The sequence below is a fragment of the Bacillus sp. FDAARGOS_1420 genome, assembly GCF_019344915.1.
In the GTDB taxonomy this organism is placed as follows: Bacteria; Bacillota; Bacilli; order Bacillales; family Bacillaceae_G; genus Bacillus_A; species Bacillus_A mycoides.
Map to the genome: position 1 here is coordinate 230,686 of NZ_JAHWJB010000005.1, position 115,343 is coordinate 346,028.

Below are 115,343 nucleotides of genomic sequence, written 5' to 3' on the forward strand. Positions count from 1 at the left end.
GGCGCATTTCCTGCTGGATATGTTTATCAATTAGCTACTCTTGCGGATACTACAGTTGTAGGGGGTGCGGATATACCATTTAGCAACAGTGGGCCGCTGAATGGTATATCTCATACAGCAGGCACAACTACAGTTATTGTTCCTGCCACGGGTGTTTACGAAATTGAGTTTATTGTCAATATTACAGCTGGGATAGAAAGCCAAATTGGAATTGCTGTAAATGGCACCGTAGATGCTTCTACAGTCTATCCAGCATTAGTGGCTACGGGAGGAATCAGTGGTCAAGCACAATTGTCGTTGAGTGCTGGAGACGTTCTTACCCTGAGAAATAATAGCATAGTACCTTTTACTATGAGTCTCGCTCCTACAATTGGAGCTTCTATGATTGTAAATCAAGTAGTTTGATGTGATGTATAAATATCTTTAATTGATTATATTGTATATGTGGAGTGGGCCAGGGGAAAAACCAAAGAAGAAGAACATTCCTAGTTGATGGAAGGAACGTTCTTCTTTTGACAAAGTGACATTGATAATTTTTTATACAAATTAAATATATACAGGTTACCGCTTGAATATGCAGAAAAAAGAAACATATACAAAAAGCGTTCCTGGTTGAGGAGGATCGCTCTTTTTGACATTAAGTAGTATCGGTACTGTTATATAAACCAAGTTTGATGTCGTAAAAATCTTTAAAATTGTCGATACTGCTACCCTACGAATAGGTAAAGGAGCGGATAGACAATGGCAAAGTTACGTGTGACTACGAAATACGGCATTACTGTTCATGATTTATTACAAGAAGAACGTAAAGCGAAAAATTCATTTTTTAAACAACGTCTTATGTCCATACGCCTGGTCACTCTGCTACATCTGCAGCCCGAATTATAGGTATTTGTCGTCAGTCTGTTTCTACTTACATACAAATGTTCAATTCCAATGGAATTGAGAACCTATTAGAACGTCGTTATCCACCCGGACGCACTCCTTATTTATCATCCTATGAAATATGCAAGATCTTAAACGTTCATTTTAATCGCCATCCACTCTATATGTAATAAAAAGAAGGTGATAGAAATCGATTGATTCCATTGTAACTGTTTCTAAAAGCCAATTAGCCTCCATTTCCGAAAAATTATCATCATCTTCTTGATACATTTGATGAAGTAAGATTAGATGTTAGCATTCCCTTTTGAAATGAATGGACAAACGAAATGTTGAAGGAGTGATAGTGTTGAATAAAGAACAAGCTTATACATTTCTAAACCAAGTGTATCAAGATGTTATCTTAGATTTGAAGTTAGATAAAAGATCAGATTATTTTAGTGACCAATATATGCAAGTTACGGATGGTACAGAGGTGAATATACAAGGGTTTAATAATCAATGATTTTTTATTTGATGAAGAGAAGCAGACAGCATCCTTAAAGTATGAAATTCATGTAAAGAAGAAAAATGAAATAGTGGTGTCATAGAAATTATAGCTATTTTTGAATTAAAAGATCGAAAAATTATACGTTGTAATGAGCTAACCCGTTCCTTACAACATGATTATGAATTTAATACTATCGGAAAAATTAATACGAACACTGGCATGAATCTCAATAAACACTGTCAGATTAGCAAAGATACCGCATACTAACATTGGAACCGTATTCTCACATAATTGAATTGATCCCATTTACAATTTTCGATGCAATGTTGATAGAGCCGAATAGATATTCACATCCACGGCAATGCTGTTCTTGTATATTTATAATTTGAATTCTCATTTCTTTTGCATTCATCTTCCATTCTCCCCTATTTTTCTTTTTCCTTATGGTAACAAAAGAAACATTATTTGTTTATGAAATTTATTTCGGCATTAAAAATAGCTTGTTTTACAATTTTTGATATAAATAACACATAGGGCATCTTATTTTTTTGAATCATGAAAGGACAAGGCTTACAATTAAAAACTGTAAAAACATATAAAGCTACTACAAATTCCAAACATTCTTATCCAATACAGGACAATATGTTAAATCGTCAATCCAAGGTAGAAAAGCCAAATCAAGTTTGGGTAGCCGATATTACCTATGTATCGACGAAAGAAGGATGGTTGTATGTAGCAAGTCTGATGGACTTGTATTCTAGAAAAATTGTGGGCTGGCATACTGAACATACAATGACAAAAGAATTAGTATTAAAGGCTTTACAACAAGATTATTTCCGTCAAAAACCGGAAGGTTCAGTCTTGCATCATTCTGATCGAGGAAGTAGATATGCTTCCCATGATTATCAAAAACAATTACAACAGTATGGAATGCAATGTAGTATGAGTAGAAAAGGGAACTGTTATGATAATGCTTGTATCGAATCATTCCATGGTATCTTGAAAAAAGAACTTATTTATCAGCAACAATACACACCACGTGCGCAAGCACAGCAAGATATTTGGGAATACATTGAAATTTTCTATAATCATAAAAGAATTCATTCAGCGAATGGCTATTTATCTCCGACAGGAAAAGAACATATGTACGAATTGGAGACTGCATAATTAAATTTATCTGTGTCTACTTTATTGACTTAATATCTTAATTGTTACGGTTATGTCATCAGTGCTGTTAATACCTCGATATACTTTAATTGGAGCTGCGTTAGTTGTATGTATTTGAACCTTAAATACTCTTAATAAAATTGTCAGTAAAAAAATAAAAAAGGTATCGAAGGATGCGTTGGAAGGTTTTTTTTGGTTATTCACAAGAAGCTTTATAAAAGTATTAAATGTACTAAATACAACTAGATGGATAATTATAGGGATTAAATTAGGTAAAGATTCAACTATACAGGTGGGTACGAAAATTGAAAATCCTAAACAAATAATAATAGGTGATAACTGCTTAATTGCAAGTGGTACTGTAACCGATAGTGAAAAAAATGACGGAAAGTAAATTTTGAAAAATAATGTTCAGATTAACAAGGGATTGAGATTAGATCACACTGGAAATCTCGTAATATATGATAACATTCTAGTCTCAGAGTATTCAACTGTATACACTCATAGTCACGGACACAACCCTCGATTTAATCCAGTTCCTCAAAATCTAAATATTAGAGAAAGAACTTGGATTGGCTCACATTCTATTATCCTATCAAGAATTAATGAGATAGGAAATAACTCTATAGTAGCCTCAGGATCGATAAAGACAGTCTTTGATATTTTAAGTGTGGCATATATGAGTATACCACTGCTACTCATCAGGTAGCATAGTAAAAAAATTGAAGCCCGTCAAAGTTTATTTGATATACCAACCTTTATAAAACCCATAAAAGATAATAAAAAACTATATGGAAATAACGCATTTTGTATAAAAATATACCCTAAGTTGATGGATGAGGGGTAGAATCACATGTAGATTACTCGACTTAGATTAACAATTATACGCGAAGAACTGCCAATTCTATCGCTCCAAACAATAAGCTTACTCTCTATACAGTTACGTTAAGTTCCTGTGGGGCGGGATCCCTATAAGCTTAATCGGTATGAAGCGATACCCATATAAAAAGAAACCGGAGTCTTGGCTTAGACTTCGATTTTTTAACGTACAACTATTACTAGTGGTTACATAAATATTTATTCATATATTCTTACTTATGGTTATCTATTGAGAAACTTTGCAACAATCCCCTTTGTTTCTATTTATTAATGCTACTTGAGATTAATTTACAGGTGATTTTTTATATACTCTTTAAAAAACTTTCTACTTGTTATTTCCATAATTAATGGGTTTGGAAGCCGATAGTCATCTGAAATTGAATCATTTATTTGCTGAATGATCTGAGGATCAACCATAATTTCTGAATTTTTCATTTGTAACCAGAATAAGGAATTATAATTATCAGCTTTCATAGGCTCCATGATTTTCATGTTGATTAGATTTGGTACCTTATAGTCTTTTGGTAAGTTTTCTTTAAGCATTTCCCAGATTTTATGATCTACAAATACATGAGGAGATTCTATCTTTCTAGAAAACAACAAATTATACCGTTCACTTTTCATAGGTGTAAACATCATTTCTGTCAAGGAGTTTGGAAGTAAATAATTTTTAGGAACAGAATTTTTAATAGGTTCCCAAATTACAGAGTCTACATATAGTTTAGGTGATTTCTTACACTTGAGAAAAATGGATAAGTAATGGTCATCTTCCATTATTTCAAAAGTGTTCTCCAAAGAAGGATTTGGCAGTATATAGTCTTTGGGAATTGTATCGCTAACCGATTCCCAAATTTGTGGATCTACAAAAGTGTTCGGAGTTGATACCATTCTGTGAAAAAAAGAGTTAAAATGGTCTCCTCTCATGGTATCAAAAGCTTGAAATGATTCGGGATTTGGTAAAATAAATTGGTGAGGAACCGAATTCCTTATTATTTCCCATTCCGTGCCGGAAACAAAAACATCCTGAGAAGAACGAGAATTAGCAAACAAAGAATTATACTCATCCGAATTAATTAAGAAAACATTAAAAGATTGATCAGGAAGATTAGTGAATATCTCTGTTTTTGAAGTTCTTGACCAAACTATCAAGAGCCTTGACCAAATTTTTTTCATCCAAACTTTACAATGAGCGAACAAAACGAGTATATATCGTTTAATTATTATTAGAAAGAACATTACCCTCGACCTTCCCATGTTTGGAAATAGCGCTATGATAAACGTTTATTAATTTTTTTACATTATCATCAATAGACCAATAAGTCATACCCCATTTTTTAGCATTGCCTCCCAACTTTTGTCGGTATATCCCATCTTTTAGTAATAAATTTAATTTTTTGCAAAGGGCTTTACTATCTCCTGTAGGAATAATCAACCCTGTTACACCATCCTCAACCATTTCAGGTAATCCCCCAGCATCAGTAACAATAATGGCTTTACCCAAAATTTGTGCTTCAATCACAGAAAGAGACTGATTTTCTAAAAGACTAGGAAGGACAAAAATATCCGAATTTGCTAGCAGATATGGAATATCATCCCTTTTTCCAAAAAATAAAATATCCTTATCCAAACCGTTAACTTTACTTTGTGTTTTTAATTCTGCTTGATGATCCCCATTTCCAACTATCCAGCATACCCAATCTCCACGAATTTTTTTTAGTTCACCTAAAGCCGATATTAAGTGCTGTACGCCTTTTAATTCTACCAATCTTCCAGAATAAATAATCACCTTTTTATCCTTCGGGCGTACAATAGCTGAATTTATCTTAGATTGTTTAATAAAATCCTCTGAATCAAATCCATAATGTAGGACTTGAATTTTTTCATTTGGAACCTGAAATTCATTCATTAAGATTTCTCTAAGCCATTTATTTGCGACAATTGTTACGTCTGCAGATGTAGCCCCAAGCCTCTCCAACTCATCAAAATAAACTCTTGCCATAAAGGAAGTGTTCGATTTATGAGTAGTGGTTAATTGATGTCTCACCTCTTGCGCAACAGAGCCATGAAGAGAAGCAACTAATGGGATATTTTTCGGTTTGACCCTATTAATGGATGTTGTAGAGATAACATCTTGGGTATGGATGACGTCATATTTATCCAAGCCTAAATATGCAGCGCTTAGTTCGTAAACGTAACGTTGAAATTCGGTAAATTTCACCAATTCATTGGCATGAAGGGCAGGGTAAGTTTGCGCGTCCAGTTTAGCATTTAATAATGGAAGAAGCTTATCACTGTCAATTTTACGATTTTCATTTAAAATGTAAACAGATTTATTTTCCTCATCATAACCAAGAATATCAACCTCATGGCCCAGTGCTTCAAGCCTTTTCCTTAATTGAACTATATAATTCCATACCCCACCAACATGTGGTATAGCCCAATAGGTTGCAAGCAAAATTTTCATCAATCTCTCCCCTTTATTAATTGGTATATCCATAACAATATGGGAAGATAACTAATATGGTATAGGCATTTATTAGTTTTTTATTAATTATTTTATTTTTAATGATAATAGTAACTTAAAAGTAAGCCACTATTATCATTAAAAAACCAGCTAATTTATAATAAACGGTTCTGTTGCAAAGTTTTTTAAGAGATAACCATAATTCTGCGTCTAGATCAAAAATAAAAGAAATGCATAATAATGTATAAAAGAAATTTATTTTTCCTTGGATAAAGTGATATTGTGATTGATAAACACATATTAAAAGCTCTATTGCAACTTATATAGTATGTAGGGGGGATTATGAAAATCATGACCATTTTAGGAACAGGTTTGGAAATTATATACTTCGGTCTCATCATAAAAAAAGGTTATATATTGAAAAGCATATTTTAGTACACACAGATCAAAATTATACATCTGCATTAAGTCTGGTGTTCTTTCAACAATTAGGGATTAGTATATTTTGTCCGAAGAACAGAGGTTACTTGGGCAGCAACTAGCAACCATGTATAAAAATCTAGAAATTATTTTCCTAAAAGAGAGGCTATAATAAAATATTATTGTTAGATGTTACAAACAGTGGGATAAACACTATCTTGGCTGAAAGGATGGGAACCTCTGTTTTTATATGGAAGTCTGGAGGTACCGAAAGAAAAAACGTCGTATCATAGAAGTTTCTGCAAAATAAAATATTCAAATGAAGGTTATAGGGATTTGACCAGACGAAAAAATCTATGAACAGCTATTTTCAGAGTATGAAAGAAAAACCACGTTCAATTTATAAAGTAGAGTATCCTAGCCATATTGAGGGGCTAAAAGGGCCTTCTGCCGGCTATAAACCTGGAAATTTAGAGAATTTTGAACTACTCACCACTTAACGTCCTTACGGACTTTTTGAAGTGGGAGATTCCTGCTAAGATAACCGATGTATCCACCGGTTATCTTAGCAGGCTCTATCCGTAGTCCCTACGGTGAGAACATAAGTATCTTGTACGTTGACGCACCACACTCCCTACTTTAGCTTGGTTTTCGCAACTTCGGCAAGCATGGGGCGATAGAACGTTGAAAATTTTACGGTTGCAACGTTTTTCTGCAACCAACCTCATATCTTCAGTTTTCGAAGAGCAATCTGTACAAGTAAATGATAGCAAACATGTTGGCTTATGCCAACCGACATTCATCTCCCACCTAAAATTGGTGTTTCACACCTTCACATTTTTGAGGAAAGAATCTTCTGTCGGAAAACGATAAATCTGGCATAACATTATTAAAAAAAAAATGAAATCACAGAACTATTAGTGAAGGGAGAGGCTATTTAAATGAAGATACTAATCCTTGGTGGACAAGGGATGGCAGGACATATGCTGACCGGGTATTTTTTGAATAAAAAGCAATATGAGGTACACTATACTACAAGAGATCCGCATGACAGTAAAAGTATTTATTTGGATGTTATTGATTGTCAAAAACTCGAAAAAATTATTGAAAAGTTAAGACCTAATATTGTCATTAACTGTGTTGAAATTTTAAATGAATATGCCGAAAATAACACTCTATTAGCTTTACAAGTAAATAGCTTGCTTCCACATCAATTAGTAAAATTAATTGAACGCCACCATGGAAAATTAATTCAAATTAGCACGGACTGTGTGTTCTCAGGGAAAAAAGGAGGCTATATAGAGACTGATATCCCAGATGGAACTTTAGTTTATTCTAAATCTAAACAACTAGGTGAGATTATCAATGATAAACACCTGACAATTCGTACTTCAATAATTGGACCAGAGTTGAAAGAGGATGGAACTGGATTGTTTTTGTGGTTTATGAAACAAATTGGAAAAGTTAAAGGTTATAAAAACGTTTTGTGGAATGGAGTAACAACTCTTGAACTGGCTAGGGCAATAGAAGAAATGATTAAGCAGCAAATTACAGGTTTATATCATTTGGGCTCAAAACAAAAGATTTCAAATTATTCATTACTTAGATTGGTTCAAGAAGTGTTTGACAAAAATGATGTTGAAATTATCTGTGATCCTGCAATTACGCTTGATCGTACCATTAGAAGCACTCGAGCCGATTTTCAATACGATATTCCAGATTATAAACAGATGTTAATCACATTAAAAAAATGGATAGAAAACCAAAATAAATGATTTACGTCAACAATAAAAAAGTTTAGCACAGAACCACCCGAACGATTAGGAATTTTTTTTATAAACAGTAAAGACATTAAAAAATAATTTGAAAGAAGGAAAAATAATGAAGGTAATAGTGACTGGAGGTTCTGGTTTTATTGGTTCGAATTTGGTGGATAGGTTAATCGAAGAAAGTTTTGACACCTCTGTTATTGATAATTTATCGACTGGAAAGCGACAGTTTCTTAATCCAAAAGCTAGGTTTTACGAAGCCGATATTTTAGATATACAGAAAATGAAATTAATTTTTGAAGAAGTGAAACCAGAAGCTGTGTTTCATCTTGCAGCTCAAATAGACGTTCAAACATCTATAAAAAACCCCATTATTGATGCACAAATCAACATTTTGGGGACTATTAACATAATTGAATTATGCAAAATTTATAATAGTAAACTTATTTATTCATCTTCGGCAGCTGTTTATGGTCCACCATTATATTTGCCGGTTAGTGAACTCCATCCAATTAATCCAATATCTAATTACGGAATATCCAAGTACACTCCCGAACTTTTTATTCGAAGTTATGCACAACTTTATGATGTAAAATCTACGATTTTAAGGTATTCAAATGTGTATGGACCTCGTCAAATGCCAAAGGGCGAAGGTGGTGTAATTTCCATTTTTATTAGTAAAATGTTGAATAATGAAATCCCTACTATTTATGGTGATGGCAAACAGACTAGAGATTTTATCTATGTAGAGGATGTTGTTTCAGCCAATCTTTTTGCACTAAAAGTAGGGAAAAATGGAACTTATAACATTAGTACAAACAAACGTCTTTCCATCAATGAAGTACATGAATTAATTAACGGTATTTTAAATAAAAATATTCCCCCTGAATATAAACCAGTACGAATAGGAGATATCACTCACAGCTGTCTTGATAATCAGCAGGCTAAAATCAATCTGAACTGGGAGCCAAGATATTCAATTACCGAAGGATTAACAAAAACATGCCAATGTGAACTACCCGCTACTTAACCTCCTTTCGGACTGTTTGAAGTGGGGGCTTCTTGGGAAGTAGATACTTTTTATCATTTTAGCCAAGAAGACTCCTTCCTCAAGGAACGCTAAGTGAGTAGGTGGGAGGTGAATTGGCTTCGGACAAGGGATGGCAGGGAGCCATCTTAATTGTTCGACATACATAAATTGTTACTTCACTACCTATCGAATGTACGTCCATTATACAATAGATACATATCGAAATGGAGGTGAAATGAATGATGATCAATAAAGCATATAAATTTCGTATCTATCCAAATAAAGCACAAGCGACTCTAATCAATAAAACGATTGGCTGTTCTCGTTTTGTATTCAATCATTTCCTATCTCTATGGAATAATGCATACAAAGAAACAGGAAAAGGTTTGACATATGGTACATGCTCTGCCAAACTTCCTGCCATGAAGAAAGAGCTTGTTTGGCTTAAAGAGGTGGATAGTATTGCGATCCAATCGTCTGTTCGCAACCTTGCGGATGCGTATACACGCTTTTTTAAGAAACAAAACAGTGCCCCACGTTTCAAATTTAAAAAGAATCCTGTGCAATCTTACACCACAAAACAAACGAATGAAAACATTGCTGTTGTAGGAAACAAAATAAAATTGCCAAAACTAGGTCTTGTTCGATTTGCCAAAAGTCGTGAAGTAAAGGGACGTATTTTAAATGCTACGGTTAGATGGAACCCTTCTGGTAGATACTTTGTTTCCTTGTTAGTTGAAACAGAAGTCCAAGAACTTCCGAAAACAAATTCTTACATTGGAATAGATGTAGGACTAAAAGATTTCGCCATTTTGTCAGATGGAACAACCTATAAAAATCCGAAGTTTTTTCGATTGTTAGAAGAGAAGTTAGTAAAAGCACAGCGTGTTCTTTCTAGAAGAATGAAAGGATCTTCTCGCTGGAATAAGCAACGAATAAAGGTAGCTAGAATTCATGAATACATGGCAAATGCTAGAAAAGATTACTTGGACAAAATCTCAACTGAAATCATCAAAAACCACGATGTTATCGGTATAGAAGATTTGCAAGTATCTAATATGTTAAAGAATCATAAGTTAGCAAAAGCGATTAGTGAGGTATCATGGTCACAGTTTCGAACTATGTTGGAATATAAGGCAAAATGGTACGGTAAACAAGTCATTGTCGTATCGAAAACATTTGCTTCAAGCCAATTATGTTCTTGTTGTGGATATCAAAACAAAGACGTTAAAAATCTGAACCTACGTAAATGGGATTGCCCTTCTTGCCATACACACCATGATAGGGATATTAACGCAAGTATCAATCTAAAGAACGAAGCTATAAGGCTTCTAACCGCAAGGACTGCGGGGTTAGCCTAATAAATGAGGTGGTACAGTAAAACTGGAACACAGTATAGAGATAAATTATTCTATATAAGAGGTGTTTCAGATGAAAAAACAGTATGATGAAACGTTTAAAAAACAATGTGTTGAATTGGTAATCAAAAAAGGGCGTACAATCTCCAGTATTCAAAGAGAATTTGATCTAGGACATGGGACTCTTAATTCATGGATAAAAAAATATTCTTCTCCACTTTTAGATAGTAAGGGAACTGATATGGCAGAACTACGTTCTTTACGAAGAGAAATCCAGGCGTTAAAAAAGGAAAATGAATTTTTAAAAAAGGCGGCAACCTTCTTTGCCAAAAACCAAAACTAACACGTTTTCAGTTTATCAAACAATGTCACCACATATTTGGAGTGCGCTGGCTTTGCTATCGATTACAAGTATCTGTGAGTGGTTTTTACGACTACTTTCATCGTAAAGCCACTGAAGGTCAGAAAAAACGTAAAACGACAGCAGCGTATATTGTCATGCAATTTAAACGTTTAAAAGCTAGAATGGGATATCGAAAACTATACCGTTATCTGCTCAATAGAGATGTTATGGTGAGCTTATCTCAAGTAAGACAAGCTTTATGTCGAGCTGGATTAAAGTCAAAAGTTGTTACGTATTATAAAAAAAGAAAGCAAAACCATTATACATTCCCAAATGTACTAGAGCGCTCCTTTCAACCTGGTAAGAAAGACGTTCCAACAGTTGTATGTGCTATTACAGAATTTCGTTTAGTAAATGGATTGAAAGTGTATTTTTGTGCGGCATTAGACATTAGCACCCGGCGGGTGCTTGGTTACTCTTTGGATACTCACCAAGATGCGCAATTAGTAAAGGATACAATTCAGCAAGTTAAAAACGTGTATGGCAATCATAAAAAAATTTTATTTCATAGTGATCAAGGATCCCTGTTTACCAGTTATACAGTTACTGATTTTTGTAAGCAACAAAAGATTCAATAAAGTATGTCCCGCAAGGGGAACTGTTGGGATAACGCTGTGATCGAATCATTTTTTAGCATCTTTAAACGTGAATGTTTACATGGAGAAAAACGGATTTCTCTCGCTCAAGTAACACAGTTAGTAGCGGAATTTATTTATATGTATTATCATTCCATTCGTCCGCACTCATCATTAAATGGAATGACTCCGTATCAGTATTCAAAATCAATTGCATAATCTATTTCATGTTCCAGTTTTTCTTGACCAGATCATTCAGGAGATACAGTGGTTATAGAAAGTATTTCTCGTTTAGGAAGAAAGACCTTAGATATTTTAACCATTATTCAACAACTGGAAGAAAAAGATATCCAGTTTGTATCATTGAAGGAACAAATGAATACAAGCACTTCTACTGGTAAAGTGATGTTTCAGATGATGTGTGTCATTGCTGAGTTAGAACGGAATCTAATTGCAGAACGCGTAAAAGAAGGATTAGAAGCAAGTAAAAAACGAGGACAAAAATTGACAGAGATAAAATATCGTTAGCCCTTCTTATGTATGATAGTAACAAATTATAGAGGGAACTGGTATTTCACAGGGTTCTTTATATCGAGCTATTCAAAAACGAACTTTAGAAAAAACATAGGAGCATATGATGTTCGTCTAGTCTCCTATAATAATTCTTTAAGATTTTGCTACTTTGCGGTCTACAACAAAAAACCTGTGATTAAGCCTTTTAGAAACTGAAATTTAGTTTTATACTGTGCAGGAGAATATATGATACGATTTGATTCTAACGGCAAGCATCTTGTTGTATACAAACCGAACACACCCGAAAGTTTTTGCGAAAAACATTCGCTGTTCTTTCATTGAATAAATACGATATTTGTATGTTTTCAACATTTCATACACCTCACTTTTCTTGATTTTCAATATATTTCTTTACTACGTCTATTGTTGCCCCACCTGTAGCAAGCAAACAAAAACTTCTTGTCCAAAACATTTCGTTCAAAAGTTTCTTTTTCACTTGTGGAAATTATTTCTTTATTAATCGAGAAATTGTACTTTTATAAGCATTAATAAACTTTATTATTTCTGCATTCAGATGTACCTTGAACAAGATATGTACGTGGTCAACATCATGTTTCCACTCGACTAACGTTATATTGTAATTCTCAGAAGGTCTTGCAAACATGTCTCTTGCATAGTCAGACATATCATCATCGAATACATTTCTCCTTTATTTCACAACTAATACAAGATAGTAATACAATAAAAATACTAAATGATTATTACTATCTAATTTCACCGTTATACCAACCTCTATGCTTTATAAGACTGATTAAATCAGATATGAAAGGATCAGCAAAGTCAAATGCTTTTTGGCTAAGATAAACTGAAATTAATCTCCCATCTACCGTTGAATTATTACCCTGCACACGCTTGAGGAAGATTAATTCGTTAAATTATAATATTGCATTACGCTTCTGTCTTTCTTTGAACATCTTTCCTGTTTTCTAAAATTAGGAATAGTATATTTATCAAAAGATTAAACGGAACTTATAAAAAAGTTGTTAGGAATCTATTATTCTTTTTCATTTATTGTTTTTTTGCAGTAGAACTCAAAAAGCTTTAGAAATTACTGATACATTTTAGTAAAAAGTACATTTTCTTGAATATAGATTATCGCCCTTTCATTTATTTTATTTTTACATTTAATAATGTAAGGGGATGGAAATGATTCCTTTTTATAAAGGGCCTTAAATTTATAAAAGGAGATGATTATATTTAATGAGATTAGAAGATATAAAAGGAAATTATGATGCTATATATAGTTTGGGAGATTTATGTCTCACAGCTCTTCAACTAAGAAAAAACAAATTAAGACCCACGGCAGGACCCTTGGACTGGATGTCTTCTCCTTCGTTATCCAATGTAAGCCGACTATTGAAAAATCGATTTATGGGTTATATGGAATTGCAAAATTTAGTACCTTCTGGCTATTCAACTGGAGTAGACAGCAAAGAACCGCATCTTTGTGTAACGGATATTGCCTATCAAATTATATCAAGTCATGATTTTAAGGCAGACAAAAATTCATTTACAAATTTGGCCACTTATTCTGAAGTGAAAGCTAAATTTGATAGAAGAGTCCAAAGATTTCTGGATATGATTTCTAACGGGAAGCGTATTATGTTTATCAGAACAGAAGGAGAATTTGAAGAAGTCCTTGAGCTTGATTCCGTATTAACACAATTAGTAATAAATGATTTTACACTTCTTCTTGTAAACCATACTAATACGCCTGATCTGGTTGAGAATGATTGGCCATTAGAGAAAGTGTGTGCAATTGAACTTCCTAATGTGGAAAAATGGAACGGAAATAATGATTATTGGTCGACTATTTTTAAGGGTATTAAAATTAATGAAAAAGAATAGGGGGATGAAAAGATGTTTAAAGATTCAGTTGTTTTGATAACAGGCGGGACAGGTTCATGGGGGAAAGAACTTATTCTTCAATTATTAACCCATGATCCAAAGAAAATAATCATTTTTTCCCGTAATGAAGATAGGCAAGTTCAGATGCGGAGAGAAATTGAAAACCGATGTTTAAGCTTTCGAATAGGAGATATACGGGACAGGGAAGCTTTATTTCAGGCTTTAAATGGTGTTGACTATGTTTTCCACCTTGCTGCTTTAAAACATGTGCCAGTGTGTGAAGAACATCCTATAGAAGCAATAAAAACAAACATTACCGGTACTAAAAACGTGATTGATGCAGCAATATTCAATAGGGTTAAAAAAATTATTAATGTTTCGACAGATAAAGCGGCAGATCCCGCAAACTTCTATGGATTTACAAAAGCTATTGGAGAAAAATTAATTATACATGCAAACCAATTCAACATAAACACAAAGTTTGTTTGTGTAAGAGGTGGAAATGTTCTCGGAACAAACGGAAGCGTTCTCGATTTATTTATTGATCAAATAAATAATAAAAAAGAAGTTACAATTACAGATAAACGAATGACGCGATTTTTTTTAAACATGGAAGAAGCAATAAAACTTCTGTTAAAGGCTGCTACTGATGGCGTGGGCGGGGAAATTTTTGTCATAAATATGCCTGCATGCAGAATAGTTGATCTAGCTGAAGTTTTAATAAAGCATTTAAAAAAAGAAGTTATTATTACTGAATCTGGTGCAAGACCAGGTGAGAAATTGCATGAGGTTCTTTTATCAGATAATGAAATAGAGAATACTGTTGTGTATAATCAGGATTATTTTGTGGTCCTTCCTGAGATAAAAAATGAGGGGTTAAAAGAATTATACTCGGGTTGTAAAGCAATAAGAAGATTTTCTTACAGTTCACGTGATGACTTAATGAGCCACGAGGAAATCAAAAACTTGTTAGTTAGGTCGAAGCTTATCCAGTAAGTATTAATTGGGATTTTTAGTGAAAATAAAAATTAATTTATTAATAGTTAATGATTATTATTTGGGGGGTAAAATGATGAATCAGCGGTCAAAGTTGCTAATTACTGGCGCCAGTGGTTTCACCGGGGAACATGCATGTAAACATTTTTCAGAAGGTGGATATTCCGTTATTGCTGTAACAAGAAATCGTTCATTAATTAGATGCAAAGATGTGCAAACATATTATTGTGAATTAACAAATAAAAATGAAGTTAATCAATTAATAGAAAAGGTTAAGCCTGATTTCTTTTTACATTTGGCAGGAGTTAATCATGTAGGTGATTCCTGGAAAGATCCAATTACAACTTTAGAAGCTAATGTATTGTCAACAATTTATTTAATTGACGCTACACGACAACTAAATCCGGCCTGCAGAATTGTAATTGTAGGTTCTTCTCTCCAAACTGACTTCAGCGATATATCCAATCTTTCTCATCCGTATAGTCTTAGTAAAACACTTCAATTATTAGTTTCACAAGCATGGGTAAAATTGTATAATATGAACATTGTCATTGTAAACCCATCAAATATAATTGGACCTGGTTGTTCTAATGGTATAAATTCTATACTTGCAAGTAAAATTTCTCAAATGGAAAAGAATACAAAAGAGCATATTATGGTTGTAAATAACTTAAATTCTACTCTTGATTTTATAGATGTCAGAGATGTTGTTAGTGGGTACGAGGTCCTCCTGAAAAAAGGAGTAGCAGGGAAAGTCTATGGAATTTCTTCAGGAAAAAGTCATTCTCTTAGGGAATTGATTCAAATTTATAAATCATTAACTACAATAGACTTTAAGGTTGAGTCCCTATCCGATGAAGCTGTTGATCAAGTAATTGTCGAAAAACCTTTAAATATACTTAAGTTAGGATGGCGTCCAACATTTTCAATTCAACTATCCTTAATGGATACACTTAATTATTTTCGAAACAAAAAGTAAGAACGCAAGGAAAAAATTTTAATAAAAGAAATCCTAGGAAATCCATTAGCATCACCCTATAAGTTGCAATAATCAGCAATCGAAATTAAGAAAAAGAACACTGTACTACAAATTGTCCTCTTTTTGAAAATTGAGAAAAAACTACGACACACTCGCATGCTTTAATTGGTATATCAATTACTTTGATTCTTCACGGAATATCCATTGGTATCCTCACCCCCCTATTCACTACCATGACTGCAAATGAATTTGAACATAATAGAGAAAACGCAATGGGAATGTTTAAATTTATTAGGTACATGGGGATGGCTGTGGGACCAATTGTTTCTGGGTTATTATTAACATATTTCCAACCTACAGTTGTATTTGGTATATTACTCCTCCTTAATTTTGGCATGCTCCTTCAACTTAAGAAGGAGCATATTAAAATTGTGTAAAAGAGGAAACTTTAAAATAACAGATATATTCAATGGTCCTGACACATAGATTTAATAAATCGGTAAAAAAAGTATATCATTCTCAAAAAATAGCGCACAAGATATTTTTTAAGAAATCGCTAGTTAATGTAAAAAGAATAAAACAAATAGTTTACTATAAATAAATTTATGTTGTCGGTTAGAAGTTAACACAGGAATTTCTATGAGGCCAGAAGGACTCATTAAGCACTTTGATAAAAAAGCTATTGAATTTTCCAAAAATTTTTTTCTGCATTATGGAAAAGTTCGATTTTCGAAAAATTCGCCATTTCATGTGAAGCGCTTACTCACTTTCAACGTATTCGTATTTTAAATGCAACGATTTTTCAAATACCAAAGCACTTAGCAAGTACCTATCCTGGATCAGGTGGCTGCGCACAAACAGCGGGTATAAAAATCCAATTAGAATATGACTTACATAGCGGTCAGTTTTTAAATTTTCAAGTAGGACCCGAAAAAATAATGATAAAACATTTGGAACAGAATGTTTAGCTACCTTACGACCAGGTGATTTATGTATTCGAGAAGTAGGAGTATGAAATGTACCAAAGGTACTAGATTTTATAGCCATAATTGCTGAAGAGATATGTAAAAAATAATAGAGCGCCTGTGCCAGGACGCTCTATTACCAAGACTTATAACAAACAAGATGACTACAATAATATATGTATGTTTTTAGTGTATGTGCAAATGTAAAACAAACTTTTTATTTGATTATTAATTTTATAAATAAATAGAGCACATTCATGGATGTGCTCTAAGTAAACGCCTTACGAAGGAAATCTTAAGAAATTCCAATTGTTATTATACCAGATGCTTGCATTTAAAAAGGGTACTGAAATAAAAATTCATTTTATAAAAAGAAAGGAAATAAGAAATGACGTAAATACAAACATTTTCACATAACATGCTCGATAATTTAGAGATTTTAATTTCGAATGGAAAAGAATATTTTCCATCGGCAGATGTTGCGAAATTACAAAGATATATGAATCCACACAAAGCCTTTAAAGATCATTGTAAACAGGAAGGCGGGAACGAAACTTTAGTCCCTACTAATAGCGGCAAACAAAAAATCATCAATGAACCAAATATTTACCGTCTCACTATGAAATGCAAACTTCCTCAAGCAAAACAATTTGAAAACATGGCACCGTACACGATTACCGTCTTACTACAAGCCCCAACCCTACTCATTGGTCTTGCATCCCAACTCAAACACGAACAACAAGCGAGATAAGCGGCCGAACAAAAGAAGCTCATGTTAACATAACAAGTCGCAGAGCATGCATCCAAGGTTACATACCTCGATCAAATTCTTCAATCAAAAGATACCGTACAAAATAAATCTATAAAGATTAACATACAATTTATACAATATATTCACCCCGTATAAGCATCAACTAGAACTGTACATTATATTATTATCAAACGATCAGAACAAAAATTGTATTATGCAAAAGGCAAGCTGTTGTATATAAAGAAGAGAATCGTCTTTTTTACAAAGAGACTATTGCAGGAGGAGCACCTAACAACCAACTAGGAGCAAGGGGGTTGGAGTTAAACATATATGAAGTAGAAGGCAAAACGTATGGGATACATGGAACAAATCCAGTCAATGGAAAATAATATCTAAGCCTATAGCTAAACAAACGACAAATTCGATTACACAATATATTAATAGTGATACATCCAACATTATAAAGAGGGAGGGAAGATGTTGTGGATATCCGCATCCGCGGTATGGTGTATACATCCATTAATATACGGCCAACAGTGCATAAAATGTTAAAAGAAGAGGAAATCGATGAGAAAGGAGAAGCGACGATGATTGCAGTTGTGTTTATTATAATCTGTGTGTTTACTCCCTTAGGACCTGTGCTCCTGGCGTTCAGAGTTATAAAGTTATGTAGTAAGTGGGTAGTCTCAGCTTCACCGATGTATGTGGCATTAACGAGGAACAAGTACTGTGAAAAACATCAAGGCAAGGGACAGGATTGCGCCAGACACTATGACAAATACATATGAAACAAACACACTCACTTCATTCTATAACTCCAAACGATGGAGAGTTATGCCTGAGTTTAGAGTAGAAATCACGGGCTATGTGTTCAATGCATAGGCAAGGACATCATTAAAACAGGTGATGTAGTGGAGATTATATCATTCCGATTCGTGTGGATTGGTCGAAACGATTAGAACTGACTAATGTACAAACACTTTATCATAATTGCCACAATACGAAAACAAAAGAAGGTAAAAAGAAAAACAGAAAATAATGAGACAGAGAAGGACATAACAGTATAGATGTAATGTAGGAAATATACAAATACATTTGCCTCGCTAAATGAGACTAATCCCCGGTGTAAGACCAGGGATTAGGGGAAACGATACAGCTTTTGAAGAAACAAGTAGGGACTTTCAAGGAATACTATAACATGGAATACCCATAAAAATATAAATGAATTTGTCTTGAGAATGGACAAGAAATATACCACCACCTAGCTTTCTAGTTTAGGGCTGGTATTTAAGGAAGGTCCATTTACATGCGGAATTAATAATATAGAATTTAGTTTTAATTTGGCTCGGATTACACCTTACAGCTGGATTAAGTAAGGTGAAAGCATCAATTCTAATTATTGTTCTGTTCATTATAAATAGATTTAGTAAAAAATTTGCGACATTAATAACCGGTTCCTTAACATACAAGGTACCGATTATTTTGCATCTAAAATGTGTCTACACGTACATTTTTCATTTTGATATGATAACCCCTTGCCCATCAACTTAAAAATTTACACTACCCCTAAGTACAAACAATCGTTATTCTTCCATATAATACAAATGAGAAAGGAGGCTTTTTTATGAACCTCTCGATTCAAAAGGAGCTACAACCATTTGCAGAAGAATTAAAGCGTTATATCACACCTGAGTTTTTGGGAGAACTGGCAAAAGAGATGAAATTTATAAAGTGAAATCGCAAGTTTTCAGGATTAGATTTAGCTACTATTTGTATTTGGATGAGTCAAAGAGCGACCAGTGATCCTTGATGCATATATTTCTCCCTATGAAGTATTCCAGTTTTTCTTGACCAAATCGCTAAAGCTAAAAAAGGTCTATCCTCAAGGGGAAATTCTCTACAGGAATAGTGCCAATCAATGCATTTCGCGCCATTAAAAACATTTAAATTTGTAGTCACATCAGGATTGCAAATATAAATCAAATTATTGGTCTCATCAATTGTAATTGAATCGGGGGTAGTTCAAGCTTTTTGTATAAAGTTTGAACGAAAATAAACAGGTTTATAAAGTGATAAATATTCCAATGACTTTTCACTTGTATATTAAAATTTATTATGAATCCCGCGATGTTCCGTTTCCGTACGAAAATGTATATATTATTATAGAGAGGATGTGAGCAAGATGCATATTTTACAAAAATTGAAGTTTGAGGATTGTATTTACAAATTAAAAATTAAAACTGAATCATTTAATCGCTACAATTTATTTTTTTTAGAATTAAATGAAAAAGAGAAAATCGCTACATTTCTTGACGATAATCATTTTCTTTTCATTAATATTAATGAAATAGAAGAATTAACATTCCTCCCTAAAGAGGAACAGTGACTAATGTTAAGAGTTTTTAAGGAAGACCGCTAAGTAATCTGCATATTGCGCAATCAAAGATTATCTGTTCTCCTCATAACAAAAAGCTTTCTATGGAGACTAGAAATCATCTGAGGAACTATATTTCAAACCCAAAATCACATTACTTATAAAGAGAACTACTTGTCACTCTGATGTAGCAGCTAACAACTACCAGAGTGATACCTGGTATCAAAAGTAATAAGAACAAGCATCATTTACACAACAACCTATTCTCCTCCCACACCTGGCAGTAGTATGATTTGCAAAATAAAGTATATCATAAATTGTCCGTTTATCATAGGCAGCATCTTGAACTACCCCCACTCTCACTTGGTTTAGCAGTGGGGGATTCCTAAGTAAAGAGTTCTATCGAACTCTAATTTATTAGGCTATCTCCGCAGTCCCTGCGGTTAGAAGCCTTATCGCTTCATTTTTCAAATTGAGACTTGCGTTACTATCCCTATCATGATGCGTACCACAAGAAGGGCACTCCCATTTACGTAAGTTTAGATTTTTAACGTCTTTATTTTGATAGCCGCAACAAGAACATAATTGGCTGGAAGCAAATGTTTTTGATACAACAATAACTTGTTTGCCGTACCATTTTGCTTTATATTCCAACATTGTTCGAAACTGAGACCATGATACATCACTAATCGCCTTTGCTAGCTTATGATTCTGTAGCATATTCGATACTTGTAAATCCTCTATACCAATCACATCGTGGTTTTTGATGATTTCAGTTGAGATTTTGTCTAAGTAATCTTTTCTAGCATTAGTGATGTATTCATGAATTCTAGCTACCTTAATTCGTTGTTTATTCCAGCGAGAAGATCCTTTCGTTCTTCTAGAAAGAACTCGCTGCGCCTTTGCTAACTTCTCTTCTAATGATCGGAAAAACTTAGGATTTTTATAGGATGTTCCATCTGACAAAATGGCGAAATCTTTTAGTCCTACATCAACTCCGATGGAAGAATGTATTTTCGGAAGTTTTTGCACTTCTGTTTCAACTAACAATGAGACAAAGTATCTGCCAGAAGGATTCCGTCTGACCGTAGCATGTATAATACGTCCATTCACTTCACGACTTTTGGCAAATCGAACAAGACCTAGTTTTGGCAATTTCATTTTGTTTCCTACAACAGCAATGTTTTCATTCGTTTGTTTTGTGGTGTAAGATTGCACAGGATTCTTTTTAAATTTGAAACGTGGGGCACTGTTTTGTTTCTTGAAAAAGCGTGTATACGCATCCGCAAGGTTGCGAACAGACGATTGGATCGCAATACTATCCACTTCTTTGAGCCAAACAAACTCTTTCTTCATGGCAGGAAGTTTGGCAGAGCATGTACCATATGTCAAACCTTTTCCTGTTTCTTTGTATGTATTATCCCATAGGGATAGGAAATGATTGAATACAAAACGAGAACAACCAATGGTTTTATTGATTAAAATTGCTTGTGCTGTATTTGGATAGATACGAAATTTATATGCTCGATTGATCATCATTTCTTTCACCCCCATTTCGATATATCTCCATTATACAACAAACGTACATTCGGTATGTAGTGAAATGATGATGACAAATTATTCAATAATAAGATATATATGTCGAACAATTGAGCTCCCACCTACTCACTGGGCCGTGGCCCTTCATGTTCCTTGAGGAAGGAGTCTTCTTGGCTAAAAATGATAAATATAAAATATAGTGTTTTTATTTTATATATTTTTTTAACATTATAGTTGTAGTCAATTGATATTGTATTTTAACTCTAAGAAAAGGCTAAACATTTTTTGTATTGTGAATCACTTAATTGATGAATACATTTTGTTGACACTTCACAAGAAGGGAATCTGGTAAGAATGCTGAATGATTATTAATATATGATTTCGTAGATAGTTTAACTTTTATTTTAAAAGATTGACTATATTTTAAAATGAAAGTTAAACTATCTACGTGTTTATTGTTTGAAAGTTATCTTTGGCATAATTGAGGATTATAATTTTTGAGGGAGGTGTGATTAAATATACAATCTATAAAAAATGAATATTTGAAAGTCTATCTAAAAAAGAAGTTATCTAGATGTATAAAAGTCCCCTTCAGAAATACAATTCAAGCTAAATACATTTTTGCGAAGGAAGTTATTCAATTACAATACTATTTATTAAAAGAAGGGATATATATGAAACAACAGAAAAAGACAAGAATAGGTCAATGGTTAGCCTATAAGGGCATTAATCAAACTGCTTTACAAAAGGCATCTGGAATAAGTCGCACTACATGTTATCGCTTGTGTAATGATCCAGAACATACTCCATCATTACCTGTTATTCGAGCGGTAATAAAAGCTATACAAACTGTAGATCCCAAGGTTAAAAGCTCTGATTTTTTTGGAATATAACACTGGAATTTATAACCTATTCTATGTAAATTAGAATTAGACTGAAAATCAACTTATTTAATAGATGTAATTCTATTAAATTATAAATCTTTAATATATAAAAACAAATGACTGATTTGTCTGGATATTGGACAAATCAGTCATTTGTTTTTATATTCTAACACTATAAATCAATAATTTTTTTGACTATATATACTACAATATATTTGGTGTATATCTTGATAGACAAATGATAATACATTTTATATCTGTAGAAGTACAAGTTACCGACCGATTCAAAGAGATTTTTCAATAGGTAATATGCTAAAAAATAGAAAGTGAGTGTTTTAGTTACAGAAATAGAGAATTTAGGTTTGTTGATAAGTTAATCGATTGTTAAGTTAGGAGAGACAAGTAGATACCTAAACTTTGAAATAGACTTAATTTAAGTTTTAAAGAAACTTCGCACGAAAACGGTATTTCGTGCGGATTTATTTTTTGTTTGTTTTCCTTCTTTCAAATTTTCAGGGCACTATATATACTGATTTATTTTTCGAAATTTAATAAATCAAATTCCATATTCATAAACACAATGCATGATGGTTGTAGGATGAATCTATATGCCATGTTCTCTCAAAATCCCCCAATATATATTCATGTCGTACAATAAATTGCTTATAATATTTTTTATGAATACATTCATATTTATTCATTAAATCTTGATCAAAAAAATTTCGACTTATTTTTAATGCTATACCTTTTTGAAAAAGATTCAAACATTCTTGAATTTTTTATGAGAAGTAGAATTTGTATTAAATTGAGTAATCATAGCAAATACGCTTTTTACAAACAAAGGGATTTTTATTTCTAAGAAACATTTTGGATTATAATACTCCATTGTTTTTACCACTTTTTTTGCATTTTTAATATCTATAGAACTTTCTTGTTTCAAATGTAAGCCAACTTCTTCTATGAATACAGCAATTAATTGTAATCTTTTGGACAAAGAAAATTCTTTCATTTTTATAATTTTTGTTAATGTTTTGTGTACTTCTTTTATATATTTATCATTTTTTTATATGTTGTTGAGTAAAAAATAATTTATTTTCTTTCTCATTTATCCATTTGGGTATTATTGGGGATAATAATATTAATCGTGTTAATTCAGGGCAAGATAATTGTCCTGTTTGATAATACTTTTGATTAATTTGTTTTCCCATACGAGGATAAGTTTGACAAGTAGAACATAGTCGTTCTGGTCCATAATGATTATGAATTTTACAAAGATAATCTTTTGTTAAAAAAGGACATTGTTCTTCTTTAATTAATTGAAGAGTTCCATATGTATTAACGCTTTTATTTCATTTTCATAAAAATTATATCTATTTTGATCTACATTAATTGTCCAACCTTTACAACATGTATCTTCACATGTAGAACCAATACAAGAAAAATACTTCATATAACTGGCTTTCAGTAAATGAATACTCAATATATGTTCCCCCTCACGTAGTAAGTGCTCATTTCCGTTTTGGTTATCCTTTCTCATAAGCTTTTAACCTTAACGCATTCAAAGTGCGTTACTTAAAAATGTGGGGCATTAAAACATTACAAATCGTTCGGCACTTCATAATTTGTTTTATTACTGTGGCTTCCACTGACTGTACTACTGTACCACCACAATATCTTTTTAGAGGTAAACATTCTTTCCTCTTTTACCCGCCTAATTTAACTCTTGACTTGTTAGGGGGCCTCATTTCTTTATAGGGTCTTTCATACCCAAATTTCTGTTCACCGTTCCATGAGTTTCTTCTTTACTTCCTCCGGCCCCATCGCATCAAGCTATGAAATGCAAATACCCCCAAACGAGAAAATGAGTATTTTGTTACAAGTTAGTACAAAAATCAACGCTCGTAGCACATTTCCGATCAAACTTTATTCCCAAATAGTAAATTTGTGTATTTGAAATAAAGTCTAATCGTTTATAACTTAAACATACTACAATGATTAGTGGATACTATGTTCAAAATAGTTCAGAGTATCCACCTTTTCTTTACAAAGTAACCATTATATCCACATAGGTTAATCAGGAGAAACGCCAGTTTGCAAATTTATCTATAAATCGAAAATTCTCATATCCTTGTGACAAAATCTCCTGTTGTATATTTGGAAAATCCTTTATATTTTTCACGAAAATTGCTATCTCATAACAGTCAATAATTACTACCATTAAACTGCATTTACTATTAATATGCTTTCTATATCTAAATTGTAATTATTCTCTGGTACTTCAAGGTAAATCCCGATTTTCTTCATTTGTACTACTCCCTCTTTTTATTTCATTCATTTTTTAGTACAAAAAACTACTCATTAGGTTAATAATAGTAGCTTAAATTCAAATATTAAATATTATATTCTTTTTAATAGATATAGAAAAAACTAATTTATTGTAAAGTGTAAATTTGAAATGAAGATTAACTGTTTATAGAGGGCCGCCCCACCTCTATCAGGCTATGGTTTTACACTACCCATACAGCAAAAATGGAGTTATCCTTTCTGTAGAATTATCAGAAAGGTTGGCGTTTCTTTATGAATCTTTCGATTCTTGATGAACTTCAACCGATTGCCGAAGAATTACAACGACATATGTCTTCTCATGTTCTAGAACACTTAGCCAAAGAAAAAGGATTCGTTCAGCGAAAGAGTAAATATCAAGCACAGGAGTTAGTTGCTTTATGTGTATGGTTTAGTCAACAGGTTGCAAGTACATCTCTCACGCAATTATGTAGCTGTCTTGAAGTATCTACAGATGTTCTTATAGGTCCTGAAGGACTTAACCAACGATTTAATGCTTCCGCAGTAAAGTTTCTTGAACAAGTTCTATCTAACCTTCTAACCCAAAGAATCCATTCAACACAAAAAATAATTCATCAATATGCCACAATCTTTAAGCATATTCGGATTCTAGATTCTACAACATTTCAGCTTCCAAATCAGTTTTCTTCACATTATCAAGGTCCAGGTGGAAGTAGCCATACGGCAGGAGTCAAAATTCAATTGGAGTATAACTTATTGAGTGGGAAGTTCTTGTACGTTTATGTAGGAAAAGGAAGAGAAAATGATAAAACCTTTGGTTCAACAAGCCTAAAAACCATTCAACCAAAAGACTTGTATATAAGAGAATTAGGCTATTTTGACTTACATGAGATTCATGATAAAGGCGCTTACTATGTCTCACGTTTGAAATTAAATTCTCGAATCTATCGTAAGAATGATGAGCCAGGGTATTTTCAAAACGGGACCGTGAAGAAAGGAACACTCTATATTCAATTAGATATGGAAGAACCCATGAATCAATTGTCCCCTGGTCAAACATTGGAAATTTTAGAAGCGTACATTGGACAGTATCAAAAGTTACCAGCTCGTGTTATTATTCATCGATTAACAAAGGAACAAACAGAGAAAAGGTTGAAGGAACAAGCCAAAAAAGAAAGGTATTACCTACAAAGAACGAAGTAAACGATTGAGTTGAATCAACGTGTATATTACAAATCTTTCTGCAGAAAATGTTCCAATGGAACATTTCCATGACTTGTATTCATTACGCTGGCAAATTGAAATTTTGTTCAAAATATGGAAATCTTTCTTTCAAATTCACAAGTGCAAAGAAATCAAGAAAGAACGCTTAGAATGTCATTTATATGGTCAACTTATTAGCATTTTACTCTGTTCATCGACGATATTTAAAATGCTTCAATTACTCTAAGATAAGAAAAAGAAAGAGTTAAGTGAGTACAAATCCATTTATATGATAAAGAATTATTATCTACTGGTTTACCATGGATTAAAAAGGACATCCAAGAATTATTAAAAGTTTTTCTGCGTTTATTTTATCTTTTAGAGAAAAACGGACGGGAATCTCACCGTTACGAAAAGAAAACAGCCTTTGATATCCTAGGCGTTATGTATGATCGTACGTTGTCACAGAGTTTCAAAGTTGCATAATATTTTTCAAAACATCTTTTTGATAGGTTTATTTGTTATGCACATTTTTAATGTAGCCGTAGAAATCCCCAAAAAATACACTCACATATACCCTCTGGATACCCTTAGCTTGATGGATATGTCCTCCATCACAAAAAATCTCTTGTGCTTCCTTAGTTGCTGGTTAATGGATACCCCATAGCGGACTTGACTTTCACCGCATAGATAGTTACCATAACTGGCACACAAACAAAAAGAGCCCTTGAAGGCTCTTAATTAATCATTAAATAAGAAATAATAGTAATTTTTTATTTATACATTTTATGACCTATATGGCTCAAAATGTTCATGTGGGGTGAATTCATGTCCTGTAACAGATGAAAAAGGAGATTCTTCACCAAGTACATATACTTTTTGATTCTCATCATCAATTCTTAATGCCTTTAATATTTCTTCTGCATCCAATAAAACAAATCCGTCATGTTGAAATTGTGTTTCTATAGTTTGTTCTCCCAAGAACAAACCTGGAATATGTCTACCAATTCCCAAATAAACTCCTAATCTTCTATAAGTTAAACTATTTTGAATTAATGGGAAATTTTTAATTCACTTTACTAAATTTCTTCAGTTGACAATGGTGTATTACTTTGTATTTCCCAAGCAGCAAACTTACCAGTTGCATGATACTGAGTTAACAGATATTCAAAAGTCCATCGAGTATGTGGAGGTATTTTTATATCCTGAGATGGAATTGTAAGACTATACGACTCTTCTTTTGCACGTGTATTCACATTTTCCCAATTCCAACCACCTTTTATACTGGCCGTAACCTTTACAGCTGCCTCTGCAATAAGTGGTAGGTTTGCTTTTCCTGTTACTTCCGTACTCCCTCCTATTTCCAAAAATCTTTTAGTTGTAGCTGTAGTAGTAATTGTTTCTTTTGCGCTAATTGTTTCACTACGTGTTTTTCTAACAATCTCAAAATCTGCTGGATTTGAAAGACTATTAATTGCAGATGTTTTCGGCTCTGAAACTCTTTCAATATTATCCAAAGATTTTAACGTAGTAACTTTTTCTCCATATTCAAATTTCCCCACTCCAAATAAGGTATCATCTTGTTGACCAGAACCTGAATAATGTTTTGGGATTTTCCCATTAAATAAGATATCCTGTGTATAGTTAATTATACTCTGTTCTTCGCTTGTTAATATAGGATTTGATTTAAAATCAATGCAATATTCCCCCCAACAGGAGAAATACTAATTTCAACATCTTCTGATAAAATTTTTGTATATTGATGATGAATATCCGGATCATTTAATGATATATTTTTAACATTCATATTTAAGCTTAACCCTATAATTCCTTGGTACCGCGATACGCCTTCATATACAACCGTACTATTTTCATCTGAGATTGAGAACTGATTTAAATTTAAGTTTTCTACAAGTTCACGAATAGAAATACTAGAATATCCTTCATAATCATTGTCTAAAACGTGATAAGTAAAGCCAATCACTCCATCTAATGTAATATAAGAATGAATTTTAGTATCAAACTGAACTTCTTTAATAAAACATGTAACTTCTGTTTTTGAATGCGGAGGTACTGATATTGGAATTTCGTTTTCATAATATTGATTATTATAAGTTGTTTCTACATTGGAAGTTTTATAATTTTGTTTTAAAACTGCATTAAAAGTTTCATTTATACTAGGGAGAGATGTAATACCTTCTTTGCTATATGTTGAGCCATTTTCAAAAATCAATGTCTTGATAGGTATAACCTTGAATTCTTTTTTTCTAACAGCTTTAATTGGAAGTTTTATAATTTTTGTTGTATCTGTTGTATTTTGTAAAGTATCAAAACCAACTTGATTGTTAGAAGAAGAAACTTCTCCTTTTAGTACAGACGGAAGTTTTAAATCATATATAACATTTAATCCGCCCCATTCATATTTCTTAATTTCTGTATATAACATACATATACATTGCAACACTTGTTGTTAAAATCATGTATAGTGACAAGTGTTGCATACCCACTTTCCTAAATAAAAAATCGAATTATCACTATAATAAGTATTTTTTCGGTTTTTTTGTCGATTATCATTTTAAATGCTAACCCTTTGAGACTTGTTCGGTCCTTGATCATTCATTGATACATATCAAAATAAAACATAATAAATAAATTCCAGTTAAGAACAGACTGCAACTAATAACGACCTATTTTAATATCTCTTTATAAAGTCCGCAATCTTCAGATAATTAATGTCTTTAATTATCTGATTTTATAACATCAAAGAACTAAATGAAATTCTTTTTCAAAGCATCTATACAATAAAACAAGGCTTCTTGCCTAGAATTTTCTTATACTAATAGGTGTAATAAGTATTGCTTGAAATACTATTTTCAGCCCTTTTCTTCATTTAGACTATATAAAATGGAATTTTAACAAATCAAAAAGAGCACCCACGCTAGTAGGTGCTCTCAATATGATAAGGAATGAATATGAAACAACGGAGGGATAGTTCCATGCTCTAATATATGCTTGCCTTTTTCAAAAGGTGACATATTGACACTATCACGGCTAAAGTCGCAAGTCACGCATCTTGCGGTGTAGCGGATAGGATGCTTGAATGACTAACCGTTCGCAGTTCATTTCTGTTTTGAACAGCCTTTATTTTCGGGATTATCTGCATCTAGCCAAAAAATATATTCCTTTGTTGCCTGTTGAAAAACAAAATTACGTGCTGCTGAAAAATCATCCTTCCACTCAAAATCTAGAACATATGGGGTCCACTTTAATGCACGCTCTTCCCTTTCAAAAAACACTCTGATTAAACAGTTTAGTTTATTACTCTTGAATTTAATAAATCTACCGATTCATTAAACATTCAAATTATATGCATTCATTATTAATATGAAAAGAACTTATATAAGCAAAGAAATCTAGATCATACGTCTAAACTTCTTTGCTTTATTTAATATCAAAAAGTTGCATTTAAAACAGCAGTTTGATATGGAGTATTACCAGGTATAGAATTGACAAGATTATTAGCACTTGGGTCAATTGTAACTACATTATTTCCAGTTGATACGGACACATAAACAATGTCGGTTGCAGGATCAATGTTAATTCCTCTTGGATTCTCACCTACTGCTACAGTTGCTATTGGAGCTAGCGTGCTTGAATCAAAGATGCTCACAGTTCCTGACCCAAAATTAGATACATACACTTTACCGTTGGCACCCACTCTGAGATCCGTAGGGAAGGTCCCAACAGTGACAGTAGCCGTTACCGAGTTAGAAGCTGTACTAACCACAGAAACAGTACGATTATTTACATTAGTCACAAATGCTCTCTGTATACTCGGAACTACAGCAATATTTAATTGAGCTTCTGGTGAGGCCATATTCCCAACCGGTATCATAGCAGTAATGGTATTAGAAGCTAAATTGACAACGGCTACATTACCAAGATTTTGAGTTTCCGCAACATACAATAAGTTAGCGGTAGGGTCTAGCGCTATAGCTTCTATTCTGGGTCCAATCGTAATAGTACTCACAATCGCGTTAATCAATGTGTTGACTACTGAAACATTACCCAGACTCCAGTTTGTCACATAGAGCGTATTTGTAGCATCGTTTACCAATAGCTCAAGCGGACCAGCTCGTCCAACAGTAATAGTCGTTAAAATTGTATTAGTTTGTGCATCAACAACACTAACACTCGCTCCCGTTGAATTCCCTACATATAGCCTTTTTAGCGCGGTACTAGTAACAACATCTCTTATGCTAGGCGCCCCCTTAATGTAATTGTACCAATTACATTAAGGGATGCTTTATCAAATACAGATACCATATTACCGCCCAATCCTGGTATATTAGATACATATAATCGCGGACCGGTTGGACCAAGAGGAATGCCTGGCGCTCCTGTTGCTCCGGTGGACCCCGTCGGACCGGTTGCACGCAATCCTAAATATATGGCTACCTGGTCCTGTTCTAAGAATAGCCTCCACGGTTTCTAATAGCATTAATGATTTTATTTTTCTTTTGAGTGCTTGATCTGTTTTGTCATATACTTTTGTGCATCTGTATTGTAGGCAGTAAGTTATTTAGTAACCACTCGTATCCTCCAGACATAAAAAACAACAGAATGCTAATATAAACAAACTGTTGCGGAGAAATCATAATGAAACAACCAAACATCTGTGTTCCTTTTTAGCCTAGCATCGTGTTTTTAATTTAAAAATAGTTCACACATATTTTATCTATATACTTTCTTGCGAGTAATTAACATCCCACTCTTCACTATCCGGGAGAATGACTCCCTGCTCATGTAACATTTCCTTTAAAACTCTCACATTATTTAATGTTTCATTGTCATCTGGTATACATTTAAGAACTTCTTTATTATGTTTATAGGAACTCCCATAATCACCTATTTTGTAATAGCACATACCTAATTGCTTGTGGGGCAACCATGTTTGATAAATAAACTGTTCGATATGATAATTTTGATTCAATTTTCCGTTTTCTATAGCAAGTAAATACCAAAAAATCGCTTGCTTAAATTGCTTTTGTTTTGTAAAATGTTCCCCCATTCGACAACAAAAAACTGGTTGTGGTATATCGTACTTAAAGGACTCTACTGTCAATTCAAGCTCTTTTTCCGGTTTCCCAACCTGAAAGTAACAGCATGCCAAGTTATGATACGTAAAAACCCTTAATTCCTTAGGGATATTTTTCGATTCTAAAAAAAGATTATGAAATTTAATTGCCTTTTCATACATTTTATTTACTTGTAATTCCCGTGCATAGTTAAAATAATCTTGTGATGCAAACCTTTTCTCACTTCTCTCAGCCTTCTCATAAATCTCAAGATTTCGCTTAGATGGACTATGGCCTTTAGTATGCGTTACTACAATATCGCTATTATAACAACGATATATTTCAGATGTATTCACATCCTCATGCACCATCCCACTCCATTTAAAACCTCTGCTTTTTTTCAATAATCTAAGCCTATGTGTACTTGTGACAACATTATTGTGTTTATCTAATAAGGTATGGTATACCATCGATACCGCGTCTATTGATTCATCTAAGTTTTGTTTTAATTCCAATAATTTTTTCTGCTCCTCTGGCAGAAGTATATCATCCGCATCTAGCCAGAATATATACTTCTGAGTTGCACATTCAAAAGCATAATTCCGCGCCTCCGCAAAATCATCAATCCACTCAAAGTCTAGAACATGAGATGTCCATCTTCGTGCAATTTCTTTCGTACGATCTGTAGACCCAGTGTCTACAATAATAATTTCATTTGGAATACCTTTTATTGACTGTAAACATTTCTCTAAGTTACTCTCCTCATTTTTTACAATCATACATAAACTAATTGTAACCATCCGCTACCTCCTCACGATCTTATTTTGGCCCTTTTTTCCATCCCCTTTAAGCCTAAGTCTTTTTACGATACTTTATTAAAATGCATCATCAAAATTATTCATGATACTATATTCAATACACTCCCTGAAAATGAGATTTCAGTTTATCCTCATTATTTATGAAGTTTCTTTGATAAAGTGACTAGATAGACGCGTTCTGCCTGAAAGTAATTTTGTCCATGATACTTCTGTAACTTATCATTCACATAGCCTGTACTCCCAGGTATGGTAACAACTTCTTTATCTAACCGTATATCATTATTGGCACCAGTAAATACAACCTATTTGGCAATTTGTGAACCCTAGCATACATCCCTGGACAGAAGTAACTAATAATACACTAGCTCTAACAGCTTATTAGTGTTTGTATGTTTATGCCTTTGGAACAAGCTTTTTATATAATGCTTAAATAGCCTTATAGTTTCGCGAAATATATAAAACACATTAAATACTTTTATCGAATTCTATAAAGTATGCAACTATAAAATGGCGGAATTAATTTATAATTCTTTAATACGTTCTATATAATAGTTATAAGTAGGATAGTTTTTTGATAGACAAAAATTATTTTTATTTATGAACTCAACTAGCAACACAAGGTAATAAAATATATGCACAAATTTTTGAGATATTTATTACACCCGCAACTTTTGTGCACATCATAAAAAACAACGCTTCCCTTTAGCTTGGGAATGTAGTATTTAAAATTGTAGTTTGATAAGGTCTATTTCCTGCAGGTATAGTATTAAGAAGCGTATTTGTTGCTCCATCAATTACCACAACACTACCAATGCCATCGCCAGTAGCTACATACACTCCTCTAGGAGGAGACGGAACTGTAACTGTCGCTATTACAGAATTTGAATTTGAAGTTGTATCAATAACAGAAACATTTGAACCACTAAAATTCGATACATATGCCCGATTCAAAACTGAATTTACAGCTACATCCGTTGGATTCACTCCCACTGGGATGGTAGCCGTGATTGAATTAGTCCCACCGTCAATAACAGAAACATTGTTACTGCCTACATTTGCTACATATACCAAGTTTGATACTGTATTTACGGCAATATTTAACGGACCCTCCCCAGAACCGTTAGGCCCCACGGCAAGGGGCGCAATAATTGTATTAGTCGTTAAATCAACAATTGCAACCCGGCTACTATCATTCTCCGCCACATAAAGTCTATTTCTCGCTGGATCTAAGGCAAGGGCCTCTACTTCTGTTCCAAGTATAATTGTTCCAATTATTCCATTAGTTGCCGTATCTATTATTGATACACTACCTAAAGCAAAGTTTGCTGCATAAAGTCTATTTCCACTATCATCTATTGCTGAACCTAATACAGTTCCCCCAGTTGGAATATTGATTAACAAGCTGTTTGTATCAGCATCAATCACAGCAACTCCGGTAGATATCGAAGCGTATACCCTATTACGACTTGGACTAGATACGATATCTCTCAAATTAGGAAATCCTGGTATCGTAGCAATACGAGCGACAGTTGTTTTATCAACAACAGAGATATCCGAACCAAAAGCATTAGAAATATAGATCCGTGGACCTGTTACTCCCGTACCTGTTCCCCCTGATGCGCTAATTAATCCACTAACAGTATTTAAATTTCGAATCCAAAAGTAATTCTTTTTTCATTGCCATATCAAGTGTATCTCGAACACTATTATTAATATTCAGAACATCCTGTAACAAAGCTCCCGGTCCTGTAATTCCGGGTAAAGTCCCCAATGCAAATTGTATTTTTTCTCCTTCTGCGTTTATAATATGCGCTAACCCTAGCTCTTCAAATGCGATGGAAGATAACAATAAATTTAATGCATCATCCCGCGTTAATGTAATATTCGGGGTTACATTGCCCCCCAAAAAAAACTAGTTTATAATTTTTTTATACACTATAATATGCAGTTATCAAGAAATACGTACTATATTTATAGCAGTAATATTATGATTTATTGTAACCGGACTTATATTACTTTGGGTAACACGCAATTCTAATATATGGCTCCCTGGTCCTGTTCTAAGAATAGCCTGATTACTATTCGTTAAAGTACTAGCAACAGTTTGAGTACCAGTTACTAGAGTTCCATCTAAATAGAAAGCTCCCCCTACAGTTTCTGTTACATTGCTTACTTGTAAAGAATACATAATAAGATAACTTTGATTTCCATTTAAAATTATTTCTCCATTATTTGAAGGATACATAATATCTGTTCCTTGAATTGACGTTGTATCAAAAAGAACAGAATTCCCTTGTGCAACATTACTATCTGTGCTTAATAAAAATTCAGCATTACTTTCTGATGCCACTGGGGCTGCTGAGCCTGTTGGACCTGTTGGACCTGTTGGACCTGTTGGACCTGAGGTACCATTTCCTTCTATGATATCAGAAATTTTATTTAGTTTAGATCCTAAAAGTAATTCCTTTTTCATAACGGTTTCTAACGTAGATTGAACACCCTTATTGACATTTAACACATCCTGTAATGTTGCATTAGAACCCGTCATCCCTGGTAAAGTCCCTAGTGCAAATTGAATTTTTTCCCCTTCGGCATTCACAATATGGGCTAAACCAAGTTCCTCAAATGCAATTGATGAAAGTAATAAATTAATTGCATCATCTCGAGTTAACGTGATGGTTGGCGTTATATTTGGTAAATTTGGTTGTGACATAATAATCTCCCATCCTTCTCTATAAAAATTTGCACACAATAAATTTATGCTACATATAAAATAAGTGAACTTAAATTTCAAAAAAATAATTAGACATTCTATTGATTTTTAAGATTCTTTGATTTTCTTTAAACATACATTTATATATTCTAAAGCTCTAAAACTGCCAACACCTTTTAAAATCAAATATTTAGGATTATTTTCACCTAAATTTAGACAGAGCTCAAAAGCTTTTAATGCTTCTGTATAATTTTTTAGTTGAAATAAAGATAATCCTTTATAATAGTATAAATCTACATAGTCAGGATATAATAATATAGCCTTTTCAATATTTGGGTAAATTTTCTCTATAAATCCAGCATCAAAATAAATGTTATATTTTAGCCTGTAAATTAACGACGGTGGTTTAACATTATTTTTTATAAACTTCAGAATAGTCATATTCAAAAAATATAGTGCCAAATTATAAAACTTCTCTCGATATAATTCGCTACCAATATGATAATCTATCCATGGGTTTGGATTTCTAATTTCTGCTATTAATAGTTCGGTATTTCTTTTATTTTTCTTTTTAAATTTAACGACTTTTTTTAAATAGCCAAAGTGATGTATGTTAATTTCAAAAATTTCAATATCGGATTCCAAAATTTTATTAGGTATACAAATAGTTTCGTGTATACGACCCTGGAAGTTTATCCCGATACCATTTTTAAATATACGTGTTTGATAAGAAAAGAAGATTTGATTATTATCAATCAGATCTTCTTCTCCTACATAATTTAAAATAGGGAGGCTAATAATAGTGGCTTGTGTTTTTTTTAACAATTTTTTTAGGCTAGCTGGTTTAATTTTTTCAATTACTTCATCTGCGTCTAAATAGAATATCCAATCTTTTGTCGCTTTTTCAATTCCAAAATTCCGTGCTTCGGCAAAATGATTATTCCAAGTTTTACAATACACATTCTTTGTGTATTTTTTACATATATTTATGGTATTATCAGAGGATCCTAAATCCACGATGATAATTTCATCCACTAAATGATAAACATGTTTTAAACATTCTTCGATACAATGTTCCTCATTTTTTACAATCATGCATAAAGAAATGGTTGGAAATGACATGTAGCAACCCTCCTCATTGAATACAGTTTAGAAAAACAGTTTTGTTTTCAACCATTCTCTTTAAAATGTACAACAGGATTCCTGACGAAAATTTTTTAAGTGCAACGGATTTATGAAAAAGATACATTGGAAATTTGTTATTCTTTCCTACAAGATTTATCTACGGCAAAGAAGCTGTTAACCGAGCCGTTGTTATTACTATCAACACACTAACTGTTTCGATAACTTGATTTGGATTTTGAATAATAGTTCAAAAGATACCACCCTAAATTTAGCATTATCTTCTTGTAGGCGAGGTTATGTAATGAGCTTCAGGGAAATCTCATAGTATCCATTTATCTAAATAGTCAGCATCTAACTTGTGAATAGATTTATTTACTGGTTTAGATGTCAGCTCTAAGAAGTGGCTTAAAAGATATCAACCAAATCAAATTAAACATCTCGATATTTCAAAATTTTACTCGTTTATTCAAAATTATTATTGGCATAAATGCCGCCTATATGTGTAACTCCACTCTATAATTTTTTTAACGGGGATAGAAAGCTTGCAATATATCAATACCATCGTTACAAGTAGAGAACCCTACTCGCATCAAATAATTTAGTTGAATATTTGATAAAGATAAAACCAATGCCATGCGAATCATCGATTTTAAAGTGAACACAATTTAACGGGGTATTACTACGTCTTACAAACTTTACGATACGAGAAAGCCCACGCAGGACTTTAGTCCGTCTTTAGACGTGGGATGAAAGCATCGTTTTTGCATAACAAAACATGATATACGTTATTCATAGTCATGCAAAAGACGTAAAAACATTGAGAACCAACAATCTGTACGGTATGGTCACAGTGCCGTAGCCCACGAACCTATATGTTTTGTTGTGGGAGTGGTAATGGCACACCGCATTCCTGCACGTCAGCGATACCAGAAATGGACTTCGCCTTTGGTAGCAAGAATCCCACTGACTGTTTGAAGCGGGAGATTCCCACCAACACCGATGTTACCCACCGGATAATCTTAGTAGGCTAAGTACGCAGTCTCTACGGTGAAAACATAAGTTTCTTGTATGCTAAGGCTTGATTTTCGCACCTTCGGCATGCGTGGGAGTAGAACGTTGAAGTTTTTACAATTGCAACGTTTTTCTGCAACTAACCTTACTGTACAAGTATATGATAGCGGATATGTTGGCTTATGCCCCATGCATCTCCCACCTAAAATGGGTATTTCACACCTTCACATTTTTGAGGACATTTTTTTTGGTCAGGAAACAATAAAAATGTAGTTTTTTATTTTTACATATTTGCTGAAAATATGGAAATATCTTTAGCAATCCAGGTCTGATTAGGAAAATTAATTTCTGTGTGTATTTTACTATGTATGTCTAATTCTAATATGTTATTTACAAATTTTTGAGCAAGCTTTTTATCTTTATTTTTAGGAAATGGGTGATTTTTTAAATGTTTTTTATATTTTTTTAAGCAAATTAATTCTTGCTTCGAAAAAAAAGGGAGGTGAGAGGATCCTTCAAAAATCAATTTACTATGAGAAAAATTAGTGTATATTTGATATAGTAAATATAAAGAATTTAATATGTTTTCTTCTGTGGTTTTTTTTTCTTGAATATTGCCCTCTCCACTTTTATCCATATAATCTATGAGAAATAATAAGAAAGTTTCTAAAAAATCTATAGATATTTTGGATGCGTTATGTTCAGCAAAATGTGATGGATACTGATAAATAACCATGTTGTTTATCTCCTTCTTTTAGTTTGTTTGTATTTTTTATAATTAGTCTGACTATCTTTAAAAAATTTTAAATAACACTCCATACACTGACAATCGTTACTATGCTTATCCCGACACTCTACACAGTAGCAATCATTATTACGTTTATTACAACACTCCATACACTGACAATCGTTACTATGTTTATCCCGACACTCTACACAGTAACAATCATTATTATGTTTATTACAACACTCCATACACTGACAATCGTTACTATGTTTATCCCGACACTCTACACAGCAACAATCATCATTATGTTTATTACAACACTCCATACACTGACAATCGTTACCATGTTTATCCCGACACTCTACACAGCAACAATCATCATTATGTTTATTACAACACTCCATACACTGACAATCGTTACCATGTTTATCCCGACACTCTACACAGCAACAATTATCATTATGTTCTGGGTTTGAACGCGCTTTTAAACGTAGTACATCTTCTAATTTAAAATGTAATAGCATTTGATTTTTTGCAATATTTCGTAAAGTTTCATTTATGCTGTTATTAATATGCATATAATCTTTGAAATTTGTAGGGCATGTAGAAAGAAAGTGTTGTAATTTTTCTCCCTCAGCATTTAATATGTGGGATAATCCAATTTCTTCTAAAGCTATGGAGGCAAGTAATAAATTTAAAGTTTCGTGATGATTTAATGAAATTATCGGTGTTACATTTGGAACATTAGGTAAAGACATTAGATCCCCTCTTTTCTAAAGAAATGTTGTAGTCTTTTTATCTTATTATTAAATTTTTTTTGTAATGTAATTTTGAATACTTTTTTATAAAGTATTGTGGGATAAATCAAAGTAAAGAATACTGGTATAAATTTATTATATATTATATTTTTAAAGGTATAATTTATGCTACAAATCTTCCCTCTAAAGATAAGATGAACTCCCAGGGTTCTGTTGCGAAATTTTTACAGACAGAAAATCAGGGTGGAGTATAGCTGGATTCTATGGAATTGCGAATAATTGCTATAATTTATCATTTTAGCCAAGAAGACTCCTTCCTCAAGGAACGTGAATTGAGTAGGTGGGAGATGAATTGGCTTCGGACAAGGGATGGCAGGAAACCATCTTTATTGTTCGATATACATAAAGTGTTCCTTCACTATCTATCGAATGTATGTTTGTTGTATAATAGACACATGCCGAAATGGAGGTGAAAGGAATGATGATTCATAAAGCATATAAATTTCGTATCTATCCAAATCAAGCACAAGCAATTCTAATCAACAAAACGATTGGTTGTTCTCGTTTTTCCTTATGGGATCGTGCATACAAAGAGACAGGAAAAGGCTTAACCTATGGTACATGCTCTGCCAAACTTCCTGCCATGAAGAAAGAGTTTGTTTGGCTCAAAGAAGTGGATAGTATTGCGATTCAGTCATCTGTTCGCAACCTTGCGGATGCGTATACACGCTTTTTCAAAAAATAAACGAGTGCCCCGCGTTTCAAATCTAAGAAAAACAACGTACAATCATACACTACAAAACAAACAAATGAAAACATTGCCATTGTAGGAAAAAAGATAAAATTGCCGAAACTAGGTCTTGTTCGATTTGCCAAAAGTCGTGAGGTAAAGGGACGTATTATACATGCTACAGTTAGACGGAACCCTTCTGGCAGATACTTTGTGTCCTTGTTAGTTGAAACAGAAGTGCAAGAACTTCCGAAAACACAATCTTCCAGTGGAATGGATGTGGGACTAAAAGATTTCGCCATTTTGTCAGATGGAACAACCTATAAAAATCCGAAGTTTTTTCGGTCATTAGAAGAGAAGTTGGCGAAAGCACAGCGTGTTCTTTCTAGAAGAACAAAAGGATCTTCTCGCTGGAATAAACAACGAAGTAAGGTAGCTAGAATTCATGAATACATGGCAAATGCTAGAAAAGATTACTTGGACAAAATCTCAACTGAAATCATCAAAAACCACGATGTTATTGGTATAGAGGATTTGCAAGTATCGAATATGTTAAAGAATCATCAGTTAGCAAAAGCAATTAGTGAGATATCATGGTCACAGTTTCGAACCATGTTGGAATATACAGCAAAATGGTACGGCAAACAAGTCATTGTCGTATCGAAAACATTTGCTTCCAGCCAATTATGTTCTTGTTGCGGCTATCAAAATAAAGACGTTAAAAATCTAAACTTACGTAAATGGGAGTGCCCTTCTTGTGGTACGCATCATGATAGGGATAGTAACGCAAGTATCAATTTGAAAAATGAAGCGATAAGGCTTCTAACCGCAGGGACTGCGGAAATAGCCTAATAAATTAGAGTTCGATAGAACTCTTTACTTAGGAATCCCCCACTTTCACTTCTAAACGAAGTGAAAGTGGGGGTAGTTCAAAGGGCACTTTAATTGAGAAAAAACAGTGTTCGTTGTTTTTATCTATTTTGAAATGTTGTACATTACAGCCCTTCCCGAACGAGAAAGCCCATCGCCTTTAGGCATGGGATGAAAGTGAGGTTGGATACGGAGTGCCACTAAACAACCGAAAGGTTTGTGGCACTTTAGTTATCCAAAGTGTGTGTATCCTTTATTTTTGACCTTTCGTTTTGCAGTTTTATAATCAAACTGATACATTGTAAGTATGATAAATGATTATAGAAAAACCAAAACAACAGTTTCATTAATTAACTACCATTTTGTGTTTTGCCCACGATACAGAAGAAAGATTTTTCTTAATACAAAAGTAGAAGAACATTTCAAAGCATTGGTTCAAGAGCTATGTAACGAACTAGATATTGTTATTATTGCAATGGCATGTGACAAAGACCATGTTCATTTGTTCTTAAATGCACTACCAACACTTCGCCCTTCTGATATTATGGCGAAAATTAAAGGAGTGACGTCGAAGCGTTTAAGAGCAGAGTTTTCTCATCTCGCGCATTTGCCAAGTCTGTGGACACGTTCCTATTTTATTTCTATTGCTGGGAATGTATCAAGTCAAACAATACAACATTATGTTGAAAGTCAAAAAACGAGGGGTGAAACTTGTGACACAAACCATCACGGTCAAAGTTAAATTGCTTCCGACAAAAGAACAACTTAGGCTATTGGAACAAAGTAGTTCCGATTATATTAAACTCATTAATACACTGGTATCAGAAATGGTTGAAGCGAAGAAAAGCATGAAGAAAAGCACAAAGGCTATTGAAGCCAATCTTCCAAGTGCGGTTAAAAATCAAGCGATTAAAGATGCGAAAAGTTTATTTTCTACAAAAGTACAAAAGAGTAAATACAAAATTGTTCCCATTCTAAAAAGACCTGTTTGTGTGTGGAATAACCAAAATTATTCATTTGATTTCTCGCACATTTCAATGCCCTTTATGGTAAATGGAAGGTCAACTCGGTTAAAGGTTCGTGCTTTATTAACCGACAAATATAATCGCAATTTTGAATTGTTGAAACACAAGTTAGGTACACTTCGTATCACAAAGAAATCTGCTAAATGGATCGCTCAAATATCTGTCACAATCCCTACAAACGAAAAAATGGGAACAAAGATTTTAGGAGTGGACTTAGGTCTCAAAGTTCCTGCGGTAGCCATCACAAACGATGATAAGGTTCATTTCTTCGGAAACGGTAGACAAAACAAATATATAAAACGTAAGTTTCGTAGTATTCGCAAGAAGTTAGGAGAAGCTAAGAAATTGAATGCCCTTCGGCAACTTGATAATAAAGAACAAAGATGGATGCAAGACCAAGACCACAAAGTGAGTCGTGAAATCGTTGATTTCGCAACGAATAATAATATCTCTGTCATTCGATTGGAGCAACTAACGAACATTAGACAGACGGCACGAACAAGCCGTAAAAACGAAAAAAATCTACACACTTGGTCATTCTTTCGTCTAGCACAATTCATTGAGTACAAAGCGAATTTAGTTGGTATAAAGACCGAATATGTGAATCCTTCTTATACAAGTCAAACATGTCCGAAGTGTTTTGAAAAGAACAAAGCACAAGATAGAAAATATAAGTGTCAATGTAGATTTGAGAAGCATCGTGATATCGTTGGGGCGATGAACATTCGCTACGCAACTGTGGTTGATGGTAATAGTCAACCAGCCTAAGAACCTATATGGTCTGTCTTAGGAGGGGTGATGGCACACCCTCATCTTGAAGGCTGTTCAAAACAGAAATGAACTGCGAACGGTTAGTCATTCAAGAATCCCATCCGTTACACCGTAAGGTGTAGGACTTGCGGCTTTAGCCGTGGGAGTGTCAAATGTGATATTTATTTTTATAATAATTGATTCAGTATATACATAGAATATTACTAAATTGATTAACAGTTTTTTTAATAATGTTTAATAAATTATTCTTCCAGAGGAGGAGAGGATTTGGAAAGAAATGTTGATGCTATAAGAGAAGCTATTATTAAACAAATAGAAAAAGATATAAGTGATGGTGGAATAAAAAGATATTATCAGACTGTGTGTCCATTATGTCAAGGAGAAATTAATATTATTTTGCAAGACCAATCCCAAAATAAATGTTCACTATGTAATCAAATAATCACTTTACATATAGAGTTTGATTAGATTGTTTGTTGATTAATGCAATGTTTCAATGTTGATAATACTATTGTACTTTTTATATTCTATTGACTGTATTGCAACACTAAAATAAAAATGCAATATTACGAATTAGGTAAACTAGCTGAACATGTAGGAGATGACAATTTTAATCATACCGACAGGGCTGCTCTAACTCTCTATCTTTTAAGTTACTAAGCTGTTGTTCAATTCCCCCTTGGTTTTCCCGAAATTATGTTTACAAAATGAGATAATGTGCGATGATGTAAATTTTTGTTTTATTCCCCATTACATGGATTAATTAAATTCACCGAAAAAACAGCCAATGTTTCTACAATTCCATAAATGTGTTGACTATTATGGGCAGTGTCACAACGGAAAACAAAACATTTGGTTCCTGTATATCTCGACGTAATACAGGAACCACCTTTCTATTCTACACGTTCGCTGTCGTAAATGCATACGACAGTACAATATCTTACGATTTAGAACAGATATAAGCTTTATATCCACCATACATAATGAGTAGATTTTCTCCATCATCTTGAAAGTCATACAAAGGCTCCCCTGTAAGGTAATATTTAATTAATACTCAAAGGATTAGCTCCAAATTCATCTCATATAAGATTTGCTCGTGAGTAAAGAAATTGCCTTTTTCATGAAACTAAGTACCTACACTCGAAAACGCGGAAATATGAAGAACAAAAGAAAGGCCACAAGATACGTTAAAACAAGTGGTACTGATGTACAGAAAAAACCTTTAAATAAAGCCTTTTTACAGATTGTTGAACGACCTGCAACACCGGAATGCATCCAATGGTTAACTGTCTACATAATTAATTGGGCTCTAATTGATTACGCTATCTCCTTATTCCTTGTAGTTAGAAGCTTTATCGCTTTATTCCTTATGACTACCCTTATCATGATGTATATAACAAGAAGAATAATCCCATTTACGTAGGTTTAGATTTTCAACATCTTTGCTTTGATACCCGCAACAAGAACATAATTGACTGGAATAAAATGTGTCCGATACGACAATGACTTGTTTGCCGTACCATTTTGCTTTAGTTCGAAACTGTGACCATGATACCTTACTAATCGCTTTTGCTAACTTATGATTCTTTAACGTATTCGATACTTGCAAATCCTCTATACCAATCACATCGTGGCTTTTGATGATTCCAGTTGAGAGTTTGTCCAAGTCATCTTTTCTAACATTCTTCATGTATTCATAAATTATTTCTAGGAGATTCCCCAAAAAGAATCCGTCTGTCTAATCTAGAGCACTGGTTTTGAAAAAGCGTGTACCATATGTCAAACCTTCTCCTGTTTCTTTGTATGCGTGATTTCATAGAGATAGAAAATCATAGAATATAAAACGAGAAGAGTCAATCATTTTGTTGATTAGAGTTGTCCTGTGCTTGATAGGGATAAATACGAAATTGATATTCTTTATGAATCATTACAAGTTTCATCTCTATTTCGATATAAGGTCACTATATACCGAACATATATTCAAAAGGTAATAAAGTGTTACTGGACTGTCAGGATCACTTTACTCCCCACCTACTGAACTATATCCCTTCTCGTTCCTTGAAAAAGAAGTTTTCTTGGCTAAAATGATAAATATATGATTATAGAATTTTTTATTCCTAAATCGAATCACTTTTTTAAATTAGCATACTATCTCTAAAAGATTGACCACACTATAGAAAAAACCTCGGTTATTTCCCTTTTTCGTTCAAGTAAAAAATCCTACAATCAAATCAGCCATGATAAAGTAGCAATTGACCGGATTGAGCTTTGAAATTAACATCTCTTCCTATCTAATTTATTTTTATAAACCTAGATTAGCATACTTATTTAAAGGATTCATTGCTTTTGTAAGGCCATGTAATTATCTAAATTTATTTTGGACATAATTGTAGTCCCCTTTGGTGCTACAATCTGCGAGATAGATTGTAGCACAGCCTTCAATTGCCCCAGCTCAATTGACTGTGACAATAGGATAATATGAAAAAATTTTTCATGAAATACTTCATGTAACTTGTCATATTGAATACAATAAGTAGGAGCTATCTTATTAGCTATAGCAACAGCATTTTGATTTTTTTCCACACCAAATATTGAAGCTGTTGGATAACGTACTTTCATTTCTAATAACGTCGCACCACAACCGGCCCCAACATGAAGAATATTTACTTTGTCTTCCATACATTGATCTGCGAATTCTAGTAAATCATAATAAATATATAAACTTTCTGAAGTAAATCCCCATTTCCTATAGAACTTCTCATTATTTCCATTTAAAGTTAATGAGAAATTAATTACATCTGCTTTCCACGAAACACTTCCGTAATGATGAATAAACGTATCTCTACATAAATATAATTTGTAGCCTTTTTCAAACATTCGTAATGATAGATCATCATCTTCATAGTTTCCTGGTGTAAATTGTTCATCCAATAATCCAATTTCATCTAAAACTGTTTTTTTGATAAGTATACAAAAACCTATTAGTTTCATACGCTCTTCCCATTTAGTTTCATCACTTTGGTTATATAGACTTGCAAATTCTTGCATCTCTTGAATATCCTTGTAAGAAGTAGGAATAGTACTATAATAAGAGGCATTATTAGTTACAGGCCCTACAGCCGCAGTATTTTCTTTTGCGTATAAACATTTCAGCAAGTTCGTTAGCCATTGTTCCGTTACAACCACATCGTTATTCAATAATAAAATATTCTCACCCTTTGCTTTTCTAATTCCTTGATTACATCCTCTAGGAAAACCCCTATTCTCTTCATTTTTCACAAGCTTAATATCAGGCTGCATTTCTAGCCATTCTACAGTACCATCTATTGATGCATTATCCACTACAATTAATTCATAATCCTCTTGTACTGTATATTTTCTAATACTATGGATACATTCTTTAGTGTACTGTAATTGATTATGGGTTAATATAATTATACTTGTTAACATAAACATTCTCCTCTCAACACCCAAGATAATACCATCTTGCAATGAACCACCCGCAACTGCTACATACTTTTGTGGAAAGAAACAATAGGTCTAGTTGAACAAGACCTTTTCCTTGTTCATTTAGTTTATAAAGCTAAGAAAGAAGTGAACATACCCCATCTATCGTTGGGCTATCGACTTGCACAAACTTGAGGAAAGAAAATTCTTTAAATAATTTATCATTAAAAAACTATTTTTTTAATAAATCATCTAAATATTCCCTGTTATATTTAATACTGGGATGATTAGGAAGGAATTGTGCAGCCTGTTCATTATGATAAATTGCTTTTTCATATTCTTTTATACGATCATAACAAATACACAATTGAATGTGCGGCAACCACGTATAACACGCTTCGAAAATGAATGGAGAATCTTTTGGCTTTGATCCTTCAATTGCTGAAAGATACCAATAAATAGCTTTCGAGTACTCATCTTGTTGTAAAAACAGATACCCTAAATGGCAACAAATCTCCGCTCTAGGTGTATCATACATAAATGAATACAAGCAAGAATAAATAGACTCTTTCCACTTACCTAATCCTAAATAACATTCAGCTCTTTTCAAGCAAGCTTGAATATTATCTTCAAACCATCCTTCTCCCCCGTCTAAAAATTTTGAATACCACTTAATTGCTACATCATATAATTGATGATCCTTACATTCATTTGCAAAATAATATACATCCCGAGGATTTAATATTTTTCCATCCGCCAGATGTTTTTCATATATTTTTAAATTACGGTCAGTATGCCCTTTTTCTTTTTTATGTGTAACACCTATGTCACTGTTTATCAAATTTCCATATACGGCTAAATATTCATGAACAAAACCCTTCCATTGAAAATCCCTTTTTTTCTTTACTAATCGATACCTCCTCAGCTGATATGTAGGATTCCCTTCTGCATCAAAATTCAAATAATATTTCATAGAAACCGCATCAATACTATCCTCTAATGTACGCTTTAATTGGAGAAATTTCTTTTTATCTTCCTCTGCTATTACGTCGTCTGCATCAAGCCAGAGGATATACTTTTTAGTGGCCTTAGAAAACGCAAAATTTCGTGCTGCTGAAAAATCATCAATCCATTTAAAATCATAAATTTTCGCCTTGTATCTTGTTACAATTTTTTTTGTGGCATCTGTTGAACCAGTATCTACAATAATAATTTCATCAACTATATCTTCAACAGAATCCAAACACCTGGAAATAGTTTGTTCTTCATTTTTTACAATCATACATAAACTGATTGTGATCATATGTTTTTCACCTACCTAATGTATTTCAAATACATCTGTACAGAAATTTATTTCAACGTCCCCTCTTATCATTTCATTGTATGCAAAAAACTTTAAGTGTAGCACGACACCTAAAGTTTTTATTTATTTCCGGTATGTTCTTCTTTAGCTTGGAAATGTAGAGTTCAAAACTGGTTTCGTATTTAATACCGATCCTACCGGGATATTATTAATTAACGTGTTATTTAATCCGTCAATAACGACCGCACTACTTGATTCTTGTATGGCTACATAAGCATCGTCCGTTGCTATAATTACACCAAACGGAGATATAGATCCATCAATAACGGTATATTAAAATTGGTTACATACACCTTATGGTTAGCTAAATTAATCGCAAAATAACATGATTACCTACATCAATATTCAATTGATCTTCACCAGAAAATAAATTCGGAACAGCAATCGTACTAAAGCTATTGGTAGTTAAATTATAAACACCCACTAAATTATTATCATTTCCTACTATATAAAGAGAGTTATTAGCCGTATTCAAAACTATTCCTTCTCCTTGAACACCAAGAGCCCCGAGAGTTTGGATTACTGTCTTAGTCATTGTATTTATTACTGAAACATTTTGAGTATTATGGTTAGCTACATATAACCTATTCAATGTATTGTCTATCACTGCACCTATTGGAAATTCCCCAACTTGAATAGTAATTAATATTGAATTAATATCAGCATCAATAGCACTAACTGACGCATTTCTTGAATTCACCACATATACATTATTAAAAATTGGACTAGAAGCCATCCCCCTTGGATTTATAAATCCAGATATTGTAGCAATTCGAGAAAAAGTTGCAACATCAACCACCGAGACAGATCCATTTCCATCATTATCTATATATACCCGTGGGATTGATAGACCAACCGTACTATCAATCAAATCCGATACAACGTTTAATTTAGATCCAAGTAAAAGTTCCTTTTTCATTGCCATATTAAGTGTATCTTGAACACTGCTATTAATATTAAGAACATCTTGCAACGAAGCTCCAGGTCCCGTTATTCCTGGTAAGGTCCCTAAGGCAAATTAAAATTTTCTCCCTCCGCATTTATTATATGTGCTAATCCTAGCTCTTCAAATGCGATGGAAGATAACAAAAGATTTAATGCATCATCACGTGTTAGCGTAATATTAGGTGTTGCATTTGGTAAATTAGACTGTGACAATTCACAGTCCCTCCACCTATCGAGTGTTTATTCGTAAACCTCGATGTTTGCTAAAATCACCGCTTCAATTATAGAATTTTTTCATGTTTTTAACTACTTTCACCAAGTTCACTCATACAATATACTCATTTAGTATCACCCATGCTTATATGTATACCTATAAATCAAGAAATAAATTATGCACTATTTTACCTCTATGCAAGATACAAACAAGAAAATCCCCCTCTTATCTGTAAAAAGTTATTCCTAAAGTGAATGAGGGAATTTCATACAAATTTCCCCACAAAAACTTGCTCTTTTCCTTCATAAAAAAGGGAGAAAACATTTGAAGAACCTCAAGGAAATAGCCAAATCTATTCAAGGGATTCTATTAACCTTCTACTTGGCACTTTCATCCGAATTATACATACTTATCAAACTAAAACTAAAGAGATTAAAAAAGGAATAGAAAGTTTAAAGTCATCATTTTCTCAGACACTTGAAAATATTCTAGGTATCGGACCTGTATTCGCAGCGGGTATTATCACCAAGATTGACTAAATTAAAAAATTTCAGGATGAAACCAAGATAGTCAAATACGCAGGACTATCTTGGAAAAAGTATTAATTAGGGCAATGTACTGCAGAAAACACATCCTTATCACGAGCAAGAAATTAATCTTTACGTAATTTGCTTAGTTTTGAAGCCGCCACCTATGTAAGGCCTCATATCCCTGAATAGGGTGATTACTTCACAAAAACCAAATTTACGTGTTTGAAAAGAGCACTGATAGATAATGTCTACTAACATTATCCCTTTTTTTGAAATTCCATTAACTCACATGGGATTAATAGCCTAGTTTCATATTGATTTTTTTAAGTAGCACTGGTTCATTGAACTCTTGAATCTTCAAAAACGGTACTTGATATTATACATCATAGATTTGATTATCCACATGCACTTAACTACAATTCATTGAGTACGTTGATGTGCAATCCCCAAAAGAGGATTATCTCCGCCGGGATGATTCAAACCACACTTCCCCTTAAATATCCCCATCATGGTCCTGTTATTCCTATAATATCAATTACGCTTTTTAATTTTGTTTGAAGAAGTAGCTCTTTTTTCATAACAGTATCTAACGTATCATTCACTGCCTTATTAATGTTTAAGATATCAGTTATTGTAGCTCCAGGTCCTGTTATCCCTGGCAACGTCCCTAAGGCAAACTGAATTTTCTCCCCTTCAGCATTAACAATGTGTGCCAACCCTAATTCTTCAAATGCGATGGAAGATAAAAGTAAATTAATAGCATCATCACGTGTTAATGTAATATTCGGCGTTATATTTGGTATATTAGGTTGAGACAAATTCATCATTCCCTTCAATTTAATTCATCTTGCATATAAGTACTTTATGATATAAAGCAAGTCCATCATTCCTTTTTTCTTTCACTTCGTAATATTATCCCTTCTAATCTATCCAAATTCTAAATTGAGATAACCACAGTTCGTAGATACCACCAGTTATTATGAAAGCTTCTATCAGTGAAATATTTGGGGATAACTTGAAATTTTCTATAAATCTATTCAGTGAATGATTATTTATCGTTTCTGACAGAAGACTCCTTCCTCAAAAATGTGAAGGTGGAAAACAACAATTTTAGGTGGGAAATGAATGTCGGTTGGCATAAGTCAACATGTTTGCTATCCTTTACTTGTACAGATTGCTCTTCGAAAACTGAAGATACGAGGTTGGTTGCAGAAAAACGTTGAACCGTAAAATCTTCAACGTTCTATCACCCCACACTTGCCGAAGTTGCGAAAACTAAGCTAAAAGTAGGGAGTGTGGTGAGGCAACGTACAAGATACTTATGTTATCACCGTAGGGACTACGGGTAGAGCCTGCTAAAATAACCAGTGGATAATAGGTGTTCGCAGGAATCTCCCACTTCAAACAATCCGCAAGAACGTTAAGTGGTGAGTAGTTCAAATAATGAATTCTTCACACCCAAAACGATTTGATTCGTCCTATTAAATCGTTTTGATATATCGAAATCAATTGTTTGTGAGACGATTATTTATCAAAATAATAGTTGTTCCTTCACGTTTAGATAATCCTTTCCTTCCATTTTTTTGTAGATATACTCTGTGAGCTCACTTTTTCATCCTCCTATTTTAATCCCGTTATCACTTTGATACGTGTCCAAAACACTAAAAACACCTTACTACAAACCCGCCTGGAACGTCCAAATAACTCATTTATCATCTTAAAACGGACGTATACATCATATGTATCACTTATCCTTTTTAGGTATATAAAATATTTATTTCCAACTTAACCTATACAACATTTTGACCTGGCCAAGAAAAGCTGAGGCACAAATTAGACTAAGTAATTGATTTTGAATATTAATAAATAGTCATCCCGTTTAATGCTAAATATGCACAAACGAGATAACCATACATAATAATTAATTCAGTGTACCCATGGATTTGACTCCCTAGTTTCCCCCATAAGCAGGGTTCACATGCTGTTTTCCTTTTGAAAATTTGTGAAAAATTACAACTATTTGTCTTTTCAATTGAAATAAACGTAAGTTCCTACCAGCTATATTCTTAAATCAATAGGTATGGAAATTTACCAGGACATATTCATTACGCTAACTGAATTACTGTTATAGTAGGATTTTGAGCCGGTTGAGTATATGCACCTGCATTAAATATCTGAGGGGATTCTAACGAACTAGTTGTTGAAGCACTAGCATTTACAAGGGTTAAAACGTCTCCTGCATTTAACTGAAGAATAAAAGCCTGAGTTGATCTAGTATCTTGTTGTCCCACAAAACGTGCATCATTATTTGGAACCACACCGTTTACTTGTAAACCATAAAAATAGGAACCTACACCAGCCACTAACGTTATTTGGACCAGATACGTCCCCGTATTCCCTACAGTTACAGTAGCCGATCCTGGAGTGTGCGTGACGTTTGATGTTATACCAGTATTAGAAAATGTAACCACACCACCCGCCGGTACTACTTGAAAAGTACCAGTTGGAACTATATTATATATATGTCCAAATGCCTGAGAAATTAACCCTGTTGCTCCTGTTGCTCCTGTTGCTCCTGTTGCTCCTGTTGCTCCCGTTGCTCCTGTTGCTCCTGTTGCTCCTGTTGCTCCCGTTGCTCCTGTTGCTCCTGTTGCTCCTGTTGCTCCTGTTGCTCCTGTTGCTCCTGTTGCTCCTGTTGCTCCTGTTGCTCCTGTTGCTCCTGTTGCTCCTGTTGCTCCTGTTGATCCTGTTGATCCTGTTGCTCCTGTTGCTCCTGTTGCTCCTGTTGCTCCTGTTGCTCCTGTTGCTCCTGTTGCTCCTGTTGATCCTGTTGCTCCTGTTGCTCCTGTTGATCCTGTTGATCCTGTTGCTCCTGTTGATCCTGTTGATCCTGTTGCTCCTGTTGATCCTGTTGCTCCTGCTCCGGTTCCTGCAGGACCTGTTGGACCAGGAATCCCTTGAATTCCTTGTGCGCCTTGAGGCCCTTGGACACCTTGCACTCCTTGAGGGCCAACCGGTCCATCATTACCTTGCGGACCTGCCGGGCCTTGAATACCTACCGCCCCCGTAGCCCCTGCCGGGCCTGTTGGACCCGTTGCTCCTGTTGCTCCACTGCCTGTTCCCCCAGTTCCTGGAGGCCCCTGAGGACCCGTTGCTCCTGTCGGGCCTGTTGCTCCCGTTCCAGTTCCTCCTGATACGTTAATCAACCCACTGACGGTATTTAATTTTGAATCCAAAAGTAATTCTTTTTTCATTGCCATATCAAGTGTATCTTGAACACTGCTATTAATATTCAGAACATCTTGCAATGAAGCTCCTGGACCTGTTACTCCTGGTAAGGTCCCTAATGCAAATTGTATCTTTTCCCCTTCTGCATTCAGTATATGCGCTAACCCTAGTTCTTCAAATGCAATTGAAGATAATAAAAGATTTAATGCATCATCACGCGTTAACGTTATATTTGGCGTTATATTTGGTAAATTAGGCTGTGACATTATCTCACATCTCCTTATATCTATTAGATAACTTATAATACTTAGCCACAATACCCTCCTATCCGTATTTTCTTACCTCACACTAAATATCATAAATCTCACCACCATATTACGATGATCAATACGATAATGTTTGCGCATTTTTCTCATTTTTCTAAATATAATAAAAATCGATTACAAAGTACTTCTTATACTCATCTACTATTTTATTACATGATAAAAAGAGAGCACCTACATCAGTAGATACTCTTAATATGATAAGGAGGTAATTTTGAGTGAATATGAAACAACGGAGGGTTGTCTCATACTCGATTAATATATGCATATTATTTTCCAATTGTGTAAGAAAATAAAAATTTGTGCCATTGTACTCTTTTCATTAATTATTTTTTTATAATGTTTCATGTTAAACTACTTACTTTTTTATAAACACCTATCCCACACCAATGTCTCTTTCTTCTCATATTATATTCAATATAAATTTCAAAAAGAAAGAGGGAAAATTTCTATGCAACGTGATATTCGAAAGGCCGTTGAAGAACTAAAGAGCTCAGGAATGGAGGATTTTTTACATCAGGGTCCCTGTCAGTTCGATTGCGATGAAGACTGGTCTTCAAGAGAAAGCTGTAAATGTCCGAAAACTAAATGTACACGTGTAAAAAAATGGACATTTTTCACAAAATGTACGCGTGTAAAAAAATTCACATATATAACACGATACACTCGTGTACGTGTAAAAAAATGGACATTCGTGAAAAAACGTATTCGTGAAAAAAGATGTATACTTGTTACGAAACGCATCCGTTTAAAAAAGTGTATATCCGTAACCAAGTGCACCCGTTATGATAAAAAATGTTATTGGACAAAAAAATGTGTCTGTGAAAAAACCGTAACTTTTCCTCATTGTAATCATCATCCCGCTAGATGCCCTGACTATCCTTCTTGTTGCGACGAATGAAAGTATAACACCATCATGGATCTTACATCCAACCCAAATCAATAGGGATACTTGTCTCCCTCAAATTACGCAATTGAACTCTAATTGATTAGGCTATCTCCGCAGTCCTTGCAGTTAGAAACCTTATCGCCTCATTTTTTAGATTTATACTTGCGTTACTATCCCTATCATGGTGTGTACGACAAGAAGGGCACTCCCATTTACGTAAATTTAGATTTTTAACGTCTTTATCGTTTTCCGGCAGAAGACTCCTTCCTCAAAAATGTGAAAGTGTGAAACACCAATTTTAAGTGGGAGATGAATGTCGGTTGGCATAAGCCAACATGTTTGCTATCACTTACTTGTACAGATTGCTCTTCGAAAACTGAAGATATGAGGTTGGTTGCAGAAAAACGTTGCAACCGTAAAATTTTCAACGTTCTATCGCCCCATGCTTGCCGAAGTTGCGAAAACCAAGCTAAAGTAGGGAGTGTGGTGCGTCAACGTACAAGATACTTATGTTCTCACCGTAGGGACTACGGGTAGAGCCTGCTAAGATAGCCGGTGGATACACCGGTGTTCGCAGGAATCTCCCACTTCAAAAAGTCCGTAAGGACGTTAAGTGGTGAGTAGTTCAGGATAGTAAAAAAGATTATAATACATTGGGGGCCCCAAAGGAAAGTGTGCTTTCTTATTATGATATTAAGAAAAAACAGTCAAAGATATATAGCATACTGATAAAGGAGTAATCGTTAATTATTCAATGGAGATAAAATGAATGTTAAATATTATTAGACATATAAAACTCTTTGGGGATTATGTAATTGCTCTACAGAAAAATTCCCCAATCAATAGAAGAAACAACCTCTTTATAAGCTCCATAGGTCTTAGTTGAAAATAAAAGTAAGACTATGTCCTGTTTTTACACGTATCTCGTCTGTTCCCTTTTAATAGATGCAAAGACAGAGGGATTACTTTATAAATAAAAAAGAGGATATGTATGTCAAACAACATACATATCCTCTTTTTATAATTTCTGCATGGATTGAGCCATTGTAATTAATTCTTGTTTAGAAATTCTTGAACTAAATAACTCGATCATTGTTCCATTTTGTCTCCATATTAATTGCCCGCCTTGTACATCTTTAATTCTTTTTGTTGGTGTTAAGGGATAATACACGCCATTCATATTGTTTATTTTCACTCTTTCCCCATGTTCCCCAGGTTGAATATCATTGCCTGTTGCCGCACTTTCAATAATTGCAACTTTCAATTGCGTTCCTTCTCTATTCAAAAAATGCATTTGTACTTTTTCCATATTTTTATGTACTTGCTCTGGATATTTTAATTATATATTCCAATCCTTAGCTATTTCTTTAGGAATAAAACAATTAAAAGAAGTCTTTCCTTTTAATTCATTCAAGGAAAATCCTTTATTAACTACATCTACATTTTCAGCATAAGCATTGATATGAAACTGACTACCTGGCATGAATACAAACAATGCAATCATTAACTTATAAACAATATTTTATCTCCTACTACAACGAATTTTACTAATAGTATTAGAATCCATTAGAAACTTCATACTAATTAGGATCAGCAACAAAGTAAATCCAATTAAAGATCAAGATATGAAGCCAAATATCATTGAATGGATATTTAATTATTATTGAAGAGCAATCTGTAGGTCACATAGGTACACGTCAAAAGAGGAAATCACTTACTTAAAGTGCTTTCCTCTCCTTCTTATTATCATAATGGAGGCACCACAATGAAAGAACATAACAAACACAAATCATATTACATAAGAGAATACACATTAAGGGATAAAAGTACAAAATCAATTAGAGTTGAACCCTGGTGCTCTTTTAAAGAGGAAATGAAGGTGCTTGGTATTACTGATAATGACATTTTTCAAATCCAACTGATTAAAAAAATGTATGTGAAATTGCGAATCCTCTTGTAAATGTTGTAATATAAGCACAAATAGAAGAATACCCTTAGTCTATAACTTATAAAATAAAAAAGTGAGCAACATGCTACCAACATGTGCTCTCCTTTAGATAACTGCTACCGTCAAGGTGGTGTCTACCAATTAACGTTTACGAAAACCACTCTTTTTCTTTTGCTTGCGACGGCATGAAGAAAGGGTGGTTTTTCGTTTATCTAAAAACTTCTTTTTAAACATATAAGCTGTTAAGTCACGAAGTACAGATTTTATGTCCATATAGATTTTTCTGTTTGCATGTTGCAAAATTTAATCGCGAAAAAATTCGGAGAGTTCAGTTATTATATTTTGATGAATCATACGCATTTCATTTAATTTCAGAGAATGAATTAATCCCTCAAAAATACCGTATTGTTGCAATTAATGATTGGGAAATTAACGAAGAATTTGGTTTTGAACTTGTAAATTCTAAATCTAAACAAGCCGTATTACAACGAGCAATTGATATGGCAAGTGCAATTGCAAAAAAATATTGTGAAAAACCTGTTAAACAATAATTATATTATGTAGTGAAGATCATTCTGTAGGAGGTGTTGAAATTGACTTTTAACTACGTTAATAAAAAAACAAGCAATTATCTTCTTAATCCAGGAACAGGAATTTACATTCTTTCGAACATTAATGATACCCCTGGTGGCGGTGGCCACTAAAAAATAACACCTACAAATACTGTAGGTGTTATTTTTAATCCTTTAGGCTTGTAAAATATTTCGTATTTCTTCTATACGTAAATTTGTAAACTTTGCAATATCTTCTATTGGCATTCCGTTTTTGTGCATACCACGAATAAGTTGCTTTTTCCCTTTTTCAATCCCTTTTTGTTCTGCATAAGCAAACTTTGCGGCTTCATCCATCAACGCTTTCTCCCTTGCTTCATACGCTTGTCGAAAAGAAGAATCTTGATTCATACGTTCCCATTTATTCATGGCTTTTTGTAAAATCGGGTCTTGGTTCATCGCAATATCCTCCAATGTTTGGGTTAATCGTTCATCTTCATTCGCTGGAAGTAGTAACAACCAGCGAACAAACGAATCTTCCCAGGGATTTACTTGTTCATTACGCCACTGTTGCATTAATTTTGGAATTTCCACGATATGAATTTCAATATCATCGTTTAACTTCTTTTGTTGTTGTTGATTCCATAGGATTCCTGTTGTATGAAACGCTTCATATTCTGGAAACATCACAAAGTTTAACAAATTAATCGTAATGGTTTTATGAAGAGAACTATAAGACATCCCCTTTTGTAATTGAGATGTATATAATCTTCCCAAATAATACAGGCTTCTTTTAATCATATCATGATTATTATTCAATTGAATTTCCACATTTACCTTTGTTCCTGTATCTAATGTCGCTGAAATATCTAAAATGGATAATTTATCTTCCTCATGTTCTCGGTGCAAGTGCGGGTCTTCTAATTGTAACGAAACAATAGGTGATTCTAAAGAACCCTGTAACATCGCATTTAAAAAAGCAATCAGAATATCTTCATTTCCACTTGTGCCAAATAGTTGTTTAAAAGCAAAATCAATGCGTAAATTCACTAATTGTTGGTTGGACAGGGGTTTTCCTCTCCCCATCTCATATGATGTTTTTCTTTCATTGTACATAAAAGAGCGCTTTACATGCAAATACGCCCTTATGTCAACTATATGGGATAATATCGTATACCACTAAGATCAGGTACTTAATAACGATCGGTTTATTTGGTTCTGGTTAGTCAACCTTAATAGTAATAACTATAAGGTTTTTAAGATCGACGAGTGGATTAAATCCGTTTGTTAGTTCATCTAAGCGTACGAAACTTGTTTTCAAGCCCCTATACACTATTCTGATTCCATGCATGCTTTTCAATTAATTCCCATTCATCAAATTGAAGTAATGCCATAAAAATATCATCACCTTTATATCTTCTTCCCTTGGATGAATCCATTCAGTTCCAAATGCTACTTGATTTTGAAATTTATTTTTAATATATGCTTCTAAAGCAAAAGAATAAGAATGACGAATCACTAATAATTTCCGAAAGTCAGGTGCACTATGACTAACCTGATTCATAAGTTGAGAAAACCTCTTTTCCAATATCTGATTAAGATTTGGATTTTACCCATAACATCCATGTATATGGTTTTATTTTTATTTTCAATCCCAGTTTTTATGTTGGTTTATAGCGGGATACAAAGTATATGTCGCTATGCCGTTTTTAATGTTTTCTTTACCCTATGGATGCCGTTACTCTTAATTATTCCCCTTAAGGATAGTCACTTCCTATACCTTCTGCCTCTTCTTAAGGAAGGATGGTTACCGATTTTTAAAACCATCAAATCCACTATCCTTGCATTTCTTGGATTTGAATTTTCCTTTGTGTTATATCCTCATCTAAAAGACAAACGATTTGCTACCAAAGCAATCATCATCGCCAACCTGATTACCATACTAGTTTATCTTCAAATTACACTGGTCTGCTTTGTTTATTTTAGTCCAGATGATATTACACGTTTTTTATGGCCGACTCTTTCTCTCATCACACCGTTCCACTTTTCGTTTCTTGAGCGATTTGAAATTTTTTTTGGCATTCTATATTCTTATTATTTTTGATTCTTGTATTCCGTATATGTTCACCGCTACAAATGGAATGAATCAATTTTTCAATAAAGAAGATAGTCGATTACCTATTTTAATTATAGTAGTGGGTTGTGTTTTCAGTTCATTTTTCTATACACCTTCCTTTGATAAAGTAAATGTATTAAGAGAACTTTGGGGAATAAGTAGCTATTTCATGGTTTTTATATTCCCGGTTTTATTTTTATTGCACATAACGCTCTACCAGTATTGGCGAAGGAGGCATTAAAGGATTCGATATAGTAAAATGATGATACCCTTCATCCTATTCATTTTTATGACGGGATGTGGGTATCGCCTCGATTTAGAAAAACAATCTATTTCGTTGGTTTACGGTTTTGACATGAAAAAATGGTTGTGTATTATATAAAGCCTATTTTCAATCAAGATATTAAGAAAAAATATGAATCCGCTGAAACTACAGCAAATACACCTAGGGAAGCGAAAGGATTATTTAACAGTACGAGTAATAGTTTAGTCTCTACAGAAAAATTACAACTCATCCTATTCAGCCGTGATTTTTTAAAACATGAAGGAGCTTTTCCTTACCTTGATGTTTGGTATCGCGATCCAAAAAACACTGGAACTATGCATATGGTTGCTGTAGATGGTCCAGTCTCATCTATTATGTATAATAACTTTCAGGATAAACCTGCTCTTCCGGAATATTTAACCAATTTGATGAATACCAACAAATTATATAATCGTATGGTCCTTACTACCTTTCATGAGTATCATCGCCAAACCTTTAATAAAGGTATAACTCCTACTATATCCGAAATAAAAAAAGGACCTAAAAACATTATAGTTACTGGATCTGCGCTTCTGAATGATAGAGGGAATCATAAAATGTCATTAAATCGTCGGGAAAGCTTGCTTCTTCTTATGTTACAAAATAAAATTAATACACCCGTTTCTGTTACAATGAAACTCCCTGTTCATTCAATTGAAAAACCGAGTACGATTAAAAATAAAACGGGCAAGAAGTATGTAAAAATGAATATACAGCGTATCAAACGAAACATTACGACCTACTACAGAGATAAACATTTTATTTTCGATACGGCCCTAGACTTGAACATCTCTATATGAGAGCTTACGTTCGATACAGATATACAGACAGGGCAAGATAAATTATCTACACTTATCGCCAAACAATTAAACAAAGATTTAAACAACTTAATTCGCAAGGTCCAGCGAGAAAATCTGGATCCATTTGGCTTTGGTGATTATGCAAGAGCTTGCCATTATCAAGAATGGAAACAGGTGCAAGATGATTGGCCTAAGGATTTTTCAAAAGCGAAAGTACAAGTAACCCCTACGATAAAGATTTTAGAAAGTGGTATTATCAAATAAATAGGTCTTCCTATTATTAAAAAACGTCCATATTCGGGATAAGGGTGTTTACAAGTCCTAAACCCAGCATCTTCAAATAAATATGATATTTTAGAATAATCAGATTTTAACAACGTAAATTTAATAAGTTTCAACAGTTCAAAAAAGCGACACAGCACTCCAATATTGTAATTTAAAGCCGCAAAAATCATGAAAATAATCCTCAGTTGTAAGAATATTCTAAAATGCACGTTCCACTCGAAGATGCTAGTTCTCCCCCTATAACATATAGGCTTTTCTTTTGTATGGTAGCAGCTATTTTGATATGATATATACGTACAAACACTTGCAAAATCACAAACACAACAAAGACAGTCTGGCATACCTGTCTTTGTTGTGTTTTTTCGTAAAAAAAGCGGTCCAAAGTCCGCCTCTTTTATGCTTGCTCTATGATTTTCTTTACTTCTTCAATCGTGAGTTCACTGGCTTGTGCAATGGTTTCTATTGGGACTTGTAAACGATGCATACCGAGAATCATTTGACGTTTTCCCTGTTGAACGCCTTTTTCAAGCCCTTTTTGAATTCCCTCTTGGATCCCTTCTTCTCTTCCTTTATTTAATGCATGTGCGATGCCTGCCGCTTTCATCCATTAGAATCTTTTCCCGCGCCTCATACGCTTGACGGAATGAAGCATCCTGACTCATATATTCCCATTTATCCATCGCCTTTTGTAACATTGGATCTTGGTTCACTGCAATCGCCTCCAAAATTTGTGTTAAGTGTTCATCTTCATTCGCAGGAAGTAATAGTAACCATCGTACAAAAGAATCTACCCACGGATTGACCTTTTCTTCTCGCCATTGTTGCATGAGTTTTGGAATTTCTATAAGATGAATTTCAATTTCATCACTTAAAAGTTTCTGTTGTTGCATATTCCACAGTTTCCCCGTCGTATGAAACTCTTCATATTCTTTAAACATGACAAAATTCAATAAATTAATTGTAATGGTTTTATGAAGAGAACTATAGGGTTTTCCTTTTTTTAATTGCGACGCATACAACCGGTTCCAGTAATACAAAGAGCGTTTTAGAATGTCATGATGATTATTCATCTGTCTATATTTTAAGCCTACATAACAATTATTTGAAAATTATTGAGTATTTCAAACAAAAATGGGGATATGCAATCGATATGTTTGCTACTTTTACAGAATTTCTATCTAAAAAAAACAATCGAAACACATATAAAGAAGAGAATCAAGATGAGGACCGTCCTCCTTCTACTTGCCATGAATTTGATCTTTTTACTCCTGTCGAACCTACTGAAGTAGCAGCCACAGTAGAAGAACAAGAAAAACAAGTACAAGAAACAAACCTTTTCAACGGTAAAAAATTAAAATTACGTTTCCGAGAGATGGACGAGCATATGAGTGAAGCGCAAAAGAAAATGTACATGTATATACTCACGCAGGATACAAGCATCAAAGAAAACGATGCGTATACCATCGCTTTACGTATGCCACCAGATGTAAACTGGGAAGTTACACAGACATTTGAAGAATGCGTACGTGAATTTAAACATATCCAAGCGGACGTCAGTGCATCCGCGTATTACATCACGAGATATACAAAGAAACTCCATGCATACAGGAAAATACGCATGAAGAAATATAAAAAAAAGAGTGAATCTAGAGTTGATATTGATTTTAAAACGTTCAATGAGATGCTAACTCCAAACTCTTAATATCTATTTTTCAAAACAAAATAAAATCTCTACCGCCTTGTTCAAAAAAATAACACTGACAAGGCTTTTTGTCATGCCGTTATTTTATTTACATTTAAAAATTCTCTTATACAATGAATAACACTTATTAATAGCCTAAGTTTTCAGTCCAAATCATCCGTTTATTTGTCCCTCTCAAATTACTCTATTGAACAAGTATTTGAACAAAAATTTGAATAAAAAATTGGATAAGAAAAAATCTCGAATACCTTGTGACTGTAAGTATGAGGTGTCAAAAATGAGTTCTAATATATTTAATGGTTTTAATTTTTTAAAACAGGGTTTAGTTAAAGAAAAGGAGTATTATTCTGAATACAAATGAATCCATAAAAAAAACACGAAAATCCATCTTATCAAGTGAATAAAGACTTTATTCACTATCATATTCCCCTATCTTATTCTTACAAATTTGACTCATGCTTTGATTCAAAGGTTAGTAACAAATTGTTCTATCATCCTGTAAATATTACTAATAAAACTCCAACACATAATTATGAGCATAACGGTACTTTGAAGAGAAATCCAATTAGCTACTTTACACGAACGTTCAATAAAATGATCGATAACTTTAGAGAGATACATATTATGACACAACGTAAGGCGAATAAACATGTTAGTAATGTAGCTATTTTTCAGCGGACGATTATAGGATATACTTGGAGAAAATACAAATAAAACCCTATATATATTCTTCGTTAATTCGATAAAGTAAATATTACTTTTACATTATGAATTCCATCTATTTTTTAAGATTCGCAACAAGGACGTCAGTATTGTACAATGCTTTGAAATCCATCGTGTTTGTCAAAATCATTTTTGCTATGCACAACCTAAATCACTAAGCCTATACTTGAGCACATCACCTCTACTTGATGTGATACAAATGTTAAGAAAATAAATCCAGTTCAGAAAGGAAGTATATGTATGAAGTACAAAGATCGAAAACATGCAAAGCGCAAATACAAACAAGCGTTTCTTGCAACTGTTGCAACTATGACGTTAGGAGTAAGTACATTGGGGAGTACTTCTTCTGCATTTGCTGCCGAAAATACAGCAAATATACAAAAGGCACCTTCCGCATCAGCAACTGATGGACCTGTTTTTAAAAGAGAAAGTGATGGAACTATTACAGTTTTAAAGGACAAATTTTTCAATATAGAGGCCTTAAAAGCAATTGGTTCATTAGGTGGGGCTACATTAAAACAAGCTTGGGCTGATTCTCAAGTAGAGGGCGGGAACTTTAACAACACTTTTAGAACTTTATCCATGGGATCCGCAGCACTAATTCCATATGGCGGAGTAGTGATTTCTCCATTAATTGGACTACTATGGCCAGAGGACACGACAGATGCAAAAAATCGGTTAGAAAAATTGATGAAGGATATTGCTAAGCAAACGCATGCACAAATTGAAAGTTATGATTTGGAAACACTTGGACAAAAACTAGACAAACTATATAAAGATTTACAGGAATTTGAAAACTATATGAATCCTACCGGTACCGGCGGGAAAATTGCTAAAGCACCTTCAGTAGGTGATGGACCAGCTTCTATGCGATCGAAAGCTGAATTTATTCATGACGATTTCAAAGCGCTCATATCAGAGGCTCAAAAACCGTCATATAAAGAAGCGGAGTTTCCTATATTTATGGTCGCAGCAACAGCTCATTTGAACTTCTTGCACTACATGGAGCTCCACGGTAAAGATCCTGAAATAAACTATGACGATGATGGTCTCACAAAATCATTTTTAAACCCGCAAAAAACGGCACATAAGGATTACTTAAAGTACGCAAACGAATTCGCTAAGAAAGACTTAGATGACTCCAGTCAGATAGAAAAAACTGTGCAAGATCTTGAGAAAAAGCTTCCTGGATCACTGATACTTCCTGGAGCAGAGGTACGCGCACCGGCTATTAAGGCTACTGTCCTGGGATGGAGCACTAAACTTGAAGAAACGTTAAATAAGTCAATAAATAATATAGCTTTCAAACAAGCAGCAAACATTAAATCTGAGTTTACACTGGATCAAAATGGACGAACTTTGTACTACGATCTAAAGGGACAAATGCAAACTGGATGGAAAGAAATTGGGACTTCATTTGCAACTAGACATGAAATAGACTCTACTAATAGCGGAGATAAGTTTAGCAGAGAATGGCTAAAAGCGCAGGGAATTAAATATTCATGGTATTACTTCAGTCCTACAAAAACTGACACGTTTGAAGAAGGTGAGATGTATGTCGATACTACACAAACTCTTCCTGATGGTAAAACATATAAATTTAATAAAAATGGTAAGTGTCTAAATCCAGATGGTAGAGCGCTAACTGCTTATGATGTAGGTTTACAGGATGGAACTTACAAAATATTGTCCAAAATCGACTCTAATAAAGTTTTAGATTTTAATCAAGGTTCACTAGGTAACTCCATACTATACGATTATAAAGGTGGAGCGAACCAACAATGGACGCTGCAATATAATAAAGATAAAAACGCGTATCAAATCATAAGTAAAAAAGATCCTAACAAGGCATTATCATGGGATCAGAGTGGTGGTAAAGCGTACGACGCTAAGTACGTCTTCCTTGCAGGTAAAGCAAATGACCCAGAGCAGTATTGGACATTAGAAGATGCAGGAGATGGCTACTTCTTTATTCACAGTTTAAAAGATTCTAATATGGTATTGGATATAGCAGGTAACAATGCGATTAATGAGACACCAATAAAAGTTTACCCAAAAACTGGCGGCGATAACGAAAAATTTAAATTTGAAGGCCTGAAATAACTCAACCACATTATCTAGTAAATATCCCCTATCTAATAGATAGGGGATATTTACATCTATTGATTTCGTTCGGACATATAGGCCGAAATAACTCATTCTTTGCACACGGAATATGGCAGCTTCAATCTCCTTGCCTTTTTCTATATAATCCCAGACAATTCGTTAGGATTCCCATGCCTTCGCTAACATACATGCCACACAATATATAACTAACCTGCAAACCTTACATGCTCCCCCAGACACGCCAACATTATACAAGCCATTTTGAATACCCCAAGATTGATAACGTTCCCGGCGGTACACCTCCTCGTATGGTATATTTAGTATTCACACAAAAAGTACATATCAGACTAGTAAATTAACAAAGCCCCCGTGAGGAGGCTGAGTAGTTACTATTATTTTAAACGCTCTTTTAATTCTTCAAATCCTGGTGTACCAACTAAAGCAAATAAATTTTTCTTGTATACTTATATAGAATGCACGAAAGAATTATAATGAACTAAAAAATCAAAGCAATTTTTGGTTAATTCTGTATGCAAAAACTATTATAACTCATGACTAAAATAAATATTAATTCTTTAATACGTCCTATATCGATAAATTTATTCCGTCGTACAAAATATTAGAAAATGTTAAGACCCCTTCTATCTACAGGGGTTTTAAGGATTAACATGCTAGTTTTGGTCTCTTAAACTCCTATCAGGTTTCACAACTTATTTTCTCTTACATTGGCAACACGCTAGTTTTATCCCTTTTATTATATAAACCTATATTCCAGAAGCTGCTCTACACTCATATAGTCCCTTTAAAAACGGCACCATCAAATGAAGCTGGGCCATAAATCAGTTTAAGCCATTTGGATAAGAGTTAAAAATCCCCCTATAGCGTTATTACCGGATTCCCCCTTAGTGTATCACCCCCACTGAAATTTTAAACACCAAGTATCTGCCCCGCAGTTAATGATACTATTGCGACATTAATTAACATCGCTCCACCTTCCGCAAAAGAATTTGTATTTGCTATCGGTGTAGGAGTAGCAGGACTTGTAGCAGTATTCACAGTAACTAATTGATAAGTTTTAAAATCATTAACACTTACACTCATTCGATAGGTAGTGGAGTAACACTTTATGTATATCGAACAGTTAAGATAGCTTCCTACCATCCCTTGTCCGAAGCCAATTCATCTCCCACCTACTCACTGGACTGTGACTCTTCACGCTCCTTGAGGAAGGAGTCTTCTTGCTAAAAGGATAAAAAATATTGCGTTAGTTAAAATTACTTTTCGTTATATACAGTACCAATCATCTAAACTATAATCATAGCACATCACCTCTCCTCTAATTTGATGGGATGTGAATATTGGCAAGATAATATAATCGGAAAGGATGATTTGATGAAGTATAAATATTGCACACATACAAAACAAAAATACAAACAAGCGTTTCTTGCAACCGTAGCAACTATGTCTTTAGGAGTAAGTGCATTAGGGGGCACTACTTCTGTATTTGCTGCTGATGATGTGATTCCTATAGTAAACTCTAATACATTAGAACAAAGCCCTGAAGATTCTCAAGAACGCACAAAAAAGCAAGATGAAACACGTGAACATTTCAAAAATACACCTCAAAAAACACTAACTGTTTTAATCGCAGCGGATAAACAGTATCGAGATGCTCATTCGGATTGGAAAGAGCGCACAAAAGAATTAATAGAAAAAGGAACAGCGGATTTCAAAGAATATTATAATATTAAATATGTTCCCATCCAATTTTATGAATGGGACTCAAAGGGAGAGAATCACTCTGATATAATGTATAATTTTGCCGATGATTACACTACATATATAACTGACAACTCGAATTTTTCGGGTAGTTTCAGTTTTGTCGTTGGGTTTACTGCTAACAGAAAATATGGTAGTGCTTACGGAGGAATGTTGCCACAAACAATAGGACTAGAAGGGATCGAATCTATTCCATTAATCACTATTAAAGATGTCCCAAGTAATAATATAATTTGTAGTATCGAAAGTACAATTAAGCATGAGTTATCACATACTTATAGTGTCCCGGATGACCATAAAGGAGTAAGAAATAGTGTAATGTCTTCTAAAGTGGGGATTACTGGGTGGTCTTCGGCTGAAATGGAAATTATACGTAAAAACAGAGATCGTTATCAGAACCATACACTTTAGAGAATAACTATACAAATCTATATCTTATCATTATAAAATAGTACAGTTTTATAGAAGATGCTAATTTGTTTTCCTATCATGTAAGCAAGTCTTAATATAAAAAATAAAACTCTTTATCAATAACAGAGAACTGGGCACTCAAAAGAGTGCTTTTTCAAAACCGAACCTTTAGCTCAGTTATTTAAAGCAAACGCCTCATAACCAGCCAGTCGTAGGATATATGATGCTATACACCAGTACACTCTAAAGATCCGTCGGCAGACTTTAAAAGTGACAAAGGTACAAGCATTATTGTGAAAGTTAATGATATCGATAATAGAAACCATTTCTAGAAAAATTTATGCTTCTCTAAAAAATATGCATCTACAGATGATGGGGGACACCCAAACCCAATAAGGTGGGCATTTCTGATTTATTACCGTAGCATTCCCCTCAGCAATAAAACGAAAAAGGAGATTTACCATGAAATATAAAGAACGAACACATGCAAAACGTAGGTTCAAAAAAGCAGTATTTGTTACTGCTGCAACTATGACTTTAGGGATGAGTACATTTGGAGATACTATTTCTGTATTTGCTGCTGAAAATACAACAGAAACACAAAAAGAAACAACTACATTCGAAAAAAACATACAAGCAATAGACGAAATCCATGTAAAAAAAGGCACAGAAGCAATAGTGGGGTCTGGCTTAGTACCTAGTCATGTAGAAAATTTTAAAACAATCGCTAAAAATACTCATACATATATTTTCTTTCGACCGGTTAATACACTATCTACAAGTCTGATTAAACAGGGTGCCTCAACGAAAGGGCTAAATGTACATGGAAAAAGCTCCAATTGGGGACCTATGGCGGGTTATATTCCTGTTGACCAAGACTTATCTAAAAAATATGGAAATAAAAAAGCAGTCGAAAAAGGAAATAAAGATAATGAGGACTCTTTTGCCGCAAATAACGGACTAAACGGGAAAGATCACATAACCAAAATCATTTTAACTCTAAATCAAGAACGAATAGAAGAACTGCAAAAAGAAAAGCTTTTAGCAAAAGGTACAGAGCAAAAAGAAGACAACCATGTATACCTTATGTTCGATGTGACAAACTCTTCTTATGAATTTAGAATGGACAAACAGACTGGTCAAGTGCAATACAAAACAAAAAAAGGGAAAACTACGACATTAGGTAAAGAATTAGAAAAGTGGACCTTTTTAGAAGTAATGGCTAAAGTCGTCAATGGAGATCCTAAAGCTCTTACAGCTGACTATGATTTATTTGCACTGGCACCTAGTTTATCAGAAATCAAAAAAAGAATTCCAGTAAGTCAATGGGAGAAATTATTAGGAATAGAGAAACCTGTAGAAAAATGGAAAACTACAACCCAATTAATAATTAAACATGGGCTGACTAGAGAAAATAAAGAAGATGGAAAAGGAACATTAACAGATTGGCAAAGAGATATGATTGCTATTTTAAATCAAGCTGCCATTGACAGTGGTTATACTGGTGGAACTGTCATCAATCATGGAACCGAACAAGATAATACAGAATTCCCAGAACAAGATCAAGAAGTTTTCGTGATTACACCAAATGGAGAAACATTTTTAACAAAGAGTTGGGAAGATACCCAAAACTTTATTGCAAAAAATGTTATACAGGAAGGTTATTTATTTTACCAAAATAGGTCTTATAATACAATCGCACCGGGTAGTAAAGCACAAATTCAATGGAACGGGTCTATTCCAACGTCTGTAGAATTTGTACAGGAGCTATCAAAAATCAGAGCTGCCACCAATAATACGGAATTAAATGAAACGGTGACAACTGCCTATACACAAGAAATAATGGAATTACTTAAACAATACTATAATCCAGCGACTCAATTTTTAAAGCAAGAACGTAAGCAGCAGGAGGAGGTTTCTTTATTCCGTGGTATACAGCTTCTAGAAAAAGTAGATCAGTTGCTCAATAATGTGAGTTTACCAAATCAAGAATATCAAACATACTTTGAAATGTTGAAAAAAAGAATTACAAATCAAGTTCAATTGATTCGGAAATCACAAAATATTAAAATCTCGATTGAATCTCTACAGGAAAAATTGAATCTAAATAATACTAATATAGATGAGGTATTTGCTACGTTTCATGTATTAATCAAATAATTCTTAAAGCTAGAGAAGAAAAATTAAGCCTAAACCAAGGACTAATTTTTCTTCTCCATGCTTTTTTAAGTACATATTTGAATGGATAGAACCCTAAAACACGATTCCCCATCCTTTATATCCTATTCTTGAGAACATTATTAGAAATCACAATATTATTTTTCCTAACAGTAGTACCAAGAATTTTCCCATAACAAAACCCTTTTCACTAAAAAAACAGAATATGTCTTGTTACTTCAAAAAAACTATATTAAAAAATACTTTCGCATTCGTTTTTTTTATTCACATCTAAGTTTAGCCTGCATACTGTGCGAATTTCACCCTTACATTACATATTATCTTTACCCTTCAAATCTCACATACTCACCAGACACCCATTGATCCCCGACAACATTGTACCAGCCATTTTGAATGCCTCAAGATTGATATCGTTCCCCGCATTGCACTTTTTTCACAATCTCATAATTTGTTCCTGATCCCATACGATCACGTAATACATCTGCTGTAATCATAACAACAACAGTAACTCCCCTGTTAATACGTATAGGTTGAATGATACAGTTTAGTTCTGGGAAATAAAAAAATAAATTGATTATAATCAATTTATCTCTGTTTCGTTTTTTGCAGCGCAATATATATATAATACTATATCAATTTTCACTCTAATCATATCTAAATTAAAGTCGCATTCTTTAAAAATATTTCTAAATCATAATTTATAAAATCAGCTATTTTTCTTATTATACAAGAAAGCCCCCTATAGAATAGATTATTTATTTTATTCTATAGGGAACTTTTTATTTTTGATTATCTTATTCTGATTACGTTCTAAAAGATATATTTATAATGTTTTTCAGCTTAATCGTCCAATAAACACCAATATAATTACATATTTCCATTATTTCTTTAAGCTATTTGGATTATGGTGATGGTTGCCGCTGGAATATTAAATGGCATCCACCCAGGGTTACTGAGAAGACTATACCCTGGACCTTCTATATAAAAATTCGGATCATTTAATGCAGTATTAGTATTAACTACCTCAAGAGCATCGCCCGCACTCAATGGAATAATAAGATCCCCACTCGGCTTTGTATCCCGAATACTATATACAGTATTCGGCGGAGTTGGAGCAGCTCCATTTATTGATATCCCCCAACTAACTCCAAGTTGTGTTGTGTTCCCTGATTGAACTGTAAAATTAACCCGATAAATTCCCGTATTTGGTACGGTTATAGTCGGAGTTCCTGCCGTATGAGTAATACCCCCAGCTAATACAGCATTATTACTCCAAGGTATAGGAGCTCCTGTACTAAACTGTTGAAGATAGTTATTAGCCGCCGGCACCACATGGTAGATGTATCCATATGCAAGCGCAGCTAATCCTGTTGCTCCTGTTGCTCCTGTTGCTCCTGTTGCTCCTGTTGCTCCTGTTGCTCCTGTTGCTCCTGTTGCTCCTGTTGCTCCTGTTGCTCCTGTTGCTCCTGTTGCTCCTGTTGCTCCTGTTGCTCCTGTTGCTCCTGTTGCTCCTGCTCCGGTTCCTGCAGGACCTGTTGGACCAGGAATCCCTTGAATTCCTTGTGCGCCTTGAGGCCCTTGGACACCTTGCACTCCTTGAGAGCCAACCGGTCCATCATTACCTTGCGGACCTGCCGGGCCTTGAATACCTACCGCCCCCGTAGCCCCTGCCGGGCCTGTTGGACCCGTTGGCCCTGTTGCTCCACTGCCTGTTCCCCCAGTTCCTGGAGGCCCCTGAGGACCCGTTGCTCCTGTCGGGCCTGTTGCTCCCGTTCCAGTTCCTCCTGATACGTTAATCAACCCACTGACGGTATTTAATTTTGAATCCAAAAGTAATTCTTTTTTCATTGCCATATCAAGTGTATCTCGAACACTATTATTAATATTCAGAATATCCTGCAACGAAGCTCCTGGTCCTGTAATGCCCGGTAAAGTCCCCAATGCAAATTGTATTTTTTCCCCTTCTGCGTTTATAATATGTGCTAACCCTAGCTCTTCAAATGCGATGGAAGATAACAATAAATTTAATGCATCATCCCGCGTTAATGTAATATTCGGGGTTATATTTGGTAAATTCGGCTGTGACACTATCTCACCTCTCCTTTAGATTTATTAGATACCTTATAATACTTAGCCAGAAGAACCTCCGATTCTTTGAAATCTGAACCGTATTTTCTTACCTCACACTAAATATCATAAATCTCACTACCAGAGTATGATGAGGAACAAGATGATGTTCGTTCATTTTCCTTATCTTTTTAAATATAATTAAAACCGATTGTAAAGTATTTCTTAGAATCACCTACTGTTCTTATTATTAACTGCATTAACAAAACTACTGTTATATTAACTAGCCTATTAAAAAATTCTTACTTCCTTGTAATCCTATAATCACTCAACATATTTTTATATTAACGAGCAAAAAAAGCCCCTTTTTAATATAAAAAAGGGACCTTTTGAATAAAAGAAGTTTGGTTTGTCACGACCACTATTAATAAATGTTAAAGCATTCACTTTGGCTTAGACTTCTTTTAAAAAGGGCTATATACTTTACCTTGCAAATCATACTACTGCCAGAGAACACACTCCCTATTTTCTTCATTCCGGAAGTACTCTTTATTACAAAGTGCCCTACGCCTCGCTACTATTCGGGAATTAAATAATTGACATGAATCATTTCCTCGCCAAGCTTAGTTAAGCTTCCCACGTCTTCGTATACATGTTACACAAGTATATAACTACCCTTCAAATCTCACCTACACCATGGTTAGATGGTTGTGTGGATGAACCTGCACCGTTACATACAGGCTGTTCTCTTTGCTTGGAAATCCCCTATTTTCTCTATTCACACTCATAACATCCATCTATTATGGTGATAAGATTCATAGTTTTTATAAAAATACTCTTGATAAATGTACTTTTTAAAAACAACTGAAACATTCTATACCTATAATTACAATTATGAGTTTTTTGAACTACCCCCACTTTCAATTCATTTAGAAGTGGAGAATTCCTAAGTAAAGAGTCCTATCGAACTCTAATTGATTAGGCTAACCCCCGCAGTCCTTGCGGTTAGAAGCCTTATCGCTTCATTCTTTAGATTAATACTTACGTTACTATCCCTATCATGGTGTGTACGACAAGAAGGGCAGTTCCATTTACGTAGGTTTAGATTTTTAACGTCTTTGTTTTGATATCCACAACAAGAACATAATTGGCTGGAAGCAAATGTTTTCGACACAACAATGATTTGTTTGCCGTACCATTTTGCCTTATATTCCAACATAGTTCGAAACTGAGACCATGATACCTCACTAATTGCTTTTGCTAACTTATGATTCTTTAACATATTCGATACTTGCAAATCCTCTATACCGATAACATCGTGAGTTTTGATGATTTCAGTTGAGACTTTGTCCAAGTCATCTTTTCTAGCATTCTTCATATATTCATGAATTCTAGCTACTTTTACTCGCTGTTTATTCCAGCGAGAAGATCCTTTTGTTCTTCTAGAAAGAACACGCTGTGCTTTTGCCAATTTCTCTTCTAATGACCGAAAAAACTTCGAATTTTTATAGATTGTTCCATTTGACAAAATGGCGAAATCTTTTAGTCCCACATCCATTCCAATGGAAGATTGTGTTTTTGGAAGTTCTTGCACTTCTGTTTCAACTAAACGATACAAAGTACCTACCAGAAGAGTTCCTTCTAACCGTAGCATTTACAATACATCCCTTTACTTCCCGACTCTTGGCAAATCGAACAAGACCTAGTTTCGGCAATTTCATTTTGTTTCCTACAACAGCAATGTTTTCATTTGTTTGTTTTGTGGTGTAAGATTGTGCGTTGTTTTTCTTAGATCTGAAACGCGGGGCACTCGTTTGTTTTTTGAAAAAGCGTGTATAAGCATCCGCAAGGTTGCGAACAGAAGACTGAATCGCAATACTATCCACTTCTTTGAACCAAACAAACTCTTTCTTCAAGGCAGGAAGTTTGGTAGAGCATGTACCATATGTCAAACCTTTCCCCGTCTCTTTGTATGCGTTATCCCATAGAGATAGGAAATGATTGAATACAAAACGAGAACAGCCCATTGTTTTATTAATTAGGGTTTCTTGTGCTTTATTTGGATAGATACGAAATTTATATGCTTTATGAATCATCATTCCTTTCACCTCCATTTCGGCATATGTCTATTATACAACGAACATACATTCGATAGATAGTGAAGTAACACTTTATGTATATCGAACAATTAAGATGGCTTCCTGCCATCTCTTGTCCGAAGCCAAGAAGACTCGCACCTACTCACTTCGCGTTCCTTGAGGAAAGAGTCTTCTTGGCTAAAATGATAAATTTATACACAATCAGCTGGTATAGATAAATCTACAGGAATGTAAGCATGCCCAGCTTTTACTCAACCTAAAAAGTTAATAATTATTTCAAGTTGCATAAGACTATACACCATAATTGGCGAACAATCACCTAGATACTAAGAAGAAATCCAATGTACTAACACATCAGAATCTTCTTTTAATTGTTTGTACGTAATTTTGGCATCTCGCCAAAGAAAAGCCGTTTAATAAGGCGTTTCTGCAGCCCACTTTTCAATTTGTTCTAATAACTTCATAACGTTCTGACCATAGAATTCATTGTAAATAAATAGGCTTGGATTTGTCTCATGAAAATCATACAACCAAATTAATACAAGTAAAACTGTACGGTAATAGATTGGTTGTATGATTCCTTACACAAAAGAACGATACCATATTTCTTTTGGAATTTTTATAATTTTACTTCTAGACGGAAAATAGATTGTTAATTTATACCGAATCATCACATAAATGAGTTCATATCTTTACAATCGATTGTCATGCCAAAAATTTAATATCAGATGTTCTTTTTCACTATACGCTTTGAATATATATCCCTTACTCTTTAGCTGCTTAATAATTTCCTGTAAGGCTTTAACTGATTGGGGATGTATGTCATGCATTAATACAATTTCTTGGTCTTTATTTGCTTGTGATACAACATTTTCAACTATCTTAGGAACAGATTGTTCTAATGGAATTTTGTTATACTTCCAGTCTAAAGAATCAATTGTCCAATCCCAAATTTTAAATCCAGATTCAGCTACTTTATCGCGCAAGTCTTGAGTTAATCCAGGCTTAGATCCATACGGTGGTCTACAAAGTATCGGATTCTTATCTATAATACGTTGAAGGATATGTTGAACTTGTTTCATTTCAGACAAAAAACTTCCTTGCGTGTATAATTTTTTGTAATCATGTGTCATACTATGCAGACCTACGTAGTGGCCATTTTGTTTTTCACTTTTTATTAAATCTGGAAATTGTTCCGCATGTGAACCAATTACAAAAAATGTCGCTTTTACATTCTCTTGTTTTAAAATATTTAAGACTTCTTGTGTATATTTTCCTGGTCCATCATCAAAAGTTAAATATATAACTTTTTTATTTTGCGTCTCCTTCTTAACTTCCCCTTTATCTTGTTTAGTTTCTATCTGAGATTCTTTTTCTTTTTTTAATTGCGCTACATTAGATTTAGTACTAGACTCATTTTTTGCTCTTGCTCCAGAATTAGAAAAATAAGAAAATACAAATACCCCGATAAAAAATAAAATTAAAACCATTACGCTTTTTCTTATCATTCCAAATACCTCCTTTAATTCTATACAATGATTAATAATTCCCTATTTTTCAAGAAAATCGTAATCATTACTGTTTTCAATTAAAAATACGTCTTTTATAAACTTTGATTCCAACAACCGCTCTCACTTCCCTGCCTATTAAGTTGGTTACGAGAAAAGTATATATTTCTGGAAACAAACTGTAAAATGAGTGCAATTGATTTCACCCATCATTTTTTATGATGAATTTTATACACACTTTTTATAAATTAAAAGTTATGTATAATAGATGTTCTAAAAACACCCGAATATAAACAATTTTTTTGGGTTGTCAACATACATTTCACCATAAACCCCCCTTAAGATTAGTACCTTCAAGGAGAATACATATTTAATTGAAATGAATAAGCACAATATCGCATTTGCTTATTCCAACATCAAATCCCTACGATAATACACTCCATTCATTAACAATAAAATAATTAGAAATTAATCTTTTCAGCTTTTCTTCCTCATATAAAAACAAAACTTGTCATTAAATTAAATAAATTTAATGTTACATATAACTTATTACGAAAAACCGAATATTAGAATTTAATAATTAATGATTTTATATATACCTCTAATTAGAAATTTAATAATTATATATGATATATAATTATTAAATCCGCTCTCCGTTTAATGTAGAACTATTAAAATGTCCATTTTACAGACAATTTGAATATTGTCGAGAGAAGCTCAAATTAATTACAATAATTGCACACTATAATTAAAAATTTTTACCCTTAACAAAATCTTAAAAGATTCCATATCAATTAAACCTTGCTTTAAAGTACACTTCAAGGTTTAGAATGTTTTTGTATTTTTTATACCAATCTAAACAGGAGGTCAAGAAATTTATTGGGCTTTTGCAAATTAGTGGAAAACCAATAAAAACAATCCATTATGCTAATTCAACGTCAATACAATATTCTAAACCATTTAGTATCTGAAGATCGGTGGTTCTCACTGAATGAACTAGCCCGGAAACTAAACTGTTCGGTCAAAACAGTTCAAAGAGATTTAGTATATTTACAAAAAAAATTACCAGATAAATGGCAGGTGAAAAATAATAAACATGCAGGTGTAAGATTGTATAAACCTTTTAATTCATCTATTGAAAACATAAATTATCTATATATCCGACACACTCTACTTTTTAAAACATTAGACATATTAATGAATGATAACGTAGGGTCTAATTCAATACTAGCGGAAAAATTGTATATTCAAAACAAAAAGGTTAAAAAACTTTTAAAAGAAGTTGATTTGTATCTAAGCCAATATAAGTTATCTCTAAAAAGGCGCCCTCTAAGAATATCAGGAAATAATATAAATATTCTTCTCATGTACCATAAACTATACCTTGATGCGTATAATAATGAAGAATGGCCCTTTGAAGAATTTAATCAAGAGCTTTATATAGAATTATTAAAAGACGTAGAAAAATTTAAACAAACTAATTATTGTAAAGAAGCAAATAAAGAAATTTCATTCTTCATTTCTTTATACTTAAAGAGAAAATACAGAGGGTATTCAATAGTATTAAAGCATTGGCAGATAAAAAAAATGGAAAACTCAAATGATTACACAAAACTGAAAGGCGTGATAAAAAAGATTTTTCAAAAATATAGTGTTCAGTTATCTACGGTAGATATTACTATTATAATTTCGATAATTAATCGTTCAAAATATGCTTATACAAACCAGAATTATATAAAGTCTATTCAATCTGTTACAAAACCTTCCTGTCCTTTTGTAAAACAATTTATTCAGGATTTAGAAAAAAGTTTCAAACTAGAATTATTAAACGATACTAAGTTTATAAAGATTTTAAATAATACCATTACTACTTCTAACACACACAACAACTGGATATTTAGCGATTATAATGATCATCATGCTCTTATAACTCACATTAAAAAAAATCATTCCTCTGTTTTTTTTACTATAAATAAGGAATTAACTAATTTAAAAAATACATATGACAAGCTTCATATGCCTTTAAATAATTCAATACATACTACTATTTTATTAACAATGTATATTGCAACAAAGAAAATGCATCTTGAACGAAAAAATCCTCAAGTAATTTTGTATACAAAAGAAGGTGAGTATTGGAAACTCTATTTACAAGCCTTCATTTCATTAACTTTTAAAAAGACTATTGATTTCCTAGATATAAATCTCGAAAATTTAACTAAAGCATATATAGAATACCCGGAAATTTCTTGCGTAATAACCGATACATCTATTGAATGCGAACACATTCCTGTAATCCTAATCTCTTCAGTTCCCACTCAACGTAATTTAGAAGAAATAAAAAATTTCTTCTAATATCTTTTATTACGAAATAATACTTTTTAATAATTTCTATACATAAATAAATTTCTAAACAAATACAACTACTTATTTCTGAAGTAAATTGAAATAAGTAGTTGTATTTTTGGCTACTAAAAGAAGTATATTCCATACGGTAATAGAAAATTATATTTCTTACTTCAGGTAAAATATTTTTCTAATTCACCTGAAAAATTTATGATTATTTGACAATTACATTATAATCCGTTTATACATATAGTAATTTGCCGGGATTTTCTTTTTCCTTCGCAATATATACGAAGTGCGAAATTATTGGAAGTATACAAAAGCTTACATAGTCTCAGTATCATAAAAACTCTGATATGTAGGCAACCTAGGGAATGACGGATCTGTAATGTCAGCTTCAGCGTAGTTTCCCTTATGAATTATCTTAGATGCATGATAATGTCATGATTTCGTTAAAGTGTCTAGTGGGACCGTCTGTAGGTTATATTTGGTTTCTATTTTCGAGATTTCATTAGGGAAATTAGGATGAAAATGAGGGGCACGTGCTCCATTTCGATATATATCTTCCAAATTACGAACGTACACTCTGGGTTAATTCATATCTCACCTACTTACACGCATCCGCATGTTCCTTGAGGAAAAAATCTGCTTGACTAAAGTGATAAAGCCTTATAAATAAAAATCACAAAAAGTGATTGCAACAATCACTTTTTGTGATTTTTATTTATATCAAAAGTTTTATATAATACTTCTACAAATTAGAAAATACTATATTTTCTAATTTACTAAAATAAAAGTCCAGGAGGTGACAATGATGCCGTTAAAAATTTATAATGAATGTATTGATATACATATTAGAAGAAAAGAAGAAATATTAGAATTTTTATCTCAAGAAGATAGATGGTATCATTTATTAGAAATTAAAAATAGTTTAAATTGGTCTAGTAATACCTTAAGAAAAGATATAAGCATTTTACAAGATTTCCTACCAAGCACCTGGGAAATCCAGATGAAAAAAGGATTCGGAGTCCGTTTAAAAAAACCTACAAATTCTACAATTGAAGACATTATATACAACATTAGAAATCAATCCAGTTTTTTTAAAATATTTCGTTACATATTAAACCATAAAAATGTGACGCTTTCATCATTGTCAAATGAATTTAATATTTCTTACTACACTATTAAATGTACGTTAAATAAAATTGAAACATTTATACAACAATATAATTTATATTTAACCAAGCGCCCCTTACAGATTAAAGGAGAAGAATGGTTAATTCGAAGATGCACTGTTGATATATATTTAAATATATATGGACAAAACTGGCCTTTCAGTTATTATGAGAAAAATCGAATTCATTACTTTATTGAACTGTTTGAAAAAACATGGAATATTACTTTTTTCCAAAATGATAAACATTTGCTATCTTGTATATTAGCGATAACTGTGTCTAGAATTAAAACCAATAATCCTATCTATATTGATTCAAGAGATTACAGTATATTAAGAGATACATTATACTATACAACTTGTGAAAAAATTATATCTCCTCTTGAAAAGGAAACAAATATTTTGTTCTCTACTGATGAAATAATATATTTTACCATCCATTTAATAGGTGCAAAATATTGGGGTGAAAATCATAATCTCTCTAAAAGTATTACATTAAATCAAATATCAAAACAATTTATTCATTTAAATAAAAGCATAAATTATTTCTTATCTAATCTAGAAGGGGCCTTACAGATTCCCCTACTTCAAAATGAAGAATTAATTAATCATATTACAAAGTGTATACAAAGAGTATTCTACTTAAGCAAAATACAATCATTAAATAAGTTCACACCCTCTTTAGAAAATAGTTTATATGAAACAAATACTTACTATATAAAGAATAATTTCCCTAATACATTTTTACAAGTAAAAGACGAATATAAATTATTGTTTAATGAATATAATTTTAATATTCCTGAAGAAGAAGTCGCGATAATCAGTCTATTGATAGAATCCGTAAGAGGATATGCAGAACAGAAACCTCTCAAATTATTATTATATGTTTCTACCGATTCAGGAATACTTTTCTACTTAAAATCATGGTTGGATAAATATTTTCCTTTTCAATTTGAAATTATTATTTTTACACAACCCTTATCATGTTTAAATAAATTTATAGAAGACAATCATATTGCACTAGTTGTTACGAATACAAGTCTCCCTATTCAAAAATCAATACCTGTTATTAAAATTTTCAATTTACCTACTAAACGCGATTATAGATGTATAACACGATTTATTGAAAATGGTAAACTAAGTATATAAAGTTATGCAAAAAAGGTTGTATTCCAATATCTAAAATACAGCCTTTTTCGCAACTTAATAAACATATTAAGTTTATATCAACTTTTCGCAATAAAGGTAATACATCCTAACAAATCCTAAAAAACTAATGAGCGATCTTCTTGTTTATCTTTCCCTTAACCGCTAATATATTCTTAATACACTTCATTGTTTCATTTCTATATTCCTCGTTTGTCCAGTGCTTTGATTTGGCTAATAATTTAATTTGAATCATCTCTTCTACTATTGAAAGTAACAATTTCTCTATATAAATAGTCTTTAATTCTATAGATTCCAACTCTATTCTAGTCTTAGATAAATCTTTAATTACTTGCGGTAAAGATTCCCCTTGCCGATATCCATTAAAAAACCCTACACTCCAATTTAACTCTAATACCCAATCTACCCATTTAGAAGTTGTAAGATACTCCTCAATAGAGCAAGAACCTATCAAAAATTTAAAAAGTATATCTTTTATTAACGGATCGATGTCTTCCAAAATTTTTTGTATTATACTTTTTTTTTCAATAATATTAGTGAATATATATTTACATTCATTAAATACCTGAACTTTTCTCTCTTCTTGTTCTCTCATTTCCATGAATAGTAAATAAGAATGATCGATTTCCACAAATTTCCCTCTCTTCAATTTAGTATTTTTATATATACAATAACTAAGATGCAAACTGCAATTATCTTTCTTTGATAATACGCTTTGTTGTAATGTCTGAATTGTTCACACATAAGGTATGCTTTTATTTTCATCTGATCCTAGTTAAATATCAGTTTTAGTCTTGTTCTTAATACGAATATATTTATATCGTAATACATTCCTCAAACTGCCACTACTTTGGCTGGATAACAACAGCCGATTAGTAATCCTTAATTTTCTAACCATCAATTATGAGTAACCTTAGAATTATTTATTTTTTATTTCACAAAAGTATTTATTTTTAAACTATAAAATACAAATTCTATCTTTTAATAAACTATTCCTCAAAAACTCCCAACATTTTATATTAGAAGGAATAAATTTTTATCCATATACTAAGACAAACTCCTTAATAAATACGAAGTTTGTCTTAAAAGTAATGCACCCAGAGTAATAGTCATGCTAATAAATGTAACCACGATAGGTTTAAGAATTAAACTCAATAATTTCATTTTCCTTCTTTAAAAATACAAGAAAAGAAAAATTACAAATTACCCTAGTTGAGACTTTTTGTTCTTTATTTAGGGGGTAACTCTCACGTTACAAAATAGTCCCAATAACCCACTTGAAATACTACTGCTTTCCAATTAAAATTATTGAGCATTTCTCACTTAACGCATTCTATATCCTCTAAATTTATAAATAAATTCTAAGGTGCACTACTTTATATTTTATTCATTTCCCACCCATAATTAAATCAAAATAATGTCTCGAAAAAAGACAATAATAACATTGATTTTTATTTAATCTTAATATAAAAATCGAGTAATGAATTTTCTGGTGATTTATTTGTTTTAGCCAAGAAGAATCCTTTCTCAAGGAACGTAAAGTAAGTAGGTGGGAGATGGAGAAAGATGGTTCTACCTAAGCCCTGACAATGGCATTAAAAATTCTAAAAGCAAATCATTTGCCGAAGGACCAATGGCAAAAGGCACCAAACTTACTCTTCACGAACAAGAGAAAATGGGCGAAAAAACTGGACCGTTGGCAGGTTATAAATTCGATAAAGATGGTGTATGGGTAAAGTAAGCAGAAATTACAGGTTCTGTTAACATTTCCTGCAGGAAAAATGACGACAAACTTTCTCAATGCTACTACAATTGATGATTGTAGTAGCATTTTTCTGTAAAAAGATTTGTATACCCATACCCCGTTATCCAACTTTTTATTTTACTACCTTATTACTTAACCCTACTAAAAATAATATCCATATTGGAGGCGGTAGCTTGCTATATGATTTTTACATCCTCATACTAGAAATCAATTTCATATACTATGGCTTCTTCACACGAATTTTTTTGCTTTGTGAGATTAGGTTTCGGGGTCATTTTTAGTGTAACCGTCATGCTATTACCTGACATTTCGGAATTAATGAACTGCACCTCCAATTGTTAGACACAGTCTAACAATTGGAGGTGCAGTTTTTCTATGGCCAAATTTACAGCTGATGAAAAAATACAAATCGTTCTACGTTATTTGAACGGAAATGAAAGTTATCGAGAAATGGGTAGATCGCTCGGTATAAGTGACACAATCATTTTGAATTGGGTAAACCAATATAAACAGAATGGTCTGGAAGCTTTTCTAAAACGATGTACAAATTACACACAACAATTTAAACTAGACGTACTAAACTTTATGATTGAAAACGGCATGTCCTTATTTGAGACGGCAGCTATCTTTAATATTCCTGCCCCTTCAACGATTTCTGTTTGGAAAAAACAGCTCGAAACACAAGGAATTGATGCCCTTCAATCTAAGAAAAAGGGGCGTCCATCCATGAAAAAAGATTCAAATAAACAAGTAAAACAACCTTTAGCTGAAGGGTCAGTCGAAGCACTTGAAGCATGCATTAAACAGCTTGAGATGGAAAATGAGTACTTAAAAAAGTTAAATGCCTTAGTTCAAAACAAGGAAAAATCACAAAACAAGACAAAGCGCAAGTAGTCTATGAATTAAGGCATAAATATTCGGTGAAGGCACTCGTGGAGCTAGCTACTATTCCTCGAAGCACATATTATGATTTAGTAAAGAAAATGAATCGTCCAGATGTAGATGCCGATTTGAAAGCGGAGATTAAAGCGATTTATGAGGAAAATGAAGGTCGTTATGGTTACCGTCGCATTCGTGATGAATTAACGAATCGTGGCCAGAAAGTGAACCACAAGAAGGTTCAGCGCATTATGAAAGAGCTTGGGGTAAAGTGTGTTGTGCGTATGAAGAAATATAAATCCTATAAAGGAAAAGTCGGTAGAATTGCACCTAATATTTTAGAGCGTAATTTTCATACAGATGCACCGAATCAAAAGTGGGTTACAGACATCACAGAGTTTAAATTGTTTGGAGAAAAACTGTATGTATCACCTGTATTAGATTTGTATAATGGTGAAATTATTACCTATACAATTGGTTCTAGACCGACGTATTCGCTTGTTTCAGACATGTTAGAGAAAGCATTGGAACGTTTACCTGAAACCCACCAGCTACTGATGCATTCGGATCAAGGATGGCATTATCAAATGAGACAGTACGTCCGTACACTTGAATCAAGAGCTATCGTCCAGAGTATGTCTCGAAAAGGCAACTGTTACGACAACGCAGTAATAGAAAATTTCTTTGGGATTATGAAGTCGGAGTTCCTCTACATAAAAGAATTTGAAAATGTAGAGCACTTTAAAATAGAATTAGAAAAATTTCTAGATTATTATAATACGAAACGGATTAAGGCAAAATTAAAAATGAGCCCGGTACAATACGAGGCCACTGAAAAAGTGGCTGTTTAGTAAAAAAGGTATATTTCTTCATAATCTGAGGAACGTATACCTTTTTTGCTGTATACTTAGCGTATCAATCTAAGACGGGTGAATCGAATGATACAAAATCAACAATCGATGGTTTTCAGTTCCTATATGGATATTTATGATTTAGTGGTTCCAAAGGATAATTTTTTACGCAAAATTAACGATTTAATCGACTTTTCTTTTGTTTATGAAGAACTTAAAGATAAATATTATCATGATAATGGCCGAAATGCTATTGACCCTATTCGTATGTTCAAATATTTATTGTTAAAGACTATCTATGATTTATCTGATGTCGACATCGTTGACCGTTCTAAATATGATATGTCTTTTAAGTATTTTCTTCATATGGCTCCGGAGGAGCATGTAATCGAGCCAAGCTCTTTAACTAAATTTCGGAAACTTCGTTTGGAAGATGTGACCCTTTTGGACATATTAATCAATAAAACCGTTGAAATTGCCATTGAGAATAAAATCATCAAAAGTAACTCTATTATTGTTGATTCGACTCATACAAAAGCTCGGTACAATCAGAAGTCACCTAAAGACATTCTAATGGATCGCTCTAAAAAATTGAGAAAAGTGGTTTATAAGATAGATGAAAACATGAAAAATAAATTCCCGACTAAAAACGCAACAGATACCCTTGAAGATGAAATCCACTATTGCCAAAAACTGATTGAAGTGATTGAAAAGGAAAACACACTTTCTCAGTATCCAAAAATAAAGGAAGGTGTGAACCTTTTAAAAGAAACAGTTACCGATGATATTGAACATTTACAAATATCAAAAGATCACGATGCAAAAGTTGGACATAAAACTACGGATTCTTCATTCTTCGGATACAAAACACATATCGCTATGAGCGAGGAACGGATTATCACAGCTGTCACAATCACCTCCGGTGAAAAGAATGATGGCAAGCAATTAGACACTCTCATTGAAAAAAGTATCGAAGCAGGTATTCAAGTTGAGGCTGTTATTGGTGATGCAGCCTATTCGGGAAAAGGAAATATTGAATATGCAAATGAAAAAAGTTTAAAATTAGTAGCCAAATTAAACCCTTCTGTGACACAAGGTTCTCGTAAAAAAGAAGATGAATTTGAATTTAACAAAGATGCTGGAATGTATGTGTGTAAGGCGGGTCACATGGCCATAAGAAAGGCTCGGCAAGGTAAGAAAACCGTAAACACTAATCAAACTGACACATACTATTTTGATGTAGAAAAATGTAAACACTGTCCATTCCGAGAAGGTTGCTATAAAAAAGGTGCTAAAAGTAAGAGTTATTCTGTAACTATTAAATCTAATGAACATACAGAACAAGCCAAATTTCAAGAAACCGACTATTTTAAGGAGAAATCCAAAGAACGTTATAAAATAGAGGCTAAAAATAGCGAATTAAAACACAGACACGGGTATGATGTTGCGAAATCCTCGGGTCTCATTGGCATGGAATTGCAAGGGGCTCTGACTATTTTTACAGTGAATTTAAAAAGAATATTGAAATTAATGAATTAAAATAAGGAAATGACAGCCTTAATTCACGCAAAAAACGAGTCTATAATTCACATTCTGAGTTATAGACTCGTTTTTTTACATCATTCTTAAGCTTTACAAAAATCCGAAGGATTTTCAGTGGCCTCGTACAATACCGGACTCACTTTTATCAAGCTGCCTAATGAAATAACCGTGTCTAACTTTTAGGGGTCACTTCATTTTTTGTATTTCACATACACATAGGCTTCGTTTGATGTTACATAATATGTGCACCCTTTCGAATTGTGCACTGTGAACTACCCGCCACTTAACGTCCTAACGGACTGTTTGAAGTGGAGGCTTCTCGGTTAGTCGTTACTTTTGATAGCTAACGAATTCGTCCTAAGACAGCCGAGCTAACCCCCTTGTTCCAAGGGTTATTTAATTGCTATCTACGCTAACGCTAATAGGCGTATTGCTTCATTTTTGATATTGATAGCTGCGGTTATAGTCTCTATCGAGATTTACACCGCATGCACAAGAGTATACTCGCTCAGACAATGACATATTTTTCACATTCCCACAACTGCTACATGCTTTTGTGGAAGGAAACCATTTGTCTATTTTCACAAGCTGTTTTCCTTATTCATTTAGTTTATAAGCTAAGAAAGAAGTGAACATACCCCAACCATTATCAGCGACACTTTTTCCAAAATGAAGTACTTGTGACATTCCTTTCATATTTAGACCTTCAATAGCTACAACATCAAAATGAGTAGCTAACTCTTTAGACTTATGATGAAGGAAGTTCTTACGTTGGTTCGGTACTCTTTCATGTGCTCCTATACCGCCTCTGTATGGTGTTTTTGGTAAATTCGGTATTCCCTCCTTGTTTTGGCACAAAAAATAGACCTATAGTTCTAACAGGTCCAGTGCATTTTTAATTGTTCATTCAGGTCTTTCTTAGGAATAGAAGGCGCTTTTACTACTATCTTACTTGGTGTTTTTTGATATTTATCAAAGTAATCACTCATAAATGCTGCAACTTCTTTTACTTCCACAACTTCAATATTGAAGTACTTTTCAGTTTCTTCACCACTTAACCAAGTCTCGCCATCTACTAATTGTTGAATTTCTTCCATATTTTCTTATAATTATCTAAACGTTTTTCTAAGTATTTTAAATCCAGCTTTATACAAACAATGTGACCAAGTAAAGTGAAGATAACTATTCATCATCCCCTTCACCTCACTAATTCAAATAAAGATTTTGTTTATAAACTGCACATAAATTATGAACATACATACAATAATCATGGTCATTTTATTTCAATACTGTTTTGGTCATAGAGCGCCTTAAAAAGCGTTCTTTTTATTTAATTGTACATTTGATTCCTTTGCATACAGTATTATTACAAGGAACTCCACAGGTTGCTCTGGTCCAGTTACCTTGAATTTCTTGCAAACCTTGCGGGAAGAATCCGTTTATGTCAAACGGGTTCTTTTATTTATTATGAACGCCTTATCGCTAGATAATTTAGATGAGATTATTCGCTTAATCCATGCCGACATATAAAGAATTAAGGCTCTTTTGTAAAAAAGATGAATGGGAATGCTATAAAGACACCGATCAATATTTTAAAAAACAGATTATGTCAGACGGGACAATTAAACATACTAAGGTTAGTAAAAGCACTGGGGACATTAAGCATCATTTATGGAGAAAAATTTAAAAGCAACAGCTTCAAGTTTCATTAGAATATCTCAATAATCATATTGAAAAAAGAGTCACTGCAAGTGACTCTTTTTTTACAAAAATAATATTAAATTATATTGTTTATTTACCCTGGATTTATTATGTACATATTTTTCTCTATAGACGTTTAGATATTCCTTAATAATATCTAACAAAAAAACAAACAATTATATCCTCGATTTTTTTATATAGACATTATAATTAAGAAAATATTCTTGCTATAGTATTTCTTAATTTCATCTGACCATTTGCTTCATTGACAAAATCCAAGTAAGGCATACAATGTTAAAAATTCACTCATAAAAATCTGATTACAATTTTAAAATTTCCATGCAACATTTCAAGTTGCTTCTATTTCTGTAAGAGCCCATTTATTTTTGTGCTCTACTTACTTAGAACTAACTAAAAATTTTATATAAATATTTTATAACCCAAAAAGGTACATGTTTAATGCATTTTTCACCCTTAAGTAACTTCTATCACTTCCATTATAATTCGAACAAATTACTGTAATTCCTCCTTTTTACTCTTCTCTCAGACACGAGAATTATATATTTTTTAATAATAGATATACTACTTTGCATTAGATTTCCTCACTCTGCTAAACGTATAGCAAAAAGATGATTCTTTAAGCGAAATATAGCAAGGTCACTCATTTATTATTTTTATAACAGTTTTTGTCCGTCAAACAGACAATTTCGTCATTGCTTTGATTGAATCTTTTTAATTAAACTCAAGCTTCCAAATTAAATTAGTGTAAACAATAAATTCCATACTAATTTGAACCCAATATACTTAGATACAGTTCCTCCCTTGCCTTAAAGTGCACTTTATACCTTACAATAATTTTGCACTCAACATACTTATAATATTACTAACAAAATATCTTAATCTGGAGGTGAAATTAATTTATTGATTATTTTGACATTTAGTCAAAATCAATAATTAAAGCCCATTATGCTAATTCAACGTCAATATCATATTTTAAAACACTTATTACAAGAATTTAGATGGTTTTCACTGAATGAACTAGCTTTTAAGCTTAATTGTTCTACAAAAACAATACATAGAGACTTATTATACCTTCAAAAGGTACTTCCGAGTAACTGGTGTATCATGTTCCACAAAACTAAAGGCGTGAAATTATATAAGCCTTTAAATGCATCTAATAATGAGATAGATCTATTATATTGGAAACATACTCTATTGTTTAAAACCCTAAATATTTTATTAGATACAAATGTAATATCTAATTCAATACTAGCTGAAAAATTATATATTCAGAATAAAAAGATACCTAATCTATTAAACGAGGTTACATGTTACTTAAAGCAATACAATATAATCTTGAAAAAATCCCCATTGAGACTTTCGGGAAACAATGTAGATATTCTCCTTATGTATTATGATTTATATATGAATGCATATAGCGATCAAGATTGGCCTTTTACAGAAATTAAACGCGAGTTGCTCATAGAATATTTGACAAAAGTTGAAAAAACAAAAAAAATTATATTCTATAAAGATTCTATTAAAAAGTTATCCTTTATTATTTGTTTATATTTAAAAAGGAAACACAATGGATATTCAATATTATTAAAGCATTGGCAGATTAAACAAATAAAAAAATCTAGTCGGTATAATGAATTAAAAGAAATCACTAAAAGCACATTTGAAAAACATAATATCCAATTGACATCAACAGATATTGTTATTTTTATTATTGCAATAAATTGTTCAGAGTACACATATAAAAAAGAAAATAATCCAGAACCTATTCGCAACATAGAGCCACCATCCAGTCCAATTTTAACCACATTTATACAAAAACTTGAAAAAAAATTTAAACTGGACCTTTTATGTGATATTGAATTTATAAACATATTAAACCAAATGTTGTTGCCTAAAAAACAACATTTTCTCCCTTCTAATTATTGGAGTCATTTTTCAACTATCTCACATATAAAAAAAACTCACGCAGCTATTTTTTATGCGATAAACAAAAAAATGAAATTTTTAGAAAAATCATACGAGACAACCAACTCTAGTGTTCAGCCAAATATATCAACGTTTTATGTTACTTTATTAACTATGCATATTGCGACGAAAAAAATGAAATTACAGCAAAAAAAAACTCAGATTATACTACATACAAAAGAAGGAGAGTACTGGTATAAATATTTAATAGAATTCTTTAACTTAACATTTAAACAAAATATAAATTTTATAAATGTACACTATGAAGATTTAATAAAGTTAGATACAGAATACATAGATGTATCTTGTATTATAACTGATATACCTATGGAAATTAGTCATATTCCGGTTATCTTTATTTCTACTATACCTACCAGGCGTAATTTAGAAGAAATAAGAAGATTCTTGTAATTCATGAAATTAAACCGAAATTCATAATTCAACCTTTTATAATAAAAGACCCACTGAGACAGAATAAAGAGAATGAATCCGTGATAATTGTGGATTCATTCCCCATTATTCTGTCTAAATTTAAATTTCATCGTTACTTTCATCACTTTCTCTAAAAAAAGACTTTTGTCCATTAGGTTTCACAGCGTTTAATATAATTCCATAAATGGCAGTTCGTCCACTACATTTTATTGTTTCCGACAGAAGACTCCTTCCCCAAAAATGTGAAGGTGTGAAATACCAATTTTAGGCGGGAGATGTATGTCGGGTCGCATAAGCCAACATGTTTGCTATCATTTACTTGTACAGATTGCTCTTTGAACACTGAAGATATGAGGTTGGTTGCAAAAAGCATTGCAACCGTAAAATCTTCAACGTTCTTTCGTCCCACATTTCCCGAAGTTACGAAAACCAAGCTAAAGTAGGAAGCGTGGTGAGGAAACGTACAAGATATTTTTGTTTTCACCGTAGGGACTACGGGCAGAGCCTGCTAAAATACCACTTCAAACAGTCCGTAAGGATGTTAAGTAGTGAGTAGTTCAATTCTTATTACTAGGATACATTAGATTTCCTCTTTTTTTTAACTCCCTATATAAACTACTTATATGACACCCCATTATCTTTGCGATAACCGGGTATTCTATTCCCTTTTCATATAACCAAGTTGCATATTCACATTTTTTATCCCATTTTTCTTCTTCCGTTTCCCTTAACCTTTGTCGTTTATTTAATTTCATTTCATATAATTTGTTTAATTCTTGCCCTATCTCGCATCCCTCAATACAATATTGAGGTTCTTTATCCCTATAACTACATTCTCTGCAATGTTTTTTCTGTAAATCTGAAATTCTTATTTTCCGCTCAACTAGTCTCATATATTTTCCTTTCACGAATATATTGTATGTAATTAGTCCTAAGTTATTATGACTAGTCATGAAAATACTTCTACAGTTTGTATTTCATACTTTCATTAGAATAGTAACAATCCTTTTTACTTCTTCGTTATAAATTTCATAAATTTTCATCACACCTTCATATCCATACTTTTCAGAATACCCAAATGTTGAGATTTTGTAGATTGTGGAATTCCTAATAGATTACGTAATTCAGTCACACTACAGCCACCTCGTTGAATTAATTGCTGCAATATACATAAACGAACGGGATGTCCTATTTTATTTAGTATTTCCACTTGCTTTATATATATGTAAACCTTTCATCTAATATCCTCCTAAATATTTTCTATATATTTCAATTCGATATATCCATTGTTTATATTCCACGTCTGTAATCCTTATAAACTTTTATTTTCACTAGCCTATAATTACTAGTAATTTATCCTTTACGTTGGCTAAAACTTTTACTTAACCAACCGATGATTTTCATTATCTCTATATCCTTATTCCACAATAAAAATATAAATGTGTATTTATTAGCGCGATGAAGAAATTACAACATTATTATTTTTCTGTTAATTTATTTTTCCACTATTCCCTACACTTTCCAATAATGATTTTGTCTACAATTAAGACAAATAACACCTGTTTTTATGTGTAGTTTTATTTCACATAGATTCTATTAAACATTTATTTTTACAATAATTAAAGTGTTCAATCTATAACGTAATCCTAATAAATTGATCCCTCTTCATCTATATCCCATCTGTATTTTATAGAATGCAGTGCAATAAAAAAACACAAATTAAAACAGCAGTTTGAGTGAATAACTCTCATACTGCTGTTTTAATTATTACATTAATATTTTACCATAATATTCCTTGTTTTATATACAGGTATTTTCTCTTGCCGTGATAATAATGTCAATCACCGGTATATAGCTTGTCATTATTATCACAGTAACACATTTTCAATAGATTGTAAGAAAACATTGACAACTATATTAGACTCTCTCTTTATAATTTTCACTTCATTGTTTCGAATTAATTGTGCTTTATTCGCCAAAAACACCTCTATAATTCACTTCAAAATTAGAATGTATGCTTTTCACACAATAATTATGACTAATTTATTTTGCAATAAAACGCCATAATGTTTCTTCTTGTATATTATCCTTTCTAGCATCCAACCATGATTTGGAATTGGTGTTTTTATATGACAGGTACTTATTGTTATATAAATTTCGGAATGTAAAACAATTATTTTTTTTCGGTACATTAATATTTTCAGAATATGAATTAGGAATCCAAACTTGTGTATCTTTGGGTAGTTTAGGCGCGCCTGCAACCGTACCTAATTGTACACCATGATATGTAGGATTATATCCAAACATATCTAATCCATTCACTGGGGGACTATCAGCCCTAATAATCGTCCAATCTCCCACTTGGACTTGGGCTGCTTTCATGCTGAAGCAAAACAAAATCTTCACCTAACCAAGGTTCATAAGCAATACCACGCCCATTAAATAAATAAGGTTCCACATAATATGATTTATTGTATTCAATAGGATTTCCATCTATATCTGATAAATAATTTGCAGTTTCTGCATTTACTGTAATAGAATTAAAACCAAACATTACAATTACAAAAGTAAAAATAAATTGATATATTTTCAATATAGCATTTATAAAAATCACCTCCATGCACTAATGTATTTACAACAAAAACACCACAATTTTCAGCGAATAATTATTTAAAAAGGCATTTGTTAAATGCACATTTTCAATGGACTAATTGAATTTGTACAACAACTAGCTATTTTGCTATGTCAATAAATGTTTCATTAATAATATTATTGTAATTTTTTAATCGTAACCCTGCAAATCTCGCAATGTCTTCTACTAACATCTGATTTTATGTATTCCACGATTAATTGCATTTTACATTGATTAATCACTTCTTAGTTTTCATGTTAAATGCCTTTTCCTTTCTTAAATGTGTATAACATAAAACAAATCCTATGAATAAAAATACATTATTGACTTCCTATAAGACAAAATTAAGAACTTCGTATCTCTTATGCACCTTAATTGAGGAATCGTCTTTATCCTCAACTCCTAAAAATCATATATGCAACAAATCATTATAAAGAAAAGTAGAAACTGGATTGATTCAAATTGGAAGCAAAAAATATTACTTCAACCCTGAAAAAACAGACAAATAGTAACTGGTAAGGTGACAACTGATAAAGGTGAAACCTATTACTTCAATCCTCAAAAAGGAAATCACCAAGGACAAATGCAAACTGGATGGTTAGAAAATCCAAAGAAAGAGGGTGAGTGGTACTATATGGAAAAGTAGCAAGAGATTATAAAGTCACTCATACATTTTGAAACGATGACCATATCGTTCGACCTGTAGGCAGCATGCTACACGATGAATACTTAGAGAAGCAAGACTCAGGAGACGGTTACAGGTATTACTTCGATAAGGACGGTAAAAATACGAAGAGATATAATTAATTGGGATTGTGTCAAGAAAACGAATACTCTTATTTAAGAAGTACTCGTTTTTTTCTGTAATGTAAAGTTTCTTATGCCCTTCTATCATTAATAATGCATTTCACGTGTGTCTTCTTTATCCTATCCATCATTTTTTCTAAATTACTATCATATTAATTAGTCATACTCAAAATATATTCAGTATTGAATGTTTTGTGCAAGCAGCGATTGGTTCTTACGAACTTTTGGGGAGTTGTTTTTGTAATCACTACATTGATATAATAAAAGAAAAGGAGTTGAAAATCATGCGTGAAATTTCGTGGTCAGCGCCGGGTACTTTTCTCATACTGAAAGACATCTACCAAATGGAAGATCATTTACGCTTAACGATAGAAAGCACACAACGCTCACACTCTTGTCCAACATGTCACTATAGATCTTCTCGACCCCACAGTCGCTATACTCGTCTCATACAAGATCTTCCTCTTTCAGACAAACCCATCAAATTATTACTTCTTTCACGCAAATGGTTTTGCGATTCTCTTACTTGTCCAGTTAAAGTATTTACAGAGCGTTATGATTGGCTGGCTTCTAATGGTCGCCGAACCATTAGAGCAGAAGAAGTATTACGAAAAATAGCTTTTTCAACAAGCTGTCTAGCTGGAGAAAAGGTTGCACAAGCCATGTACCTACCGGTTACCCATGATGTATTATTAGCTATTATTCATAAAACAAATATTGAAGTTGAGGTATCTCCCTTTTGTCGGAATAGATGATTTTGCTTTTCGAAAAGGACGTACCTATGGTTCTTTGATTTGTGATTTACAGAGTCATAGGCCACTTGCTCTATTACCAAACCGAGAATCTGAACAAGTAACTCAATGGCTGAAAATATATCCTCATATTGAAGTCGTCAGTCGTGATGGTTTTACAGGATTTCGTCAAGCAATATCTGATGCCAATTCTTCTATTTTACAGGTATATGACAGGTGGCATTTTATTCGAAATGCCAAGAAACAATTAGAAAAAATACTTACCACTTCGGTTCCTTCTACTATTTCTTGGTCTTCCAAACTTCCTATCCAACCTGTAGAAAAGATGACAAAAGCAGAGAAAGAGAAAGAAATTCGTCAGAATAGAAAATGGGAGTTAATCCAACGTATTAAGCAAGCCCATCGGGCTGGAAAATCTATGTGTACGCTCGCTAAAGAATATAAACTTAGCTGGAAAACAATTCGAAAATACATTCAAATGAATGGCCCGCCGTCATCTGATCGATACAAAAAAAATCTAGTACGAGGGTTTGATAATTTGATTATTCAGTTGGAAAATAAAAGTCATACCCTTAAAGAAATTAATCAATTGATTCGTCTGGAAGGCTATTCCGGAACTTTTTCAGCAGTACGTACAGTTGTAGAAACATTACGCCGTAATCGAAAACAAGGTCATCGCCAAAATCCTGTTTATCATGTCTCTCGTCAGCAACTCATCCGCTGGTTTTGGATTCATCCGGAGCAATTAACTAAGAAAGAAAAACAAGACCTTGTACAATGTTTTTCTAAATATCCGGAAATACGTCCGCTTTATCAAATGGTGCAACATTATCGAGAAAGCGTAAAACAATCTAATTATAAACAGTTTTTAAATTGGCTCAAACAGCAACTATCCCATAAGCAACAGCCTTTTTATCATTACGCTCGTCGCTTACGAAGTGATTTACAAGCAATTAAACATGCATTTTTACTTCCATACAGCAATGGTGTTTTAGAAGGACAAGTCAATCGCTTAAAAACAATTAAACGTATGGTATATGGAAGAGCAAGCTTACATGTATTGACCAAACGAGCCCTGTATAGATTGTGAATTATTATGTCAAAAAAATTAAGTGCATTAATATATTTCTAAGTCGTAAGCACTCCCCAAAAGTTCGTAAGAACCAATCGCTGCTTGCACAAAACAAGAAGCACCACATATTATTGATGGGCTACTGTATCATGAAACAGATTTGCAAATTGAAGAACATTACACAGATGCCGCGGGTTTTGTTGATCATATATTTGGAATGTGTCATATGTTAGGATTTCGCTTTTCACCAAGAATTATAACGATTGATCATCATAAAATATATACATTATCTACTCCAACAATATATGAACATGTTAATTTCATGGTTGGCGGAACGATTCAGGTAAAGAAAATACGAGAAAATTGGGGTGAAATATTACGTTTAGTTAGCTCTGTATGACAAGGGACAGTTACAGCTTCCCTAATTTTAAAAAAATTTTCATCTTATCCTAGACAGAATAGTTTATCTATAGCACTTCGTGAGATTGGCCGGATAGAACGAAGTTTATATATGTTAAAATGGATACAAGATCCTGAACATAGAAGAAAAGTTCAGGTTGAGTTAAATAAAAGCGAAAGTAAAAACTCTTTGGCTAGAGCTGTATTTTTTAATCCATTAGGAGAAATTCGTGATCGATCCTATGAAGATCAATTACATCGTGCAAGTGGACTTCAACTCATTATTTCTGCGATTGTAACCTGGAATTCTATCTATATCTCTCGTGCAATTGAAACGTTACGGAATAATAGTATTCATATTCCAGAGAAATATATTCAGCACATCTCTCCATTAGATTGGGAACATATCGCACTTACAGGAGATTATATTTGGAATTTAAATCAAAAATTGAATTTTGAAAACTTACGGTCACTACGAAAAAATAGAATAAAGCAGAAATAAAAACACAGGGAAAATCATTTTCTCTGTGTTTTTATTTCACAACAATATGTAAAAATCTTCCTTAACGTACAATTTTCTTTTTTCGGTCGTGTGACCCCTAACGTCTCGTCATCTTCATTTGAACTATACAGAATCGGTAAATTATGACGATATCGATAATCAATGATCTGGTAGTACAAATTTTCTTTTGCTTCTGACCATTTTGATTTTCCTAAGTCATCCCACACTAGAACTTCTACTTGCTTTGCAGAATGTAATAAGCGATTGAATTCTTTTTTGTCATCGTTCATCATCTTTGCTGCAATGAGGTCATCCATGAACGTCCCGTCCGAAATCAGTAATACGCTATATCCTTGCTTCATGAGATATTTTGCTGCAGCCACTTGCAAATGTGTTTTTCCAAGACCAAAACTGTTATGTTCCCGCTTTGCCTGTGCCCGTTTGGATGGTTCTAACTGTTTAATGCGGAGCTCACCAAACGTTGCGATAAAGCCTAAGCTATTTTGTTTCGTTCCCTTGATTTCTTCAAAATTACGCAAATATTTTACGATGGTTTCATACAACACTTTTTGGTTTTCTGTCTTTTGTTTGTAAGAATCAAATCTCGCTTGTGTAAACTCTTCTGGAATCATTGTATTCTTCAACCTTCGTTCTATCACTCGTTGCACTTTACACGAACAATCCTTCTGCACAGATACTTTCATTCCAAATTCATTAACTTCCTCGTAAAACAGTACTTCCGTATCCTGGCATGTTGGGCACTTATACTCGTTTGATGTAACTTGGCATGTTTCGTTCTCGGCTTGCAACTTCTTCCTCATAGCTTCTGCCCGTTTGATAATTTCCGCCATTGTGTCTCCAACGTGTTGCATGTTCCCCACCGCCTTTTTGATTTTTATATGATTCATCCAGTTGCATCACATCCACCATTGTTTTGACATTACTTTTCTGCCAATTGGATAAAATACCGCTGATATATTTCCAACGCTTTACATTTTGATCAATCGCTCGATCCACAGCTTCTACCACCATTTCGCTTCCTAGCACATCACAAAACTCTCCCAAATCTTGCAAGGCTGTTTCACTTAGCGGAATATTGTTCTGCAGTACGTACTGATAACTCTTCTGAAATTCTTCGTCAATCAAGGGGTGCTTATCTACATCATCATCTTTAGTTAGATTCGTACTTGGTATATTAGTACTTAGTAAATCATTAGTATTTAGTAGTCCCCCTTTTTCCACTGTGTGGTTTTCCATACGTGTGGTTTCCCACTCGATGGTTTTACCACTAGGTGGATTTTCCAGGGGGTGGTTTTGGGTATCTATGGTTGGAACTTCATACACCACTGTTTCCCAATGTGAAATTTTCCCCGTTTCGGTATTTTGAACGGGATAACGCTTCAAGTAACCCGCTTCCTTCAGCTCTTTTACAATACTTGCAGTTATTTTTTCGCTATCTTTGGTATGTTCACTCAGTTCGGAGACATGGAACGTCCAATCATCTGGCAAAGAAAGCATATAAGCAAGCAATCCTCTGGCTCTCCAACTGAGATTAGAATCATGTAAAGGTATATTGTGTATGATTGAATAATTTGTATCTCTAGCTACTCGAAATATTCCCATCCCTTTTTTACTCCCTTCTGCAAACTGCAACGTACGATTGATTTTCTAAAATAACTTTTTTCTATATGATAGTCTGGATATCCAGTTTGTATATATCTTGCAATAGGCTGTTTCAATTCTTCTTTGGATTGTGCTCTCTCCCACAATTTCCGGGAGAGAAGCACCTTTGATTTGCTCATCCTTCAATCGGGAATTCTTGTTGTCCAGCCTCTTCTGTTGTTGACTGTTCTACATCAATTGGATCCACTTCGATAAACTCTGGTTCTTCTGTAATATCTTTTCGCACCACTTCGTCTTGCTGCGCTTGTGTCTGAACTTCAATGCTAATCAGTAAGTATTTGAACATGTACCGAACCACGGTTTTCTTCGCCATTTCTTCATAGTCGCTACTCCATGGACTATAGCTGGAATTAGCGGATGCAGAACGTTTACAGCGTTTCTCAATTTCATTTTTCGGTATAAACTCCATTTGATAGCCACCGTCTTTAAAATGAGCGACTGCATACGCTCCAATAAACGCGCCACGGTCTCCATGTGACGGCTTATGCTCCAATTTTGGATGTAATCCTAACTCATATTCAAATTCGTCATTTTCATGTACGGCATGTGCATAAATGCTTTGAATATGGCCAGACCGTCTTGCGAGGTCAATCATCAATCATTCCCTTATACCCAATGATAAATGTCGCTTCACGCTTATACGGTAAGATGTAACAGTGTCCTAGTAATCCTGGTCCCAATCCTAGCTGTACGGCTTGCATCACAGCCCCCATAAGAGAAGGAACCGCGTATTCCAGAAGCTTTGGATTTGTCCGAATCGTTGTTAAGGCAAAGCGGCTCATACGGTTCATATCCATATGCTTCGGTAATATTTCCGCCATTCTTGGCGCCATTTTCTTCATGTATGCTTCGACTGTTTGTTCCAGTGTAATTGGCGCACTTTCTTTTCGATTTGTTAACTGGTTTTTCAACTTTTCATTTGTAGCCATATTTAATCCACTCCCTATTTTTTATTTCACTAAATTTTTTTTGATATAATTTCATTTGCATATTCTTTATATAAATCAGGATGTTCTGTTTTGAATCGTTTGCTATCAAAGCGATTACTTGTATAGGGCTTCCAATGAATGGTGTAATTCTCCGTTGTCCCTTTCTCATGGGAGCCTAATTTCACTTTCAGCTTGTTCTCATACTCTGCCTTTTGTTCTTGTAGCACCTTGATTTCTCTCTCTACTTGGTCCCTCGCTTCGATGAGTAGCTCTTCTTGCTTCCCTAGGCTGATAGAACTGTCCTCAATAGATTCTGGATACTTTTGCTTCAGCAACTGCGTAGATGCCTCTGAACCGTCAAACATAGGTGGCTCGTCCTTTTCGACGTGATTCAGCCAAAAGTCCCGTTCCATATTAACGAGATATTGGATGATATCCTCATCACGCTCAATCTTCTTATACACAAATTTGTTACCACCAATTAATACGGCAATCCACCATGCTTCATAGCCTGTCACAGCCATACAGTGCTGACACTGAAGAAGGTAAGCGACCGGTATTTCCTCACCTTCCCAGTTCTTTTTCAAATATTCTGAAGCTGTTTTACATTCAAGACCCACTCGTTCTCCTACAATGAGCCTGTCCACGTTTGCAAGCATCCAAGGATACTCTGGGTGCTGTGGAATGGCATTTTGGCGCTGTACCTTTAAACCTGTACGTTTGGCAAACTCCTGGGCAACTACTTCTTCTAATACATTCCCAAAATAAGCGGCTTCACTTTGTATATCTTCTCGCTCGATAGCTTGTGTTTTCTCAAGAAACACCTGTACTTGCGACTTCCATTTACTTAAGCCAGCAATGGCTGCCACATCTGAACCGCCTAGTCCTTGCTTACGTGCTTCTAACCATGCCCTACGATCCATATGTAATGTATTTGCCAACACCTTTGCCTGCATGTTTCTTTCACTCACCTTCTATGGTATACTGGCCTCACCTTAAATTTTTCTTGAGAACTCATTCCCGTGAGTTCTTTTTTATTCTCCTGCCACAAACCGTGTGCCATGTCTCTCTAAAAATTTCTCGCAAATGAAGTTTCCTTCAAACATGTAATACGTCATACCGAAGTACAATTCACCATCACAATCGCTACAATAGTGTTCGAAATTCTCTCGAGAAGAATCGTGTTGGTTACCTATAATGATTGGGTTTTCTAACATACAAATCACCTCCTCCAACACATGTAGGATTTTTCTCCTTTTTGTCGAATGTAGTAGACAGAAGGACCCTATGAATGATGAAATGCAAATTGCTAAAGAATTAACTCTTGCTGTTTTGGATAAACTAAATGTTCCAAATAGCAAAAAAGCTAACTCTCAGCTTGAAAAAAGAGGAGAATCTAATAAAATTCTGGCTTTAGAAGTTAATAAGTTATACACAGAAATCTATAAAGGTGTTATTGCAGCCAGAGATTCATCCGGTGAAGAAATTAAATCTTAAAAGCTTTATACAATTCAGACGTTGCCATAACAATATCTGAAAGTCTTTTTAATTCATCCGCAGAGGAATCTCTACATACAGATTGAATCCATTCCGTTAGCTCTAAAATCGTTTTCCCTACAGCCTCTGCTACCGCAGGGGCTGTTACTTGATTCTCTTGATTATTCTTCATTTTCATTCTCCTTTTCCATTTCTGATTTAATATCATTTACACAGCCATCCCAAACACCCTAAACAGGTTTGCTCCTTACGAATTTTCAGGCTTTTATGTTCATGAAATATAGACATTACCACCATCTATTTTCTATAAAACTTTAATTTCTTAAAACTGCACACAATTTCATATACTATGGCTTCTTCACAAGAATCCCTTCGCTTTTTGGGTTCAGTTCATTTTTTCTTTTTCATGGTGGAGGGGCTATATTTTTTTGTCTATTTTCAAGACAAATCCAGTCGTTTTTTTATAAAAATACAATGATATAGTTATATTTGTAACGTACAAGACGCTTTGCACGTTACTTTTCAGATACTTTCCCTAATAAAGTATTTTGTAGGTCCTGACTCATTTCAGGGCCTCTTCCTATTTAGCTAGAGTGATATACTTGTGTGCTTCCTCAACCTTATCCGTGCTGTTATGTACATCTCTTTTTTTCTAAATTATTTTCTGTTTTTCTTCTCACCTTCTTTTGTTTTCTTATTGTGGTGAGCGTAACACAGGGTTTGTAAATCGGCGGGTTCTAACCGTCTTGACCAGTCCACAAGCAAGGGAATGATATGATCGACTACATCATCACCTACCTTAATGATGTCATTGCTTCGACATTGAACACATAAGCCATGATTTCTACGATAAATAAGCTCGCGCATCTCTCTCCATTGTTTGGAGTTATAGAATGAACGCGAGCTTTTGTTTCGTATGTATTTATCATAGTATCTTGTGTTCTCCTGCACTTTATCTTGATGCTTACTACAATACTTATCTCGTGTTAGTTCATTGCAACCTAGCGACTTATACTGCTTGAATGGTTTACTTGGCATGTGTGCTATTATACCATTGCATTTAGAACAACGTTTACCAGCACCGGTTACTATATCTATTGTTGATTCATAACCGCAATTAAAACAGTCGCACTTCATCTGGTTTCTATTCTTCCATTTTTGAACTACCCCCACTTTCACTTCGCTTAGAAGCCTTATCGCTTCATTCTTTAGATTGATACTTGCGTTACTACCTCTATCATGATGTGTAAGGCAAGAAGGGCAATCCCATTTGCGTAGGTTTAGATTTTTAACGTCTTTGTTTTGATATCCACAACAAGAACATAATTGGCTGGAAGCAAATGTTTTTGATACAACAAGGACTTGTTTGCCGTACCATTTTGCCTTATATTCCAACATGGTTCGAAACTGTGACCATGATACCTCACTAATTGCTTTTGCTAACTTATGATTCTTTAACATATTCGATACTTGCTGAAGTTTTATTCTTCTTCCAATCACTTAATGCTGCTACATTTATCTGCACCAACATTATTAAGTAACTGGAAGAAGAGCGAAAGCTCCTCCTAATAACGGTATCATTCAATCATTACCATCTGCTGGTTTCGGATTTTATGTGCCGTCATTACGAACCGTTTAGAATTTTAGAAACAACATATTGAGTCGTGTTTTCCGCCACTACTCACAATATAAATATAACATGATAATTCCAAAACAACCGGCACATTTCCTGCCAAAAAGCTGTAAAATTTCTGCCAATTATTTTTTTATGGTCCCCTTCTATACTTCGCTAAACATTTCAATCCTTTTTTTCATTTGCTTTACAACCTCATACATAGTTAGTTTTTGATTAGCTGGTAAATCCAACACATGGGATGCTCCTCGACTCAAATACATATCTTCTCCCCCAAGATGAAAAACTTTTAATAGCCCTTGTCCTTCAAATTCAATATAGGAAATTTCTTTTATCTGTACATTTTCGTGTTGAATAAGTTGATACATTTGATACAAATCTTTACTACGATTTTCTCCTCCCATACATATGGTTTTTGTATGATTTGCAACAATCAATCCCTTCGGTATTTCTCCATCCATCATAAACCATAATCTTTCATCAGAAATGGATAGAATGCTTAACATATTATCAAAGTCTACATTTACTATATATTGAGAAGGCTTTAATTTATAAATTGAAAGGAAAAATGAAGAAAGCGAAAGGGAAACAAGCTCATGTAGCTGATTATTACTTTGATAATCAGCTAGCGCTATCATTTCAGGAAGCATCTTTGGTTGAAACTGTGTCATATGTTCAATCTCCTTTCATCCACTAATTTTCTCGGATATTATATATGGTTTCTTCCCACCAAAACGTACTATTATTATCAAATACATCAAAGTTATAATTGTAATGATCTCCATACCAAGGATCCATATACGTAATATAATTTGTTCCATTTGTTCCCTTGTAATAACCATCCAATACAAAAAAATGTCCTATATTCCCTCCGCTTTTCCACATAACAAGAACAATTACAGGTTGACTACTATTAATTTGCGTTTGAAACCAACCGTATGATTGAGAGCTTGCATATACATACGAATTCACTCCAAATCCTGACAAACCATACTGTATTTCCCTAGAAGTAGCAGGGTTATTATATAAGCCTCCTTTTACATATTGAACAAAAGCCTCCTGCCCTACTATTTTTCCTATATAATTAAGCACAGACGTAGCGGCCCCGCCCCAACACCAGTTGGATTTTTTTTGTAAAACATCCGGTACAGCTAAATTATTTTTTACAGTCTGATTAGGTGGATTTCCATTTATATATGCTGATGCAACAAATACTTTTTTGCTATTTGTATAAAAATAAAACCAACAATTGTCCCACATTCCTGTCCAATAATCTTGTACCGCTTCACCAATTTCCCACCCCTTAAACGTAACCGAAGTATTTTTAGGAAGTACGTCCACAATATCAGCTTGTAGACTTTTTCCTTCTCTCACATTTACATTCAGCGGTGCTGTCACTCCTACGAATTCAATTTCATCTTGGGCATCTTTTGGATTCGTCTTTCCCTTTCTTGCAAAGAGAGCTGAAACAAATTCCATTCCCTTTTGTAACAAGTTCTTCATTCTCTCCCCCCTTTCTTTTATAGTGCATGGTATACAACTGTTACGATTTGTATCGTATTTCAAAATCGTTTCCATATCCCTTATGAAAATTCACTACACATAATTGATCTCATTTATACCATATGCTTGTCCCAGCTAAAGTGTTCTTCCTCACATAATTGTTTAAAACGAAAAATACTCTCAAAAATATCCATACATTCATTTTTCCCCCTTATTTTTCATCTAACTCAGATAAACTACTCCCAACAGTATATAATTAAATTACCCCTATCTTATATTGTGTGTAACTGAGTCTATCACTGAATCCCTTGCTATCATTGATTTCATTTAACTTTCTCTTTTGAGTTACACAGTACGAAATTTATGAGTAACTGTATACATTTAAAAAGAAAAAGCAATGATTAGATTTTAAACCTAGTCATTGCTTGATCCATTGCATCTTGATTTACACCTATATAACGTAACGTGACCTTCTCTGACGAATGATTGAATATCTCCATAAGTGTAATGCTATGTTTTTCGTTTGCATGTACATATGGTACCCGTACGTCTTTCTTAGCGTATGTGTTCCGATTTCATCTAAACCAAACTCTGCTGCGGCTATACTTAATATCTTATATGCCATGCTACGACCAATAGGACGATTCTTTCCTTGTCTACTTTGCAATAAGTACTCATTATCTTCTCTTCCTTCAATAAACCATTTAAGTTCTCTTTTCAGTGCTGCAGTAATTTGTATTCGTTTCTGTTTCCCTGTTTTCTTTTCCCTCATAGAGATATGACTCCCTTTAACATCGCCTACCTTCAATTTCAAAATGTCCGAGATTCTTAGGCCTGTATTGATTCCCATAATGAAGAGAATGTAATTACGTAAGCTCTTTTCCTTAAAATAGTCTTTCAGCTGCTGTATTTCTTCTGGATCACGTATTGGCTGAACAAAATTCATTATTCATTACCTCCGGTCTCTTCTGTCTCGTAAACTTCTAATCTAAGAGCAAAAGCAAGTTTATAAAACACTCTAGCCTTAACGCGTCGATAAGTACGCTCACTCATGCCAATCTCGTTATAAACCATATAATCACATACATCTTCATCTTCTAAATAACGCTTAATGATGATGTTTCTTTGATCCTTTCCTGCACGCCCATTGCCCAAGCGACTAAGGAACTGATCAATACGAAATGACGTTTTCTTAATCCACTCTTCTCGTTCACTTTGTTGTATATTAGCCATCGCTACATCTTCTAATGGATTTCCTACATCATTTGTAGGTCCGTGATATCTAATTTCATAAGAAGGAGTGACTTTCATTTCTTCACGCATCATTCCAAACTGTCTATATAAACGTACATTTTCGAGAACACCTTCTAATTTTTTCTGCGTTGCCGTTCTATCGATTTTCGGTAAGAAAGATAATTGTTTAGTCATGTAAGACCACTCCTTTTTATTTTTAAATTACTTTTGTCTTAAAGCCCCACGTCTACGCTCATAACAAGGTCTATAAATCCCCTTTAAATCTTCAATTTCACGAGTGGTTAGCTTCTCTTCTTTCTTTTTCTTATGTTTCTTCTTTGCTTGCTTAGATTGCTTTTTCCATTCACGTATTTGATCTTTTAAGTTCTTCATTCTCTACATCCCCTTTCAAAAATAAAGAGGACACCATTTCTTAAAACAGCTTGATTGCTGCTCTAAAAAATTGGTGTCCTCTAGTTTTCTAGCCGGACTATATTCAGTTTCTTTTCACTTTAAAATACCAGCTTGTACAAAAATATTTCTCCAAGCGTTTTTAACTCTATATTTTTCAAAGGATTTCGCACGTCGAGCAATAGCTTTTCTGGTTTTCTTTTTCTTTAATTTAGACATTTCTCCTAACCTCACTTTCTATTCCATTTGTCCTTTACACTCTTCAAGAAAATCAATAACTTCCTGAACATGCTCCCTTGTTTTCATACTTTCCATTACGTATCCTTCATCGTTATACACATTGACCTTATTCCCTTTAAACTCCATTCCGCACATTCCATCTGCGCCTAATAACTTTAAGTTTTCTTCCATTCTTTTAACCTCACTTTCTATTCAAAGGATTATTTTATTCAAAATTAATATTGCAATAGAAGCACAATATATGAATCCCTAACGTTCTTTCCGGCGCGTAATAACCAAACATAACGCCCCATGCATCTTTCTCTATGCCAAGTCTAATTTTCAACATTCTTTTCCTCCACTCCGATTCCAACTACAAACTCATCTAAAATGTCTGCTAAGTTATGAGCTTCTTCCATGTTTAATGTATGGAACCTAATTACCTTACCGTCAGGGAAATTTATTGAAACTCCTTGAGATTTTTCTGATCCAAACGTACTGCAATAAACTCCTGTTTTGCACCATAAACACTTATCTTTATCTATATGACATGTACATACACTACTCATTTCCCTCTTCCTCCCCTGAATAAAACTCAATATTCCGTAAATAATATAGACACATGGTTATCTTTCCTCTGTTTTTCTTGGGTGAGCAGTTAGCTTTTTATTGGTTCGAAATCCCTGAAAAAAATATCTTCCGATACGGGATATATATACCCATCCGGATATCTAGCCCAGCTATACCAATCATTTGGATTAATTTCAACTAAATGAACAATCGTTCCATCTTTGTGTCTGTATGGTTCTAGTGGATCTATTGTCATTCCATCCCCTCATTTCTGTACAGAATGAAATTTTTATTGCTTTCACTCCCGCATAACATTTCCGATCTGGTTTACACTATAACTGTAACTTAAAGTTACACATACTAACTTGTAAGGCCTAATTTTCTTTTGTACAACAAGTGGTTAGCTGATTAAGCTGGCTACTTTATTGTGCCAAGTAATTTTTTCTCAACATTGATATTATCCCCTTTAAGTAGACAGTGTAAAAAGACCATGTACATACATGGATGTGCTGTTATCCAATCCGTATCAACATCTTCAATTGGCGGCATTTCTCCCAAACGCTCAAATGCTATCATTTTATTTTTTTCAAGTAATTCTTCTAAATTACTTTGTTTCTCAAGGATTCGCTTTAAACCTTCACCAGCTTTTGCTAAAAAGCTCATTGTATCTTCCTTAGTACTTGTTGCCATCCAAATCCTCGAATCAATCGGAATGCTTATAGCATGTACACCAGATGTTACTTCCGAAATATTAATAGATTTACTTAATGGAATAGCGCAAAAACGATATTTTCCTACTTTAATTTCATGACCAACTGCAGGTACCCATTCATCAAATGCTAGATAAAAACGTTGAGATTGCTCATTTACCTTGATTTCCATTCCTTTTCCCTCCAAAATAACTATTTTATTAAGTTTCCTAATTTACGGTAATTTCCTTGAAAAAACATTCATATATATTTATTGGATGTACTTTGAAATCCCTAAAGTATCAAATACTTCACAAAAATTCACGTTTTATATAGGATAAAAAATTATCATATGCAAAGGAGTTTGATTATTTGTGAATCCTCAAGATGCTAACAACTCTAAAATTCACAAACCTTGTTCTTGCCCATCCCCCACAGCTAACAGTTTAAATGTTGTTCAAACTACCCCGGCAATAATTTCTGTAAATTCTGCAATTCCACTAGATACAGTGGTACATTCTAATGGCACAGCGATTTCATTTACGCCACCATCAACTGTATTACTTGAAGGTGGAAGGAATTATTTGGCAATATATGAAGTAGCGGTTTATATTGAACCAGGAGGTAGTTTTGCAGGTATCACTATGCATCTTAATGATAATGTAATCATTGGTTCAGCTACTTCTCTAGGGTATACTGCAGGATTTACCTCTGTATCAGCACCCGCAATTTTCACTACACCTCCAGGTATAATAAGTACCCTTACTGTTAAAGTCGGAACGTATTCAGATACATTAAATACTTGGGGTTTAACTCTTAATGTTGTAGCATTAACATAATAAAATCTAATACTCTCTAAAGTGATCTGTTTTTTGGCTGGGGTTTTTGGGGCTAGCTTCTAGGAACTCAACATAACTACATATAGAAAAAGAACACTATTTTGATCGATAGAATTGGGTGAATCGGCTGCTGCAATTGCCAAGTCACCTTTTTTCCTATAATAAAATAACGCTTTGGTTCAAATTTTTTTATCTTTGTTTCCATATGCTAACTTGTCATAACATGATTGACAGTAACTATCTCCAGACTCTGTTACTACTCCACGTTCAATCGTTTTATCACAAACATCACATAATACATCCCAATTTTCACGTTCCCTCATAAATTCCATCTCCTTGTCTATTTAAATAAAGATTTCTTTATATTTTTCATTTACGTATAATGGCCTGGATCAGTTGAATGATCAAAGTTTTTACAATGATAATAGCGACCTTCTTCATAAACCAAACAATCTGGATCATCAACCTTGGCGCCACATCCAATGCACTTATCATTTATACCAATCCGCTTCATGTCGGCTTCACCTCATTTCTGAACTGTAGCATTTCCGCTAACCAAAATTCATCTACTTGATATACACTCAATTTTTCTTATACTGGTGATAGTTAATACCTTTCCTTTTTGCTTTACTATTGAACCTACTTCTATATCCCTTGGCAACTCAAAGACGACGCTAAACTTTTCTGTTTTGGCCATTTCTTAACAAAGTTCAACTTGGGTGTTTTTGCCCAAATCCCAGAAATGGGGGAATACGCTTATGTTATTTAGACGTTGTACCCAGTGTTAAAAAGTACACTTTATGACATAGTTAAAAATCTAGATTTTTTCATTTCAAAAATACAACTTAATCATATTTGAAATATTTCAACATAGTTGTATATATTTTGAAATATATATTCTATGAGTAACCCTCTCCTTTTCTACAAAATTCAAATTTGGTATTACTTCACATCAACGCGTTTTTGACTAGCTTCCCGGCTAAATCCGTTTGGGTATCTTGTTACTAATTTAGAGATATTCATTTGTACAATATCTTCTAAGGTATATCCAATTTCGTGAGACCTGATGGAAATGTAATACAAAAGATATCCTAACTCTAAAGCTAATTTATGGGTGTTTCCTTCCTCTTCTCCTGGGCAATGAGCCGGAGCAAAACCATAACCGTGAAATATAGCTTTTTTTACAATATCCGAAGCCTCACCAGCTTCTCCCGTAATCCCTAACGCCGCATTTAAAACGTGTCCACCAAAATCGTTATTTGTATTCCGTGTACGTAATGCCGCTTCTTGATATTGGTCTAATTCACAAATTTGTTTGGTATTCATTTCAACTTGTCCTTCCTTTGATTTACTAATTAATTTAGTTAGTTACTTCCATAACACCGTTTTTCATTGCTTTCACTTTGCTTTCCCCTCTCTTTAACAAACTCCTAATCCTATTGGACGATTTTCAATCATATACTTATCAGCTTGATCTATTACGAGAAGTACCACCTCTGATTGGTGCCTCCTTAATGCTTTTGCCATTTCTGGTAAACTCATATCTTGTTTCCACATTTCACGAAAACGTATAACGTCTCTTTCATCCCAAATGAAGCTAGCTTCTTCTAAAGCGATATATATTTTCAAACGTGATTTCTTGCTACACTCATAAGCGAACCTACTTTCCAAAAATGATTATTTTATTTTTTCAGTAAACTTAGTATCTACACGATCAACTTTACCGTTTACCCAAACCGCGACTTGCTCACCGAATCCGCTCATTGGTGGATTTACCGTTGTAACATTTCCGTCCTTCACTATTAAAAGCTTGTTGCTACTCACATCAATTTCTATTTTTTTCATATGTTCCTCTCCCTTTTTCTCACTTCATGTACTTAACAACATCTGGTTTAAAAGCACTTCCTAAATAAATCCTTACTGGAATATCCTCCTTTTTATCTCGTGCCGCCTTACACAATTCCTCTGCTGTTTCCCACTTACAAGAGCTATCAATTGATCGCTCTTATCGCCAAATTGCTATTGCATACTGTTCAAATAATTCATAACGGTCATCTGGCTCCGTTTTACGTGGTAACTCATCCGTACATTTCGCTGTCTTAGGAACTTGAACGCGTACATCAGCATATGTAGTGCGTCCAGTACCCCTTTTTACATTTGCTTTCATTACATCGAACTGACAAATTTCCGGTTCTACATCGAAAATATTGAGTTGTTTAGGCATTTACCATCCCACTCTTCTCAATATCGCCCAGCAATTCACTTGCGCCTTTTTTGCTCAAAAACATCCTTCCGCCCAATAATTCCAAGTTGGATTCAGACACTTCGCCCGTTACAAAGCATGACTTTTCTTGTTTTTGTAAAACGATGTTTTCCCCTTCAACATGAAAGTCTAGTGCTGTTCCTTCAGCAATCCCAAAAGTTTTGCGTAACTCAGCCGGAATTACTACACGCCCTAAATCGTCCACTTTTCTTGCAACACCTGTGTTTTTCATCGCTTTCTCCCCCTTGTTAGCTAACTTTTTGTTGTTTTTTCCGTTCTAACTCTTGTTTCATTGATTCAAATTTAATTAAGTACGCTTTCCAGCGCTTATCATTTTCTTCTTGCTGTTGCTTTGCTACTTCACAATTACAACCTTTCGTTTCAATCACACCCGGATAAGTTTTTTTACGAATAATTCCTGCATTACGGCATAATACACACATGCTTATTCCCCCCTTTTGAAATTTCGTAATCTATAGTTATCGCCGAACATTTCTAGCATTTCCGCGTTTTCCATCATTCTGCTGAAATCACGTACTCCGTACATTTCTGCTAATTGGCCCACATTGAAATTTGTTGTAAATAAAGTACTTTTACCTATTCGGCTATCTACAATTTCATTTGCCTTTGTTTTTTTCCAAGTAACACCCTCTTTATCTTTCTCTGTAAACTCCGCCCCGAAATCATCGATAATAAGAACGTCCACTTTAGCAAGGAGAGACATGAGCTTGTCCTCTGTTAATTCACTGCTTTTGCTCCAAGTAGATTTGATTTTGGTAAACAGTTTATTCATTTGAATAAACATTACACTGTGACCCTTTTTCATAAGTTCTTTAGTGGCTGCCACACACAAATGACTTTTTCCTACTCCGTAATCACCTGTAATAATCATGATTGTTGGTTCTTCTTTATTGAATGAAGTAACAAAATTCATGATTGTTTTTTTCGCATCAGCCAATTTCTGATCTTCTTTTTCTACCAATCTACATTGAGGACAAAATTCCTTATTTGTTTCTATATCTATCAACATGCGTTTACTGCAAACATCTTTAAAATTTTCTTTTCCTACTAAAAAGACATTCGTGCATCTATTAGGCGACAATACATATCTTTGATTAGCGTTTTTTGAAGTCGTATTTTTCGATGAAGCTACTATCCTTTTGATTGCTTGTCACTCCTTTAGAATGTTTTCTTGTCCACTAATCTGTGAAATTAATGTCCTTATAGCTTTATAATTACTCATTAGAAATTACCTTCTTTCACAAATTGTTATATACGATTCTCCATCATTAATAATTTTTTAAATCACATAATGTGGGTAGCCAAATCTGAATTTATATCCACAGACACAGATTTTAGATGTAGAACTTTCTCAATACTTGTCGAAAAAAAGTATGTTATAATAACCTTGTTATATCATCTCTATAACGTAATGAAATATTAAGCTGAAGAAAAAGACGCATTCGTAATGATTGCGTCTTTTCTTTTTCGTTAAAATACTGATTTTAACGAAATAAAAAAAGCCCACAAATTTTGTGGACTCAGCAGTATGGATACATATATTTTACCACAAAGACACTCATTCGAGTGTCTTTTCCTTTTTCTCACACTGGAATTATTTGTACTATTCGAATACTATTAACTCAAGGAGGTATGGATAATGAAAGGATACTTTAGAAAAAGTGGTGAAAAGTGGTCATTTACAATTGATATTGGAAGAGATTCTCTCACTGGTAAAAGAAAACAAAAAACAGTATCCAGCTTTAAAACAAAGAAAGAAGCCGAACGTGCATGCAATGAGCTTATCCATCAATTTAATACCGGAAGTCTAGTTGATGCTAAGAATCTTACTCTTAGTGAATATTTACAAGAATGGCTAGAAAACACAGCAAAACAAAGAGTAAGAGAAACTACATTCACCAATTATAAAAGAGCTGTAAACGGTCGAATTATACCTGTAATTGGTTCGCGCAAATTAATGATTTAACAAAACTCTTGCATGGACAACGTTTTGTTAAATCATTAATTGATGAAGAATTATCACCTAAATATATTGAATATATTTTCGTTGTTTTAAAAGGAGCATTAGAAGATGCTGTTAAGTGGGAATTTCTATACAAAAACCCGTTTGAACATGTAGAAATCCCTCGACCACGAAGAGTGGTCCATTGAGGAAACAAAAACGTTCTTAACATATGCCGAATTTGATAACCATATCTACTATCATTTGTTTTTACTTGCGCTCAACACTGGTATGCGTAGGGGTGAACTGTTAGGTTTAAAGTGGAAGAATTTAGATTTAGTTGAAGGGAAAATCAGTGTGACAGAAACTCTTATTTATGATGAACGTGGTTTTCGTTTTACAGAACCGAAAACGTCAGGTTCTAAACGTTTAATTTCTATCGATCCGACCTTATGTAAAGAATTTAAAAGTTATAAAGCGAAACAAAACGAATTTAAATTAGCTATCGGTAAATCTTATGAGGATCATGATTTAGTTTTTTGTAGAGAAAACGGTCAACCAATATATCCAAGAACATTGACCACTATCTTTGAAAGAGTTGTAAAAACATCCCAAGTTCCTAAAATTCGATTCCATGATTTACGCCATACACATGCAACTCTTCTACTTAAATTAGGGATCAATCCAAAAATCGCAAGTGAGAGATTAGGACATAGTTCTATTAAGACCACATTAGACACTTATAGTCATGTTACATTAGATATGCAAGAAAGTCCACTATAGCACTAATTGAGGCGTTAAAATCATAAAAAAATTGTTGATGTGGTCAAAACGTGGTCAACCCCATCAACAATTACTATTAAACCCTTATATTTAAAGGATTAACCAAGCCACACACTCCACATGAGTCGATATAAAGTATATCATATCATTTAGTGTAACTTGTATTACTGTTGTGCATTCTTTCGCAAAGAAAAAAAATGTAGCGTCTTTTTCTTGCATTGAATGTATTTAATTTATTTTAAGCGCGTGGTCATTTTTGTGGTCAGTGGTCAAAAGAAATATCTACAGGTATACATGAATCACTAAACGCATAGATTAATGGTGACACCTAGACATTCTTCTTAACATCAGGCACCTTCAACTGAGGGAAGGTGTCTTTATTATTTTCAAGTCATTTTGTATGTAATGAACTCATATAATGAAAATGCCGATACTGTTATACAGAAAAAAGAGTATTCCTCCCATCCAACCGGGAATACTCTTTCTTTATTTTTGATATACATATTACTTCCGAATGTTACATATAATACTATTGCAAACCAAATTAGAGATGTACTTCTTTATAATGTCAAAAAAAGAGCGTTCCTCACTCGCCAGAGGAATGCTCTTTTTCGCTTTACTTCAGCTTCATTTGCTCTTACACAGTATGTTTTGCCTTTGCTGTTGTTTAATTTATATTGTGGTGATCCATTGACATAAAAAAAGCCGTCTCCAAAACAAAAGGAAACGACTCTTCGCAGGTTAACCACTCAATTACAAAATGGAATCTACTATATTTGAATGTGATCGTCAATAACGAGTTCTAATTTGTATTGTTAGTGGATATGCTATTTATGATGCATCTAGAGAATCCCCACATGTAGAGCGCCTTTACCAGGGATGAGAAGGTGCTTTTTGTCCGTCTACATCCGGCCTACAAAGAAAGTTATTTTATGATACAAGATATAAATCTCAGCCTCCAACTATACAATTGAAAGGAAGTGCAATCCAAAGGAGGTTTCCTATATGTTTCGGAAATTTTATTTTGTATTCACCGCAGTACTACTACTCATGTCTGGCTTCTTTTTCACAACTCCCCCCACACAAGCTAAAGCTAAATCGAATCACTACGTTCCCAACCAAGTTATTGTGAAATTCAAACATGCTGCCTCTCTTCAAAGTATTCAAGATTTCCACAAATCTGTAGATACTACCGTACTCTCCAAAGATAAAGTACTGGGGTTTGAAGTCGTTCAGTTTCAGAAAGGCTCCGTTGAGGAAAAAATAAAAGAATACAAAAAGAATACAAATGTCGAATACGCAGAGCCAAACTACTATTTTCATGCCTTTTGGACTCCAAATGATGCGTCATTTCAAAAACAATACGGACTAAGACAAATCCAAGCCCCTCAAGCCTGGGATACACAACGCAGTGATTCGGATATAAAAATTGCCATTATTGATACCGGTGTGCAGGGGACTCATCCTGATTTGTCCTCAAAAATCATTTACGGACACGATTATGTAAGTGATACTGCAATTTCAAATGATGGAAATGGGCATGGCACACACTGCGCTGGTATTGCTGCCGCCATAACAAATAATAAAGAGGGAATCGCAGGGGTGGCACCGCAAGCTTCCATTTATGCTGTTCGAGTATTAGACAATCAAGGGAGTGGAACATTAGATAATGTCGCAAAAGGAATTGCAGACGCTGCAGACGCTGGCGCGAAAGTAATCAGCTTAAGCTTAGGAGCACCAAATGGAGGAACTGCTTTACAAGAAGCCATCCAGTATGCTTGGGGAAAAGGCGCTGTCATTGTCGCAGCGGCTGGAAATGACGGCGATTCAACGCCAAATTACCCAGCGTACTATGATAATGTCATTTCTGTTGCTTCCACGGATCAATACGATCAAAAATCCTACTTTTCAACATACGGCAAATGGGTTGATGTAGCCGCTCCTGGTTCTAACATTTATTCTACCTATAAAGGAAGTACGTATCGTACATTAAGCGGTACCTCCATGGCGACCCCTCATGTAGCTGGTATAGCAGCTTTATTAGTGAATAAGGGATATACAAATTATCAAATCCGTCAAATTATCGAAGATACTGCTGATAAACTTCCTGGAACAGAGAACTATTGGAAATATGGGAGGGTAAACGCCTACAAAGCCGTAAACACACTTCCATCTATTCAACAACATGCGTCCTAACTAGAAATATCTTACGTCTTTCATGATAAAACCATTCAATCTGTTATACCTTCACAATCATTCGTATTCACCCCTAAGGAATATTAAGTACTTTAGAGGCATATATTAAATTGCTCCTGGCATGATGCCACTTTATATATGGAAAAACACTCCTATTCACAACATCAGGAGTGTTTTTCTCATATTTCAGCATGTTACTACGTAAAATAACACGCATACCTCTTACATAGTAATCATCCTATGTAACCAGAGTGCTCTGATTTTTATTTTTCATGTTCATATTACTTCTGAATGTTACATATAATACTATTAAACAAATTAGAGATATATTTCTTTTTTACTTCACATACACATAGGCTTTATTAGCTGTTACATAATATGTTTTACCTTTGCTATTGTGCACTTTGTATTGTGACAATCCATTGACAGTTACTTTTGCATCAACCGCAAACCCTGCCCCTGCATCTACAGACCCAGCAACATCTTTATCTTGCCAAAATGGAGCATCATAGAAACGTAGATTGTGAACTTTAGACACAACACGTTTCCCTACAATAGATGAACTCACTGTACTCTTCTTACTAAACTTCACATAAGATGGATCGTTCTTAATCCACTGATCTCCACCAAGATTTAACCAGCCATCCTTTTCAGCCCATACAACATAAAATTCTGGTTTATTTAACTGACGAATCTTAGAATAGCTTGTATCTGGTCCTTTACGTAAATTAACGTTGTAGCCTTCCATATAAGCAATTACCATCTGTTACCGCTGTCGGTACTTCTACTGGTTTAGATGGCTTCCCAGGAACAGAAACATCCACGCTAGAATTATTGTATGCTCGTTGTACATCTGCTCTAAATTGAGCCTCTGAAACGCCATGAGACTTTAAGTAGTCAAGTGGATCTTCATGATCTGTTCCACCAAGGTACTTTGTTACATCATAGTGAGTCCATAATCCTTTTTGCACAGATAAACCTCGATCACGTAGGATTTTAGCAAGCAACTTCACGTATTTATCATAGCTGCGTTTGAATTTATTGTAATCTGCTGTTTCGCAAAGTTCAACATGTACAAAGCGTTTATTAGCAGAAGGTCCACCACCATAAGCAATGTACTTTGTATCTGCAATTTGAATGGTTTCATCCCAATCGACTGCATAGTGAACAAATGCGTTTCTCCATGTACGAGTCTCATACTTTTGAATATTAATGGCTGGCGCTTTGGGTGTTGCGGTACTATGCGCCACAACACCTTCATACGCACCTACGCCGTAGCGATATGGCAATTTTGGTAAATCAGATATCAGAAGGACCCTATCTGCAAAAACACTCGCTGCCATCGAAGATACAAGACATAACGTGAACAATATCCCTAGTAATCGTTTCATTTCGTTTCTCCTCCAATAGAAAAAGCACCACCGATTGGTGATGCTTCCCTTTGTATTTTTATTTATCTGTTAACGTTGTTCCCTCATGATTACTCAAAATCCCTAGTGAAACACCAAGTGTAAAAATATACGGTAACATTTCATCAATAAAACTCTTTGTTTCTAGTAATCCTGCCTTCGCACAAATGAATCCCAAGAGGGATCCAAGTGCCACCCATGTTTTCCAGTTTTGTAGTCGTTTTTGGATGTTCTCTTTGTTCATATTTTATAATCCCCCTTTTAATAAAAACGCAAGTAGAGCCGCAATCATTCCACCTACAATGCTTTTCACTAACCAATTGGTATTACTTAAGATTTTCTCGATATTCTCTTCAATCTTCGCAACCTTGCTTTCCACAACTGCGAGACGGACTTGAATATCCTGTACTTCTTGTTTTATTTCCTCGTGTTCTTTGCATGATTCCATTGGTATCAACTCCTTTTGGGCAATAGAAAAGAGCCCTGATGATGATGAGCTCTTTTCTGTCCCTATTTACATAATTTTAATAACTAATCCTAAAATTCCAGTTACAACTGCACTAATTACAATTCTTAAAATCCATGTGGTATTCAGACTGATTTTTTCTAGTTGTTTATTAATTGTAGAAATATCTTTTACGTTTATAGTTGTACGAGTTTCTAGGTTACGAATATCTCGCATGATTTCTTTTTGATCTGCTTTTAGACTGTCGATTTTCACATATACGTCTTCCATATATCCATCCCTCTTTTGAAATCTTAATAAAGCAATCTTTGTATACTATGAGACAACCCTTTTCTTAGTGAATGCATAGGGAAATTTTTATATAAAAGCCGTATTTTGTTCAATCGAGTAGAGGGAAAATAAAGTAATTTATTCTCGCCCCTCTTCTTTAGTCTTTGGTTTGAGATGGCTCTTTGAACGACTTTCGATAATCCTATATATCGGTAGCCCTTTCGACAGTAGGTTAATCCCTTCGCTTCTTCCTCCGGAATCCCTAATTGAACAAGCGATTTGATTTGTTTCTTCGGTATTTTCCATTGCTTCCAAATAATCACTCTAATTCTGGAGCGGAGCTTCTTATCTACTTGCTTCATAACGCCTTTCATATTTGCACTCCTGAAGTAATTTACCCATCCAAATATAACTTGTTTTAGTTTCAATATTCGATAGTCTAACGGAACGCTCCAGTTTCGTTTTGTCAGTTGTCGAAGCTTTCTTTGGAATTTCTGTACTGAGATTGGGTGTGGTTTCGTTTGATATCTCTCATCCTTAGAATTGTAATAATATCCAAATCCTAAAAATTTTAAATCTTCTGGCCGAGAGATTTTACTCTTTTCTGTATTGACTATCAAACCTAGGTTCTTTTCTATAAATCTCACGATTGATTTCATCACTCTGCTCGCCGCTTTCTCGCTTTTCACAAAGATAAGAGCGCCGTCGGCGTATCTCACAAATGGAAGTCCTCTACTCTCGAGTTCCTTATCCAGTTCGTTCAACATAATGTTCCTCAGTAAAGGGCTTAGATTGCCTCCTTGCGGAGTTCCGACCGGTGTTTCTTCATATTTTCCATTCACCATAACCCCACTGACTAAATACTTTCTTATGAGGGAAATGACGTCTCCGTCATATATTGTATTAGATATAATTCGCATTAACTTATCGTGATGAACTGTATCAAAGAATCTTTCCAAATCAATATCCACTATCCAATCATATCCATCATTTAGAAATTCCAAGCTTTTAACGATTGCCATCTCACAGCTTCTTTTTGGTCTAAAACCATAACTGAATTCACTGAACTGCTTCTCAAATATAGGACTGAGTATTTGATGAATGGCTTGTTGAACTACTCTATCCACTACTGTTGGTATTCCCAGCTTGCGCATCTTGCCATTCTCTTTTGGGATTTCCACTCTTAAGGCAGCTTGTGGTTAGTATTTTCTTGTTCTAATGCGCTGACGTAGCTCGTCCTTGTTTTCTTTCAGATATCGTTTAAGTTCGTCAACTGTTACACCATCAACTCCACTTGCACCTTTATTTTTATAAACGCGTAAGTAGGATTCATTCATATTTTGATTACTTAGAATTGTTTCTAGAAGTTCCACACTCGTTTCTCCTTTCCTCTCACGTAGTAAGTAATATCTCCCATTTTGGTTATCCTTTGAGATACGCTCATACTTTCACCATTAACACATTCGGAGTTTATTATTTACGCATTCGTGGTGTTGAAACACTATAAACTGTTCAGCCCTTCATGAATTGAGTTCACTACTATGGCCTCGGCTGACTTCTCGCGGCTAACCATTTTCGACTGTACTGTTAGTACATCCGCAAGATCTCCCAGGGTAAGACAACTATCTTTCCTCTTTTACTCGCCTGATTTACTCTACAAAGTTACGCACATCTATTTGGACTTTAACTTGAATTGGAGTCTCATCCCTTTATAGAGCCTTCGTATCAGATTTCTGTTCGTCGAGCCAAGATTTTATTCCACGCTTCCTTCAACCCTCACCTCAC

101 protein-coding genes and 36 pseudogenes (1 of these 137 running past the window's edge) are annotated in these 115,343 nt (G+C 33.8%); 53 read left to right on the plus strand and 84 right to left on the minus strand.

The window, feature by feature from the left end; genetic code table 11:
- The 4 genes from I6L50_RS33550 to I6L50_RS35460 form a co-directional block, all read left to right on the plus strand.
- On the plus strand, positions 1-405 hold the 3' end of the coding sequence (locus tag I6L50_RS33550) for an NTTRR-F1 domain (RefSeq protein WP_219304299.1). The gene continues 906 nt to the left of window position 1, outside the view; 405 of the gene's 1,311 nt are visible here — the last part of the coding sequence; its start codon lies beyond the left edge, outside the window; it ends in the stop codon at positions 403-405.
- Between the two features lie 336 nt (positions 406-741).
- Positions 742-888, plus strand: a complete 147-nt coding sequence (locus I6L50_RS35450) for a hypothetical protein (RefSeq protein ID WP_257475485.1) — start codon at positions 742-744, stop codon at positions 886-888.
- A gap of 2 nt (positions 889-890) precedes the next feature.
- The gene (locus tag I6L50_RS35455) at positions 891-1,055 is read left to right on the plus strand and encodes a hypothetical protein (protein WP_257475531.1); all 165 of its coding nucleotides are present in this window, start codon (positions 891-893) and stop codon (positions 1,053-1,055) included.
- A 176-nt stretch (positions 1,056-1,231) separates the two neighbouring features.
- Positions 1,232-1,387, plus strand: a complete 156-nt coding sequence (locus I6L50_RS35460; protein WP_257475486.1) for a hypothetical protein — start codon at positions 1,232-1,234, stop codon at positions 1,385-1,387.
- Positions 1,388-1,655: 268 nt separating this feature from the next.
- On the opposite strand, the gene I6L50_RS35465 is transcribed toward I6L50_RS35460, so the two are convergent.
- On the minus strand, positions 1,656-1,784 hold the full coding sequence (locus I6L50_RS35465) for a hypothetical protein (RefSeq protein ID WP_257475487.1): 129 nt from the start codon (positions 1,782-1,784) through the stop codon (positions 1,656-1,658).
- Positions 1,785-1,927: 143 nt separating this feature from the next.
- Here I6L50_RS35465 and I6L50_RS33565 point away from each other — a divergent pair, with 143 nt between their 5' ends.
- Positions 1,928-2,539: an IS3 family transposase gene (locus I6L50_RS33565; protein WP_219304301.1), complete on the plus strand. Its 612-nt coding sequence runs from the start codon at positions 1,928-1,930 to the stop codon at positions 2,537-2,539.
- 178 nt (positions 2,540-2,717) lie between these two features.
- Complete coding sequence (locus I6L50_RS35470) at positions 2,718-2,933, plus strand: LbetaH domain-containing protein (RefSeq protein ID WP_257475488.1); 216 nt, start codon at positions 2,718-2,720, stop codon at positions 2,931-2,933.
- Between the two features lie 773 nt (positions 2,934-3,706).
- On the opposite strand, the gene I6L50_RS33575 is transcribed toward I6L50_RS35470, so the two are convergent.
- Both I6L50_RS33575 and I6L50_RS33580 read right to left on the minus strand, forming a co-directional pair.
- A complete protein-coding gene (locus I6L50_RS33575; protein ID WP_219304303.1) occupies positions 3,707-4,591 on the minus strand; it encodes a hypothetical protein in 885 nt (294 codons plus the stop codon).
- A 40-nt stretch (positions 4,592-4,631) separates the two neighbouring features.
- The gene (locus I6L50_RS33580) at positions 4,632-5,882 is read right to left on the minus strand and encodes a glycosyltransferase family 4 protein (RefSeq protein WP_219304305.1); all 1,251 of its coding nucleotides are present in this window, start codon (positions 5,880-5,882) and stop codon (positions 4,632-4,634) included.
- Between the two features lie 1,361 nt (positions 5,883-7,243).
- Between I6L50_RS33580 and I6L50_RS33585 the strand changes: the two genes are divergently transcribed.
- The 7 genes and pseudogenes from I6L50_RS33585 to I6L50_RS33615 all read left to right on the plus strand — a co-directional run.
- Entirely contained in the window at positions 7,244-8,077 is an 834-nt protein-coding gene (locus I6L50_RS33585) for a dTDP-4-dehydrorhamnose reductase family protein (RefSeq protein ID WP_219304307.1), read from the plus strand.
- Positions 8,078-8,183: 106 nt separating this feature from the next.
- On the plus strand, positions 8,184-9,101 hold the full coding sequence (locus I6L50_RS33590; protein WP_219304309.1) for an NAD-dependent epimerase/dehydratase family protein: 918 nt from the start codon (positions 8,184-8,186) through the stop codon (positions 9,099-9,101).
- A 239-nt stretch (positions 9,102-9,340) separates the two neighbouring features.
- Positions 9,341-10,462: an IS200/IS605 family element RNA-guided endonuclease TnpB gene (gene tnpB, locus I6L50_RS33595; protein ID WP_219304311.1), complete on the plus strand. Its 1,122-nt coding sequence runs from the start codon at positions 9,341-9,343 to the stop codon at positions 10,460-10,462.
- A gap of 70 nt (positions 10,463-10,532) precedes the next feature.
- A complete protein-coding gene (locus I6L50_RS33600; protein ID WP_257475489.1) occupies positions 10,533-10,802 on the plus strand; it encodes a transposase in 270 nt (89 codons plus the stop codon).
- A 41-nt stretch (positions 10,803-10,843) separates the two neighbouring features.
- Positions 10,844-11,440 (plus strand): DDE-type integrase/transposase/recombinase, encoded by a 597-nt coding sequence (locus I6L50_RS33605; protein ID WP_257475490.1) that lies wholly within the window; start codon positions 10,844-10,846, stop codon positions 11,438-11,440.
- Between the two features lie 3 nt (positions 11,441-11,443).
- A complete protein-coding gene (locus tag I6L50_RS33610; RefSeq protein WP_257475491.1) occupies positions 11,444-11,656 on the plus strand; it encodes an integrase core domain-containing protein in 213 nt (70 codons plus the stop codon).
- A 39-nt stretch (positions 11,657-11,695) separates the two neighbouring features.
- Positions 11,696-12,065, plus strand: a pseudogene (locus I6L50_RS33615) (recombinase family protein); the annotation flags it as partial.
- Between the two features lie 88 nt (positions 12,066-12,153).
- Here I6L50_RS33615 and I6L50_RS33620 read toward each other — a convergent pair.
- Both I6L50_RS33620 and tnpA (I6L50_RS33625) read right to left on the minus strand, forming a co-directional pair.
- Positions 12,154-12,322: pseudogene (locus I6L50_RS33620) on the minus strand (helix-turn-helix domain-containing protein); the annotation flags it as partial.
- Between the two features lie 10 nt (positions 12,323-12,332).
- A pseudogene (gene tnpA, locus I6L50_RS33625) lies at positions 12,333-12,728 on the minus strand (IS200/IS605 family transposase).
- 482 nt (positions 12,729-13,210) lie between these two features.
- Between tnpA (I6L50_RS33625) and I6L50_RS33630 the strand changes: the two are divergent.
- The 11 genes and pseudogenes from I6L50_RS33630 to I6L50_RS33675 all read left to right on the plus strand — a co-directional run bounded on the left by I6L50_RS33630 (position 13,211) and on the right by I6L50_RS33675 (position 19,935).
- Positions 13,211-13,858 (plus strand): DUF1796 family putative cysteine peptidase, encoded by a 648-nt coding sequence (locus tag I6L50_RS33630; RefSeq protein WP_219304315.1) that lies wholly within the window; start codon positions 13,211-13,213, stop codon positions 13,856-13,858.
- 12 nt (positions 13,859-13,870) lie between these two features.
- Entirely contained in the window at positions 13,871-14,854 is a 984-nt protein-coding gene (locus tag I6L50_RS33635; RefSeq protein WP_219304317.1) for a polysaccharide biosynthesis protein, read from the plus strand.
- A gap of 76 nt (positions 14,855-14,930) precedes the next feature.
- Complete coding sequence (locus I6L50_RS33640) at positions 14,931-15,833, plus strand: NAD-dependent epimerase/dehydratase family protein (protein ID WP_219304319.1); 903 nt, start codon at positions 14,931-14,933, stop codon at positions 15,831-15,833.
- A 233-nt stretch (positions 15,834-16,066) separates the two neighbouring features.
- The gene (locus I6L50_RS33645; protein ID WP_257475532.1) at positions 16,067-16,270 is read left to right on the plus strand and encodes a hypothetical protein; all 204 of its coding nucleotides are present in this window, start codon (positions 16,067-16,069) and stop codon (positions 16,268-16,270) included.
- Positions 16,271-16,430: 160 nt separating this feature from the next.
- Positions 16,431-16,842: pseudogene (locus I6L50_RS33650) on the plus strand (transposase); the annotation flags it as partial.
- Positions 16,843-17,216: 374 nt separating this feature from the next.
- Positions 17,217-17,648: pseudogene (locus tag I6L50_RS33655) on the plus strand (BRO-N domain-containing protein); the annotation flags it as partial.
- A 383-nt stretch (positions 17,649-18,031) separates the two neighbouring features.
- Positions 18,032-18,337, plus strand: coding sequence for a hypothetical protein (locus I6L50_RS33660; RefSeq protein WP_219304321.1), 306 nt, complete (start codon positions 18,032-18,034; stop codon positions 18,335-18,337).
- A gap of 149 nt (positions 18,338-18,486) precedes the next feature.
- A complete protein-coding gene (locus I6L50_RS35475) occupies positions 18,487-18,588 on the plus strand; it encodes a hypothetical protein (RefSeq protein ID WP_257475492.1) in 102 nt (33 codons plus the stop codon).
- A 229-nt stretch (positions 18,589-18,817) separates the two neighbouring features.
- Positions 18,818-18,974: pseudogene (locus tag I6L50_RS36080) on the plus strand (YknW family membrane protein); the annotation flags it as partial.
- A 199-nt stretch (positions 18,975-19,173) separates the two neighbouring features.
- Positions 19,174-19,356: pseudogene (locus I6L50_RS33670) on the plus strand (IS4 family transposase); the annotation flags it as partial.
- Positions 19,357-19,731: 375 nt separating this feature from the next.
- A complete protein-coding gene (locus I6L50_RS33675) occupies positions 19,732-19,935 on the plus strand; it encodes a hypothetical protein (RefSeq protein WP_219304323.1) in 204 nt (67 codons plus the stop codon).
- A gap of 405 nt (positions 19,936-20,340) precedes the next feature.
- Here I6L50_RS33675 and tnpB (I6L50_RS33680) read toward each other — a convergent pair whose 3' ends face one another.
- Positions 20,341-21,462, minus strand: coding sequence for an IS200/IS605 family element RNA-guided endonuclease TnpB (gene tnpB, locus I6L50_RS33680; RefSeq protein WP_219304325.1), 1,122 nt, complete (start codon positions 21,460-21,462; stop codon positions 20,341-20,343).
- A 674-nt stretch (positions 21,463-22,136) separates the two neighbouring features.
- Between tnpB (I6L50_RS33680) and I6L50_RS33685 the strand changes: the two genes are divergently transcribed.
- On the plus strand, positions 22,137-22,355 hold the full coding sequence (locus I6L50_RS33685; RefSeq protein ID WP_219304327.1) for a helix-turn-helix domain-containing protein: 219 nt from the start codon (positions 22,137-22,139) through the stop codon (positions 22,353-22,355).
- Positions 22,356-23,106: 751 nt separating this feature from the next.
- Here I6L50_RS33685 and I6L50_RS33690 read toward each other — a convergent pair.
- The 4 genes from I6L50_RS33690 to I6L50_RS35480 all read right to left on the minus strand — a co-directional run bounded on the left by I6L50_RS33690 (position 23,107) and on the right by I6L50_RS35480 (position 24,585).
- Positions 23,107-23,355, minus strand: coding sequence for a hypothetical protein (locus tag I6L50_RS33690; protein ID WP_219304329.1), 249 nt, complete (start codon positions 23,353-23,355; stop codon positions 23,107-23,109).
- Positions 23,356-23,401: 46 nt separating this feature from the next.
- Positions 23,402-23,659 carry a flagellin lysine-N-methylase gene (gene fliB, locus I6L50_RS35935; protein ID WP_219304724.1) on the minus strand — a complete coding sequence of 86 codons (258 nt, stop codon included), beginning with the start codon at positions 23,657-23,659 and terminating at the stop codon, positions 23,402-23,404.
- Complete coding sequence (locus I6L50_RS33700) at positions 23,659-23,883, minus strand: hypothetical protein (protein ID WP_219304331.1); 225 nt, start codon at positions 23,881-23,883, stop codon at positions 23,659-23,661. Before I6L50_RS33700 ends, fliB begins: the two co-directional genes overlap by 1 nt.
- A 537-nt stretch (positions 23,884-24,420) precedes the next feature.
- Positions 24,421-24,585, minus strand: a complete 165-nt coding sequence (locus tag I6L50_RS35480) for a hypothetical protein (protein ID WP_374108464.1) — start codon at positions 24,583-24,585, stop codon at positions 24,421-24,423.
- 338 nt (positions 24,586-24,923) lie between these two features.
- Between I6L50_RS35480 and I6L50_RS33710 the strand changes: the two are divergent.
- Positions 24,924-26,339: pseudogene (locus I6L50_RS33710) on the plus strand (IS4 family transposase).
- A 300-nt stretch (positions 26,340-26,639) separates the two neighbouring features.
- Here the strand turns inward: I6L50_RS33710 and I6L50_RS33715 are convergent.
- From I6L50_RS33715 to I6L50_RS33775, 13 genes and pseudogenes are all read right to left on the minus strand, one after another.
- Complete coding sequence (locus tag I6L50_RS33715; RefSeq protein ID WP_219304333.1) at positions 26,640-26,867, minus strand: hypothetical protein; 228 nt, start codon at positions 26,865-26,867, stop codon at positions 26,640-26,642.
- Between the two features lie 65 nt (positions 26,868-26,932).
- A complete protein-coding gene (locus I6L50_RS33720) occupies positions 26,933-27,415 on the minus strand; it encodes an ETX/MTX2 family pore-forming toxin (protein ID WP_219304335.1) in 483 nt (160 codons plus the stop codon).
- A 107-nt stretch (positions 27,416-27,522) separates the two neighbouring features.
- Positions 27,523-28,299, minus strand: coding sequence for an ETX/MTX2 family pore-forming toxin (locus I6L50_RS33725; RefSeq protein ID WP_219304337.1), 777 nt, complete (start codon positions 28,297-28,299; stop codon positions 27,523-27,525).
- A gap of 706 nt (positions 28,300-29,005) precedes the next feature.
- Positions 29,006-29,125 (minus strand): annotated as a pseudogene (locus I6L50_RS35485) (glycosyltransferase); the annotation flags it as partial.
- Between the two features lie 179 nt (positions 29,126-29,304).
- Positions 29,305-29,898 carry a YncE family protein gene (locus I6L50_RS33735; RefSeq protein ID WP_219304339.1) on the minus strand — a complete coding sequence of 198 codons (594 nt, stop codon included), beginning with the start codon at positions 29,896-29,898 and terminating at the stop codon, positions 29,305-29,307.
- A 75-nt stretch (positions 29,899-29,973) separates the two neighbouring features.
- A pseudogene (locus I6L50_RS35940) lies at positions 29,974-30,129 on the minus strand (hypothetical protein); the annotation flags it as partial.
- Positions 30,108-30,293: a hypothetical protein gene (locus I6L50_RS33745; RefSeq protein WP_219304341.1), complete on the minus strand. Its 186-nt coding sequence runs from the start codon at positions 30,291-30,293 to the stop codon at positions 30,108-30,110. The pseudogene I6L50_RS35940 and the gene I6L50_RS33745, both read right to left, overlap by 22 nt.
- Positions 30,294-30,591: 298 nt before the next feature.
- Positions 30,592-31,731 (minus strand): glycosyltransferase, encoded by a 1,140-nt coding sequence (locus tag I6L50_RS33750; protein WP_219304343.1) that lies wholly within the window; start codon positions 31,729-31,731, stop codon positions 30,592-30,594.
- A 720-nt stretch (positions 31,732-32,451) separates the two neighbouring features.
- Positions 32,452-33,240: a YncE family protein gene (locus tag I6L50_RS33755; protein ID WP_219304345.1), complete on the minus strand. Its 789-nt coding sequence runs from the start codon at positions 33,238-33,240 to the stop codon at positions 32,452-32,454.
- A gap of 142 nt (positions 33,241-33,382) precedes the next feature.
- Positions 33,383-33,598: an alpha-helical endospore appendage domain-containing protein gene (locus tag I6L50_RS33760; RefSeq protein ID WP_219304347.1), complete on the minus strand. Its 216-nt coding sequence runs from the start codon at positions 33,596-33,598 to the stop codon at positions 33,383-33,385.
- Between the two features lie 102 nt (positions 33,599-33,700).
- Complete coding sequence (locus I6L50_RS35490; RefSeq protein WP_257475494.1) at positions 33,701-34,462, minus strand: alpha-helical endospore appendage domain-containing protein; 762 nt, start codon at positions 34,460-34,462, stop codon at positions 33,701-33,703.
- A gap of 108 nt (positions 34,463-34,570) precedes the next feature.
- The gene (locus I6L50_RS33770; protein ID WP_219304349.1) at positions 34,571-35,584 is read right to left on the minus strand and encodes a glycosyltransferase; all 1,014 of its coding nucleotides are present in this window, start codon (positions 35,582-35,584) and stop codon (positions 34,571-34,573) included.
- Positions 35,585-36,881: 1,297 nt separating this feature from the next.
- Positions 36,882-37,334, minus strand: coding sequence for a hypothetical protein (locus tag I6L50_RS33775; protein ID WP_219304356.1), 453 nt, complete (start codon positions 37,332-37,334; stop codon positions 36,882-36,884).
- Positions 37,335-37,435: 101 nt separating this feature from the next.
- On the opposite strand from I6L50_RS33775, the gene I6L50_RS33780 reads away from it, so the two are divergent.
- Positions 37,436-37,801 carry a hypothetical protein gene (locus I6L50_RS33780; protein WP_219304358.1) on the plus strand — a complete coding sequence of 122 codons (366 nt, stop codon included), beginning with the start codon at positions 37,436-37,438 and terminating at the stop codon, positions 37,799-37,801.
- A 69-nt stretch (positions 37,802-37,870) separates the two neighbouring features.
- On the opposite strand, the pseudogene I6L50_RS36085 reads toward I6L50_RS33780, so the two are convergent.
- Positions 37,871-38,083, minus strand: a pseudogene (locus I6L50_RS36085) (alpha-helical endospore appendage domain-containing protein); the annotation flags it as partial.
- Positions 38,084-38,561: 478 nt separating this feature from the next.
- Between I6L50_RS36085 and tnpB (I6L50_RS33785) the strand changes: the two are divergent.
- The 4 genes and pseudogenes from tnpB (I6L50_RS33785) (at position 38,562) to I6L50_RS33800 (ending at position 41,947) form a co-directional block, all read left to right on the plus strand.
- Positions 38,562-39,665 (plus strand): annotated as a pseudogene (gene tnpB, locus I6L50_RS33785) (IS200/IS605 family element RNA-guided endonuclease TnpB).
- Positions 39,666-39,990: 325 nt separating this feature from the next.
- Positions 39,991-40,425, plus strand: coding sequence for an IS200/IS605 family transposase (gene tnpA, locus I6L50_RS33790; RefSeq protein ID WP_219304360.1), 435 nt, complete (start codon positions 39,991-39,993; stop codon positions 40,423-40,425).
- The gene (locus tag I6L50_RS33795; RefSeq protein WP_219304362.1) at positions 40,397-41,476 is read left to right on the plus strand and encodes an RNA-guided endonuclease InsQ/TnpB family protein; all 1,080 of its coding nucleotides are present in this window, start codon (positions 40,397-40,399) and stop codon (positions 41,474-41,476) included. Before tnpA (I6L50_RS33790) ends, I6L50_RS33795 begins: the two co-directional genes overlap by 29 nt.
- A gap of 270 nt (positions 41,477-41,746) precedes the next feature.
- Positions 41,747-41,947, plus strand: a complete 201-nt coding sequence (locus I6L50_RS33800; RefSeq protein ID WP_219304364.1) for a hypothetical protein — start codon at positions 41,747-41,749, stop codon at positions 41,945-41,947.
- 849 nt (positions 41,948-42,796) lie between these two features.
- On the opposite strand, the pseudogene I6L50_RS35945 reads toward I6L50_RS33800, so the two are convergent.
- From I6L50_RS35945 to I6L50_RS33835, 7 genes and pseudogenes are all read right to left on the minus strand, one after another.
- Positions 42,797-43,181: pseudogene (locus I6L50_RS35945) on the minus strand (zinc ribbon domain-containing protein); the annotation flags it as partial.
- A gap of 635 nt (positions 43,182-43,816) precedes the next feature.
- A complete protein-coding gene (locus tag I6L50_RS33810; RefSeq protein WP_219304366.1) occupies positions 43,817-44,929 on the minus strand; it encodes a glycosyltransferase in 1,113 nt (370 codons plus the stop codon).
- A 229-nt stretch (positions 44,930-45,158) separates the two neighbouring features.
- Positions 45,159-46,208 carry a glycosyltransferase gene (locus I6L50_RS33815; RefSeq protein ID WP_219304735.1) on the minus strand — a complete coding sequence of 350 codons (1,050 nt, stop codon included), beginning with the start codon at positions 46,206-46,208 and terminating at the stop codon, positions 45,159-45,161.
- 385 nt (positions 46,209-46,593) lie between these two features.
- Complete coding sequence (locus tag I6L50_RS33820) at positions 46,594-47,262, minus strand: YncE family protein (protein WP_219304368.1); 669 nt, start codon at positions 47,260-47,262, stop codon at positions 46,594-46,596.
- A 35-nt stretch (positions 47,263-47,297) separates the two neighbouring features.
- On the minus strand, positions 47,298-47,447 hold the full coding sequence (locus I6L50_RS35755; RefSeq protein WP_219304372.1) for an alpha-helical endospore appendage domain-containing protein: 150 nt from the start codon (positions 47,445-47,447) through the stop codon (positions 47,298-47,300).
- Between the two features lie 1,037 nt (positions 47,448-48,484).
- Positions 48,485-48,796, minus strand: a complete 312-nt coding sequence (locus I6L50_RS33830; RefSeq protein ID WP_257209516.1) for an alpha-helical endospore appendage domain-containing protein — start codon at positions 48,794-48,796, stop codon at positions 48,485-48,487.
- Positions 48,797-50,083: 1,287 nt separating this feature from the next.
- Complete coding sequence (locus I6L50_RS33835; protein ID WP_307897094.1) at positions 50,084-51,472, minus strand: alpha-helical endospore appendage domain-containing protein; 1,389 nt, start codon at positions 51,470-51,472, stop codon at positions 50,084-50,086.
- A gap of 508 nt (positions 51,473-51,980) precedes the next feature.
- On the opposite strand from I6L50_RS33835, the pseudogene I6L50_RS35505 reads away from it, so the two are divergent.
- Positions 51,981-52,406: pseudogene (locus tag I6L50_RS35505) on the plus strand (CotG/ExsB N-terminal domain-containing protein); the annotation flags it as partial.
- Between the two features lie 112 nt (positions 52,407-52,518).
- Here the strand turns inward: I6L50_RS35505 and I6L50_RS33840 are convergent.
- Together I6L50_RS33840 and I6L50_RS33845 are read right to left on the minus strand one after the other, a co-directional pair.
- Positions 52,519-52,662, minus strand: a pseudogene (locus I6L50_RS33840) (zinc ribbon domain-containing protein); the annotation flags it as partial.
- 774 nt (positions 52,663-53,436) lie between these two features.
- Positions 53,437-53,922, minus strand: a pseudogene (locus I6L50_RS33845) (DUF4367 domain-containing protein).
- A gap of 261 nt (positions 53,923-54,183) precedes the next feature.
- Here I6L50_RS33845 and I6L50_RS35510 point away from each other — a divergent pair.
- Complete coding sequence (locus I6L50_RS35510; protein ID WP_257475495.1) at positions 54,184-54,378, plus strand: hypothetical protein; 195 nt, start codon at positions 54,184-54,186, stop codon at positions 54,376-54,378.
- A gap of 275 nt (positions 54,379-54,653) precedes the next feature.
- The gene (locus tag I6L50_RS33850) at positions 54,654-54,917 is read left to right on the plus strand and encodes a hypothetical protein (protein ID WP_257475496.1); all 264 of its coding nucleotides are present in this window, start codon (positions 54,654-54,656) and stop codon (positions 54,915-54,917) included.
- A gap of 195 nt (positions 54,918-55,112) precedes the next feature.
- On the opposite strand, the gene I6L50_RS33855 is transcribed toward I6L50_RS33850, so the two are convergent.
- Both I6L50_RS33855 and I6L50_RS33860 read right to left on the minus strand, forming a co-directional pair.
- Entirely contained in the window at positions 55,113-55,985 is an 873-nt protein-coding gene (locus I6L50_RS33855) for an Rpn family recombination-promoting nuclease/putative transposase (protein WP_444992618.1), read from the minus strand.
- Between the two features lie 292 nt (positions 55,986-56,277).
- The gene (locus I6L50_RS33860) at positions 56,278-56,481 is read right to left on the minus strand and encodes a hypothetical protein (RefSeq protein WP_257475497.1); all 204 of its coding nucleotides are present in this window, start codon (positions 56,479-56,481) and stop codon (positions 56,278-56,280) included.
- Positions 56,482-56,505: 24 nt separating this feature from the next.
- Between I6L50_RS33860 and I6L50_RS33865 the strand changes: the two are divergent.
- Both I6L50_RS33865 and I6L50_RS33870 read left to right on the plus strand, forming a co-directional pair.
- A pseudogene (locus tag I6L50_RS33865) lies at positions 56,506-57,274 on the plus strand (GerAB/ArcD/ProY family transporter); the annotation flags it as partial.
- A gap of 21 nt (positions 57,275-57,295) precedes the next feature.
- A pseudogene (locus I6L50_RS33870) lies at positions 57,296-58,401 on the plus strand (Ger(x)C family spore germination protein).
- Between the two features lie 415 nt (positions 58,402-58,816).
- Here the strand turns inward: I6L50_RS33870 and I6L50_RS33875 are convergent.
- A pseudogene (locus I6L50_RS33875) lies at positions 58,817-59,495 on the minus strand (Rpn family recombination-promoting nuclease/putative transposase); the annotation flags it as partial.
- Positions 59,496-59,572: 77 nt separating this feature from the next.
- Here I6L50_RS33875 and I6L50_RS33880 point away from each other — a divergent pair.
- Complete coding sequence (locus I6L50_RS33880) at positions 59,573-60,124, plus strand: hypothetical protein (RefSeq protein WP_219304376.1); 552 nt, start codon at positions 59,573-59,575, stop codon at positions 60,122-60,124.
- Positions 60,125-61,087: 963 nt separating this feature from the next.
- Entirely contained in the window at positions 61,088-62,950 is a 1,863-nt protein-coding gene (locus I6L50_RS33885) for an insecticidal delta-endotoxin Cry8Ea1 family protein (RefSeq protein WP_219304379.1), read from the plus strand.
- A gap of 209 nt (positions 62,951-63,159) precedes the next feature.
- Here the strand turns inward: I6L50_RS33885 and I6L50_RS35950 are convergent.
- Positions 63,160-63,259 (minus strand): annotated as a pseudogene (locus I6L50_RS35950) (N-acetylmuramoyl-L-alanine amidase); the annotation flags it as partial.
- Between the two features lie 1,086 nt (positions 63,260-64,345).
- Between I6L50_RS35950 and I6L50_RS35515 the strand changes: the two are divergent.
- Both I6L50_RS35515 and I6L50_RS33895 read left to right on the plus strand, forming a co-directional pair.
- The gene (locus I6L50_RS35515) at positions 64,346-65,143 is read left to right on the plus strand and encodes a hypothetical protein (protein ID WP_257475498.1); all 798 of its coding nucleotides are present in this window, start codon (positions 64,346-64,348) and stop codon (positions 65,141-65,143) included.
- A 462-nt stretch (positions 65,144-65,605) separates the two neighbouring features.
- Entirely contained in the window at positions 65,606-67,303 is a 1,698-nt protein-coding gene (locus I6L50_RS33895) for a CyaA/EF/ExoY family adenylyl cyclase toxin (protein ID WP_219304381.1), read from the plus strand.
- 341 nt (positions 67,304-67,644) lie between these two features.
- Here the strand turns inward: I6L50_RS33895 and I6L50_RS33900 are convergent.
- The 6 genes and pseudogenes from I6L50_RS33900 to I6L50_RS33925 all read right to left on the minus strand — a co-directional run.
- Positions 67,645-67,821: pseudogene (locus tag I6L50_RS33900) on the minus strand (SH3 domain-containing protein); the annotation flags it as partial.
- Between the two features lie 388 nt (positions 67,822-68,209).
- On the minus strand, positions 68,210-69,409 hold the full coding sequence (locus I6L50_RS35760) for a collagen-like protein (RefSeq protein WP_219304383.1): 1,200 nt from the start codon (positions 69,407-69,409) through the stop codon (positions 68,210-68,212).
- Between the two features lie 949 nt (positions 69,410-70,358).
- A pseudogene (gene tnpB, locus I6L50_RS33910) lies at positions 70,359-71,487 on the minus strand (IS200/IS605 family element RNA-guided endonuclease TnpB).
- A gap of 254 nt (positions 71,488-71,741) precedes the next feature.
- A pseudogene (locus I6L50_RS33915) lies at positions 71,742-71,951 on the minus strand (D-alanine--poly(phosphoribitol) ligase subunit DltA); the annotation flags it as partial.
- 27 nt (positions 71,952-71,978) lie between these two features.
- Positions 71,979-72,065, minus strand: a pseudogene (gene dltX, locus I6L50_RS33920) (teichoic acid D-Ala incorporation-associated protein DltX); the annotation flags it as partial.
- Between the two features lie 114 nt (positions 72,066-72,179).
- Complete coding sequence (locus I6L50_RS33925) at positions 72,180-72,995, minus strand: polysaccharide deacetylase family protein (protein ID WP_219304385.1); 816 nt, start codon at positions 72,993-72,995, stop codon at positions 72,180-72,182.
- Between the two features lie 924 nt (positions 72,996-73,919).
- Between I6L50_RS33925 and I6L50_RS33930 the strand changes: the two genes are divergently transcribed.
- A complete protein-coding gene (locus tag I6L50_RS33930; protein WP_219304386.1) occupies positions 73,920-75,350 on the plus strand; it encodes an AcpB/EbpR/MafR family transcriptional regulator in 1,431 nt (476 codons plus the stop codon).
- A gap of 318 nt (positions 75,351-75,668) precedes the next feature.
- On the opposite strand, the pseudogene I6L50_RS35530 reads toward I6L50_RS33930, so the two are convergent.
- A pseudogene (locus I6L50_RS35530) lies at positions 75,669-75,863 on the minus strand (sulfotransferase family 2 domain-containing protein); the annotation flags it as partial.
- A 292-nt stretch (positions 75,864-76,155) separates the two neighbouring features.
- On the opposite strand from I6L50_RS35530, the gene I6L50_RS33935 reads away from it, so the two are divergent.
- Positions 76,156-77,664 carry a BglG family transcription antiterminator gene (locus I6L50_RS33935; protein ID WP_219304388.1) on the plus strand — a complete coding sequence of 503 codons (1,509 nt, stop codon included), beginning with the start codon at positions 76,156-76,158 and terminating at the stop codon, positions 77,662-77,664.
- Between the two features lie 124 nt (positions 77,665-77,788).
- Here the strand turns inward: I6L50_RS33935 and I6L50_RS33940 are convergent, their stop codons facing one another.
- Positions 77,789-78,313, minus strand: a complete 525-nt coding sequence (locus tag I6L50_RS33940; protein ID WP_219304392.1) for a hypothetical protein — start codon at positions 78,311-78,313, stop codon at positions 77,789-77,791.
- Between the two features lie 918 nt (positions 78,314-79,231).
- Here I6L50_RS33940 and I6L50_RS33945 point away from each other — a divergent pair.
- The 3 genes from I6L50_RS33945 (at position 79,232) to I6L50_RS33955 (ending at position 82,716) form a co-directional block, all read left to right on the plus strand.
- Entirely contained in the window at positions 79,232-79,423 is a 192-nt protein-coding gene (locus tag I6L50_RS33945) for a hypothetical protein (RefSeq protein WP_219304394.1), read from the plus strand.
- A 399-nt stretch (positions 79,424-79,822) separates the two neighbouring features.
- Positions 79,823-81,177 (plus strand): IS3 family transposase gene (locus I6L50_RS33950; RefSeq protein WP_374108454.1). Its coding sequence is split into 2 segments (ribosomal slippage): positions 79,823-80,276 and positions 80,276-81,177, totalling 1,356 coding nucleotides; the frame shifts between segments, so codons are not numbered across the junction.
- An 87-nt stretch (positions 81,178-81,264) separates the two neighbouring features.
- A complete protein-coding gene (locus tag I6L50_RS33955) occupies positions 81,265-82,716 on the plus strand; it encodes an IS1182 family transposase (protein WP_219304398.1) in 1,452 nt (483 codons plus the stop codon).
- 410 nt (positions 82,717-83,126) lie between these two features.
- On the opposite strand, the pseudogene I6L50_RS33960 reads toward I6L50_RS33955, so the two are convergent.
- Both I6L50_RS33960 and I6L50_RS33965 read right to left on the minus strand, forming a co-directional pair.
- A pseudogene (locus tag I6L50_RS33960) lies at positions 83,127-83,511 on the minus strand (RNA-guided endonuclease InsQ/TnpB family protein); the annotation flags it as partial.
- 75 nt (positions 83,512-83,586) lie between these two features.
- A pseudogene (locus tag I6L50_RS33965) lies at positions 83,587-83,816 on the minus strand (head maturation protease, ClpP-related); the annotation flags it as partial.
- Between the two features lie 1,570 nt (positions 83,817-85,386).
- On the opposite strand from I6L50_RS33965, the gene I6L50_RS33970 reads away from it, so the two are divergent.
- The gene (locus tag I6L50_RS33970) at positions 85,387-86,817 is read left to right on the plus strand and encodes an AcpB/EbpR/MafR family transcriptional regulator (protein WP_219304400.1); all 1,431 of its coding nucleotides are present in this window, start codon (positions 85,387-85,389) and stop codon (positions 86,815-86,817) included.
- A 578-nt stretch (positions 86,818-87,395) separates the two neighbouring features.
- On the opposite strand, the gene I6L50_RS33975 is transcribed toward I6L50_RS33970, so the two are convergent.
- From I6L50_RS33975 to I6L50_RS33990, 4 genes are all read right to left on the minus strand, one after another.
- Entirely contained in the window at positions 87,396-87,791 is a 396-nt protein-coding gene (locus I6L50_RS33975; RefSeq protein ID WP_257475500.1) for a hypothetical protein, read from the minus strand.
- An 89-nt stretch (positions 87,792-87,880) separates the two neighbouring features.
- Positions 87,881-88,048 carry a helix-turn-helix domain-containing protein gene (locus I6L50_RS35765; protein WP_307897095.1) on the minus strand — a complete coding sequence of 56 codons (168 nt, stop codon included), beginning with the start codon at positions 88,046-88,048 and terminating at the stop codon, positions 87,881-87,883.
- Positions 88,049-88,881: 833 nt separating this feature from the next.
- Entirely contained in the window at positions 88,882-89,160 is a 279-nt protein-coding gene (locus tag I6L50_RS33985) for a hypothetical protein (protein ID WP_219304402.1), read from the minus strand.
- 16 nt (positions 89,161-89,176) lie between these two features.
- A complete protein-coding gene (locus I6L50_RS33990) occupies positions 89,177-89,452 on the minus strand; it encodes a hypothetical protein (protein ID WP_219304404.1) in 276 nt (91 codons plus the stop codon).
- Between the two features lie 1,109 nt (positions 89,453-90,561).
- On the opposite strand from I6L50_RS33990, the gene I6L50_RS33995 reads away from it, so the two are divergent.
- The 3 genes and pseudogenes from I6L50_RS33995 to I6L50_RS34005 all read left to right on the plus strand — a co-directional run.
- Positions 90,562-91,032 carry a transposase family protein gene (locus I6L50_RS33995; protein ID WP_219304093.1) on the plus strand — a complete coding sequence of 157 codons (471 nt, stop codon included), beginning with the start codon at positions 90,562-90,564 and terminating at the stop codon, positions 91,030-91,032.
- Positions 91,033-91,066: 34 nt separating this feature from the next.
- Positions 91,067-92,119, plus strand: a complete 1,053-nt coding sequence (locus I6L50_RS34000; RefSeq protein WP_257475502.1) for a transposase — start codon at positions 91,067-91,069, stop codon at positions 92,117-92,119.
- Between the two features lie 88 nt (positions 92,120-92,207).
- Positions 92,208-93,002: pseudogene (locus tag I6L50_RS34005) on the plus strand (Tn3 family transposase); the annotation flags it as partial.
- A 14-nt stretch (positions 93,003-93,016) separates the two neighbouring features.
- On the opposite strand, the gene I6L50_RS34010 reads toward I6L50_RS34005, so the two are convergent.
- The 5 genes and pseudogenes from I6L50_RS34010 to I6L50_RS34030 all read right to left on the minus strand — a co-directional run bounded on the left by I6L50_RS34010 (position 93,017) and on the right by I6L50_RS34030 (position 96,831).
- The gene (locus I6L50_RS34010) at positions 93,017-93,811 is read right to left on the minus strand and encodes an ATP-binding protein (RefSeq protein WP_307897097.1); all 795 of its coding nucleotides are present in this window, start codon (positions 93,809-93,811) and stop codon (positions 93,017-93,019) included.
- Positions 93,765-94,625 (minus strand): DnaD domain protein, encoded by an 861-nt coding sequence (locus I6L50_RS34015; protein ID WP_219304406.1) that lies wholly within the window; start codon positions 94,623-94,625, stop codon positions 93,765-93,767. Before I6L50_RS34015 ends, I6L50_RS34010 begins: the two co-directional genes overlap by 47 nt.
- Positions 94,626-94,800: 175 nt before the next feature.
- Positions 94,801-95,614, minus strand: a pseudogene (gene recT, locus I6L50_RS34020) (recombination protein RecT).
- Positions 95,615-95,643: 29 nt separating this feature from the next.
- Positions 95,644-96,570, minus strand: a complete 927-nt coding sequence (locus tag I6L50_RS34025) for a YqaJ viral recombinase family nuclease (RefSeq protein WP_219304408.1) — start codon at positions 96,568-96,570, stop codon at positions 95,644-95,646.
- A 78-nt stretch (positions 96,571-96,648) separates the two neighbouring features.
- Positions 96,649-96,831 (minus strand): hypothetical protein, encoded by a 183-nt coding sequence (locus tag I6L50_RS34030; protein WP_219304410.1) that lies wholly within the window; start codon positions 96,829-96,831, stop codon positions 96,649-96,651.
- A 70-nt stretch (positions 96,832-96,901) separates the two neighbouring features.
- Here I6L50_RS34030 and I6L50_RS34035 point away from each other — a divergent pair, with 70 nt between their 5' ends.
- The gene (locus I6L50_RS34035) at positions 96,902-97,111 is read left to right on the plus strand and encodes a hypothetical protein (protein ID WP_219304412.1); all 210 of its coding nucleotides are present in this window, start codon (positions 96,902-96,904) and stop codon (positions 97,109-97,111) included.
- On the opposite strand, the gene I6L50_RS34040 is transcribed toward I6L50_RS34035, so the two are convergent.
- The 14 genes and pseudogenes from I6L50_RS34040 to I6L50_RS34100 all read right to left on the minus strand — a co-directional run.
- A complete protein-coding gene (locus tag I6L50_RS34040) occupies positions 97,101-97,283 on the minus strand; it encodes a hypothetical protein (protein ID WP_219304414.1) in 183 nt (60 codons plus the stop codon). The two genes, I6L50_RS34035 and I6L50_RS34040, sit on opposite strands and share 11 nt — an antisense overlap.
- A 485-nt stretch (positions 97,284-97,768) precedes the next feature.
- Complete coding sequence (locus I6L50_RS35770) at positions 97,769-98,149, minus strand: HNH endonuclease (protein ID WP_219304745.1); 381 nt, start codon at positions 98,147-98,149, stop codon at positions 97,769-97,771.
- 144 nt (positions 98,150-98,293) lie between these two features.
- Positions 98,294-98,584 (minus strand): annotated as a pseudogene (locus tag I6L50_RS34050) (RNA-guided endonuclease TnpB family protein); the annotation flags it as partial.
- A gap of 306 nt (positions 98,585-98,890) precedes the next feature.
- Complete coding sequence (locus I6L50_RS34055; RefSeq protein ID WP_219304416.1) at positions 98,891-99,415, minus strand: hypothetical protein; 525 nt, start codon at positions 99,413-99,415, stop codon at positions 98,891-98,893.
- Positions 99,416-99,437: 22 nt separating this feature from the next.
- Positions 99,438-100,223: a papain-like cysteine protease family protein gene (locus I6L50_RS34060; protein ID WP_307897098.1), complete on the minus strand. Its 786-nt coding sequence runs from the start codon at positions 100,221-100,223 to the stop codon at positions 99,438-99,440.
- Between the two features lie 425 nt (positions 100,224-100,648).
- Positions 100,649-101,193, minus strand: a pseudogene (locus I6L50_RS34065) (site-specific integrase).
- Positions 101,193-101,675, minus strand: coding sequence for an ArpU family phage packaging/lysis transcriptional regulator (locus tag I6L50_RS34070; protein ID WP_078204473.1), 483 nt, complete (start codon positions 101,673-101,675; stop codon positions 101,193-101,195). Before I6L50_RS34070 ends, I6L50_RS34065 begins: the two are co-directional and overlap by 1 nt.
- A gap of 27 nt (positions 101,676-101,702) precedes the next feature.
- Positions 101,703-101,873 (minus strand): hypothetical protein, encoded by a 171-nt coding sequence (locus I6L50_RS34075; protein WP_219304419.1) that lies wholly within the window; start codon positions 101,871-101,873, stop codon positions 101,703-101,705.
- A 114-nt stretch (positions 101,874-101,987) separates the two neighbouring features.
- Positions 101,988-102,110, minus strand: a complete 123-nt coding sequence (locus tag I6L50_RS34080) for a DUF3983 domain-containing protein (RefSeq protein WP_002010097.1) — start codon at positions 102,108-102,110, stop codon at positions 101,988-101,990.
- Positions 102,111-102,128: 18 nt separating this feature from the next.
- A complete protein-coding gene (locus tag I6L50_RS34085; protein ID WP_219304421.1) occupies positions 102,129-102,302 on the minus strand; it encodes a hypothetical protein in 174 nt (57 codons plus the stop codon).
- A 34-nt stretch (positions 102,303-102,336) separates the two neighbouring features.
- Positions 102,337-102,459, minus strand: a complete 123-nt coding sequence (locus I6L50_RS35555; protein ID WP_257475505.1) for a hypothetical protein — start codon at positions 102,457-102,459, stop codon at positions 102,337-102,339.
- A complete protein-coding gene (locus I6L50_RS34090) occupies positions 102,446-102,679 on the minus strand; it encodes a hypothetical protein (protein WP_219304424.1) in 234 nt (77 codons plus the stop codon). The genes I6L50_RS35555 and I6L50_RS34090 overlap by 14 nt, the downstream gene beginning before the upstream one ends.
- Before the next feature lie 89 nt (positions 102,680-102,768).
- Positions 102,769-102,936: a hypothetical protein gene (locus tag I6L50_RS34095; protein ID WP_219304426.1), complete on the minus strand. Its 168-nt coding sequence runs from the start codon at positions 102,934-102,936 to the stop codon at positions 102,769-102,771.
- A 257-nt stretch (positions 102,937-103,193) separates the two neighbouring features.
- Positions 103,194-103,562 (minus strand): annotated as a pseudogene (locus I6L50_RS34100) (hypothetical protein); the annotation flags it as partial.
- Positions 103,563-103,743: 181 nt separating this feature from the next.
- On the opposite strand from I6L50_RS34100, the gene I6L50_RS34105 reads away from it, so the two are divergent.
- Positions 103,744-104,208: a hypothetical protein gene (locus I6L50_RS34105; RefSeq protein WP_219304427.1), complete on the plus strand. Its 465-nt coding sequence runs from the start codon at positions 103,744-103,746 to the stop codon at positions 104,206-104,208.
- Positions 104,209-104,387: 179 nt separating this feature from the next.
- On the opposite strand, the gene I6L50_RS34110 is transcribed toward I6L50_RS34105, so the two are convergent.
- The 9 genes and pseudogenes from I6L50_RS34110 to I6L50_RS34150 form a co-directional block, all read right to left on the minus strand.
- Positions 104,388-104,531 (minus strand): hypothetical protein, encoded by a 144-nt coding sequence (locus I6L50_RS34110; RefSeq protein ID WP_219304429.1) that lies wholly within the window; start codon positions 104,529-104,531, stop codon positions 104,388-104,390.
- A gap of 50 nt (positions 104,532-104,581) precedes the next feature.
- Complete coding sequence (locus tag I6L50_RS34115) at positions 104,582-104,722, minus strand: hypothetical protein (protein WP_219304431.1); 141 nt, start codon at positions 104,720-104,722, stop codon at positions 104,582-104,584.
- A 428-nt stretch (positions 104,723-105,150) separates the two neighbouring features.
- A complete protein-coding gene (locus I6L50_RS34120; RefSeq protein WP_374108455.1) occupies positions 105,151-105,534 on the minus strand; it encodes a nucleoside triphosphate pyrophosphohydrolase family protein in 384 nt (127 codons plus the stop codon).
- A gap of 93 nt (positions 105,535-105,627) precedes the next feature.
- Entirely contained in the window at positions 105,628-105,879 is a 252-nt protein-coding gene (locus tag I6L50_RS34125) for a helix-turn-helix domain containing protein (RefSeq protein WP_219304433.1), read from the minus strand.
- A 6-nt stretch (positions 105,880-105,885) separates the two neighbouring features.
- Positions 105,886-106,053 (minus strand): DUF3954 domain-containing protein, encoded by a 168-nt coding sequence (locus tag I6L50_RS34130; RefSeq protein WP_042596972.1) that lies wholly within the window; start codon positions 106,051-106,053, stop codon positions 105,886-105,888.
- Positions 106,054-106,072: 19 nt separating this feature from the next.
- A pseudogene (locus I6L50_RS34135) lies at positions 106,073-106,432 on the minus strand (cell division protein SepF).
- The gene (locus tag I6L50_RS34140; protein ID WP_219304435.1) at positions 106,425-106,703 is read right to left on the minus strand and encodes an AbrB/MazE/SpoVT family DNA-binding domain-containing protein; all 279 of its coding nucleotides are present in this window, start codon (positions 106,701-106,703) and stop codon (positions 106,425-106,427) included. Before I6L50_RS34140 ends, I6L50_RS34135 begins: the two are co-directional and overlap by 8 nt.
- Before the next feature lie 16 nt (positions 106,704-106,719).
- Positions 106,720-106,914, minus strand: a complete 195-nt coding sequence (locus tag I6L50_RS34145; RefSeq protein WP_219304436.1) for a hypothetical protein — start codon at positions 106,912-106,914, stop codon at positions 106,720-106,722.
- 2 nt (positions 106,915-106,916) lie between these two features.
- Positions 106,917-107,636 (minus strand): ATP-binding protein, encoded by a 720-nt coding sequence (locus I6L50_RS34150; protein ID WP_219304747.1) that lies wholly within the window; start codon positions 107,634-107,636, stop codon positions 106,917-106,919.
- A gap of 495 nt (positions 107,637-108,131) precedes the next feature.
- On the opposite strand from I6L50_RS34150, the pseudogene I6L50_RS34155 reads away from it, so the two are divergent.
- Positions 108,132-109,243, plus strand: a pseudogene (locus tag I6L50_RS34155) (tyrosine-type recombinase/integrase).
- Between the two features lie 979 nt (positions 109,244-110,222).
- Positions 110,223-111,413 (plus strand): S8 family peptidase, encoded by a 1,191-nt coding sequence (locus tag I6L50_RS34160; protein ID WP_219304438.1) that lies wholly within the window; start codon positions 110,223-110,225, stop codon positions 111,411-111,413.
- Positions 111,414-111,750: 337 nt separating this feature from the next.
- Here I6L50_RS34160 and I6L50_RS34165 read toward each other — a convergent pair.
- The 5 genes and pseudogenes from I6L50_RS34165 to ltrA all read right to left on the minus strand — a co-directional run.
- Positions 111,751-112,804: pseudogene (locus tag I6L50_RS34165) on the minus strand (N-acetylmuramoyl-L-alanine amidase).
- 58 nt (positions 112,805-112,862) lie between these two features.
- On the minus strand, positions 112,863-113,066 hold the full coding sequence (locus I6L50_RS34170) for a hypothetical protein (RefSeq protein WP_219304440.1): 204 nt from the start codon (positions 113,064-113,066) through the stop codon (positions 112,863-112,865).
- 3 nt (positions 113,067-113,069) lie between these two features.
- Positions 113,070-113,270, minus strand: coding sequence for a hemolysin XhlA family protein (locus tag I6L50_RS34175; RefSeq protein ID WP_219304442.1), 201 nt, complete (start codon positions 113,268-113,270; stop codon positions 113,070-113,072).
- A 66-nt stretch (positions 113,271-113,336) separates the two neighbouring features.
- On the minus strand, positions 113,337-113,558 hold the full coding sequence (locus I6L50_RS34180) for a hemolysin XhlA family protein (protein WP_219304444.1): 222 nt from the start codon (positions 113,556-113,558) through the stop codon (positions 113,337-113,339).
- A gap of 146 nt (positions 113,559-113,704) precedes the next feature.
- Positions 113,705-114,931 (minus strand): annotated as a pseudogene (ltrA, locus tag I6L50_RS34185) (group II intron reverse transcriptase/maturase); the annotation flags it as partial.
- Positions 114,932-115,343: the final 412 nt, after the last annotated feature.

Excerpts from the sequence above, each read along its gene's own strand:
- I6L50_RS33675 (WP_219304323.1), top strand. The coding sequence starts at position 19,732 with ATGCATATTTTACAAAAATTGAAGTTTGAGGATTGTATTTACAAATTA.
- I6L50_RS34115 (WP_219304431.1), bottom strand. The coding sequence starts at position 104,722 with ATGAAGCGGATTGGTATAAATGATAAGTGCATTGGATGTGGCGCCAAG.
- I6L50_RS34080 (WP_002010097.1), bottom strand. The coding sequence starts at position 102,110 with ATGTCTAAATTAAAGAAAAAGAAAACCAGAAAAGCTATTGCTCGACGT.
- I6L50_RS35490 (WP_257475494.1), bottom strand. The coding sequence starts at position 34,462 with ATGTCACAACCAAATTTACCAAATATAACGCCAACCATCACGTTAACT.
- I6L50_RS33780 (WP_219304358.1), top strand. The coding sequence starts at position 37,436 with ATGCTTATCCCGACACTCTACACAGTAGCAATCATTATTACGTTTATT.
- I6L50_RS33700 (WP_219304331.1), bottom strand. The coding sequence starts at position 23,883 with ATGAGAAAGGATAACCAAAACGGAAATGAGCACTTACTACGTGAGGGG.
- I6L50_RS33750 (WP_219304343.1), bottom strand. The coding sequence starts at position 31,731 with ATGGTTACAATTAGTTTATGTATGATTGTAAAAAATGAGGAGAGTAAC.
- I6L50_RS33995 (WP_219304093.1), top strand. The coding sequence starts at position 90,562 with ATGCGTGAAATTTCGTGGTCAGCGCCGGGTACTTTTCTCATACTGAAA.
- I6L50_RS34055 (WP_219304416.1), bottom strand. The coding sequence starts at position 99,415 with ATGACACAGTTTCAACCAAAGATGCTTCCTGAAATGATAGCGCTAGCT.
- I6L50_RS33580 (WP_219304305.1), bottom strand. The coding sequence starts at position 5,882 with ATGAAAATTTTGCTTGCAACCTATTGGGCTATACCACATGTTGGTGGG.
- I6L50_RS33585 (WP_219304307.1), top strand. The coding sequence starts at position 7,244 with ATGAAGATACTAATCCTTGGTGGACAAGGGATGGCAGGACATATGCTG.
- I6L50_RS33810 (WP_219304366.1), bottom strand. The coding sequence starts at position 44,929 with ATGTTAACAAGTATAATTATATTAACCCATAATCAATTACAGTACACT.
- tnpB (WP_219304311.1), top strand. The coding sequence starts at position 9,341 with ATGATGATCAATAAAGCATATAAATTTCGTATCTATCCAAATAAAGCA.
- I6L50_RS33770 (WP_219304349.1), bottom strand. The coding sequence starts at position 35,584 with ATGTCATTTCCAACCATTTCTTTATGCATGATTGTAAAAAATGAGGAA.
- I6L50_RS33970 (WP_219304400.1), top strand. The coding sequence starts at position 85,387 with ATGCTAATTCAACGTCAATATCATATTTTAAAACACTTATTACAAGAA.
- I6L50_RS34120 (WP_374108455.1), bottom strand. The coding sequence starts at position 105,534 with ATGAATACCAAACAAATTTGTGAATTAGACCAATATCAAGAAGCGGCA.
- I6L50_RS35515 (WP_257475498.1), top strand. The coding sequence starts at position 64,346 with ATGAAGTATAAATATTGCACACATACAAAACAAAAATACAAACAAGCG.
- I6L50_RS34175 (WP_219304442.1), bottom strand. The coding sequence starts at position 113,270 with ATGGAATCATGCAAAGAACACGAGGAAATAAAACAAGAAGTACAGGAT.
- I6L50_RS35770 (WP_219304745.1), bottom strand. The coding sequence starts at position 98,149 with ATGCCAAGTAAACCATTCAAGCAGTATAAGTCGCTAGGTTGCAATGAA.
- I6L50_RS33565 (WP_219304301.1), top strand. The coding sequence starts at position 1,928 with ATGAAAGGACAAGGCTTACAATTAAAAACTGTAAAAACATATAAAGCT.
- I6L50_RS33925 (WP_219304385.1), bottom strand. The coding sequence starts at position 72,995 with ATGATAAGAAAAAGCGTAATGGTTTTAATTTTATTTTTTATCGGGGTA.
- I6L50_RS34095 (WP_219304426.1), bottom strand. The coding sequence starts at position 102,936 with ATGACAATAGATCCACTAGAACCATACAGACACAAAGATGGAACGATT.
- I6L50_RS33935 (WP_219304388.1), top strand. The coding sequence starts at position 76,156 with ATGCCGTTAAAAATTTATAATGAATGTATTGATATACATATTAGAAGA.
- I6L50_RS34025 (WP_219304408.1), bottom strand. The coding sequence starts at position 96,570 with ATGCAGGCAAAGGTGTTGGCAAATACATTACATATGGATCGTAGGGCA.
- I6L50_RS34015 (WP_219304406.1), bottom strand. The coding sequence starts at position 94,625 with ATGGGAATATTTCGAGTAGCTAGAGATACAAATTATTCAATCATACAC.
- tnpA (WP_219304360.1), top strand. The coding sequence starts at position 39,991 with ATGATAAATGATTATAGAAAAACCAAAACAACAGTTTCATTAATTAAC.
- I6L50_RS33955 (WP_219304398.1), top strand. The coding sequence starts at position 81,265 with ATGATACAAAATCAACAATCGATGGTTTTCAGTTCCTATATGGATATT.
- I6L50_RS34070 (WP_078204473.1), bottom strand. The coding sequence starts at position 101,675 with ATGACTAAACAATTATCTTTCTTACCGAAAATCGATAGAACGGCAACG.
- I6L50_RS34030 (WP_219304410.1), bottom strand. The coding sequence starts at position 96,831 with ATGTTAGAAAACCCAATCATTATAGGTAACCAACACGATTCTTCTCGA.
- I6L50_RS33835 (WP_307897094.1), bottom strand. The coding sequence starts at position 51,472 with ATGTCACAGCCTAATTTACCAAATATAACGCCAAATATAACGTTAACG.
- I6L50_RS34035 (WP_219304412.1), top strand. The coding sequence starts at position 96,902 with ATGAATGATGAAATGCAAATTGCTAAAGAATTAACTCTTGCTGTTTTG.
- I6L50_RS34170 (WP_219304440.1), bottom strand. The coding sequence starts at position 113,066 with ATGAACAAAGAGAACATCCAAAAACGACTACAAAACTGGAAAACATGG.
- I6L50_RS34060 (WP_307897098.1), bottom strand. The coding sequence starts at position 100,223 with ATGGAATTTGTTTCAGCTCTCTTTGCAAGAAAGGGAAAGACGAATCCA.
- I6L50_RS35450 (WP_257475485.1), top strand. The coding sequence starts at position 742 with ATGGCAAAGTTACGTGTGACTACGAAATACGGCATTACTGTTCATGAT.
- I6L50_RS33930 (WP_219304386.1), top strand. The coding sequence starts at position 73,920 with ATGCTAATTCAACGTCAATACAATATTCTAAACCATTTAGTATCTGAA.
- I6L50_RS33645 (WP_257475532.1), top strand. The coding sequence starts at position 16,067 with ATGACTGCAAATGAATTTGAACATAATAGAGAAAACGCAATGGGAATG.
- I6L50_RS33575 (WP_219304303.1), bottom strand. The coding sequence starts at position 4,591 with ATGAAAAAAATTTGGTCAAGGCTCTTGATAGTTTGGTCAAGAACTTCA.
- I6L50_RS33815 (WP_219304735.1), bottom strand. The coding sequence starts at position 46,208 with ATGATTGTAAAAAATGAAGAACAAACTATTTCCAGGTGTTTGGATTCT.
- I6L50_RS34090 (WP_219304424.1), bottom strand. The coding sequence starts at position 102,679 with ATGAGTAGTGTATGTACATGTCATATAGATAAAGATAAGTGTTTATGG.
- I6L50_RS33640 (WP_219304319.1), top strand. The coding sequence starts at position 14,931 with ATGAATCAGCGGTCAAAGTTGCTAATTACTGGCGCCAGTGGTTTCACC.
- I6L50_RS33635 (WP_219304317.1), top strand. The coding sequence starts at position 13,871 with ATGTTTAAAGATTCAGTTGTTTTGATAACAGGCGGGACAGGTTCATGG.
- I6L50_RS35510 (WP_257475495.1), top strand. The coding sequence starts at position 54,184 with ATGAAAGAACATAACAAACACAAATCATATTACATAAGAGAATACACA.
- I6L50_RS33600 (WP_257475489.1), top strand. The coding sequence starts at position 10,533 with ATGAAAAAACAGTATGATGAAACGTTTAAAAAACAATGTGTTGAATTG.
- I6L50_RS33725 (WP_219304337.1), bottom strand. The coding sequence starts at position 28,299 with ATGTTATATACAGAAATTAAGAAATATGAATGGGGCGGATTAAATGTT.
- I6L50_RS34075 (WP_219304419.1), bottom strand. The coding sequence starts at position 101,873 with ATGAAGAACTTAAAAGATCAAATACGTGAATGGAAAAAGCAATCTAAG.
- I6L50_RS33775 (WP_219304356.1), bottom strand. The coding sequence starts at position 37,334 with ATGGTTATTTATCAGTATCCATCACATTTTGCTGAACATAACGCATCC.
- I6L50_RS33685 (WP_219304327.1), top strand. The coding sequence starts at position 22,137 with ATGAAACAACAGAAAAAGACAAGAATAGGTCAATGGTTAGCCTATAAG.
- I6L50_RS33885 (WP_219304379.1), top strand. The coding sequence starts at position 61,088 with ATGAAGTACAAAGATCGAAAACATGCAAAGCGCAAATACAAACAAGCG.
- I6L50_RS33610 (WP_257475491.1), top strand. The coding sequence starts at position 11,444 with ATGTCCCGCAAGGGGAACTGTTGGGATAACGCTGTGATCGAATCATTT.
- I6L50_RS33690 (WP_219304329.1), bottom strand. The coding sequence starts at position 23,355 with ATGAAAGAATTTTCTTTGTCCAAAAGATTACAATTAATTGCTGTATTC.
- I6L50_RS34140 (WP_219304435.1), bottom strand. The coding sequence starts at position 106,703 with ATGAAAAACACAGGTGTTGCAAGAAAAGTGGACGATTTAGGGCGTGTA.
- I6L50_RS34110 (WP_219304429.1), bottom strand. The coding sequence starts at position 104,531 with ATGAGGGAACGTGAAAATTGGGATGTATTATGTGATGTTTGTGATAAA.
- I6L50_RS35555 (WP_257475505.1), bottom strand. The coding sequence starts at position 102,459 with ATGTTGAAAATTAGACTTGGCATAGAGAAAGATGCATGGGGCGTTATG.
- I6L50_RS33630 (WP_219304315.1), top strand. The coding sequence starts at position 13,211 with ATGAGATTAGAAGATATAAAAGGAAATTATGATGCTATATATAGTTTG.
- I6L50_RS34130 (WP_042596972.1), bottom strand. The coding sequence starts at position 106,053 with ATGAAAAAAATAGAAATTGATGTGAGTAGCAACAAGCTTTTAATAGTG.
- I6L50_RS34040 (WP_219304414.1), bottom strand. The coding sequence starts at position 97,283 with ATGAAGAATAATCAAGAGAATCAAGTAACAGCCCCTGCGGTAGCAGAG.
- I6L50_RS33590 (WP_219304309.1), top strand. The coding sequence starts at position 8,184 with ATGAAGGTAATAGTGACTGGAGGTTCTGGTTTTATTGGTTCGAATTTG.
- I6L50_RS33880 (WP_219304376.1), top strand. The coding sequence starts at position 59,573 with ATGTTTGCTACTTTTACAGAATTTCTATCTAAAAAAAACAATCGAAAC.
- I6L50_RS34180 (WP_219304444.1), bottom strand. The coding sequence starts at position 113,558 with ATGGAAGACGTATATGTGAAAATCGACAGTCTAAAAGCAGATCAAAAA.
- I6L50_RS33975 (WP_257475500.1), bottom strand. The coding sequence starts at position 87,791 with ATGACTAGTCATAATAACTTAGGACTAATTACATACAATATATTCGTG.
- I6L50_RS34085 (WP_219304421.1), bottom strand. The coding sequence starts at position 102,302 with ATGGAAGAAAACTTAAAGTTATTAGGCGCAGATGGAATGTGCGGAATG.
- I6L50_RS33860 (WP_257475497.1), bottom strand. The coding sequence starts at position 56,481 with ATGAATCAGGTTAGTCATAGTGCACCTGACTTTCGGAAATTATTAGTG.
- I6L50_RS34145 (WP_219304436.1), bottom strand. The coding sequence starts at position 106,914 with ATGTGTGTATTATGCCGTAATGCAGGAATTATTCGTAAAAAAACTTAT.
- I6L50_RS33895 (WP_219304381.1), top strand. The coding sequence starts at position 65,606 with ATGAAATATAAAGAACGAACACATGCAAAACGTAGGTTCAAAAAAGCA.
- I6L50_RS35465 (WP_257475487.1), bottom strand. The coding sequence starts at position 1,784 with ATGAATGCAAAAGAAATGAGAATTCAAATTATAAATATACAAGAACAG.
- I6L50_RS34160 (WP_219304438.1), top strand. The coding sequence starts at position 110,223 with ATGTTTCGGAAATTTTATTTTGTATTCACCGCAGTACTACTACTCATG.
- tnpB (WP_219304325.1), bottom strand. The coding sequence starts at position 21,462 with ATGATGATCAATCGAGCATATAAATTTCGTATCTATCCAAATACAGCA.